The sequence below is a fragment of the Streptomyces sp. WMMB 322 genome (genome assembly GCF_900090145.1).
Lineage (GTDB): Bacteria > Actinomycetota > Actinomycetes > Streptomycetales > Streptomycetaceae > Streptomyces.
Window position 1 is genome coordinate 172,443 of the sequence record NZ_FMHI01000007.1, and the last position, 115,343, is coordinate 287,785.

Sequence of the window (115,343 nt, forward strand, 5' to 3'; positions counted from 1 at the left end):
GTCGTGGCCAAGATCCAGAAAGTGGACGGCATCACACGCACCCTGACCTGTCCGATCGTTCATCTCTAGCTCCCCCGTATGCTCGCCCGGTGAGCACTTCCTTCCGCCGGGCCTCCTGCGCCGCCACCGTAGCCGCCGCACTCGTGGCAGCCGCCGGGTGCACGGGCGGGGACGCGAGTGGCCCGACGCCGCCCAGCCCCTCCGGCGAGGCCGCCGGCGCATGCCGGTCGCTGCACGACCGGCTGCCGAAGCGTGTGGACGGGCAGCAGCGGATCACGCTCGATCCCGCCTCGAAGTACACCGCGGCGTGGGGCGATCCGGCCATCGAGATGCGCTGTGGTGTGCCGCGCCCCGAGAAGCTCTCGCCCGGTAGTGAACATTACAACCCCACCGCGGAGGCGGCGGAAGTCAACGGGGTCTCCTGGCTGCTCGAACAGCGCGACGGCGGCTACCGCTTCACGACCACCGACCGTGCCGCGAACGTCGAGTTGAGCGTTCCCGAGGACTACGCGCCGGAGATCAGCGCGCTGCCCGATCTCGCGAAGGCGATACGCGCCTCGGTGCCGAAGCGCTCCTGACTGCCGCCGCCGCACGCCGGGCGCGCGCTCCCCGGCCCGCTACCGCAGGCCCGTCTCGCGCGTCAGAGCCGCCTGGATGAGCCGGTCCACGAGCTCCGCGTAGCTCACGCCGCTCTTCTGCCACATCCGCGGGTACATGGAGATCGGCGTGAATCCCGGCATCGTGTTGATCTCGTTGATGACGAACTCGCCGCCGTCCGTGAGGAAGAAGTCCGCACGGACGAGGCCCTCGCATGAGGTCGCCTCGAAGGCCAGGACCGCCAGCTCCTGAACGCGTGCGGTCTGCTCGGGCGTGAGCGGCGCGGGCACGATGCCGGAGGCGGAGTCGATGTACTTGGCCTCGAAGTCGTAGAAGTCGTGCGCGCTCACGGGCGGGATCTCGGCGGGGACGCTCGCCCTGGGGCCGTCCTCGAACTCCAGCACCCCGCACTCGATCTCGCGTCCGCTGAGCAGCGATTCGACGATCACCTTCGGGTCGTGACGCTGCGCCTCGGCCACGGCCTCGTCCAGGCCTCCGAGGTCGTCGACCTTCGTGATGCCCATCGACGAACCGCCCCGGGCCGGCTTCACGAACAGCGGCCACCCGTGTTCGCCTGCCAGGTCCACGATCCGCTTGCGGGCCGAGCCCGGGTCCGTCCGCCACTCGCGGGGACGGATCGTCACGTACGGGCCGACGGGGAGCCCGAAGGAGGCGAAGACGCGCTTCATGTACTCCTTGTCCATGCCGACCGCCGAGGCGAGCACGCCCGCACCGACGTAGGGCACCCCGGAGAGCTCCAGCAGCCCCTGGAGGGTGCCGTCCTCGCCGTAAGGACCGTGCAGCACCGGGAAGACGACGTCGACCTCGCCCAGCGCCTTCGGTACGGAACCGGGCTCCTGGTACGTCACCTCGCGGTTGCCCGGTTCGACGGGCAGCAGGACCCCGCCGGGCTGTGCGTCGGCCAGTTCCGCCACGCTGGGCAGCTTGCGGTTCTCGATCGCCATCCGCTCGGGCTCGTCGGCGGTCAGCGCCCAGTGACCGTCGGAGGTGATGCCGATGGGCAGCACCTCGTACTTGTCGCGGTCGATCGCACCGAGGACGGCGCCCGCCGTGACGACGGAGATCGCGTGCTCGGAGCTTCGGCCGCCGAAGACGACGGCGACGCGGGGCTTGCGTGAAGGGCTCTGGCTGCTCATATCGCGTCGACTGTACCGCCTGGGCCCACACGCGTCAGGGTCCGCGCCTCCGCGTCGTCACCGGCTCCGCGCACCGCGCAGGCGGCAGCGGAGGCCGCGGCGGACGACGAGCCCCGGCAGCCCAACTGCCGGGCAGCCGCGGCGATTACGGCCTCGCCGCTCGTCGGTGGTCGGGGCGCGCACCAGACGGCCCCTGCCGGTCAGACACGTTCCGCCTTCGCGCTGCGTGACATGAGTTCCTTCAGGGCCACCAGGGGCGGCTTGCCGTCGTGGACGATGCCGACCACGGTCTCGGTCAGAGGCATCTCCACGCCGTGCATACGGGCCAGTTCACGTACGGACTCGCACGATTTGACACCTTCCGCGGTCTGCCGTGTCACCGCGATCGTCTCCTCGAGCGTCATGCCGCGGCCCAGGTTGGTGCCGAACGTGTGGTTGCGGGAGAGCGGCGAGGAGCACGTGGCCACCAGGTCGCCCATGCCGGCCAGGCCCGCGAAGGTGTGCGCGTCGGCGCCCATCGCCAGCCCGAGCCGTGTGGTTTCGGCGAGACCGCGGGTGATCAGTGAGGCCTTGGCGTTGTCACCGAGTTCCATGCCGTCGGCGATGCCGACCGCCAGCGCGATCACGTTCTTGACCGCTCCGCCGAGTTCACAGCCGACGACGTCGGTATTGGTGTACGGACGGAAGTACGGAGTGTGACAGGCGGCCTGCAGCCGCTGCGCCACGGAAGCGTCCGTGCAGGCGACGACCGAGGCGGCCGGACGTCGCGCGGCGATCTCCTTCGCCAGGTTGGGCCCGGTCAGTACGGCCACCCGTGAGCGTTCGACCTCCGCGACCTCCTCGATGACCTCGCTCATCCGCTTCGCGGTGCGCAGTTCGACGCCCTTCATGAGGGATACGAGCACCGTGTCCTCGTGCAGCAGCGGCGCCCAGCCGGCGAGGTTGCCGCGCAGCGTCTGGGACGGCACGGCGAGCACGGTGAACTCGGCGCCCTCCGCCGCCTCCGCCGGGTCTGTGGTGGCGCGCACCGACGCGGGAAGTTCGACGTCGGGAAGGTAGTCGGGGTTCATGCGACGGGTGTTGACCGCCTCGGCGAGCTCCGCTCTCCTCCCCCAGAGGGTCACCTCGCAGCCCGCGTCGGCGAGCACCATCGCGAAGGCGGTGCCCCAGGAACCGGTGCCGAATACGGCGGCTTTCGTCACGCGTTCTCTCCCCCGGCGCCGCCCGGGGACGCCGTGTCGTGCTGTGCCGGTTCCGCCTGCTGGGGAACCTGGTCCTGCGGCTGTTGTTCGGTTGCGCGGTGGTCGTAGCGCTCGGCGGGCGCGGGCTCGCCGCGGACTTCGGAAAGCAGTGCGGTGATCTCGTCCATGATGCGGTCCGTGACCTCGCGGAGCACAGCGGCGGTCGGTTCCGCGTCGTAGAACTCCGAGAGATCGATGGGCGGTCCGGCCTGCACGATCAGGGTCTTGCGCGGAAAGAGCTTGATCTCGCCACGCTTGGGATAGGGAGGCACGGCGAGATTCGCCCCCCACTGCGCAACGGGAATGACAGGTGCCCGCGTTTCCAGAGCCACGCGTGCGGCACCGGTCTTGCCCTTCATCGGCCACATGCCGGGAGCACGTGTGAGGGTGCCCTCCGGGTAGAACGCGACGCATTCCCCCTTGTTGATGGCGTCCACGGCCGCGCGGAAGGCCCCCATGGCGTCCTTGGACTCACGGAAGACGGGGATCTGGCCCGTGCCGCGCATGGCAGCTCCCACGAATCCGCTCCGGAAGAGACTGACCTTCGCGAGAAACCTCGGGACCCTTCCGGTGTTGTACTGGAAGTGGGCATAGGAAAGCGGGTCCACAACAGAGTTGTGATTCACGACGGTGATAAAACCGCCCTTTTCCGGAATATGCTCCATTCCGCGCCAGTCTCGCTTGAAGAAGAACAAGAGCGGCGGTTTCACCAAAACCGCGGCAAGGCGGTACCAGAAGCCGATTCTGCGGCGGGACACCCGGACACCATCTCCTCTTGCCTGTTCGAACAGCCACGTGGTCCCGGCGGGCGGCAGGGCACGGCCTGCCGCAGAGAACGGGCGCGGGACCCTCGGCACCGCGGGCGTGGGCCTGACCGGCGCGCCCGGCGTGCGTTCACCCCGGCGCGCGAGGGGCAAGTCTCACCCCGTTACCCCCGCCGTGTCGAGCGCACGGCCCGCCTGCTCTGCCCCGCCACCGTAGCCGGGCGCCTGACGGGCTCTTCGGGCGGCGGGTGAGAATGAAGGGGTGCAGCCACATGTGACGCCCGTCGCGTGGACCCTCGTGGTGCCGTTGAAGCCGCTGATACGGGCCAAGAGCAGGCTCGCCGCGACAGCGGGCGGCCCGGGCCGTGCCCGGCTCGCCCTGGCCTTCGCACAGGACACGGTGAGCGCCGGTCTGACCTGCGGGGCGGTGCGGGATGTGGCAGTTGTCACCGACGACCGCGGTGCGGCACGGGAACTGGCCGCGCTCGGCGCACGCATCGTGCGGGACGCTCCGTCCGCCGGTCTCAACCCCGCGCTGGCACACGGCGCCGCAGAGGTGCGTGCGCGGCGGCCCGACGCCCCCGTCGCGGCCCTGAACGCCGATCTGCCCGCGCTGCGCCCCGAAGAGCTTGCCCGGGTGCTCACCTTCGCCGCGCGCTCGCCTCGCGCGTTCCTCGCCGATGCCGACGGTACGGGCACCACGCTGCTCTCGGCGCTTCCGGGCCATGCGCTCGGCCCGCACTTCGGCCCCGCCTCCCGCGCACGGCACCGGGCTTCGGGTGCGCAGGAGATCGTTCTCGCGCAGGTGGACAGCGTCCGCCGGGACGTGGACACGGCCGCCGACCTGGTGGCAGCCCGGGCGCTGGGACTGGGCCCGTTCACGGCGAGGGCCTGCCGCGAGCGGACCCCGTGCGACGGCGCCGGAGCCGCGCCCGTCAACAGCGGTCCGTGACCCTCCAGGCCCCGTCCGGCCGGACGGGGCCTAGGCTTCGCTGCATGCAGGCCACTTCGTACACCTACGACCCCGTGACGCGCACGGGCAGCGTTCTGCTCGACGACGGAACGCCGCTCCCCTTCGACGCCGCCGCCTTCGACGCGGGGGGCCTGCGCCTGCTGCGGCCGGGGCAGCGCCTGCGCATCGAGGTCGAGGGCAGCGGGGACGACCGGAGAGTCACCTTCGTGACGCTCCAGACCCTTTGAGCGCTCGCGCGACCCGGCCGGCCTCTTCCGGGTAGGCACGGGACTTCCCCGAGCCGGGAGGACCCTCGCGGCATGCGATCGCGGCAACCGCCGTGCCGGCCGCACCGGGCGGGCTCCTGCGCAGGGCCGAGAGCCCCTGAAACGCCCGCCGGGCCGGACTCCGGCGGGAGTCCGGCCCGGCGCTGCGGGGCGTGATGTGCGTTGCGTGGTACGGGCTGTTCAGCGCTTGCGTGCTGTGGCCCTCTTGGCGGCCGTCTTGCGCGCGGCGGTACGGCGGCCGGGGGCCTTCCTCGCAGGTGCCTTCTTGGCGGTGGCCTTCTTGGCCGAGGACTTCTTCGCGGTGGTCTTCTTCGCCGCCGCCTTCTTCGCGGTGGTCTTCTTCGCCGCCGCCTTCTTGGTGGCGGCCTTCTTCGCCGCCGTCTTCTTCGCGGGCATCCGCTTCGCGGTCGTCCTGACGGCGGCGGCCTTCTTGGCGGCTCCGCGCTTCGCGGCGGTCTTCTTCGCGCCCGCGCGCTTGGCCGCCGCCTTCTTCGCGGAAGTGCCGCCCATCAGGCTGCCCTTCGGGGCCTTCTTCACGGCGACGTCGTTCTTCGGAAGCTTCTTCGCCCCGCTGACCAGTTCCTTGAAGCCGGCACCGGCGCGGAAGCGCGGCACCGAGGTCTTGCGGACACGCACGCGCTCGCCGGTCTGCGGGTTACGGGCGTATCTGGCGGGCCGGTCCACCTTCTCGAAGGAGCCGAACCCGGTGACCGAGACCCGCTCCCCTGCCACAACGGAACGGACGATCGCGTCCAGTACGACATCGACCGCTTCCGAGGCCTGCTGCCGTCCACCGAGCCTGTCCTGGATTGCTTCGACGAGCTGCGCCTTGTTCACGTCTTCCCCTTCGGAACTATTGCAGGAACGAATGTGTTCAAGCTTTTTCGCACGCTAGGCAGATATATACCTCGAATCAAACATGAAACGGGCGAATCACCCTTGTGCCGCAACGAACTCGCCCTTCATCGAGTTCCGTCAGCGCGCTTGCCTGCCTGTTCCTCGGGGAAGCGTCCCTCGTCGATATCCGTCATGAGACGGTCCACGCGCCGCTCCGCGTCGGCGAGATCGTGCTTCGAGGCCGCGGTGATGACGAGCAGCTTTCGCTGCAGCGCCACCCGTACGCCCTCGGGGACTTGCAGTGTGCGCACTCGTGTGTGCGCCTCCTTCAAGCGGGCGGCGAGCCGGTCGTAGAGATCGAGTTGACCGTCGCGTTCCATGCACCGATTGTGCCATCTGCGGTGAGTTGTCGCATACCGTCTCCCCAACGCACTCGCGCCCCACGCGGCGGAGGCGTGGGGCGCGGGCTGTGATGCGGTTGTGGGCCGTGCGGAGCGTGGGCGCTCAGATGCGCGTCACACTTGCTGCGTAAGGGGTTTGAACGAGGGGCGCCGCGATTCGTAGTCGGCGATGGCGGCCTCGTTCTTCAGGGTGAGGCTGATGTCGTCCAGCCCTTCGAGCAGCCGCCAGCGGGCGTTCTCGTCGAGTTCGAAGGCGGACTCGATCCCCGGTGCGACGATCTTGCGCTCGACGAGATCGACGGTGACCTCCGCCTGCGGGTCGGACTCGGCGAGCCGCCACAGCGCCTCGACGGTCTCGCGCGGCTGCACGACCGTGAGCAGGCCGTTCTTCAGGGAGTTGCCGCGGAAGATGTCCGCGAAGCGCGGCGAGACGACGACCTTGAAGCCGTAGTTCTGGAGCGCCCAGACGGCGTGCTCGCGGGAGGAGCCGGTGCCGAAGTCCTCACCGGCGACGAGCACCGTGCCGCCCTTGTACGCCTCCTGGTTGAGCACGAAGTCGTCCTGCTTGCGCCACGCCTCGAAGAGCCCGTCCTCGAAGCCGTCGCGGGTGACCTTCTTCAGCCAGTGCGCGGGGATGATCTGGTCGGTGTCGACGTTGCTGCGGCGCAGCGGTACGAGCCGCCCGGTGTGTGTCGTGAAGGCTTCCATGGTGTTCCGTCTCCTCAGACGCCGGCGGGCACTCGTACGTCGGTCAGGTCGGCGGGCGAGGCCAGGCGCCCCAGCACCGCCGTCGCCGCGGCGACCTGCGGCGAGACCAGGTGCGTGCGGCCGCCCTTGCCCTGCCTGCCCTCGAAGTTGCGGTTCGAGGTGGAGGCGGCGCGCTCGCCCGGCTTGAGCTGGTCGGGGTTCATGCCCAGGCACATCGAGCATCCCGCGTGCCGCCATTCGGCCCCGGCCTCCGTGAAGATCTTGTCCAGGCCCTCCTCGACGGCCTGGAGTGCGACGCGTACGGAGCCGGGCACGACCAGCATCCTGGTCCCGTCGGCGACCTGCCGCCCCTGGAGGACGGCCGCGGCCGAACGCAGGTCCTCGATACGGCCGTTGGTGCACGAGCCGACGAAGACGGTGTCCACGCCGACCTCGCGCAGCGGCTGCCCGGCAGTCAGCCCCATGTACTCCAGCGCCTTCTCGGCTGCCAGCCTGGCGCCCTCGTCCTCGAACGAGGCCGGGTCCGGCACGGAATCCGACAGCGGTGCACCCTGGCCCGGGTTCGTTCCCCAGGTCACGAACGGGGCCAACTCCCCGCCCTCGATGACGACCTCGTGGTCGAAGACCGCGTCGTCGTCGGTGCGCAGCGTCTTCCAGTACTCGACGGCGGCGTCCCAGTCGGCGCCCTGCGGCGCGTGCTCCCGGCCCCGGACGTACTCGACGGTGGTGTCGTCGGGGGCGATCATCCCGGCGCGGGCGCCGGCCTCGATGGACATGTTGCAGATGGTCATCCGCGCTTCCATCGACAGCTTCTCGATGGCCTCGCCGCGGTATTCGATGACGTAGCCCTGGCCGCCGCCCGTGCCGATCCTGGCGATGATCGCGAGGATGAGGTCCTTCGCCGTGACGTCCTCGGGGAGTTCGCCGTTGACGGTGACCGCCATCGTGCGGAACGGCGCCATCGGCAGCGTCTGGGTCGCCAGTACGTGTTCGACCTGGCTGGTGCCGATGCCGAAGGCCAGGGCGCCGAACGCGCCGTGCGTGGAGGTGTGCGAGTCGCCGCAGACCACGGTCGTTCCCGGCTGGGTCAGGCCGAGCTGCGGCCCGACCACGTGCACGACGCCCTGCTCGACGTCGCCCAGGGGGTGCAGCCGTACGCCGAAGTCCGCGCAGTTCTTGCGCAGCGTCTCCAGCTGCGTGCGTGAGACGGGGTCGGCGATGGGCTTGTCGATGTCGATGGTGGGGGTGTTGTGGTCCTCGGTCGCGATGGTGAGGTCGGTGCGGCGCACACGCCGGCCGTTCTTGCGAAGACCGTCGAAGGCCTGCGGGCTGGTCACCTCGTGCAGCAGGTGCAGGTCGATGAAGAGCAGGTCCGGCTCGCCTTCGGCGCGCGTGACGACGTGGTCGTCCCAGACCTTCTCCGCGAGTGTCCGTCCCATCGCTTTCCCTCCGGCCGGCCGCGTCGCCGGCCCACATCTCGAGATCCATTGGCTCACCACGGCCGCAGGGGCCCTGCCGGTCCTTGGTGTGCTCCGCCACTCCAGGGTGGCGGGTGGCGCCGGAAAAGGAACTTGCGTTTCATACTCTGAGACGCGAGTATCGACGCATGGACAACTCTAGCGGTGTCGGCGTTCTCGACAAGGCGGCCCTGGTACTGAGCGCCCTGGAGTCCGGTCCGGCCACCCTCGCCGGGCTGGTCGGGGCGACCGGCCTGGCACGTCCGACGGCACACCGGCTCGCGGTGGCCCTGGAGCACCACCGCCTGGTCGCCCGGGACATACAGGGGCGCTTCATCCTCGGCCCGCGCCTGGGCGAACTCGCCGCCGCGGCGGGCGAGGACCGCCTTCTCGCCTCCGCCGGGCCCGTACTCACGCACCTTCGCGACGTGACGGGCGAGAGCGCACAGCTCTACCGGCGCCAGGGCGACATGCGCATCTGCGTCGCCGCCGCGGAGCGGCTGTCCGGATTGCGGGACACCGTCCCGGTCGGCTCGACGCTGCCGATGAAGGCGGGTTCGGCGGCACAGATCCTGATGGCCTGGGAGGAGCCGGAGCGTCTGCACCGCGGCCTCCAGGGAGCACGCTTCACGGCGACGGCGCTCTCGGGCGTACGGCGCAGGGGCTGGGCACAGTCCGTGGGCGAACGCGAACCCGGCGTGGCCTCCGTCTCGGCACCTGTGCGGGGTCCGTCCAACCGCGTCGTAGCCGCCGTCTCCGTCTCCGGGCCGATCGAGCGGCTGACCCGGCATCCCGGCCGTATGCACGCACAGGCGATCGTCGACGCCGCGGCACGGCTGAGCGAGTCCCTGCGCAGGACGACGGGCTGAGCGGCGGCACTCGCTCCCGAGGCCGCACGCCCCCGTGAACGGCAGACGCCGGTCACGCCCCGCCCTCCCGCGTCAGGCCTCGGTCCGGCCGGACGCCATCCGCTCCGCAGCGCGCTCTCCGCGGCTGCCCACCGGTTCGGTTCCGTGCGCCGAACCGAGCCCGTGGGGCGGCATGTTCGCGTAGATCGACTCGTGACGGCCCGCCGGGACGGCGTACGTCTCGTGCCAGATCCCCACGGCCGCACTGCCGTTGCGTGCCTTGCGGTTGTACGCCGCCCACGCCGGCCGGTGTTCCTTGTCCGCCGCCGACGCGTACGCGAACAGCTTCTCCTTGGACTCCCAGTACTGCACCACGCTGATGTCGCGGAGACCGCCGAGCTGAACCCTGAAGCCCAGCAGGCCACTTGAGGGATCCTTCGAGAGCTCCTTCAGCATCCGCGGCATCGCCGTGAACACGGGCAGCCAACTGCGCAGCGCCCGCAGCTTGTTGATCCGCATCCCGATCAGGAACACGACGACGTCGCCACGGGCCGCGGCCGTCATCCGCCCCTCCGGCACCTTCCCTGCCATGGCACACACTCCCTCCGTTATTGGATAGCTTCACTATCCACTATAGGATAGTGCCGCTCTCCAACCGGAAGCGCAAGCGGGAAACGACAACTCGACGGGACGGGACGCGATGCGTCTGGCGGAACTGAGCGAACGCAGCGGGATCAGCACCGCGACGGTCAAGTACTACCTGCGCGAGGGGCTGCTCCCGCCGGGCCGCCGCGTCTCGGCGACGCACGCCGAGTACGAGGAGACCCACCTGCGGCGGCTCGGCCTCATCCGGGCCCTCACCCAGGTCGGCCGGCTCCCCGTTGCGACCGCCCGCGAAGTGCTGGCATGCGTCGACGACACCTCCCTGGACCAGCACAGCCGCATCGGGGCCGCCGTGTGGGCGCTCCCCCACGGGGACCGGCCCGCACCGGACGACCCGGAGGCCGACGGCGCGGAGCGCACCGCCCAGGCCCTGCTCAAGGAGCTCGACTGGGAGTTCTCGCAGTCCGCCGGGCCCGCGTCCCCCGCGTACCGGATGCTGGTCGGCGCGATCGCGGCGCTGCGGCGCCTCGGCTACCCGTGCGGGCAGGAGAACCTGCTGCCGTACGCCCGGGCGGCCGCGCAGGTGGCCAGCCGCGACCTGGATCTCGTGGCCGGCATCGACGACGCGGAGGAGCAGATCGAGGCCGCCGTGGCCTGCACCGTGCTCTACGAACCGGTGCTGCTCAGCCTGCGGCGGCTCGCGGAGGCGGAGGAGTCCAACAGGCGCTTCAGTGAGGAGGGTTGAAGGCGCTGGGAACGAAGGCCGGTAACGAAAGAAGCCCTCCGCTTTCCGCGGAGGGCTTCTTTTCGATCGAGTACCCCCGACCGGATTCGAACCGGCGCTACCGCCTTGAGAGGGCGGCGTGCTAGGCCGCTACACAACGGGGGCCCCTGCCTGACCGGTACTGAGCACCGGCCCGTACCCCCGACCGGATTCGAACCGGCGCTACCGCCTTGAGAGGGCGGCGTGCTAGGCCGCTACACAACGGGGGCCTCGATCTTGTGAATTGCGCCTGTGAACTGCGTCGATACAAGATCGCGCTGGGCTACCAGGACTCGAACCTAGACTAACTGAACCAGAATCAGTCGTGCTGCCAATTACACCATAGCCCACCAAAACGCAACCCCCGACCGCAATACACAGCGGGGATTTTGTCCGGGTGACCGCCTTCCGGTCGGGCCTCGCGGCCTCGCCCCGTTCGGCGACAGGAAGAACAGTACCCGATCGACGACGGCGCTCCAAAACGGGTTCCGTCCGGCTACAGGCGAGTCAGGAACGCCTGCCAGGAGCGGCCGGGGAGGCAGAGGACCGGGCCGTTGCCCATCCGCTTGGAGTCCCGGACGTGGACGGCCGCGGGGGCGGCCGCGACCTCGACGCAGGCGCCACCGCTGGAGTCGCTGTAGCTGCTCTTGCGCCACTCGACGGCTACCTCGACGCAGTCGCCGCCTCCAGGATCGCTATAGCTGCTCTTGTGCCACACCAGCTCACTCATAGCTCACCCGCCAACTGCTCGATCAGAATGAGGGATCCCTCCGGACAAAGGGCTTGCGACCTGATCATGGCACAACGCCGAGCCAGTACTCCTACTTCGTCTGGCTTCGAGACAAGAGTGCTCTTGCCGTTGTTCTCCATGTAGACCAGTCGTTCGCACTCCGCAGTCTCGACCAGCTTCATCGGGCCGTGCAATCCCGCGTGCAGAGCCATTGTCGTCGGCATCACCTGGACGGTGATGTTGGGACGCTGAGCGCACGAAAGCAGGTGCTCGTATTGCCTCTTCATCGTGTCTGCTGTCCCGACCTGTCTGCGCAGCGCCGCCTCGTCGAGGACGACATCCACCACGCACACCGGCTTGCGCTCCAGCAGCACGGCTCGCTCCAGCCGAGCGGTTGTCAGAGGCTCGATCTCTTCCTCGGCGATGGGCGGGAATCCACAGCGCAGCAACTCCCGCGCGTAGTCCTCGGCCTGGAGCAGCCCGTCGATTACGTGTGTACACCACGACATGACGCTGAGGGCGTCCTGCTCCAGCTGCACGAACCCCTGGAAGTACTCCGGATACCGCTCCAGCCTCACGTACTTGCTCGCGGCGCGGAGGACGCCGCCCGCACCCAGTGCCTGTTCGGCCGCTTCGATGAACTCGTCCGTTGCCGGCTTGGCGCCCGTCTCCACCGCACTCACCGCCGCGCCCGTGTAATTCATGCGCGCGCCGAGTTCGTTCTGGGAGAGACCGGCCGAGGTGCGCAGCAGGCGCAGCACCTCCGCGAAGTACTGGGCGGCCGGAGAGGCCACCTTCTTGCCCTGGGTCATCGTCGCGCCCCCACGCCTTCAACTCGGTTCAACGCGGCTCAACTTCCGGGGCCCGAAGGTCGCCGGAGACCGCCGTCGACATGCGATCACTACCGAACGTAGTCGAGTGGGGTGACCCTGGTCACATGAACTCGGAAAGTGATGAGACGGCCCCGGTGCTCGCTTCGCTCGTCTGGTGGCGGAGGTTCCCGTCCACCTCCTCCACCGTCACGGTCGCCCGGCGCGCGACGCGTACGGCGCTGACCGGCTGGGGCCTGGACGGTGACGCCGTCTCCGACGCGGCGCTCGTCGTGTCGGAGTTGGTGACCAACGCCGTGCGGCACGGTCATGTACGGGGCCGCCTTGTCGAGTTGCGGCTCGTGTACGACCTGGAGAAGACCGTGACGGTCGAGGTCTCCGACGCGGGTGACGGGCAGCCGCCGCCAACTGCCGGTCGTGCGGCAGACGTTGCTCTTGCCGAGTCGGGGCGCGGGCTCGCGCTCGTCGCGGCGTTCGCGGATGCGTGGGGCGTACAGGAGCGCGTTGTCGGCAAGACGGTGTGGGCTCGCCTGCTGGTCGATCCACGCCCTTCACATGGAGTCAACACACGTTGACTTTCCGTTTGCCCTTGGATCGAGGCACCAGCAAGATCGATCCCGGAAACCCGAAAAACCGTGCATATGACTGCACAGACCCTGGGTCCGCGTCGCCAGACGCGGCCCCGGACGGCTGCCGGCTACTCAGTCGAGGAGGTCCGCCTGCGACGGCCGACATGGAACGCATGCCGTGTGAGAAGACTCCGGGCGCTGTCCGCAACGCACTTGAGCGTCGGCCCGACTGGCTGATGGGGTTCACCCGGGTCTTCATGTGCGCTGCTGGGGAGTTCGACCAGAAGGCGATGGACGAAGCGGTTGAACGTTGGTATCCGGCCGCCTGCGCCTGCGCCACCCCCGGTTACATGGACGAACTCGAGGAGACTGTACGGCGAATCAATGCGGGCGAAACCGACGGCATGGTCTTCTGGGACGCCGACGGCAACGGATACGACTGGGACAACAACCTGGTCGCCCGTCGCGAGGCGGGGCGTTGAGCACCTGCGGAATCGTCGCCGAAGCCGCCAGCGGGCGGAACCCTCCGACCCCGCGCCCGCCGGACGCTCCCTCCCCGTTCACTCCGGACGCCGTGCGGCGACGCTCTTCTCGAACCAGTGGTGCGCGTACGGCTCGTCGTTGAAGGCGGGGACCTCCTCGAAGCCGAAGGAGCGGTAGAGGCCGATCGCGGCGGTCAGCGCCTTGTTGGTGTCCAGGCGCAGCGTGGCGGAGCCGTGCCGGGCGGCGCGCGTCTCCAGTTCGGTCAGGAAGCGGCGGGCCAGGCCGAGGCCGCGGGCCCGGGGGGCGACCCACATGCGCTTGATCTCGGCCGGGGCACCGGCGGGCAGCTTCAGGCCGGCGCAGCCGACGGCCTCACCCTGGAGCCGGGCGACGAGGAACAGGCCGCTCGGGGGCCGGAGTTCACCCGCGTCGGGCAGCAGGCTCCGTGCCGGGTCGAAGCCGGTGTAGAAGCGCTCCTGGAGCTCCGTGAAGTAGCCCTGCAGGCAGTGCCGGGCGTCGGGGTGGTCCGGGTCGACGGTGTCCAGGGTGACCGTTCCGGCGGTCAGCAGCCGGTCGACCTCGGCCATGGCCGCGACCAGGCGTGCACGCTGGGCGCTGTTGAGCGGCTCCAGCATGGAGCCGGCCAGTTCGTCGCTGCGGCCGTCCAGCACGGCGCGTTCCGCGCGGCCGGTGCCGGTGAGCCGGACGGTGCGCACCCGCCTGTCCCGGGGGTGCGGCTCCACCGTCACCAGCCCGGCGGCCTCCAGGGAGCGCAGGAGCCGGCTGATGTAGCCGGAGTCGAGGCCGAGGCGCTCGCGAAGCCGCCGTACGTCCTGCCCCTGCTCGCCGATCTCCCAGAGCAGCCGGGCCTCGCCGACGGGCCTGTCGCGGCCCAGGTAGTGGTCGCAGAGCACGCCCACGCGTTCGGTGACGGTGCGGTTGAACCGCCGCACCTGGTCGATCTGCACATCAGCCATTCTCTGACTCTAGTCAGAGAATGCGCACAGGACCAGGGGCGGCGCCCGTAACACCTCACATCGCGGGAGTTCAGCCCTCCTGCCGGGCCGCCACCTTCTCCAGCGCCGCATCCACGCGGGCCAGCGTGCGCTCGCGGCCCAGGACTTCGAGGGACTCGAAGAGCGGCAGGCCCACCGTGCGGCCCGTGACCGCGACACGCACCGGAGCCTGGGCCTTGCCGAGCTTGAGGCCGTGCTCCTCGCCCGCCGCCAGCACCGCGTCCTTGAGGGCCTCGGCCTTCCAGTCGGCGCCGGATAGCTTCGTACGGGCGGTGCGCAGCACGTCCTCTGCGCCGGGCTTCATCGCCTTCGTCCAGGACGCCTCGTCCTCCACGGGCTCGTCCAGGAAGAGGAAGTCGACGTTGGCGGTGATGTCGGACAGGACCGTCAGCCGCGTCTGGGCGAGGGGGGCCAGCTCCTCGAAGGCGGCCCTGTCGAACGACTCCTCGCGCCACGGAGCGTAGGGGGCGTGCAGCCAGGGCTCGCAGGCCGCGACGAAGTCCCCGGGCGGCATCTCACGCAGGTGCGTGGCGTTGATGGCCTCGCACTTCTTCAGGTCGAAGCGGGCCGGGTTGGCGTTGACTTCGGAGATCTCGAAGGCGGCGATCATCTCGTCGAGCGAGAAGATGTCGCGGTCCTCGGCGATCGACCAGCCCAGCAGCGCAAGGTAGTTGAGCAGCCCCTGCGGCAGGAACCCGCGCTCGCGGTAGAGGTTGAGGGAGGCCTGCGGGTCGCGCTTGGAGAGCTTCTTGTTGCCCTCGCCCATCACGTACGGGAGATGACCGAAGGCGGGAATCGTGCCGGCGCCGACGCCGAGCTGCGCGAGGGCCCGGTAGAGGGCGATCTGGCGGGGGGTGGAGGAGAGCAGGTCCTCGCCGCGCAGCACGTGCGTGATCTCCATCAGCGCGTCGTCGACGGGGTTGACCAGCGTGTAGAGCGGCGCTCCGTTGGCGCGGACGATGCCGTAGTCCGTCACGTTCTCCGGTGCGAACGTCAGCTCACCGCGGACCAGGTCGGTGAAGGTGATCGGCTCGTCCGGCATGCGGAAGCGGACGATGTGCGTGCGTCCTTCGGCCTCGTACGCGGCGATCTGCTCCGCGGTCAGCTCGCGGCACTTGCCGTCGTAGCCGGAGGGCCTGCCGGCCTTGCGGGCGGCCTCGCGGCGCACCTCCAGCTCCTCGGCGGTGCAGTAGCACGGGTAGGCGAAGCCCTCCCCCTGGAGCCTTGCCGCGATGTCGGCGTAGATCTCGGTGCGCTGCGACTGACGGTACGGGCCGTGCGGGCCTCCCCCTGGGCCTGCGGCCCGGGCGGTACCCCCAGGGCCCCCGGAGGCGGCGTCGAACGCCGTGGGTCCCTCGTCCCAGTCGAGGCCGAGCCAGCGCATGGAGTCCAGCAGCTGCTCGTAGGACTCCTCCGTGTCGCGGGCGGCGTCGGTGTCCTCGATGCGGAAGACGAGCGTGCCGCCGTGGTGCCGGGCGAACGCCCAGTTGAACAGGGCGGTCCGGATCAGGCCGACGTGGGGGTTGCCCGTCGGTGAGGGGCAGAACCGTACGCGTACGTCCTTCGTGACGGCCGTGGACGGGGATGCGGGCGCGGTCGCCTCAGTCACGCTTGACCACCTTGTTGGTGAGAGTGCCGATGCCTTCGATGGTGACGGCGACCTCGTCGCCGACGACGAGCGGGCCGACGCCCGCCGGGGTTCCGGTCAGGATGACGTCGCCCGGCAGCAGCGTCATGGCCTCCGTGATGTGGACGACCAGGTCCTCGACGGAGCGGACCATCTCGCTCGTGCGGCCGAGCTGGCGCTGCTCTCCGTTGACGGTGCACATCACGCCGAGGTCGGAGGCGTCCAGCTCGGTCTCGACCCACGGGCCGAGCGGGCAGGAGGTGTCGAAGCCCTTGGCCCGGGCCCACTGCGACTCGGTGCGCTGGATGTCGCGGGCGGTGATGTCGTTGCCGCAGGTGTAGCCGAGGATCACGTCCTTGACGCGCTCACGGGGCACGTCCTTGCACAACCGGCCGATGACGACGGCAAGTTCGGCCTCGTAGTGCACCTCGGACGAGAAGGACGGATAGGTCACCGGGTCGTGCGGGCCGCACACGGATGTGGACGGCTTGAAGAAGACGACCGGGGAGTCGGGGACCTCGTTGCCCAACTCCTTGGCGTGCTCGGCATAGTTGCGGCCGACGGCGACGACCTTGTTGGGCAGCACGGGCGGCAGCAGCCGGACCTTGTCCAGGGGGATCTTCTGGCCCGAGCGCTCGAACTCCGCGAAGGGGTGGCCCTTGATGATGTCGAGCACGGGGCCGCCTTCGGTCTGCGCGTCCCCTTCCACGACACCGAAGGCGACGTTGCCGTCGAGGGAGAATCTTGCGATGCGCACGGGTTCGGGCTGCCCTTCTGACGTGGCCGGACGGGGTGACGACCGTGGCCGGACGGGGTGACGACGCTCCAGCGTATTCCACGCGGCCGGGTGGGCCTCGCCCCCACCCTCCCGCTGCCGCTTCGCCGACCCGGGCTCGGCCGCACGGGCACGCTATGGCAGGGGCGGCTGCGGCGGCGGGCGATGGTGGCTCGCGGGCACCCTCACCGGCGCACCGGGTGCGCGTGCGGTCCCGTGCGGCCGGGAGACGGGCGCGAAGGTGCAGACGACGAGAGCCGGACCACAGGTCCGGCTCTTCGTCGTGCGGAGCGGCCTCGGCCGCCCCCGGGTGCCTAACGCAGTCGTGCCATCAGCGCGTGCTCGACCAGCGTGATCAGCGCGCTCTTCGCGTCCGCGCGGTGACGGGCGTCCGTGGTGATGATCGGGGCGTCGGGCCCGATCTGAAGGGCCTCGCGCACCTCCTCCGGCGTGTAGGGCTGATGCCCGTCGAAGCCGTTCAGCGCGATCACGAACGGAAGGCCGGAGTTCTCGAAGTAGTCCACTGCGGGAAAGCAGTCCGCGAGACGGCGCGTGTCGACGAGGACGACGGCACCGATCGCACCGCGCACCAGGTCGTCCCACATGAACCAGAAGCGGTCCTGCCCGGGTGTACCGAAGAGGTACAGGATCAGGTCCTGGTCCAGGGTGATGCGGCCGAAGTCCATGGCCACCGTGGTGGTGGTCTTGTCCGCGGTGTGCGACAGGTCGTCGATACCCGCCGACGCCGAAGTCATCACGGCCTCGGTGCGCAGCGGATTGATCTCCGACACGGCACCGACGAACGTCGTCTTGCCCACACCGAATCCGCCAGCAACCACGATCTTCGCGGAAGTGGTGGAACGGGCAGCAGCGCCGCCGCTAGAGCTTCCGAAGTCCACTGAGCACCCTTTCGAGCAGTGTCACGTCTGGCTGGCCGTCGGAGTCGGTGTCGTCGCCGCCTGGCTGGTGGATGGCGACAAGACCCGCTTCGGCCAGGTCGGCGACGAGGATACGGGCGACGCCGAGGGGAATGGTGAGAAGTGCGGAGATCTCAGCTACCGATTTGATCTCGTAACACAGGCGGCAGATCCGCTGGTGCTCGGGCAACTGCCCCTGCAGCCTGGCGGGTTCGGCCGAGGTGTGCACCAGCGCCTCGATGGCGAGCTGGTAGCGGGGACGGGTCCGTCCACCCGTCATGGCATACGGGCGCACCAGCGGCTGCTGCTCGCTGCGGCCACCCTGGTAGGCCTGGTCCTTGCGCGGCTGCGGCTGCACCGGCTGGATGCGGGGCGGCGGCGCCTGTTCGAACTGGCGCCGCTCGAACTCGCGGTCGTAGCGCGACGAGTCGTACGCCCCTTCCTCGTACCGCGAGGTCTGGCGGCGTCGCGGGCCCGGCGGTGGCTGGGCCGGCCCCTGCATCTCGTCGCCGGGCTGCCCGCCGGCGGCATGCCTGCTGGGCGCGGAGGGGAAGTTGAAGCGCTTGAGGGGCTCGTTCTCGCCATGACCGCTGCCGTACGAGGACGGACCGCCTGGGGGCAATGTCATGTTTCCTCCTCCGACTCACGGATGTGCGGGCCACATTGTTCCGTCCTGCTTCAGCACCACCTTCAGCGGCACCGCACTCAACGCACCTTATGGCGCCTGGGCGCAACGCGCACTGCCTGTCTGCCGGTTGGGAACTAGTTCAGCAGGCTTCCTTGCAGTTCAGCGCGGAGGTCGGGTGTGAGAACCGTGCCTGCGCGGTCGACGAGAAGTGCCATTTCGTAGCCGACAAGTCCGATGTCGGCCTCGGGATGTGCGAGAACTGCGAGCGCCGAGCCGTCGGAGATGGACATGATGAAGAGAAATCCTCGCTCCATCTCCACAACCGTCTGATTGACGCTGCCGCCCTCGAAGATGCGGGAGGCTCCGGCGGTGAGTGAGGTAAGCCCGGACGCGACTGCCGCCAGCTGGTCGGCGCGGTCACGCGGGAAGCCCTCGGACATCGCGAGCAGAAGTCCGTCCGCAGAGACCACCACTGTGTGGGAAACACCCGGGGTGCTGTCCACGAAGTTGGTGATCAACCAGTTCAGGTTCTGCGCCGCCTGGCTCATCGGGCTCACACTAACGCTCCTGATCGTAGGTGCTGCCGGGGCCGAAGCCCTGTTGGTCATTCCGGGAGGCATCACCCGCACCGCGCCCTCGGCGTACGCCGCGGTGGAGGTTGCTCAGCCTGCCGCGGACGTCCTCGGGTGCGCGGGAGACCATGGGGCCTCCCTGCGGGTTCGCATCGGCGGTGCCCGCGACCAGGTTGGCCCTGGGCACCCGCCGGGGAAGGCCGGATGCAGTGAGACCACTGGACTGCGGGTCCCGCAGCCGGCCTGCCCGGCTCCAGCGCTCGTCGTTGGCGTTGCGCCAATCCTCGGAAGGTTCCGGTTGAGGCTGGTGCTGCTGGTGTTGCTCTTCCGGTCCCGCCTCTTGCCGAGATCGCCCCGCCTCCCGGCGCGGCAAGCCTGCGCCGGTTGTGGTGCGATAACTGCTCGGGGCAGGGCCCGGACGGTCGAAGCCTACGCGGTCCCGGCCATTCTCGTGAACGCCCGAACGTGATTCCGCTTCCGCTCCCTGGGAAGGGTAGGCCGTGCCGCGCGACGGCAATTGCTCGGGTCCGCCCGTCAGTTGGGGCCCGTCCGTCGGCCGTGACCCGTCGAACGGCGACGGCGACGGCGACGGCGACGGCGACGGCGACTGTGAGAAGAACCCCGAGCCGCCTCCGCGCTGCTCCCACTCACGAGGCTGCTCCAGGGGCTCCTGAGGGGCCTGCCACTGCTCCCCCGCCTCCTGGCGGCGCTGACGCGGCTCCTGCCACTGCTGGGACGCCGGCCCCTGCGGCGGCTGCTCCTGCTGCTCCCGGAAGCTCTGCGGCTGCGGCGTCTCCTCCCGCGGACTCTCCCACTCCGGCTCGCCCCGGCGGTTCTCCAGCGCCTTTCGGCGCCCGTCCCGCAGCGGCGCGTCCCGGTCCAGGGGACCGAGCGAGGAGAGGTCGTCGGGCACCTGGTAGCGGCCGTCGTCGAAGCCGAGTTCACCTGCGGTGCGGGAGGAGGGCAGACCGCGCCCGTCCGGGCCGGCACCGGGCGGCGAGGGCTGTTCCGGCATGATCCGCGAGACCGTGAAGTCCTCGTAGCCCTCTTCCTCGCCGCCGCCTCCGCGCGTGATGGCTTCGGGCAGCATCACCAGGCACGTCGTCCCCAGCTGCTCACCCGAGGGGCGCAACTGGACGCGGATGCCGTGCCGGTCGGCGAGACGGCCGACCACGAACAGGCCCATGCGGCGGGCGAGGCTGGCGTCCACGGTGGGCGGATTGGCCAGCTTGTGGTTGATCTCCGCGAAGTCCTCCCCGGTCAGGCCCACTCCCTTGTCGTGGATCTCGACCACGACGCGGTCGTCGGGAAGCCGCGTCGCGTTGACGTCGACCCTCGTCTGCGGCGAGGAGAACGACGTGGCGTTCTCCAGCAGCTCGGCGAGAAGGTGCACGAGGTCGTTCACGACCTGGCCGTGTATCTCGATCTCGGGGATGCCGGAGAGCTGGATGCGCTCGTAGTGCTCCACCTCGGACGAGGCGGCGCGCAGGATGTCCACGAGCGGCACCGGCTCGTTCCAGCTGCGCCCGGGCTCCTCGCCGGCGAGGACGAGGAGGTTCTCACCGTTGCGCCGCATGCGGGTCGCGAGGTGGTCCAGCCGGAAGAGGTTCTCCAGCTGGTCCGGGTCGGCCTCGTTGTTCTCCAGGTCGGAGATCAGGCCGAGTTGGCGTTCGATGAGGCCCTGGTTGCGGCTGGAGAGGTTGGTGAAGATCGCATTGACGTTCCCGCGCAGCAGTGCCTGTTCGGCGGCGAGACGCACCGCCTCGCGGTGCACCTGGTCGAAGGCGCGGGCCACTTCGCCGATCTCGTCGGTGCTGTCGATCGGGATCGGCTCGACGCGGGTGTCCACGCGGCCGGGGTCCGTCCGCGAGAGCTGGTCGACGAGCATCGGCAGCCGCTCCTGGGCGACGCCGAAGGCGGCGTTGCGAAGATTGCCCATGCTGCGGCTCATCGAGCGGGCCATCATGCCGGCCAGGAAGAACGCGACCAGCAGCGCGACCAGCACGATCGCCGCGTTGACCAGGGCGTCGCGAGCGGCGTCGTCGGAGATCTGCCGGGTCTCGCCCACGGCGCGCTCCGTCAGCTCCTTCTCCACGGCGCGGTAGGCGTCGAACTTGCCGGTGGTCGTCGCGAACCAGCTCTCCGGGGTGACGCCCTTGGACGCCAGCGCCCGCTTGCCGGCGCCCGAGACGATCATCGGGATCGCCTTCTGCGTCGACGGCGGCGGCACGAAGTCCCTGCCGGCGGCGGTCGCCTCGGCCCGGGCCTCGGCCACGCGCTCCTTGCCCTTCGCGGAGGCCTTCGCGAGCTCCTGCTTCAGGAGTTTCACGTCCTCGGGACGGCCCCCGCCGACGTACTCCTCCATGGCGATGCGCTCCAGGTAGGCGTACGACGTCAGGCCCGTGTGCTGCCGCTTCACGTCCGCCTTGCCCGGACCGGGCCGCACCAGCAGGTGCATGCCTATGGAGCGCTCCAGGGACTGGGCGGCCTTGCCCAGCGAGACGGAGTAGACGGTGCGGCCGTAGGAGGTGATGTTGCCGGTGCCGAAGCCGAGTTCGTTGGCGAACTCCATCAGCGGGTGCTGGACGGCGACGTAGCCCTCCTCGGTCTCCACACCGCCCAGCCGCTCGCTGTAGGCGGCGGTACGCAGCGGGCCCAGCTTGGGCTCCACCTTGCGGAAGACGGCGAGACGGCGCTCGAGGCCGGGCTTGTCGGGCATCCGGGACGCGGCCCGGTCGAAGTCCTTCTTGGCACGGTCGGTGACCGCGCGGGCCCGCTCCACTGCCGGATCGTTACGCCGCCCCGCGAGCAGGGGTTCGGCGGTGCGGTCGCGCTCGTCGATGAGGGCGTTGCCGTACGTGGCGGCGGCTCGCACGAGTTCGGCCGTGCGCTCGGCGTCCCTCGCCTCGTTCCAGGTGTCCACGGAGTCGCTCACGCGGAAGCCGCCGAAGACGAGGCCGACGAGTACGGGGATCAGGAGGATGGCGTACAGCCTCGTCCTCACGCGCCAGTTGCGCACGGCCAGGCGGCTGCCCCCCGAACGGCCCGTACCGTCGGGAAGGCCGGATGTCACCGAACTCCGCGACGGCGGGGTGAAGTTACCCCTGGACCCCTCCCGGGTTCCGGCCGCAGCGCCCGTCTTGCTTCGCCTCACGCGACTCCTCACCTCTTGACCCTCGGTGTCCGTGTCCGACGTCCATGGGTCGGCGACGTGCCAACTCGTTACTGCTGAGTTCAGCGCATTTCAGCACGTCAGGGCCGAGTCCACCAAACACCTGCGCGGAGGCCCCGGCGGGAGTCAACAGGCCCCGGAAACCGGGCACATGCGGGCAAGGAGGGCAAATGGACCGGATTTTGTGAGCAGAGTGAAGCCTTGCGCTCGCCAGCCGTGTTCACGGCGGCGTAATTCACTGTCGAAACGTTATGAACATGAAGGAGTTCAGGACGAACAACACAGCCGGGCGGAGGAGCTCCTGCCCGGCTGTGTGATCAACTCGCCGAACGGCGCGTCGAGTTGGCTGCGCCTCTCACTTGAGCCGGGCGAGCAGGGCGTGCTCGACCAGCGTGATCAGGGCACTCTTCGCCTCGGCGCGGTGCCTGGCGTCGGTGACGATGATGGGAGCGTCCGGGCCGATCTGCAGGGCCTCGCGGACCTCTTCGGGCGTGTAGGGCTGATGCCCGTCGAAACCGTTCAGCGCGATGATGAACGGCAGGCCCGAGTTCTCGAAGTAGTCCACAGCCGGGAAGCAGTCCGCCAGACGGCGGGTGTCCACCAGGACGACCGCGCCGATCGCGCCGCGGACCAAGTCGTCCCACATGAACCAGAAACGATCCTGTCCGGGCGTGCCGAAGAGGTACAGGATCAGGTCGTCGTCGAGCGTGATGCGGCCGAAGTCCATGGCCACCGTCGTGGTGGTCTTGCCTCCGGTGTGGGTCAGATCGTCGATCCCGGCGGACGCCGACGTCATGACCGCTTCGGTACGGAGGGGATTGATCTCGGAGACCGCACCCACGAAGGTCGTCTTGCCCACACCGAAGCCGCCGGCCACCACGATCTTCGCGGAGGTCGTCGAACGGCCGGGCGTCGGGGCTCCGGCTCCGTAACCCACCATCTGGCCCGTCTGCGGGCTAGAGCTTGCGAAGTCCACTGAGCACCCTTTCGAGCAACGTCACATCTGGCGCGCCGCCGGGCTCGGAGCCACCGCCGGGCTGGTGGATGGCCACCATTCCGGCCTCGGCGAGATCGGCGACCAGGATCCGGGCCACACCCAGCGGTATCGCCAACAGGGCCGATACCTCCGCGACCGACTTGACCTCCCGGCACAGATGACAGATGCGCTGGTGTTCCGGGAGAAGACCCTGGAGCTGAACCGGGTCGGCGCTCGTGCTCACCAGCGCTTCGATGGCGAGCTGATAGCGCGGCCGGGTTCGGCCGCCCGTCATCGCATAAGGGCGCACCAGCGGCTGGTCGCCCTCACCTCCGTACGGTGCGTGCTGGTATGGGGCACCGTACGGGCCGGGCGAGGCTGGCGGGGTCATGGCTCCTCCGGGGAAGGCATGAGGTCGGGGTCGGCTAACGGTCTGAGGTGGCTCATGTCGGGAGGCTTTCGGATCAGTTGAGGATGCTCCCCTGCAGTTCTGCGCGCACGTCAGGGGTGAGGACGGTTCCTGCGCGGTCCACGAGCAGTGCCATCTCGTATCCGATGAGACCGATGTCAGCCTCAGGATGGGCGAGGACGGCCAGGGACGAGCCGTCGGAGATGGACATGATGAAGAGGAAGCCTCGCTCCATCTCCACCACGGTCTGGTTGACGGGGCCTCCCTCGAAGATGCGGGAGGCACCCGCGGTGAGTGAGGTCAGCCCGGACGCGACCGCCGCCAACTGATCGGCGCGGTCGCGCGGGAATCCCTCGGACATGGCCAGAAGGAGGCCGTCCGCGGAGACCACCACCGTGTGCGACACACCTGGGGTGTTGTCCACGAAGTTGGTGATCAACCAGTTCAGATTCTGCGCCGCCTGGCTCATCGGACTCAACTAACGCTCCTGCTGGTAATGGGGGCCTGTGCCGCGGCCGTTCGTTGTACCGGCTTGTCGGCCCTGCTGGATGCCGCGACGGAGGTTCGTCAGCCTGCCGCGGACGTCATCGGGTGCACGCGAGACCTGCGGTCCTGCTTGTGCGGAGGACTGCTGCTGTGCGGTACCCGCGACCAGGTTGGCGCGGGGCACGCGACGCGGCAGACCGGAAGTGGTCACTCCGCCCGCTGCGGGCTGGCGCACCTGCTCCGCGCGGCGCCAGCGTTCGTCGTTGGGCGAAGCGCCCCAGTGCGCACCGGAGTCGGCCCCGTGGTGGACGCCGGCGGAGTGCGACGAGTTCGCCGCCGCTCCCTCGGAGCCACGGGCCGCGTGCCGCTGCGGCATCGGTGGCACGGCCGAGGCCGGCTGTCCTGGCCGCGGAGCGGGTGCGTGCTGGGACGAGGACCGCTCTGGCTGCGCCGGGGGCTCGGAGGGCTCCCGCTGCGGCGGAGGCGCCGAGGACGCGGCACGGAACCAGTTGGACTCGATCGACTCGAAGATCGGCGTCGGGGCGTCGGCCGCCGCCGGCGGCACCGAAGGAATGCCGAAGTCCGGGTCGTACGAGGGCTCCTGGTCGCCCTGCGGCTGCTCGCGTCCGGGAGCGGCACCCTGGCCGCCGCTGGAGGCGTTGGTGTAGCCGGGGCGGGCGAACTCGCCGGTCTCGCTGGACTCGGACTCGTCGTGACCGCGGGGGCCGTCCTCGGCGGGGCCGGAGGCCGTCGCCCAGCTCGGACGCTGCTGGCTCCAGTCGTCCGGGCGCATGAACTGTGAGGTGTCGCTCGGACCGCCGGGCTGCGGACGCTCGAACTCACCGGTGTCGGACGGGGACTGCGGGCGCTTGAACTCACCCGTGCCGGAGCCCGGACGGGGACGCTCGAACTCACCGGTGTCGGACGGCGACTGCGGGCGCTTGAACTCACCCGTGCCGGAGCCCGGACGGGGACGCTCGAACTCACCCGTGTCCGCCGGGGACTGCGGGCGCTGGAACTCACCCGTGTCCGAGGGGGACTGCGGCATCGCGTACTCGCCGCTGGGCTGGTTCTCACGCTCCCAGGGGCCGCCCCAGCCGTCGCGGGGCCGCTCGAACTCGGCGGGCTCCGGGCCTCCCTGGCCGCTGTCGCCGCCTCCCGGCAGCGCTCCGGCCGGGCCGGGCCGCTGCGGAAGCGGGGGCACCTGGCGGTTCGGCGGGCCCTGGGCGTCCTGGCCCCTGCCGGGGCCTCCGGGGCCGCCGGGACCGCTGCTGCCGAAGAGGTTGGTCGTCGGAGGACCGCCGTCGCCCTGACCGCTGCCGGCACCCACCGGAACGTCAGAACCGGGCAGTGCGGGACGGGACTCGCCGCCGCCCACCTGCCGCGTAGGCGGACCGCCGAGCTTGGCCGGGCCGGTGCCGCCGGGGCCGGCGCCCGGCCCGCGCTGCAGCGCCGCGGCAAGCCCCGAGCCCTTGGGCACGCTCGGGCCGTTGCCGCCGGGACCGCCGGCGCTTCCGGGCTTGCCCTTCTGCGGGCCCTGGGCGCCGCCCTGGGCCACGTCGACGGGAAGCATGACGAGGGCGGTCGTACCGCCGGAGTCGGAGGGGCGCAGCTGGATGCGTATGCCGTGCCGCAGGGAGAGGCGGCCGACCACGAAGAGACCCATGCGGCGCGAGACCGAGACGTCGACGGTCGGCGGGCTGGCCAGCCGCTCGTTGATCGCCGAGAGGTCCTCCGGGGAGAGGCCGATTCCGGTGTCGTGTATCTCCACCAGCACACGCCCGTCGGGCAGTGCGTGACCGGTGACCTTGACCTTCGTCTGCGGTGAGGAGAACGACGTGGCGTTCTCCAGCAGCTCGGCGAGGAGGTGCACGAGGTCGTTGACGACCCGGCCCGCAACCTCGGTGGCCGGAACGGAGTTCAGCTCGATCCGCTCGTACTGCTCCACCTCGGAGGCCGCTGCGCGCAGCACGTCGACGAGCGGGACGGGCCTGGTCCAGCGGCGGCCCGGCTCCTCGCCCGCGAGGACGAGGAGGTTCTCACCGTTGCGCCGCATGCGGGTCGCGAGGTGGTCCAGCTTGAAGAGCGAGGAGAGCTGGTCCGGGTCGGCCTCACGGGACTCCAGCTCGGATATGAGCGAGAGCTGACGCTGGATGAGGCCCTGGCTGCGGCGGGAGAGGTTGGTGAACATCGCGTTGACGTTGCCCCGCAGCAGGGCCTGCTCGCCGGCGAGCCGGACGGCCTCCCGGTGGACGTCGTCGAACGCGGAGGCCACCTTGCCGATCTCGTCCCGGCTGTGGACACCGACCGACTCGACGGAGGTGTCCACATCCTGCGGCTCGGACTCGGACATCTGGCGCACCAGCTCCGGCAGCCGCTTGCGGGCGACGTCCTGGGCCGTGTCCTGGAGGCGGCGCAGCGAGCGCACCATGGAGCGGGCGACGACGAACGCTCCGACGAGGGAGATGCCGAGGACCAGAAGGATCACGGCACCGTTGAGGAACGCCTCGCGCTGGGCGGAGGCACGCAGCTCACGGGCCTGCTGCTCCATCTGGGAGAGCAGCGTCGACTCGATCTTCCCCATCTCGTCGATCTTCGAGCGGTCCTGGTCGTACCAGTCGGGGTACGAGCGGTTCTCGCTCTTGATGCCGTCGGGGTTGTTCAGCACGCGGTCGCGGTACTTGTCCGCCAGCGTGATGTTGACGACGCCGCCGTCGAGCGGCTTGGTCAGCGCGGAGGCGCGCTCCTCGCCGTAGATCTGGTTGAAGCTGCCGAGCGAGGCGCTCTCGCTCTCGGCGGCCGTCTTCGCGTAGAGCCGGTCGCTCTCGGAGAGTTCGGGGCCGCCCTTGCGGGCGAGGCCGGCGGAGATGATCGCCCGCTGGATGGAGGCGTACTCCTTGGCGGTGGAGAACGACGAGAGAGCACGCGTGCTCTGGATCATCTCGGAGTTGTTCGTCGCCTGCGCCATGTCCTGCGACAGGGCCAGCAGCGAGTCGATGAGCTGGTTGTAGCTGTTGACCGTCTGCGAGACCGACGCCGGGTTGTCGTACGCGCGCTCGCGGATGTTCTTGATCGCCGTCAGCTGCCTGGTGATGTCCAGAACGGTGGACTGGACGCCCGCCATCACTCTGTCGCTGCCGTCGATGTCGGCGGTGGCTTCCTTGAACGCCTGGAAGGACTGGTCCGTCTTCTCCCGGGGGCCGACAACGGTGTCGTCCTTGGAGTCCCCGGTGGCGATCAGCGGGCCGGCAGAGCGGTCGCGCTCCTCCTGGAGGGCCGAGGCGAGCTCCGTCGCCTGCTCGGTCATCTCCGTGAGCAGCTTCATGTTGTCGAGCTGGTCGACGTTCCCGAGGGAATCCTGAATCCGCAGGGCACCCAGGGTCGTTGCAGCGACCACGGGCAGTGCGAGGAGCGACACCAGACGCGTACTGATCCGCCAGTTGCGCAGGGCGGCTCGCGAGCCCGGCCCGGGAGGCGTCCTCAGCCGCTGCTCGTCGCTCTTGTCGCCTTTGACGGCCGGGCGGTTGGCCGCCCCGCCGTCCTCGTCGTGCACCGCGGCCGTCGGACCGCTCTGCTGGGCGCGCTGGGGTGAGGATCCGTCCGTCATTCCGCGCGGCTCCGGATCCCCCGCAGCGCTGCCATCCCTCTTGAAACGTCCCTGCACTAGCGTCGCAACCTCTGGACCAGGCGCCCCTCCGCTTGGGACGGCGGGACGGTATCGAGTCGTGGGGGTCCCAAGGCCCCCCTGGCGGTCGTGATTTGACCGGCGCGCGTCCCCTGACCGCCGCGCGGCGCTGCTCTGCGCCCCTGCGCGCCGGTTGTTTCCCGCAGCGGTCCGTGGAATTCCAGCACAGTGCCGGATCTCCAACAAGGGCTGTGGAAAACCCGCCGGGCGCGGTGACGCTCCGCCAATATTCCGTCACTTCCTGTGCGACACACTTTCCGCGATTCCGGACTTTTCAGTGCCGGATTGCGGACCCCTCCCGCCCCAGCAGTATCAGACCCGGAGCCGGAACCTCACGTCTGGCCCCGATGTCCGGTTCGGCACTCACGACACCTCATCACGTAAGTCCCTTTTGCTCACGCTCCGGTGAGCAAACTCACACGCTCCGCGTCGCCCGCATCACGTAACGAAATGAAAATGGGTCCTAGCCTGTTTACAGAACACGGCGGAACGACAAGTCAATTGGAAAGTGCGAGGTACGGTCGAGCGTGAAGACCACCCTTATCATGCGCAGCACAGCCAACCCGCGCCGCACCACCCTGGCCCACCTCCAGGACGCGGACGAGTTGACCACGAGGGCCGTCGCCGAAGAGGCCGGGGACCTCGACAACCTGGAGCCGCAGACCGCGAATCCGGCGCGCACCGTGCTCGAGGACGCACCCGCAGGCTGAACGACGGCCCCGTGGCACACGTGGCACACAAGGACGGCCTCCCGTGAACTCACCGGGAGGCCGTCCTTCGTTGTTCGGGTCTCGCTGCTCTGGTCCCGCTGTTCGCAGGTTCGCCCGGCCGGCGGCCGCCGGAGCCCGGCCGTGGCGGCCGAACTCCGCTCGCGCCTGGGCGAGTTGCGCTCGGCAGGTTGCGCCTCGGCCGGTTGCGCCTCAGCCCTGCCAGCTGTGGGGGGCGCGGAAGCCGCGTGCGCGCTCCAGGCGCCTCCAGCCGGCCTTGCCGCTGCCCGCGGTGCGCGAGCCCGGGATCTGGGCGTGCCGGGCGGAGGCAGCGGCGCGGGCGAGCAGCAGCGCCGTGACGGCGGCCAGTTCCTCCTCGTTGGCCTCGCCCTTCTCCACGCGGACGAGACGGCTGCTGACGGCTGTGTCGGTCGGGTTCATCGAAGTATTCATCCCTTGCTTCGGGGTCACTGTGGGGGGTTTCCGTGCTTGCGTGAGGGCAGATCGGCGTGCTTGGTGCGCAGCATCTGCAGGGAGCGGACGAGGACTTCGCGGGTCTCGGCCGGATCGATGACGTCGTCGACGAGGCCGCGTTCGGCCGCGTAGTACGGGTGCATCAGCTCGGCCTTGTACTCCTTGACCATCCGCGCCCGCATCGCCTCGGGGTCGTCCGCGCCGTTGATCTCCCGGCGGAAGATCACGTTGGCCGCGCCCTCGGCGCCCATGACCGCGATCTCGTTCGTCGGCCAGGCGAAGGTCAGGTCGGCGCCGATGGACTGGGAGTCCATGACGATGTACGCGCCGCCGTACGCCTTGCGCAGCACCACGGAGATCCGTGGCACCGTCGCGTTGCAGTACGCGTACAGCAGCTTCGCGCCGTGGCGGATGATTCCGCCGTGCTCCTGGTCGACGCCGGGCAGGAAGCCCGGCACGTCCAGCAGCGTGACGATGGGAATGTTGAACGCGTCGCACATCTGCACGAAGCGGGCGCCCTTCTCCGACGCCTCGATGTCCAGCACCCCCGCCAGCGACTGCGGCTGGTTGGCGATGATGCCCACCACCTGGCCGTCCATCCGGGCCAGGCACACGATCAGGTTCGTCGCCCACCGCTCGTGGATCTCCAGCAGGTCCCCGTCGTCGACGAGTTCCTCGATCACCTTGCGCATGTCGTACGGGCGGTTGCCGTCCGCCGGCACCAGATCGAGCAGCACCTCGCCACGGCGGTCCACCGGGTCGGTGCTCTCCTCGGCGGGAGGATTCTCGCGGTTGTTGCTCGGCAGCATCGACAGCAGGTACCGCACCTCTTCCAGGCACGTGGCCTCGTCGTCGTAGGCGAAGTGCGCGACGCCCGAGGTCGCGGCGTGCACGTCCGCGCCGCCCAGTCCGTTCTGCGAGACGTTCGCGCCGGTCACCGCCTGCACGACGTCCGGGCCGGTGATGAACATCTGCGAGGTGTCGCGGACCATGAAGACGAAGTCCGTCAGCGCCGGCGAGTAGGCCGCGCCGCCCGCACACGGGCCGAGCATCACCGAGATCTGCGGAATCACGCCCGACGCGCGGGTGTTGCGCTGGAAGATCCCGCCGTATCCGGCGAGCGCCGAGACGCCCTCCTGGATACGCGCGCCCGCACCGTCGTTGAGGGAGATCAGCGGCGCACCAGCCGAGATCGCCATATCCATGATCTTGTGGATCTTCGTGGCGTGCGCCTCACCAAGCGCACCGCCGAAGATGCGGAAGTCGTGCGCGTAGACGAACACCGTCCGCCCGTGCACCAGCCCCCACCCGGTGACGACACCGTCGGTGTAGGGCTTCTTCTCCTCCAGCCCGAAACCCGTGGCACGGTGCCGCCGCAGCGGCTCCACCTCACGGAACGTCCCCTCGTCCAGCAGCAGTTCGATCCGCTCCCGGACGGTCAGCTTCCCCTTCGTGTGCTGAGCCTGCGTCGCCCGCTCACTGGGCCCCTGCAGCGCGCGCTCCCGCAGAGCACGCAGCTCCGCCACACGTCCGCGCGCGTCCGGTGCCCCGGTGGCTGCGGCTTCGGACGCGGCTGCGGTCTCCGCGGCCTGCGGCGTCTGCTGCGACGACTGGGTCTGATCGGTCATGTATAGACCCTACGAAACGGCAGGGTCGTTCATCCTCGTCAGATTCAGACAGTGTCCGAGGGTGATTCATGGTCGCGCTGGACAGAACGGCGCCCGAGCGTGCCTTCAGGGCAGGGATGTCTCTCACGCGGCCCGCCCCGGGCTGTGGGATTCCCACAGCCCGGTGACGGTGCCCTGTCAAGTTGCCGCGGGCCGTCCGGTCCAGCCGCACAACCGCAGCTCAAGGCACCCGTACCGCACAGCTCACGCTCGTACCAGCCGTCCCCGGTGTCACGCGCAGCCGCAGCGAGCGCCCCGTGCCGAGCACCTCGACGCCGTCGGACGCCGACAGCACCTCGCCCACAGGACGGTGCCACGTCACCTCGAACGGCCCGCCGGTCCTTGGAGGTTCTGCCACGTGGACGGTGGCGGTGCGCCGTCCGCCGCCGCGGGCAGCGCGCACCAGGACGCTGGACGGTGCGCCCGAGGTGAGCCGGCCCGCCGACCCCGCGGTCCAGAAGTTCGCGGCGCTCAGCCCCAGGTGCCGGACGCTGACGGCCTGCACGGCCGCGGTGTTGGCGTCGACGACGACCCGCCGCCGGTCCGCCGCGCGCGCGGCGACACGCTCCGCCCCGGCGCCGGGCATCAGCACGTAGGCGTAGCCGGCGTCGTGGGGATCGCTGCCGTGGCTGGTCCACAACGTCACATAGCGACGCGTGACGGGATCGGCGACGCTTCCCTCGTTGATGTCGGACCATGCGCCCGTGCGCGCCTCGCACAGCACACGCAGCCGTGTGCCGCCCGGCCAGATCCAGCCGCCGTGGCCCTCCAGATGAGCCCAGCCGGCGCGGGAGGCGGTCCGCGGCCGACCGGTGCCGCGCGTACCCGTGTCCCACGCCCGTCCGTCCACGGTGAGGGCAACGGCCCCGGCGGTCCTCGCGGGGGCTCCCAGGTTGCGGTTGTCGAAGACGGTCTCCACCTCCGTGCCGTCCTCGCATGTGATGCCTGCGCCGAGGCAGACGATCTCGTCGTCGAGGCAGAACCAGGACTTGCGAGCCGTGAGGGTGCTCTCCAGTCCCTTCACATGCTGGCCGACGGCGGCGAATTCGCCGTCGGTGACGCCGCCGGCCCACCGGGCGTCCGGCTTGGGCTCCCCCCACTCGCCTCCGGCGTTGTCGGGGAGTCGCTTGGTGGAGACGGTCGTGCCGGGAAGCCGGTACCAGTCGACGGTCGGCCAGAAGTCGTCGGCGTACTGGTCCAGCGTTCCGGACGGTCCCCACCAGGAGAGCATCCCCGCGCCGGTGTGCCAGCCGCGTGGATTCTCGCCGTTGCCCGCCTCGTAGTAGGCGATGCGGTCGGACGCCATGGCGACGTTCGCGCACCAGCCGGGACGGCGGTGCACCGCCCGGGCCATGGCCGGAAACAGCCGGTGCTCCACGGGTTCCGGCGCCGCCTGCCCGTCCTCGTCCACGACCGCGTGCAACCGCGCCAGGTCCGCCACGTCGAACTGCGGATCGGTGAGCACCGGCAGCGCGGTGTCCCGCTCGGTCCAGCCGCGCACCATGGCGTTCCAGCGCCTGCGCCGGGCCTCGTCCGCTCCCCCGCCCAGCAGGGCGACAGCGGCGATGAGTTGATGCCCGCGCGTGTGGTCGCTCTGCCGAATCCTCCTGGTGTCGTTCTTGAGGATGCCGCGCGATATGGCCCTGCCGCTGACGCTGTCCATCATGAGCCCGTCGTACAGCAGCGGCGCATAGGCGTTGTCCACGCTGTCCAGGATGATCCGGCGGGCCGGGTCGGTGACCTCCCAACTCGTGCCGTCCAGCAGGGTGAAGAGCCTGCCCAGGCCGTCGAGCAGCACGTAGCCGTACGTCCCGGAGTAGGCCACCCATGTGTGCTGGATGAAGGAGCCGTCCGCGTAGAGCCCGTCCCCCTCGGTGACGTACGGGAAGACGGGCGAGAGGGAGGCCGTCGCCAGAGCGATCTTGCCGGGGGCCTCGCCGAGGATGCCGCGCACCGCGTAGACGCGGCAGAAGTCGACGCGGTTGGCACCGGTGGAGCGTCCCGTGTACTCGTCGAACACGGACTCCGGGAGGAAGTGGTCGACGGCGGCGAGGAATTGGCCGCGCTGCTCGGCCCCGAGCTCGTCGTGGAGCATCGCGACGATGTCCAGCAGCAGGCGCGGGCTGCCGATCTGCCACTCCCACCAGTTGCCGTACGGCTCGGTGCCGGCGTGATAGACGCGCTCGTGCACATGGGCCAGCCCGGTCCGCACGGCGTCGAGCAGGCGGGGGTCGCCGGTGCGGCCCGTGCCGGGCTGGACGTAGCCCTCGGTCATCGTCGCGAGCCGCTGGTAGGACTGCGTGATCCCGGACGGCGGGTCGAAGGGGTACTCCGGGAAGAGGGAGTCGTCCGCCGGCCGCATCTGCTCCAGCAGCGCACCGGCCTGTTCACCGGTCTCCGCCAGCCTCGACGCGTACGGCTCGGCCCCGGGATCGAAGCCGTGGCCGAGCCGCAGCCGGAGCCAGCGCTCGCGCAGCGCGGCGAAGTCGTCGGCGGCCGGCTCCTGTTGGCGCCTCGCACGGCCGAGCGCGGCGGCCGGAGGCGCCGTCGGCGATGTCACTGTGAGAGCGGTTGCTGCTGTTGCGGCGGAGGCGGCCAGGAAGGTGCGTCTGGGCCAGATCGGAATGGACGGCACGGCTGTACCCCTCTCGAAGTGGCTTAGACCTCTCGGGTCCCCCGTCGGTTTAGCAGCCGCCGCACCAACGGACAATGGGGCAGGGGGTGTTCACGGAGCAAGCGCGTTCAGCAGGGCCCGGACCGGAAACGCATCGGTCGCCGCCGGGCGACTCCGGCCCGGACCTCGCTCACTCGTGCGGTTCGACGCCCGCCCGCAGCAGCCCGTACGTGTAGGCGTCGTCCAGGGCCTGCCACGACGCGGCGATGATGTTGTCCGCCACGCCCACAGTCGACCACTCCGCACCGCCGTCGCTCATGGAGACCAGCACTCGCGTCGTGGAGTCGGTACCGTGCCCGCCCTCGAGGATGCGGACCTTGTAGTCGACGAGGGAGAGCCGGGCAAGCTCCGGGTGCAGCCGCTCCAGCCCGCTGCGCAGCGCCCGGTCCAGGGCGTTGACCGGCCCGTTGCCCTCACCGGTGGCGACGATGCGCTCGCCCTTCGCCCACAGCTTGACCGTGGCCTCGTTGGCCTGGTCGCCGTCGGGACGCTGTTCGACGATGCTCCGCCAGGACTCCAGGCGGAAGAAGCGCCGGGGGCGGCCGTGCACCTCGTCCCGCAGCAGGAGCTCGAACGAGGCGTCCGCCGCCTCGTAGGTGAAGCCCTTCAGCTCCTGCTCCTTGACGCGCTCCACGATCCGGCCCACCAGGTCCCGGTCGCCCTCCAGGTCGTAGCCCAGCTCCCGGCCCTTCAGCTCGACCGAGGCGCGTCCGGCCATGTCGGAGACGAGCATCCGCATGGAGTTGCCGACGAGTTCCGGCTCGATGTGCTGGTACAGATCCGGATCGACCTTGATCGCGGAGGCGTGCAGTCCGGCCTTGTGCGCGAAGGCGGAGGTGCCGACGTACGGCTGATGCGTGGAGGGCGCGAGGTTGACGACCTCGGCGATGGCGTGCGAGATGCGCGTCATCTCCTGCAGCGCGCCCTCGGGCAGCACCTGCTTGCCGTACTTGATCTGGAGCGCCGCCGTGACGGGGAAGAGGTTGGCGTTGCCGACGCGCTCACCGTAGCCGTTGGCCGTGCACTGGACGTGGCTGGCGCCCGCGTCCACAGCCGCGAGGGTGTTGGCCACGGCGCAGCCGGTGTCGTCCTGCGCGTGGATGCCCAGGCGGGCGCCGGTGTCGGCGAGGACGGTGCGTACGACGGCATGGACCTGCGCGGGGAGCATCCCGCCGTTGGTGTCGCACAGCACGACCACGTCGGCGCCGGCCTCGTGCGCGGTGCGCACGACCTGCTTCGCGTAGCGGGCGTCGGCGAAATAGCCGTCGAAGAAGTGCTCGCAGTCCACGAAGACGCGGCGGCCCTGCTCCCGCAGGTACGCCACGGTGTCCCGGACCATCTCCAGGTTCTCCTCGAGGGAGGTGCGCAGCGCCAGCTCGACGTGCCGGTCGTGCGACTTCGCGACGAGCGTGACGACCGGGGCACCGGAGTCCACCAGCGCCTTGACCTGGGCGTCGTCGGCAGCCCGCACTCCCGCCTTGCGGGTGGCGCCGAAGGCCACGAGCTGCGCGTGCCTGAAGTCGATCTCCGCGCGGGCGCGGGCGAAGAACTCGGTGTCGCGCGGGTTGGCCCCCGGCCAGCCGCCCTCAATGAAGCCGACGCCGAACTCGTCGAGGTGACGGGCGATGGTCATCTTGTCGGCGACGGTCAGGTTGATGCCCTCGCGCTGGGCTCCGTCGCGGAGCGTGGTGTCGAAGATGTGGAAGTTGTCGTCCGGGGCGAGCATGCTCATGACGGCTGTGGCTCCTGTTGGATGCTGTGCTCCTGGGAGACGAGGGGGAGATCCGTGATTCCGGGCCCGCTTGTCCCTCGATTGTCCTGCTTCTGTCCTGCTTCCTCCTCGGGCCGCCGGTTCCGGATGCGGGTGGGCCGGAAACCAAAAAGACCCCTCGCGGGTGCGAGAGGTCTGGCGCGCGGGTCTGGGAGACGGTGACGGCTGCCGCACGGTTCTTCCTGCGGCAACCGGTCACTGCGGACCGGCGCGCCTGCTGCCGATAATCATGGCGAACGAGGACACGGAGGGAGTCTCGCACAGACCGGGCAGCGGCTCGCAAGGTGTCTCACGATGCGGAAACTGCGTGCGCACAGGCGCGCCCACGCCCCGCCAGGGGGCGAACCGCGGCCCGGGCGGGCCGGGCGGCAGACGGCCCGGGGGCCCGCAAACAGGCCCCGAGCCCGGCGCGCCCGTCCCCGGTGACCGGAGGCCGGACCGCCGCGGAGGCGACGGTCCGGGCGGGTGCGGAGGCTGGCCCGGCAGCCGTCCGCCCGCACGCCCGCGGCGGCGTGCGTCGCCACACCGCTTTCCGGCCCGCCGGCCGAGGTCAGGCCAGCGACCGCATCCAGCCGTGCCGGTCCTCGGCGTGCCCCGTCTGCACGGCGAGCAAGGCCTCGCGCAGCCGCATGGTGATCTCGCCGGGCTGCCCGTCGCCGACCTTCCATGCGCCGCTCGCGGACTTCGCCTCCCCGACAGGGGTGATCACGGCTGCCGTGCCGCAGGCGAAGACCTCCGTGATGGTGCCGCTCTCGTTGCCCTCACGCCAGTCGTCGACGGTCAGCCGGGCCTCCTCCGTCCGGTACCCGAGGTCGGCGGCGAGCGTGAGCAGCGAGTCACGGGTGATGCCGGGCAGGAGCGTCCCGGTGAGCGACGGCGTGACGATCCTGGCGTCTGCGCCGGAGCCGTGGACGAAGTACAGATTCATGCCGCCCATCTCCTCGATGAAGCGGCGCTCGATCGCGTCCAGCCACACGACTTGGTCGCAGCCCTGCTCGGCGGCCTCCGCCTGCGCGACCAGCGAAGCGGCGTAGTTGCCCGCGCACTTGGCCTCACCCGTGCCTCCGGGCGCCGCCCGCACGTACTCCTGGGAGAGCCAGACGGACACCGGCTGGACGCCGCCGGGGAAGTAGGAGCCGGCGGGCGAGGCGATCAGCATGAACAGGTACTCGTTGGCGGGCCGCACCCCGAGGCCCACCTCGGTGGCGATCATGAAGGGCCGCAGGTAGAGCGACTCCTCGCCGCTGCCCGGCACCCAGTCCTTGTCCTGCCGGACCAGCAGCTCGCACGCTTCGATGAACGTCTCCTCCGGCAGGACCGGCATGGCCAGGCGGCGGGCGCTGCGCTGGAAGCGGCGGGCGTTGGCGTCCGGGCGGAACGCGGAGACCGACCCGTCCGGCTGCCGGTACGCCTTCAGCCCTTCGAAGATCGACTGTGCGTAGTGCAGCGTCATGTTGGCGGGGTCGAGTTGCAGCGCGGCGTACGGCTGGAGCTGTGCGTCGTGCCAGCCACGGCCCTCGGTCCACTTGATCGTGACCATGTGGTCCGTGAAATGACGGCCGAAGCCCGGGTCGGCCAGCACAGCCTCGCGCTCCGCAGCAGGCAGCGGCTGCGAGGAGGGCTTGAGGTCGAAGTCGATTCGAGGCGTCGTCATGTGAGCGCGTCCTTCACTGTGTGTCGTGGCGGACCGCGCTCCCGTACGCCCTCCGTCGTGGTACTGGGACGTCCGAGCTTTCACTCATGCGTCAGCCCCGAGTCCGATTATCACCCGCGGAGGCTCGCAGAGGGAGTCCGGGTGGGCGGCCCCTGCATGGATGGTGGCACCCCGACCCCCCACTGGAACAGCGGCCGGGCACCGATGCCCGGCGAGAGCCTGCGCCGGGTCAGCCGGATACTCGCGTCGCCAGGGCGTCGCCGATCTCGTCCGTGGTCCGTGCCCCGGAGCGCTCGGCGAGGTCATTCGTGACGGCTTCCTCGACGCGGGCGGCCTCGGCCTCCAGGCCGACGTGCCGGAGCATCAGGGCGACGGAGAGGACGGTGGCCGTCGGGTCCGCCTTGCCCGTGCCGGCGATGTCGGGCGCGGAGCCGTGAACGGGCTCGAACATCGACGGGTATTCGCCGGTCGGGTTGATGTTGCCGGAGGCGGCGAGGCCGATACCGCCGCTCACGGCGGCGGCGAGGTCGGTGATGATGTCGCCGAAGAGGTTGTCGGTGACGATCACGTCGAAGCGCGCGGGGTCCTGGACGAGGAAGATCGTCGCTGCGTCGACGTGCAGATAGTCGGTGGCGACGTCCGGGTACTCCTCGCCGACCCTGTCGAAGGTGTTCTTCCACAGGTGGCCCGCATGCACGAGCACGTTGTTCTTGTGCACCAGGGTCAGCTTCCTGCGGGGACGGGCCTGCGCGCGCTCGTACGCGTCACGGACGACGCGCTCCACCCCGTAGGCGGTGTTCACGCTGACCTCGTTGGCGACCTCGGCGGGCGTGCCGGTGCGGATGCTGCCGCCGTTGCCGACGTACGGGCCCTCGGTGCCCTCGCGCACGACCACGAAGTCGATGTCGGGGCGCCCGGCCAGGGGCGTGTCCGTGTTCGGGAAGAGCTTCGACGGCCGGAGATTGACGAAGTGGTCGAACGCGAACCGCAGCTTGAGCAGCAGCCCGCGCTCCAGGACCCCGGAGGGCACGCTCGGGTCGCCGATGGCGCCGAGCAGGATCGCGTCGTGCTGCCGGAGCTGCTCCGTCTCCGCGTCCGTGAGGGTCTCGCCCGTGGCGTGCCAGCGCTTGGCACCCAGCTCGTAGTGCTTCGTCTCCAGTTTCACGTCCTGCGGGAGGACTGCGGTGAGGACCTTCAGGCCCTGGGCCACGACCTCCTGGCCGATTCCGTCACCGGGGATCACTGCGAGGCTGATGGTGCGAGACATGCGGCGACCTTACCTGCCGTCCCAGGAGCTGACACTTCGGTCCACATGCCGGACCAACGGACCAACGGACCGCCGGTCCGGCATGTGCGGGCTGAGCGGCCGTCAGTGGCCCGTGGCCCCGCCGTTGTCCCGGCGGTCGAGAGCGCGCTGGAGGGCGGCGGCGGCCTGCCTGCGCTCGGCGTCACGGCTCGTACGGGCGTTGTGACGAAGGCGGCGGCGTGCGGTCTCATCCATGATCAGCAACTCCTTCTGCACACAGGGGCTTCAAGAAAGACTTCAAGAAGGGAAGGCGGGGCTGGTGCTGCCGGAAGGGGCGGGGGCGGAACGGTGCGTCAGGGATCACCTGCGCCGGTGCACCGGGCCTCGACCGCCGCTCGCTGGATGAGCGAGAACGTTCGGCTTCCACAAAGATAGAACCCGGACGCCGTGATGTCTCGCCAATTAGTTGGCCTTCCTACTATCTGAGACGAACACCACTCGGATCCGGCCACCGAGGGCTCCGCCCCGTCGGCTCCCGGTCCTCCGGAGCCGTCGGCCGCCTGCCTCACGCGGCCCCGCGCTACGGAAGGGCGGCGAGCAGACCCGGCAGCTCCGCGAGCCCGGTGATCCTGCGCACCCCGGCCACCGGGCCGGGGTGGGGGGCGCCGGAGCGGTCGATCCACACGCCGCTCAGCCCCGCCTCGTCGGCAGCACGCGCGTCGATGTCGTGCCGGTCTCCCACGTAGGCGACCTCCGAGGGCGGCAGCCCGAGCGCCTCGCAGCCGGCGTGGAACGCCTCCGGTGCCGGCTTGGCGTGGCCGAGTTCGTCCGCGCAGAGCAGGACTTCGAAGCGCCGGCGGATGCCCAGGCGGTGCAGCTTGCGGTCCTGGTTGGCCGTGGAGGAGTTGGAGAGCGCGCCGTGCCGGTACGCGGGAGTGAGTGCATCCAGGGCGGGAACGGCGTCGGGGAAGAGAGTCCAGGCCTGCTCGTACAAGGTGACGTAGCGGCCGAACCAGAGATCGGCCTCCTCATCGGTCAGGGAAGTGCCGAGGAAGCTGCGCGCCCGCTCCCTGCGGTGCTCGTGGAAGCCCAGCTCGCCGGAGAGGAAGCGGGCGAACTGCTCGTTCATGACCTGCTTCCAGCGCTCAAGAGCGGCCTCGGGCGAGGGGTGGCGGTCCAACAGCCCCTCGGCCTTCATGTGCCGCAGCGCGCCGGCGCGGTCGGAGCCGGTGTAGTCGAAGAGGGTGTCGTCGACGTCCCACAGAACCGCACGGATGGGCATGTGCCGGACGTTAGCAGGCGGCCGGCGGCCCGGCCGGAGCCGCAGCCGGTACCGGGCCTGCGCCCGAACGGCGCCCGGCTGCCGGAGCGTCGGGGGACACAGCCGGACGTCAGCAGGACGCGGGGAGCCGACGAACGGGCCCGGGCGCCGCGGCCCGGCACCGTACGAACGGGTGCCGGGCCGCGGGGTGCCCGCGGTCAGCCCATGTGCGGGTAGCGGTAGTCGGTCGGCGCGACCTGGGTCTCCTTGATGGCACGCGGCGACATCCAGCGCAGCAGGTTGAACTTCGAGCCCGCCTTGTCGTTCGTGCCGGAGGCGCGGGCGCCGCCGAAGGGCTGCTGGCCGACGATCGAGCCGGTGGGGCGGTCGTTGAGGTAGAAGTTGCCCGCGGCGAAGCGGAGTTTCTCGCTCGCCTCGGCCAGCGCCGCCCGGTCCCTGGCGAGGACGGCACCGGTGAGGGCGTAGGCGGCGACGGACTCCATCTGCTCCAGCATCGGCTCCCAGTCGCCGTCCTCGTAGACGTGCACGGCGAGGATCGGGCCGAAGTACTCCTCGGAGAAGACCTCGTTCTCCGGGTCGGTGCAGGCGATGACCGTGGGCTTGATGAACCAGCCCGTGGAGTCGTCGTACTCGCCGCCGACGAGGATCTCGCAGGTGGGGTCCTGCTTCGCGCGGTCGATGGCGGCCTTGTTCTTCGCGAAGGCGCGGTCGTCGATCACGGCGCCGATGAAGTTGGACAGGTCGCTGACGTCGCCCATCGCCAACCCCTCGGTCTCCGCGAGGAGTTCGTCCTTCAGGCCGCTGTCCCACAGCGAGCGGGGAATGTACGCGCGGGAGGCGGCCGAACACTTCTGGCCCTGGTACTCGAAGGCCCCGCGCACCATCGCCGTCTTCAGCACGGCGGCGTCGGCGGTGGGGTGGGCGACGATGAAGTCCTTGCCGCCGGTCTCGCCGACGATGCGCGGATAGGACTTGTAGCGCTCGATGTTCTCGCCGATCGTCCTCCACAGGTACTGGAAGGTCTTCGTGGAGCCGGTGAAGTGCACGCCCGCCAGGTCCGGATGGGGCAGCGCCACCTCGGAGACGTCCTTCCCGTCACCGGTGACGAGGTTGATGACGCCCTTCGGCATGCCGGCCTCCTCCAGCATCTCCATGAGGAGCACGGCGGAGTGGGTCTGCGTCGGGGAGGGCTTCCAGACCACCACGTTGCCCATCAGGGCGGGCGCGGTGGGCAGATTCCCGGCGATGGCCGTGAAGTTGAAGGGCGTGATCGCGTAGACGAAGCCCTCCAGCGGCCGGTGGTCGAGCCGGTTCCACACGCCCTTGGGCTGGATCGGGGGCTGCTCGGCGAGGAGTTCGCGCGCGAAGTGCACGTTGAAGCGCCAGAAGTCGATCAGTTCGCAGGGGGCGTCGATCTCGGCCTGCTGGATCGTCTTGGACTGGCCCAGCATGGTCGAGGCCGCGATCGTCTCGCGCCACGGGCCCGACAGCAGCTCGGCGGCCTTGAGGATGATCGCGGCGCGGTCGTCGAAGGACATCGCGCGCCACGCGGGCGCGGCGGCGAGCGCGGCGTCGACGGCGTCCTGCGCGTCCTGCCTGGTGGCGTTCGCGTAGGTGCCGATCACCTTGCCGTGGTTGTGCGGCTGCACGACGTCGACGCGTGCGCCGCCGCCCATCCGCTTCTCGCCGTTGATGGTCATCGGCAGATCGACCGGGTTCTCGGCGAGCTCCTTGAGCTTGCGCTCCAGCCGGGCGCGCTCGGGGCTGCCGGGCGCGTAGGTGTGGACCGGCTCGTTGTACGGGGCGGGGACCTGGGTCACAGCGTCCATGGCTGCCGTCTCTCCTTCGTACGAGGGCACTGTCTGGGTGTTCAGCCGCGGGTGGCGAGCGAGCGGAGGAAGAATCCGAGGTTGGCCGGACGTTCCGCGAGGCGCCGCATGAAGTATCCGTACCAGTCGGTCCCGTAGGGGACGTAGACGCGCATCCGGTGGCCCTCGGCCGCGAGCCTCGACTGCTCGCTCTCCCGGATGCCGTAGAGCATCTGGAACTCGAACTCGTCGTGCTTGCGCCCGAGTCGCCGCGCCAGCTCCTGCGTGATGGCGACCATCCGCGGATCGTGCGTGCCGACCATGGGATAGCCCTTGCCCGAGAGCAGGATCTTCAGGCATCGCACGTAGGCACGGTCCACTTCGGCCTTGTCCCGGTGGGCGACCGACGCCGGTTCGTCGTACGCGCCCTTCACCAGCCGTACCCGCGAGCCCTCCCCCGCCAGGTCCCGGCAGTCGTCCTCGGTGCGGAAGAGGTAGGACTGCAGCACGGCCCCGGTCTGCGGGAAGCTCTTCCGCAGCTCGGCGAGGATCGCGAGGGTGGAGTCCACGGTGGTGTGGTCCTCCATGTCGAGCGTCACGGTGGTGCCGGCCTCGGCCGCCGCCTCGACAACCGGCCGGACGTTGGCGAGCGCGATGTCGTGGCCGCCGTCCGGGAGCACCTGGCCGAAGGCCGAGAGCTTCACCGACAGCTCGGCCCGCGCTCCCAGGCCCTCCCCCGCCAGGGCCTCGGCCAGGGCGAGATAGGCGTCGCGGTTGCGCAGCGCCTCCGCGCGGACGGTGGTGTCCTCGCCCAGGTGATCGAGCGTGACGTCGAGACCGCGGCCGGTCAGCGACCGCACGCTCTCCATGCACGCCCCCAGCCGCTCGCCCGCCACGAAGCGGTTGACGACGGGGCGGGTGACCGGCGTCGACGAGACGAAGCGGCGGATGCCGTCGCTGCGCGCGGCGGCGAGGAGCACTGGACCGAGCACGGGCACCTCCACTGACGTACTTCTTCGCGCTCCTGGCGTCTTGCGGGGGTCCGTTCGCCCGGACCGGAACGGTGCACGGGGGAGCGGAGCGCAACGGCGTCGGAAGCCACCCTGAATCTAAGGATCGCGCCATTCCGCGGCCATCGACAGCTGTCAGGCATCCGTGTCCCAGATCTCAGACATCTGTACGAGAATGGTGGCGGCGGGCCGCCCGCGACGAGCGGAGGCGGACCGCACGACAGCACGACAGCACGGCGTCGCTCCGGCGCGACGGTGCCGCGGCACGGCGGCACGGCGGTCGGCTCGGCTGCGGCACGGGCGTCACATCGGCACGATTCAGGACAGCGGGACAGCGGGATGGCCATGCGCGAGGACTACCAGGCACTCATCGACGAGGTCTGCGCGCTGCTCGGCACCCCGGCGACACTCGAGGCGCGCGACTTCGCCCTGATCGCCTTCGGCGCCCACGAGGGGGACGGCGAGGGCGACGAACCCGCCCTGGACCCGGTACGCAGGCGTTCCATCCTGGGGCGCCGCTCCAGCCCCGAGGTCCGGGAATGGTTCGAGAGCTTCGGCATCACCAGGGCCACGGGCCCCGTACGCATCGACCCCGAACCCTCGGCCGGTGTGGAGCACGGACGCATCTGCCTCCCCGTGCGGCACCGGGGCGTCGTCCACGGCTACATCTGGCTGATGGACGACGGGGCGCTCGACCTCGCCGACCCCCGGCTCGCGTCGGCCATGGCGGTGGCGTCGCGGATCGGGACCTTGCTGGCGGCTGAGACACAGGCCGAGACACGCACCGGAGACCTGCTGCGGGAGGCGCTCACCGAGGACGACCGGGGCAGGGCCGAGGAGTCGGCGGCCCAGCTGACCGAGCTGCTCGGCCCGGCTGCCTCGGGGCCTCTGGCGCTCCTGGCCGTGGCCCCCTGGCCGTCGGGCGGGGCGAGCGGCGACTCCGCGGGTTCCGCGCCGGCGGCCGCACCTGTTCTGCCGCATGTGATGGCGCGGTGCGTCCTTGCGGCCCGCGTCCCCCGGCCCGGCCCTCCAGCCGGGTCCGGTCCTCCAGCCGGGTCCGGTCCTCCAGCCGGGTCCGGTCCGGCGCGCGCGCCGGACCGGCAACCGGTGCTCGCCGCCGTGGTGCGGCTGCGCTCGGCGGAGGTCCGAGCCCCGGCCCGTACGGCCGCCGAGCAGCTGCTGCGCGTGCCGCGCTCCCCCGCCGCCGCGGGCATCAGCGCACCGCGCCGCGGGCTCTCCGGCGCCGCCACGGCTTGGCGGGAGGCGCTCGCCGCGGCGCGGGCCGCCGGCGCGGAACCGGAGCGGCTGGGGCCGGTCGCCGAATGGGAGGCGATCGGCCCGTACCGGCTGCTGGCCTCCCTGCCCGCGGACGCCGCCCACGACGCGGCAGTCGCACCGCTGTTGCAGCCGGCGCACCGCGAACTGGCGCGCACGGCCGAGGTGTTCCTCGACCACGCGGGCCAGGCGGGACGGACCGCCGCGGCGCTGGGCATACACCGTCAGACGCTCTACTACCGCCTCTCGCGCATCGAATCCCTCACCGGCCTCGGCCTCGACGACGGCGGCGCCCGGCTGCTGCTGCACATGACCCTGAAGGCCGCCCGGCTGTGAACCGGCTGTGACCGGTGCAGGGTCCGCGATTTGATGCGCAATCGTCGGCTCTCGATGCGCACCGGACGCGCAATTCCAGGTTCGATGCGCAATCACCACGTGCGCGGCATGGCGACGCACACCGTTCCGGGGCTTTGTCGATCTCTGGGGACAGCGCTTGCCGATGGGGTCCGGAGTCAGTTGGTGATCATTCGACTCGTGATGTCGAGGAGAAGTGACGGCACTGCCGTGGGGCGGCGAAAAATGGAGAGCCGGACCCGTCAAGGCGTTGGCAGGATGTCCGTCCTGCTCGACACCCGACGGGGGAGGACCCACCGACCATGCCTCGCGCCATCACTCTGATCCGCTGCGCCTCCCTGTCCGACGTCGCCGAGTATGCCTACGCGGCCACGGCGCCGGCCGAGTCACGTCTGATCTTCCTCGCCGGGGCGTGTCCGCTGAACGATGACGGCTCCACTGCGGCGATCGGGGACTACGCGGGTCAGGCGACGAAGGCCGTCGAGAACATGCAGGCTGCTCTCGCTTCCGCGGGTGCGTCGCTCCAGGACGTCATCAGTACCAGGGTCCTCGTCGCGTCGGCCCGGCAGGAGGACCTGGTGGCTGCGTGGGAGGTGGTCCGGGACTCGTTCGCCGACCACGACGTCCCCAGCACCTTGATGGGCGTCACCGTGCTCGGCTACGAGAACCAACTCGTCGAGATCGAGGCCGTCGCCGCCGTGCTCGATTCCTGAGCCCACTGACACGCTCGCGATTCGATGCGCGACATCGGCGGTCGAGGCGCAGCCCTCGCGCTCAGCAGCGATCTCCGGCGACGACGCGGCAGTTCGTCCTGTCATGGCGCCGGTGCTCCGCCCCGGCCGTCCGTGGAATCGAGACGGCCCGTCCGCGCGATGCGCTCGAAGACGTACGCGCTGGGCTTGGGCACGCGGGCGAAACCGCTGTCCCGCTCGACGGCGACAAGGCCGAATTTCGGACCGTAGCCCGCCGACCATTCGAAGTTGTCGAACGCCGACCAGTGGAGATAGCCGCGGATATCTGCGCCCTCCCTCCTCGCCCGCGCGAGGGCGGCGAGGTGGGAGATGAGGTAACCGACGCGCTCCGCGTCGTCCTCCGTGGCCACGCCGTTCTCGGTGACGTACAGAGGCAGGCCGGTCTCGGAGGCCCGGTGGAGCATCTGCCGGAATCCGTCGGGATGGGCAGCCCAGCCCATCTGGCTCGTCCGCGTTCCGGGCGGAGGTGGCGCGAACAGCGTCGGGCATGCCGGGTCGACCCACTGCTTGCGGTAGTACTGCACCCCGAGCCAGGCCCCCCGGTCCGGTCCGGCGAGACCGTCGAGATACAGGTCGACGATCTCCTCGCGCATGGCCCGGCAGAACGCCTGGCAGCTCTCGTCGTCCGGTCGGGCCGGTGCCAGCAGCGGCAGCTGCACGACGAGACCGGCGCTGGACTCCCCCGCACCGGTTCGCATGGCCCGCACCGCTGACCGGTGAGCCTCCAGCAGTACACGTCCGACGCGCTTCCACAGGGCGGCGTTGGTGACGCCGGGCGGATACCGGCCTTCGAGATACCCGTGCAGGGCAACCATCTGCGGCTCGTTCACGGTGCATACGAACGGCATGAGGTCGCCGAGCTCGGCGGCGACGCGAGCGCAGTACCGCTCGAACACCTCGACCGCATCCGGGGCGAGCCAGCCGCCCCGGGCGGCGAACCACCGGGGAACCGTGAAGTGGTGCAGCGTGACGAACCCGGTCAGCCCGGCGTCGGCCAACGCGCCGAGCACGCGGCGGTAGTGCGCCAGCGCAGCAGCGCTGAACTCTCCGGGAGCCGGTTCGATGCGCGACCATTCGAGAGAGAGCCGGTGCGCGTTGTGCCCGAGGGACCGCAGCAGCGCGAAGTCGTCGGCGTAGCGGTGGTAATGATCTATGGCGTCGCCGGACGACTCGATGGCCGCGGTCGAAGGATCGTGTTCGTATTCCCACCAGTCGTTGTTGACATTGCCGCCTTCGACCTGATGGGCGGCTGTGGCGCTTCCCCACAGGAAGTCGGCGGGGAACTCGGCCCCGGACTCCGGTGCACCGCCCTCCGGGGTCGTCACACTTCCTCCGCAGCGAGGCGGGCCGGACCGTGGCGCAGCATTCGGGCCTGAGGACCTTCAGGGGATTGAAACGTTATATCCAGTGTGATCACCTGCTCCGCGCCCGAGGCCCGAGCAGTTCGGCCAGTGCCCGGCGGGCCGCCTCCCGGCTGCCCGCGCTCTTGCCCCCCAGGTGGAGCGGCAGATCCAGCGGGTGAATGCTCAAGTGGCGTGCGGCGCGCCGCGCGATGTCCGCGGGGCCGGCGCCGAGGCCGTGGTCGGTAAACAGCGTGACGGCGTCGTTCCACAGTTCCGGGGAGTCGATGAGGTCGCGGACGGTGGCGATCTCCGCCTCTCGGCCGGTGGGGACGGGCACGGTCCAGGAGTGGCGGCCGTGCCGCACCTCGAGGGGGTCCTGGGCGGGGTCGGCACCGGGGAGGTGGACGGTCGCTGTGGTGCCCGGTGGTACGACGGCCTCGACGGTGAGTCGGTCACCGTCACGGCGCCAGGCTGCACTCGCCTCTCCGTACGGAGTGAGGTGCCGCGCCTCGGCGTGGGTGAACGCCGGGTAGGGGACGGGCCGGATGGTGATGTGCCGGTAGCCGGGGGCGGCGGGTGCCAGGCCGGCCAGTGTGCGGTGGAGCCAGTCGGCGACGGCTCCCAGGGCGTAGTGGTTGAACGAAGTCATCTGGCCGGGGTTGATCGTGCCGTCGGGGAGCATGGAGTCCCAGCGTTCCCAGACGGTGGTCGCGCCCATGGTGACCGGGTAGAGCCAGGAGGGGCAGCCGCGTTCCAGCAGGAGGCGGTAGGCGAGGTCGGGGTGTCCCGTTGCGGTGAGGGCGTCGGTGATCAGGGGGGTGCCGACGAAGCCGGTCGCGATGCGGAACCCGCTGCTGCGGACCAGATCCGCCAGCCGCTCGGCGGCGCCCGCGCGCTGCGCAGCGGTGGGCAGCAGGTCCCAGGCGATGGCCATGGCGTAGACGGTGGGGGCGTCGGAGAGCACCCTGCCCGCGCTGGTGACGTAGTGGCGTATGAAGGCGTCCCGGGTGCGTTCGGCGAGCGTGGCATAGCGTTCGGCGTCGGCGTCGCGGCCGATGAGGCGGGCGGCCTCGGCGGTGATTCCGGACGAGCGGGCCAGGCACGCGGTGGCGACGACGTCAGGGTCCGCCTTGGCGGCAAAGGGGTTGTCGGGAGGTGCGTCGGGGTCGAGCCAGTCGCCGAACTGGAAGCCCCCCGCCACGACGCCGTCGGTGGTGCGGGCTGCGACGGCGTCGGTCCATGCACACATGGAGTCGAACTGGCGGCGCAGAACCCCGGTGTCGGCATAGCGCTGGTGGAGCACCCTCGGCACGACGGTTGCGGCGTCCCCCCAGGCTGCGGCGGTCGGGCTCTCGTCGCGCAGGACGTCGGGGACGACGAACGGCACGGCGCCGTCTGAGTGCTGGTCGGCGTCGAGGTCGGCGAGCCAGGAGGAGAGGAATCCGGCGGTGTCGAAGAGGAAGGCGGCGGTCGGTGAGAAGACCTGGATGTCTCCGGTCCAGCCGAGGCGTTCGTCGCGCTGGGGACAGTCGGTGGGGACGTCGAGGAAGTTGCCGCGCATGCCCCAGACGACGTTCTGGTGGAATTGGTCGACGTCGGAGTCGGAGCAGGAGAACCAGCCGGTACGGCGCAGGTCCGTGCCGACGACGACGGCCTCCGCGTCGGCCGGGGCGAGCCCCCGGAGTCCGGTGACCTCTGCGTAGCGGAAGCCGTGGAAGGTCAGGCTCGGTTCCAGCACCAGCGCCTCGTCCGCCCCGTCGTTCCCGCTCGCGGCGCCGGCGGTGGGCAGGAGGTAGGTGTCGGTGGCCTCGGCGGTGCGCAGCGGGCGTACGCCGAGCTCGCCGTGCTCGTCGAGGACCTCGGCGTGGCGAACGATGACCTCGGTCGCGTCGCGGGGAGGCCGGGTGGTGAGGCGGACCCAGCCGACGAGGTTCTGGCCGAAATCGATGAGCGTCCGGCCCGAGGGAGAGGTCCACACCTTCACGGCGGGCACGGTCTCGGTGGCCCGCACCGGTGGTCCTTCGGCCGCGACCAGCCTGCCGAGGCCGGCCTCGACGACCTCGACGGTGTCCTGGGCGGCCGCCGTGGTGACGGGACGCAGGTCGGTGCGCTGCCCGTCGTAGATGTCGTCGGCGAGGACGCTGCTGTTGCGCGCGGACCACTGTTCGTCGGTGACGACGGTCTCCGTCGAGCCGTCGGAGTAGGTCACTTCGAGCTGCGCCAGCAGTGCGAGCCGGTCGCCGTACAGGGCGCGGCCCGGTTCGCCCCAGGCCAGGCGGCCCCGGTACCAGCCGTTGCCGAGCAGCACCGACAGCTCGTTGTCTCCCGCACGGAGCAACTCCGTGACGTCGTGCGTGGCGTAGCGCAGGCGGTTGGCGTAGCTGGTCCAGCCCGGCGCCAGGACCTCGTCGCCGACCCTCGTCCCGTTGAGGGTCGCGGCGTAGACGCCGTGCGCGGTGGCGTACAGGCGCGCCGAGGCGATGCCCACGCCGGAGCGCAGTGTCAGCGTGCGGCTGAGGAGCGGTGCCGGATCGCCGATGCGGCCGAGGGTGGCCGGGCTGATGAACCGTGCGTTCCAGTCCTCCGTCGCCAGCAGGCCGGCTTCGACCGTGGCGGGCTCGCTCCAGTCCGTCCACCCTTCCCCGGAGGCGACCCTGACACGGACCGTGCGGCGGGCGCGGGAAGCGAGTGGCGTGAAAGGCCAGGGCACCAGGAGTTGTTCGGCACTGTCGACCCGGACGACCGTGCCGTCGCAGTCGAGTTCGCAGGAGGTCTGGCGCCAGTCCGGGTCGTCGGTGGTGACTTGCCATGACAGGCGTGGGGTCGCGGTCCCGATCCCGAGCGGGGAGCCGTCGAGGTGTTCGAAGCGGACGGGGCTGACAGCGGTGTGGGGCATGAGTGATGGGCCTCCTCAGCCCTTGATCGCGCCGGAGGTCATTCCGGCGACTATCTGCCGGTTGAAGAAGAGGAACATGATCAGCGGTGGAATCGTGATCAGCAGGATGTCCATGAACAGGAGGTTGTACTGGCTCTCGAACTGACTCTGGAAGTTGAACAGGGTCTGCTGGACGGTGGCGTTCTCCTCGCCGGGCAGGAAGTAGAGCGGGTTGACGAAGTCGTTGAAGACGTTGACCGACTGGACGACGATCACCGTGACCGTGACCGGCCGCAGCAGGGGGAAGATCACGCGGAAGAAGAGGCGGACCGGGCCGGCGCCGTCGATCACGGCCGACTCGTCGAGGTCGCGCGGGACGGTGGCGATGAAAGCCCGGAAGAGCAGGACACAGAAGGGAAGGTGGAAGGCGACCTCGACGAGGATCAGGCCGAAGAGGGTCTTGAAGAGGCCGAGTTCCTGCAGCACCCAGATCGTGGGGACGACGGCCGGGGGAATGATGAGCCCGGACAGCACCAGGAAGCTGATCGGCCCGGTCGTCCGGCTGGTGCGGCGCTGCAGGATGAACGCCACCATCGCGCCGAGGACGACCATCAAGGTGACGCTGGCGACCGTGAGGATCACGCTGTTGATGAACGCGATGATCAGGATGTAGTCGCCCGTCTCGAGGACGGCCTGGAAGTTCTCGACGATCTGCCAGTCGCCGGGCAGCGAGAACTCCAGTCGGGCCGCCTCCTGTTCGCCCTTGAACGCGGTCAGGGCGATGAAGGCGAAGGGAATGACGAAGACGACGAGGAAGGCGAGAGTTGTCAGCGCGCTGAGTGTGTAGTTGGGGCGGCGGGCCCTTGACCGTGGGCGGGTGCCGGGGAGTACGGCCCGCACCGTCTTCGTGCTCTCGCTCACAGCTCCCCCTCCTTGCGGTTGAGGAACCAGAAGAGCGGGACCACGATTGCGGACACCAGGAGGAAGAGCACGACGTTGCCCGCTGTGGACAGGCCGTAGAAGCCGGCCTGGTACTGCTTGTAGATGACCGAGGCGATGACGTCGGAGGTGAATCCGGGGCCGCCGCCGGTCATCGTCCAGATCAGGTCGAAGGTGCGCAGCCCTCCGATGAGGGAGAGGATGACGACGGTGACCGTCGCCGGGCGTGCCAGCGGCAGTGTGATGTTCCGGAACCGGGCGAGCGGCCCGGCTCCGTCCACCTCCGCCGCCTCGTAGTACTCGCGAGGAATGGAGACGACCCCCGCGATATAGATGACGGTGGCCAGTCCGACGCCCTTCCAGACGTCGACGAAGGCCACCGACAGGAGTGCCCAGGCCGGGTCGGTCAGCCAGGCCGGGCCGTCCACGCCGAGCGCCCTGAGGGAGCTGTTGATCAGGCCTTCGGAGGGGTGCATCAGCACGGTGAAGGTGATGCCGACGCCGATGGTGCTCACCAGCACGGGGAAGAAGACCAGCGAGCGCAGGAAGCCGCGCCCGACGATCGGGCCGGTGAGCAGCACTGCGAGCAGCAGGCCGAGGACGACCTTCATGCCCGAGGTGACGACGGCGTAGATGAGGGTGTTGGTCAGGCCCTTCACCAGCGCCGCCTCGCTGACGAACTGCTCGAAGTTGGCCAGGCCGATGAACTCGTACTCGAAGAGGGTCCAGCGGGTGAGGCTGAAGAAGAACGCGGCGAGGGTCGGCACCAGGAACAGCGTCGCGTAGACGACCCCTGCGGGGAGGTAGAACCCGAACGGGTAGGCGCTCTTGAGGGCCGTGCTCCCTGCCCGGGTGTCACCTCGCGACGTTCGAGGGCGCTGCTTCCCTGCCCGCCTCTTCTGGGGGGCCTCGAGCGTGGTGGTCATGGTGATTCCCGTCACCAGCCCTTGAGGCCGAGTTGCTTGGCCTGCTTCGCCACGTCCTTGTCGTAGAGCTGTGCGCCCTTCTTGGCGGGCCGGATGCCCGAGCCGACCTCGATGCAGATCTGCTCCAGGGCCGGGCCCTTGACCGGGGAGAGGAACTCCAGAGCGGGAGTCACGGCGTCGTCCTCGAAGTAGCGCTGTGTGTCCTTGACCGCCTGCGGAGCGTCCGCGGGCAGCTTGCAGCCCTTCACCGAATAGGGCCCCGAGGGAGGCTGCGCCTCGGTGATGGACTTGCAGCCCTCAGGGCCGGCGATGAAGGCGAGGAACTTCTTGGCCGCCGTCAGCTTCTCTCCCTCGGTCGACTTCGGTATGTACGCCGCGGCCGGACTCCAGGCGGTCAGTCCGTTCTTCGCGGCGTCCTCGCCGGGGAGGGCGAAGAAGCCCATGTCGTCCTTGGCCTCGGGAACGGCTTCGATCACGGGGGTGATCGAGTTGGTGAGCATCGGGTAGTGGGCGCCCTCCCCCTTGCCGATCATGCGCAGGCCCTGCTCGTAGGTGGCCGAGCCGAAGCCCTTGTTGAGGTAGCCGGCGTCATGGACCTCCTGGAGGCGTTCGAAGCCCCGCCGCGCGGCGGGCGAGGTGGCGAACTTGACGTCGTTGGCGGTGTATTCCTTGGCGAAGTCCGGCTCGGCTGCGGCGACGTTGTGGTAGTCGCCCAGAACGAACAGCTGCGAGGTCCAGGTCTCCTGGTAGGTCTGGATGACCGGGGCGATGCCGGCGTCCTTGATCTTGGCGTTGTTCTCCATGAACTCGTCCCAGGTCTTGGGCACCTCGAGGTCGAGGTCGGCGTAGACCTTGCGGTTGTAGAGCACGCCGCCGCCCATGTTCGAGCCGGCGGGCGCGCCGTACACCTTGTCGTCGACGGAGGCGGTGGGGACGAACAAGTCGTCGAGCTTGCCGACCCAGTCCTCGCCGGCCATCGGGACGAGGTTCTTCTCCGGGTCGATCGCCTGGAAGAGCGAGCCGGTGTTGTACAGGAAGACGTCGGCCATCTCGCCGGTGGCCAGCCGCGTCTTGACCACGTTGTCGCCCTCGCCGCCGCCCGGCCGCGTCTCCACGTTCACCTTGATGTCCGGATGGGAGGCGGAGAAGTCCTTCGCGAGCTGCTCGCCCACAGGGAGGCTGTCCGGGCCGGTCGGGACCAGGAAGTCAAGCGTCAGTTCGTCCTTGTCGCCGCTCGAACCGAGGCTGCCCGAACTGCATGCGGTCAGGCTGAGCGAGAGCGCCACCAGTGTGGCGAGAGCCGGTGAACGGCGGGGCGTGATTCCGAACCTCATGTGCGTCGACCTCCGTGGAGTGCGGGCTGCGCCGACCGGTGTGGACGTGACACCGCCCGGGGTTCTGGATCGTGAAGAGATGCGCCGCGGCATGGGCCGGGAGCCTATTGAAACGATTCAATCTGCTGGAAGTGAGTACATGTTTGACCCAGGGGTCACCACTCGTCAACCGCCGATGTTGTAACGAAAAGGCAAAGCGGTGGCGTGGATCACACACGGTCCGGCGTCGGCCGGACCCTCCGGCGGGCCGTGAACCTCCCGTACCGCCGATAGCGGTCATCGGCGCATCGCTCGAAAAAGCACGGCCACGGCACCGCACAACCGCAGGAAACGCCCGGCGGTGCAGCCGCCACGCGTTCCGTTTCGCCGGGCGGTTTTCCGCTCCGCCTGCCGAGGCCGTGCCGAGTGCGTAGCGTCTGCGGAGTGACGGACGGGGACGGCGGCCGAAGCGGCCGGGACCGGGCCGGGGACGCCCCGGACGGGCAACTCCTGGCCCTATACGACGAGTTGATGCGCGGAGCGCCCGCCCAGCCTGCTCCCGGCGTGACGTACGAACAGGACGGGCCGCTCGTGCGTGCCGTCGGCGGCTTCCGGGCCTTCGTCTTCGGCCCCCGCGACACCGGTCTGCGCGGCGCCGCCCTGGACCGCCTTATCGCGCGGCAGCGCGACCGTTTCGCCGCGCGGGAGGAGACGGCCGAGTGGCGCGTCCACGCCCACGACCAGCCGCCGGATCTGTCCGAACGGCTGCGGGCGGCAGGCTTCGTCGCGGGCGACTCCAAGACCGTACTGGTCGGCGCGAGCGCGGAGTTGGCCGCCGGCGTCCCGGAACCGGACGGGGTGGTGATCCGCCGCGTCACCGAGGCCGGGGACATGCGACGGATCGCGGCAATGGAAGCCGCCGTCTGGGACATGGACCTGAGCTGGCTTGCGCGCTTCCTGACGGAGCGGGCCGCGGCGGCACCCGACGGCGCGGTGGTCCTGGTGGCCGAAGCGGGCAGGGCCGGCGGGCAGGTCGTCTCCGCGGGATGGATGATCTTCCAGGCGGGACGCGGCTTCGCCGGGCTGCGCGGCGGCACGACACTGCCGGAGTGGCGTGGCCGTGGTCTCTACCGGGCCCTGGTCGCCGAGCGCGCCCGGCTCGCCGCGGCCCGCCGCGTGCCGCATCTGCAGGTCGATGCCTCGGACGACAGTCTGCCGATCCTGCGCCGCCTGGGATTCCGGGCCGTGACGACCATGACGCCCTACGTGTGGACGCCTGCCCGCAGCTGAGACGCGCCCCGGCCCCGGCCGCAGCTGAGACCCGCTGCGGCTGAGGCCGTTCAGGCGCCGGTGGTGCCGTCGATGGCCTCGCGGAGGAAGTCGGCGTGGCCGTTGTGGCGTGCGTACTCGTGGATGAGGTGCAGCATCACCAGCCGCAGGGACACCACTTCACCGGTCCGGGCCTGGTGGCCGGTGACGTCCAGGGACGCCGCCTCCCGCTCGATGCGGCGCGCGTGCCCGACCTCCGCCTGCCATGCGCCGAACGCCTCGGCCCGGGTGGAGCGGCTCGCGTCGTACGCCGTCTGGAAGTCGCCGGCGTCGGACCAGACCAGCGGAATGTCCTCGCCGTTGATCGCGCGGCGGAACCAGGCGCGTTCGACCTCTGCCATGTGCCGCACCAGGCCGAGCAGCGAGAGCGTGGACGGCGGCGAGGACGCCAGCCGCAGCTGCTCGTCGCTCAGGCCCTCGCACTTCATGGCGAGGGTCTCGCGGTGGAAGTCGAGGAAGGCCCGCAGGGTCTCGCGCTCTCCCCCGGTGAGCGGCGGAGAGGTCCGGTCCTCCCCCTCGGCCCTGGCGGGCCCGCGCGTACCCTCCCCACTCGGCCCTGCGGGCCCGGGTGTACCCCCAGTCATGTCCTGTGCCCTGCCTTTCAGCTCTCACGTGCGTGCCGCCCCGCGCCTCTGCGAACAGGCGTGCGCCCGGGCCGTGTTCGCACGGCCCGGGCGCACGCCGGATGTACTGTCCCGCTTCCCGTCAGTCGGAGAGGTCGACGCTGCGCGCCGACGTCGCGCCGATCTCGCCCTTGATCTCGGCGAGCACGGGAGCCGGGATGTTGTCGTCGACGGTCAGCGCCACCAGCGCCTCGCCGCCGGCCGTGGCACGGCCCACCTGCATGCCGGCGATGTTGATGCCCGCCTCGCCGAGGATCCGGCCCACGGTGCCGACCATGCCGGGGCGGTCGGTGTACCGGAAGAAGGCCAGGTGCTCGGCCAGCGGCAGGTCCACGTCGTGCTCGCCGACGGCGACGATCTTCTGCAGGTGCTTCGGCCCGGTCAGCGTGCCGGAGACCGAGACCTCCTCGCCGCTGCTGAGGGTGCCGCGCACCGTCACCATGTTGCGGTGGTCCGCGGACTCGCTCGACGTGGTCAGCCGCACCTCGACGCCGCGCTCCTGAGCGAACAGCGGCGCGTTGACGTAGCTGACTGTCTCGTCGACGACGTCCTCGAAGACGCCCTTGAGCGCGGAGAGTTCGAGCACCTTCACGTCGTGCTGGGTGATCTCGCCGTACACCTCCACGTCCAGCCGCACCGCGACCTCTCCGGCGAGCGCGGTGAAGATCCGGCCCAGGCTCTCGGCGAGCGGCAGCGCGGGCCGCACGTCCTCGGCGATGACGCCGCCCTGGACGTTGACGGCGTCCGGGACGAGCTCACCGGCCAGCGCCAGCCGCACCGACTTGGCGACGGCGATGCCCGCCTTCTCCTGCGCCTCGCCGGTGGAGGCGCCCAGGTGCGGCGTGCACACGACCTGGTCGAACTCGAAGAGCGGCGAGTCCGTGCACGGCTCGCTGGCGTAGACGTCCAGCCCCGCGCCGGCGACCCGGCCCTCCTTGAGGGCGGAGGCCAGAGCCGCCTCGTCGACGATCCCGCCGCGGGCGGCGTTGACGACGCGCACGCCCGGCTTGACCTTGTGCAGCGCGTCGTCGCCGATCAGGCCCAGCGTCTCGGGCGTCTTGGGCAGGTGGACGGTGATGAAGTCCGAGGTCTCCAGCAGCTCGTCCAGGGAGAGCAGCTTGACGCCCATCTGCGCGGCCCGCGCGGGCTGCACGAACGGGTCGTAGGCGACGACCTTCATCCCGAACGCCGACATCCGCTGCGCCACCAGCACACCGATGCGGCCGAGTCCGACGACACCGAGGGTCTTCTCGCTCAGCTCCACGCCGGTGTACTTGCTGCGCTTCCATTCACCGTTCTTGAGCGCGGTGTTGGCCTGCGGAATGTTGCGGGCGCTGGCGATCAGCAGACCGCAGGCGAGTTCGGCGGCGGTGACGATGTTGGAGGTGGGAGCGTTCACCACCATCACGCCGGCCTTCGTGGCGGCCGGAACGTCGACGTTGTCCAGACCGACCCCGGCCCGGGCGACGACCCTGAGTTTGCGTGCGGCGGCCACCGCCTCGGCGTCGACCTTCGTCGCGGAGCGGACGAGGATCGCGTCCACGTCGGCGATGGCGGTGAGGAGTTCGTCCCGGTCGGCGCCGTTGCACTGCCGGATCTCGAAGTCCGGGCCCAGTGCGTCGACGGTGGCGGGCGAGAGCTCTTCGGCGATCAGTACTACGGGTTTGCTCACGTGATCTCCAGTATCGGGGCACCTCCCGGGCCGAAGGCCCAGGGGGAGGATCATCCTCGCTGCGGGCAGCGGCGGGGAACTACGGCCGCATCCCGGCGACCGTATCGGTGGAGGGGGGTCGTCCCCGCGGGGCGGCGGCGCAGGGCAGACGCACGACGCTGTGAGCCTGTGACGCGCTCGGCTTGCCCGTGCAGTGTAGCTATGCGGGCGCGGTGCGGGCTGCCCCTCCCCGTAAACGATCAACCACGGACCGGTACCTCCGGCGGTGCCCTCACCCCCCGGCGGCGACGTCCGTACCCGCGTACACGACGGCCTCGCCGCGCACGTCACGGCTGGAGTGCGCCGTCAGCAGACGGTACTCGCCCGCGGGGGTGTGCCAGGAGTGCTTCTCCTCGTCCCACACCTGGAAGGCGCGCGGCTCGACGGCGACGGTGGCCCGCACGGTCTCACCGGGCGCCGCGCCGACGACGGCGAAGCCGGCGAGCGAACGCAGCGGCCGGTGCGGACAGCCCTCCCCACGCGGGGGCTCCAGATAGAGCTGCACGACCTCACGGGAGGGCCGCCGGCCGCTGTTGCGGACGGGCACGGTCACCTCCACCGGCTGCCCTTCCCCCCACGGCTCGGCGGACGGCTCACCGTAGGTCCAGGCCGAGTAGCCCAGGCCGTAGCCGAAGTCGCGGGCGGGCCGGCGCCCGAGACGGTCCCAGCCGCGGTGGCCGACGTCGAGGTCCTCGCTGTAGTCGATCACTCCGGCGCTGGGGACGCCGTCCGGGACGGGGACGTCGCGGGCGTCGGCGGGAAGCGTCCAGGGCAACCGCCCGGACGGTTCGCACGCCCCCGTCAGCACATCGGCGAGGGAACCGCCCGCCTCCTGTCCGGGAAGCCACCACCACAGCACCGCCGGAACCTCGTCCAGCCAGGGCAGCAGCACGGGGGCACCCGCGTTGACGACGACCACCGTGCGGGGACTGGCCTCGGCGACGCGGCGCACCAACTCGTGCTGGCGGCCCGGCAGTCCGAGGCCGGTACGGTCCCATCCCTCCGACTCCGACTCGGGGTTGGTGCCGACGACCACGACAGCCGTGTCCGCCTCGCGGGCCGCCCGCACGGCCTCAGCGATCTCCGCGTCCGTGCCGGGCTCCGGCGGCAGATGGCGCAGCTCCAGCCGCGCGAAGCGGCCGAACCCGTCGACCTCGACGACCTGCACCGTCGCCGAGACCGTCACCTCCACGGCCTCGCCGCTCACGGTGACGCCGCGGAGGTGACCCTCCGGGTGCCCGGCGGAGGCGTCGAGGAGGACCTCCTCCGCGACCCTGTGGGTGCTCTCGCTGAGCCATTCCCCGTCGATCTCGATGCGGTGCGCACCGACGGGGGCGATCTCCAGGAGGTGCTCGCCGGGCTCGTCGAGCCGCAGGCGCGCTTCGGCCCGTACGGACACCGCGCCCTCGGGGAGCCCGCGCAGGGCGCCGTCCCAGGGTGCGGTACGGGTCAGGGCCGTCAGCAGGCGCCCGTCGGCGTCGAGCACGCTCAGCTCGACCGCGCCGCCCTCCAGGACGTCCGTGTCCACGAGCGGCAGGTGGCGCAGCGTCCGGCCGCCGCGGTGGCCGGTGACCACGGCTGACGGGAACGCCGCGCGCAGCGCGTCCAGCGGGGCGCTCACGTACGGCGGGGTGACGTGTGCGCTGCCGCCGCCCTGGACGAACGGTTCGAGGGCGTTGGCCCCTATCAGCGCTATGCGGGAGGTGTCCCGCGGAAGGGGAAGCAGCTCGTCCTCGTTGCGCAGGACGACGGTGGCGCGGGCCGCGTTCCGGCGCAGCAGAGAGGCGGTCGCGAGCTGATGCCCCGAGGGCAGCTCCTGCGGGGCCGGGCCGCCGGGGTCCGGGGCCGGGCCGACCGGGTCCTGGCCCGCCGGGGCCCGGACGCCGGGCGCCGGCAGCGGAGCGGACGAGGAACCGGACAGGGGATCGGGCAGGGAACCGGACGAGGGACCGGGCAGGGAATCGGACTGGGGATCGGAGAGGGCGCCCACGCGGGCCGCGAGGCGCAGGATGCGGCGCACCTTGTCGTCGATGTCCTCCTCGGGAACCTCACCCGCGCGCACGGCGTCGAGCAGTCCGTCGGCCCAGGGGCCGCCGGGGCCGGGCATCACCAGGTCGAGTCCGTTGCGGGCGGAGGCGACCGTGCTCTTCGTCGCCAGCCAGTCGCTGACCACGACTCCGTCGAACTCCCATTCTTCCTTGAGCAGTTCACGCAGCAGCCTGCGGTGCTCGGTGGCCGGCGCCTCCTCGGAACCCCATGCGAGCCCGTTGTAGGCGGCCATGACCATCCACACGCCGGCGTCCTTCACGACCCGCTCGAAGGGCGCGAGATACACCTCGCGCAGCGCGCGGTCGCTCAACCGCGAGACATAGCTTGTGCGTTCGGTCTCGGAGTCGTTGGCGACGAAGTGCTTGACGCACGCGCCCACTCCCTCCCGCTGGAGCGCGGCAACGTACGGGACAGCGATGCGCCCGCTGAGCAGCGGGTCCTCCGAGAAGCATTCGAAGTGCCGCCCCGCCAGGGGTGTTCGCTGGAGGTTGACCACCGGCGCGAGGACGACGTCCGCGCTCTTGGCGCGCGCCTCCCCGGCCATCAGTGCGCCCAACTCCCCTGCCAGCGACTCGTCCCACGTGGCCGCGAGGGCCGAGGGCGCGGGCATCTGCGCCGACGTCGTGGGCGCAAGTCCGCGGCCGCGCACGCCGATCGGCCCGTCCGAGACGGTCAGCGCCCGCAACCCCGCGGACGGAAGCGGAAAGAGCATCCATTGGGTTTCGCCGGTGAGCACCCGCACGCGCTCTTCGAGGCTCAACCCGGCCACCAGCGCGTCGAGTCGGTCGTCCGGCGGCTGCGAGGACGGAGCGGCCCGGCCGGCGATTGTCATGAGTTCTCCCGCAGGACGTCGTAGGGGTGTCCCCGGCCCCGCCATGGTCCGGGGGAAGGCGCCGAGGCCGCCTCACCCCAGGCATGCTCCCCAGGCACGGCCGTCCGAACCGCGGGCACAGCCACGGCGGACGGGCATGCCACAGGCGCACGGCAGTAATGGCAGGAAAGGTGGGATCTTCGTCATTGCTGACATCGACGGCACCTTGAAGAATCGGGGTCATGTCCGGGAGACCCCGAAGAAGCGGCGGAGACGTGCTGGTCGTCGTCTTCGACGGCGTGCAGAGCCTCGATGTCACCGGCCCCGTCGAGGTGTTCGCCGGCGCCTGCCTGTCCGCCGGCGACCCGGGCGCGTACCGCCTGCGCACCGCCTCGCCCGGCGGTGGACCGGTCCGCACCTCCAGCGGCCTCACGCTCGTCCCGGACCTCGCACTCGCCGACGCCCCGGCACCGGAGACGCTTCTGGTGCCGGGCGGTCAGGGCACTCGCGCCCCCGACTCCCTCCTGATCGACTGGCTGCGCGCGCACGGGCCCTCCGCCCGGCGCCTCGTCTCCGTCTGCACCGGCGCGATGCTGCTCGCCGAGGCAGGGCTGCTGCGCGGCCGCCGGGCGACGACCCACTGGGCGTACAGCCACACCCTCGCCCGCCGCCACCCGGACACCGACGTCGACCCCGGTCCCATCTACATCCGCGACGGGCACGTCTCGACCTCCGCCGGCGTGACGGCGGGCATCGACCTCGCGCTCTCCCTCGTCGAGGAGGATCTGGGCCGCGACGTCGCACTCGACGTCGCGCGCCATCTGGTGGTCTTCCTCCACCGTCCGGGAAACCAGGCGCAGTTCAGCGCCCAGCTCTCCGCCCAGACCGCACAGCGCGAGCCGTTGCGCGACGTCCAGCAGTGGATCAGCGAGCACACGGACGGTGATCTCTCCGTCGCGTCGCTCGCCGAACGGGCCCGGCTCTCGCCGCGGCACTTCGCCCGTGCGTTCCTCGCCGAGACCGGCGTGACGCCCGGCCGCTACGTCGACCGCGTGCGCCTGGAACAGGCCCGCAGGCTGCTGGAGGAGAGCAACGACAGCGTCGCGGAGATATCCCGCGCCTGCGGATACGGCACCCCGGAGGCGCTGCGACGGGCCTTCGTGAGGGTGCTCGGGTCGGCGCCCGCCGAATACCGGCGCCGCTTCCGGCCCCCGTCCGGCGGCGCACGCCGCGAGCAACTCGCCCCCGACGAAGCCTGACCGACTGACCGACTGACCGAAGCCCGAACGGGCCCTGTCCCACGCCTCGTTCCGGCGTTCCGGGTCTCACACCCTTCCGGCCGCCCCGGACTCCGACCGACGAACCCCTCTTTCGAAAGGGAAGCCATGCAGATCGCGATTCTCCTCTACGACAACTGCACCGTCCTCGACGCCGTCGGCCCCTACCAGACGCTCGGCCCGCTGCCGGACGCCGAGACCGTCTTCGTCGCCGAGCAGGCAGGCCCCGTCCTGGACGACAACCGGAGCCTTTCGCTGGTGGCCGCGAAGTCCCTGTCCGAAGTCACCCGGCCGGACATCGTGATCGTCCCCGGCGGCCCCGATCCGGACGTGGGCAACGAGACGGTGCTCGGCTGGCTGCGCGCGGTCGACGCGACCTCGGCATGGACGGTCTCCGTGTGCACCGGCTCTCTGCTGCTCGCGGCTGCGGGACTGCTGGACGGCCGGCGGGCCACGTCCCACTGGACGACGCTGGAGCGGCTGCGGGAATTCGGGGCCGAGCCGTCGCGTGAACGCGTGGTGTTCGACGGCAAGTACGTCACCGCCGCCGGAGTGTCCGCCGGCATCGACATGGGGCTCACGCTCGCGGGCAGGATCGCCGGCGACGAGCACGCGCAGGCCGTACAGCTGATGATCGAGTACGACCCGCAGCCGCCGTACGACGCCGGCTCCCCGGACAGGGCGCCGGCCGCGCTGGTGGAGCTCATCAGCGGGGTACCGGCCCCCGGCCAGTGAGAGCACGCCGGGCCGCCTCACCTCAGACGTCGGCCTCTCGCGGCCGGCCCGTACCGCGGAGCTCCGGCGGGAGGTGGCCCATGTCGTTGCAGAGACGTGGTGTTGAAGGGAGGCAGTGAGGCGGGGCGGACGGACGCACAACGGATCACCGTCACGGCCGCGTCGGCGTGGTTACGGTTCCCCTCGCGCTCGGCCGGCTGCGGGACCGACCACCTCCACGAGTACGCCCTGTCTGCCCGCCGGGCGGCGGGCAGACAGGGCGTCAGGTGCGTCGGCTGACCGGCCGGAGGGGTCAGGCCTGCTCGTCGACCCAGCTCATCAGCCCGCGCAGCTTGCGGCCCGTGCTCTCCAGGAGGTGGTCGTTCGCCGCCTTCTTGTACTCGTTGTACTTGGGCAGGCCGGCGTTGTACTCCTTCATCCAGTTGTTGGCGAAGGTGCCGTCCTGGATGTCGTCGAGCAGCTTGCGCATCTCGGCCTTGACCCCGTCGTTGATGATGCGCGGGCCGCTGACGTAGTCGCCCCATTCAGCGGTCTCCGAGATGGACCAGCGCATCTTCTCCAGGCCGCCCTCGTACATGAGGTCCACGATCAGCTTCAGCTCGTGGAGGCACTCGAAGTAGGCGATCTCCGGCTGGTAACCGGCCTCGACCAGCGTCTCGAAGCCCGCCTTGACCAGCGCCGACGTACCGCCGCAGAGCACGGCCTGCTCACCGAAGAGGTCCGTCTCGGTCTCCTCGGTGAAGGTCGTCTTGATGACGCCGGCGCGGGTGCCGCCGATGCCCTTGGCGTAGGAGAGCGCGAGGTCGAACCCCCGCCCCGTCGCATCCTGTTCGACGGCGACGATGCACGGAACGCCGCGGCCCTCCTCGAACTGGCGGCGTACCAGGTGGCCCGGACCCTTCGGCGCGACCATGCACACGTCGATGTTCGACGGGGGCTTGATGAAGTCGTAGCGGATGTTGAGTCCGTGACCGAAGAAGATGGCGTCGCCGTCCTTGAGGTTCGGGGCGACGGACTCCTCGTAGACCTTGGCCTGGATCGGGTCCGGGACCAGGATCATGATGACGTCGGCCTCGGCGGAGGCCTCCGACGGCGTGGTCACCTTCAGGCCCTGCTCCTCGGCCTTCGCGCGGGACTTGGAGCCCTCGTGCAGGCCCACCCGCACGTCGACCCCGGAGTCGCGCAGGGACAGCGCGTGGGCATGGCCCTGGCTGCCGAAGCCGAGAACCGCCACCTTGCGGCCCTGGATGATGGACAGGTCGGCGTCGTCGTCGTAGAACAGCTCGGCCACTTGGGAATTCTCCTCTTTCGGGGTCCGGGGGAGCCCCCGGGGTGGTTCTGAAGGATTTTCTTGAGGGGTACGCCGCCCAACCTACGACGGCCGGGCGGTCCGCACTGCGAGGGGTCACCGGCCGGTGCCCGGGGGGGTGCCCCGGGAAGCAGTCCACCTGGACCTGGCGGCCCGGGAGGTGTCCCCTGGGGAGGGCCCGCCCGCGGGCGGGCACACGCCTCAGGCGGACCGGTCCAGGGCGCGCAGGCTCCGGTCTGTGATGGAGCGGGCGCCGCGCCCGACGGCGATGGTCCCTGACTGCACCAGCTCCTTGATGCCGTACGGCTCCAGCATCTTGAGCATGGCGTCGAGCTTGTCACTGCTGCCGGTGGCTTCGATGGTGACGGCCTCCGGCGAGACATCCACGGTCTTGGCGCGGAAGAGCGAGACGATCTCGATGATCTGGGAACGGGCCTCGTTGTCTGCGCGGACCTTCACCAGAACGAGTTCACGCTGGACGGCCGAGGCCGGGTCCAGCTCAACGATCTTGAGAACGTTGACGAGTTTGTTGAGCTGCTTGGTGACCTGCTCCAGCGGCAGGTCCTCCACGTTCACGACGATCGTGATGCGGGAGATCTCGGGATGCTCGGTCACGCCGACGGCGAGCGAGTCGATGTTGAAGCCGCGGCGGGAGAACAGCGAGGCGATCCTGGCGAGGATGCCTGGGGTGTTCTCCACCAGGACGGAGAGCGTGTGCTTGGACATCTGTCGTTCCTATCTCGTGCGTCCTTGAGTCCTTGGGCTTCCGTGCTCACTCGTCGCTGTCGCCGAAGTCCGGGCGGACTCCCCGCGCCGCCATGACCTCGTCGTTGGAGGTGCCGGCGGCCACCATCGGCCAGACCATCGCGTCCTCGTGGACGATGAAGTCGACGACGACCGGACGGTCGTTGATCGCGTTGGCCTTCTCGATCACCGAGTCCAGCTCGTCGGGGTCCTCGCAGCGGATGCCGACGCAGCCCATGGCCTCGGCCAGCTTGACGAAGTCTGGGCAGCGAGTGCCCTTGTTGGGCTGCTGCACCTCCTCGGCGCCGGAACCCGTGTGCAGCTTCGTGTTCGAGTAGCGCTGGTTGTAGAAGAGCGTCTGCCACTGGCGCACCATGCCCAGCGCACCGTTGTTGATGATCGCGACCTTGATCGGCACGCCGTTCAGTGCGGCCGTGGCCAGCTCCTGGTTGGTCATCTGGAAGCAGCCGTCGCCGTCGATCGCCCAGACCGTGCTCTGCGGCCTTCCGACCTTCGCACCCAGGGCGGCCGGAACGGCGTAGCCCATCGTGCCCAGGCCGCCGGAGTTGAGCCACGTCGCGGGCCGTTCGTAGCCGATGTAGTGGGCGGCCCACATCTGGTGCTGGCCGACGCCCGCCGCGTAGACGGTGTCGTCCGGGGCCAGTTCGCCGATGCGCTCGATGACCTGCTGCGGGGAGAGGCTGCCGTCGTCGGGCAGGTCGTACCCGAGCGGGTACGTCTCCCGCCAGCGGTCCAGCTGCTTCCACCAGTCCGCGTATCCGTCGGCGGCGGCGCTGCCGGCGGCCGCCTCGCCCAGCTCGGCCTGCACCGCCACCACAAGGTCGGCGATGACCTCGCGGGCGTCACCCACGATCGGCACGTCGGCGGCTCGGTTCTTGCCGATCTCGGCGGGGTCGATGTCGGCGTGCACGATCTTCGCCAGCGGCGCGAAGGAGTCGAGCTTGCCGGTGACCCGGTCGTCGAAGCGCGCGCCCAGCGCGACGATCAGGTCCGCCTTCTGCAGGGATGTGACGGCCGCCACGCTGCCGTGCATGCCGGGCATTCCGAGGTGCTGCGGGTGGCTGTCGGGGAAGGAGCCCAGGGCCATCAGCGTCGTGGTCACCGGGGCCTTCGTCAGCTCGGCTAGGACCTTCAGCTCCGCTGTCGCCTTGGACTTCATCACACCGCCGCCCACATACAGCACCGGCCGCCGGGCCTCCGCGATCAGCTTCGCGGCCTCGCGGATCTGCTTCGCGTGCGGCTTGGTCACCGGGCGGTAGCCGGGCAGTTCGCAGGTGGGCGGCCAGTTGAAGAACGTGCGGCCCTGCAGGGCGTCCTTCGCGATGTCGACGACGACGGGGCCGGGCCGGCCGGTCGAGGCGATGTGGAAGGCCTCGGCGATGGTGCGCGGGATGTCGTCCGGGTTCGTGACCAGGAAGTTGTGCTTGGTGACGGGCATCGAGATCCCGCAGATGTCCGCTTCCTGGAACGCGTCGGTCCCGATCGCACCCGAGGCGACCTGCCCGGTGATGGCGACCAGCGGCACGGAGTCCATGTGCGCGTCGGCGAGGGGAGTGACCAGGTTGGTGGCGCCGGGGCCGGAGGTCGCCATGCAGACTCCGACCTTGCCGGTCGCCTGCGCGTACCCGGTGGCCGCGTGGCCCGCGCCCTGCTCGTGCCGCACCAGAACGTGCTTGACGCGGGCGGAGTCCATCATCGGGTCGTACGCGGGAAGGATCGCCCCGCCCGGGATGCCGAATACGGTGTCGGCGCCGACCTCCTCGAGAGCACGGATGAGGGACTGGGCTCCCGTCATCGCGGCCGGCGCGGCCTTCTGCTGTCCGACGGTGCGGGCCCGCGGCTGGGGTTTGGGAGCCGCGGTGGACTGCTCGGTCATCGCTGATCTCTTCTCGAGAGTGAGGGTTGACGCTCGTTTTGTGCGGTTGATGCTCGGTGGCGGAGCTTGTGCTCCGGCGCTGATGCAACAAAAAACCCCTCGTGCCGTGAGGCAGGCGAGGGGAGCGCGTCGCTGTGGTCGCAGGTCCGGAACGAGGACCCGGTCAGTCGACGCGCTTTCCAAGTACGAGAATTCGGGTGCGCATGGCACAGACCCTCCCCCGGCACACTTTCCGTGTCAAGTGGGTGGGACACGCGTCTCAGCATGCGGGCACGGCGCGGGCGGCCGTGTGACCGGTTCCACAGCTTCTTGCATGTCCCCCGAGGCCAGCCACGGAGGCATGTTCTCGCGCCGCTCCTGCAACCGTACGGGCAGGGCTCCGGCGACCACGACCGAACGGCTGCCGCCCCGGCCCGGAGCGGTGTGCCCGCCCCTGCCGCCCGCCGCACCCGCCCCCGGCGGACTCTGGGGCCGCCCGCACGCGGGGACGCCTCGCGCGGGCGTGCGGTCCTCCGGCACGGGCAGCACGCCCCGGGAGAGGACGTGGCGTAACCGGTGTTCGTCGAGCGGCCCGGCGAAGACCGCACCCTGGCCGTGGGTGCAGCCCAACTCCCGGAGTCTGGCCGCCTGTTCCGGAAGATCGACGCCCTCGGCGACCGACATCAGGCCGAGGTCCCCCGCGATGCGCAGCAGCCCCTTCGTGATCTTGCGCTGTCTCGTGGAGTCCACGACCCCCTCGACGAGACCGCGTTCGAGCCTCACGATGTCCACCGGCAGCCGCCGCAGCGCCGAGACGGCGAGCGGTCCGCTGCCGAATCCGTCCAGGGCGACGAGCGCGCCGAGCCGGTGCAGTGCGCTGAGCCTCGCCTCCAGCTCGTCCAGGGGAGAGCGGGCGTCGGCATCCGTCATCTCCAGGATCAGCGAACCCGGCGGCAGCTCCTGCCGGCTCAGCACCGCCTCGACCGTTAGACCGCCCCGTCCCGGCTCCGTGAGGCATACCGCGGGCAGCCGTACGGAGACGGGGACCGGGAATCCCGCGACGTGGCGCGCCACTGCCTGCTGTACGGCTGCTTCCAGCAGGGTGCGTCCCGTCTCGGCCGCGCCGCCGGACGGGACCGCCTCGCCCGGCCCGCGGCCGCCGCCGGCGTCGCCCGCTCCTCCCCCTGCGTCACCGCTCCCCGCTCGGAGGAACTCGGCCGGCGTGAACAGAACACCCTGTGCGGACCGTCTGCGTGGGTGCGCGGTGACCGCCGTGATGCTGCCCCCGGCCAGTTCGACGACGGGCTGGTGCAGCAGCGTGATCCCGCTGCCGGACTGCGGCCCCGCGGCCGGGACCGGCGTCGTCTGCGCCTCGCCGGCGCCCCGGTCCTCCCGGTCCTCGCGCGCGGCGGCGGACGCGCGGCCGGTGGCGCCCGGACCGGCCGTCCCCTGCGTGCCCGCCGCCTCGTCCTCCGCCCGCGGCGTGTACAGCTCGACCCTCGCCTTGCCCGCCTGCTTGGCGCGGTACATCGCGAGGTCCGCGTTGCGCATCAGCGTGGTCGGGGAGATACCGGGCTGCGCGAAAGCGATGCCGATCGACGCGGCGACGCGCACCTCACGGCCCTCCACGGTGTACGGCTCGGAGAGGGTCATCCGGAGCCGGTCGGCGATCTCGTGGATGCGCAGCTCGCGTTCGGCGTCGGCGTGCGTGCTGGGGTTGCCGTCACCGAGGATGAGCACCGCGAACTCGTCACCGCCGAGACGGGCCGCCGTGTCGCCCGCCCTGACCGATTCCTGGAGCCTGCGGGCGGCCGCGACGAGCAGTTCGTCCCCGCCCTGGTGCCCGATGCTGTCGTTGACCGCCTTGAAGCCGTCCAGGTCGATGAAGAGCACCGCGTGTTCGCTGTCGCCGCCGCGGCGGCCGACCAGCGCCTTGCGCACGCGCTCGGTGAACAGCGCCCGGTTGGGCAGGTCGGTGAGCGGGTCGTGGGAGGCGTTGTGCTGCAACTGCGCCTGGAGACGGACCCGTTCGGTCACGTCGCGGCTGTTGAAGATGAGGCCGCTGCGGTAGCGGTTGACCGTCGACTCGACGTTGAGCCAGTGCCCGCGCCCGTGCCGGAAGCGGCACTCGATCCGCGTCGAGGGCTCCTGCTCGGGCGGCGTCGCCAGGAAGCGCCGAAGCTCGTGCAGTACCCGCGCGAGGTCCTCGGGGTGGATCAGCGCCGCCAGCTCGGAACCGATGAGGGCGTCGCCGTCCCGGCCGTAGACACCCGCCGCCGCGGGTGAGACGTAGCGCAGCATCCCGGTGGGCGAAGCGATCATGATGACGTCGCTGGACCCCTGGACCAGCGAGCGGAAGTGGTTCTCCTTCTGGGCCAGTTCCTGGGTGAGGCTGATGTTGTCCAGCAGCATGATTCCCTGCCGCACCACCAGGGAGAGCACGACGGTGCAGGCGGTGAAGAGCACCACGCGGTCGATCTCGCGCCCCGCGACGGCGTTGTAGAGAATCCCCAGCGTGCACACGGCCGCCGCCAGATACGGCGTGAGCGCCGTCAGCGAGCCCGCGATCGGACGGCTCGGGCTGTCGTCGTACGGAGCGGCCTCGCGCTCCGCGGCCGCAGCTGCGGCTCCGGGCACGGCGGGCACGGGGACGGGGACGGCCTTGGGCGCCGGGCCGCGCCGGGCGGACTCCCGCTCGCCCTTGACCCACGGCGCATAGGCGAGGAGCAGCGCACCCGCGAACCAGCCGGCGTCCAGCAACTGCCCCGACGTGTAGTGCTCGCGCAGCATCGGCGAGGTGAACAGCGCATCGCACAGCACGGTCAGGGCCAGGGCCCCGATGGCGGTGTTGATGGCCGAACGGTGCGCCGCGGAACGCCTGAAGTGCAGCGCCAGCACCATGCTCACCAGCACGATGTCGAGCAGCGGGTAGGCGAGGCCGAGCGCGGCACGCGCCACCGAGTCGCCCTCCCAGTACGTCGTGTGCACGAGCGCGAGCGACCAGGAGATCGTCAGCAGCGAACCGCCGATCAGCCACGAGTCGAGCCCCAGGCAGACCCAACCGGCGCGTGTGACGGGCCTCTTGGCCAGCACGAGCAGGCCGATGATGGCGAACGGAGCGAAGAGCACGAAGCAGAAGTCGGCGGCCGAGGGGCGGGGCACCGGCTGGTGCAGCACCACCTCGTACCATCCCCAGACGGCGTTGCCCGCGGCCGCCATCAGCGACGACAGGCCGAACAGGAACCACGCGGGGCCCAGTTGGGTGCCCCGGTGCGTGCGCGCGTAGCGGATGCACGAGGCGGCGGCGAGCAGCCCGGCGGCGCTCAGCCCGAAGTCGCCCATGAACAGCGAGAACTGCTCGGACCCCCAGCCGAAGGCGGCCCCCACCGCGTACCCCCCGCAGAGGACGACGAGCAGGCACTGGGGCAGCACGCTCAGGACCCGCCCGCGCACCGGGGTGCCGGACCCGCGCGGCGGCGCCGCGCCGGGCGGGGAGGCCGCTGCTCCCGGCCGGCTTCCGCCGGGCAGTTCACCGCTGTCCGGGGCGGCGGCCGGCGCGGACGGCGGAGCGAACGCCGGCGCACCGGCCGGGGCCCGCACGAGGCTCTGGCGCGTGGCGGCGCCCCCGGCCGTCATCGTGTCCCCTCGGGGAACGGAGGCTTCTCGTACCGCCGGGCCGCGCGGACGCGGCACACGCACGCGGGTACGCCCGCGCTCCGGCCTCGCTGCGGGACCGGCCGACGGCATCGTGTCCGTGGTGTATGACGCTTCGTCCACCGGCAGTTCGTCCATTGGCCGCGCATTCGCCCGTCGCCCCCCTCGTGTCCGGGTTCGCCCCCCTCTTGGACGATACACCAGAACAGTCACAGAGGGACATAGTCCCGATACAGAACGTGACGACCAGCGACGTTGCGGCCACTGGGAGCGTTCGTACGCCTCCGGAGCGTATTTTCCCGGCGGTTGCGGCGCCCTCCGGACAACTCCCGGGCGCCCCGGATCACTCGGCCACGGCCACCGTGTGCTCCAGCGGCTCGCCCCGCGCCCACCGGCCCAGCTGATTGCGCAACAGCCGCTTCGCGCGCGGCAGGAAGGCAGTCGTCGGCCCGCCGACGTGGGGCGTGATCAGCACACCCGGGGCGTGCCAGAGCGGGTGTCCGGCGGGCAGCGGCTCCGGGTCGGTCACGTCGAGCGCCGCGCGCAGCCGGCCCGACTCCACCTCCGCCAGGAGGGACTTGGTGTCCACGACTCCACCGCGTGCGACGTTGACGAGCAGAGCGCCGTCCTTCATCCGGGAGAGGAATCCTGCCCCCGCAAGGCCCCGGGTCTCCTCCGTCAGCGGCGTGCACAGGATCACCACGTCGGCGTGCGGCAGGAGCCGGGGAAGGCTGTCGAGCGCGTGCACGGGACCCCGCGGCGACTCACGCGCCGTACGGGCGACGCGAGTCACCTCCTCGACCTCGAAGGGCACGAGCCGCTCCTCCACGGCCGAACCGATCGCTCCGTGGCCCACGATGAGCACGGACTTGTCGGCCAGCGCGTCGTAGACCCCGGGGCTCCACTCCTCTGCGTCCTGCGCCCGTACGAAGGTGGGCAGCCGGCGCAGCGCCGCCAGCGTGAGCGTGAGCGCCAGTTCGGCGGTGGAGGCGTCGTGCACGCCGCGGGCGTTGCACAGCAGGGTTCCGGCGGGAAGGTCCGGCACGGCGTCGGCGACGTGGTCTATCCCCGCCGTGAGCGTCTGCACCACCCGCAGCCGTGGCATCTCCCGCAGCGGGCGCACGGCCACGGCCTGCCCCTTCATGTAAGGGACCACGTAGAAGCCGCAGCGTGCAGGGTCTGCGGGGAACTCCTCGTCGCCGTCCCAGAAGTGGTACGTGAGGCCGTCCGGGAGTCCTTCGATGTGCGCGGGGGGAATCGGCAGCCACACGTCTGTGGCGGTCCGTTCCGCCGACGGTGTCCCCGATTCCTGCGGTGCCGGTGAGGGTGCCATGGTCAGAGGCTAGTTGCTGACGCGCCCCGCGCCGGAAGAGGTCCGTGAGGAGTGAGGCACGTGCCCTCGTCGGACGCTGCCGCGGGCAGGCGTTAGTTTGGGGGCCGGCAGAGGGGAGTCGGGTCCAGGTGGAGCGCAGGACGATCGGTGCGGCAGCGCTCGAAGTGGGTGCGATCGGCCTCGGCTGCATGCCGATGAGCTGGGCGTACTCCACCTCCGAGCAGAACGGTGAGGAGTCCGTCCGTACGGTGCACGCCGCGCTGGACCGCGGCGTGACGCTGCTGGACACCGCCGACATGTACGGGCCGTTCACCAACGAGCTGCTCATCGGCCGCGTCCTCAAGGAACGCCGCCACGACGCGTTCGTCTCCACCAAGTGCGGGCTGCTGGTCGGAGAACAGCACATCGTCGCCAACGGCCGCCCCTCGCACGTGAAGCGGGCCTGCGACGCGTCGCTGCGGCGGCTGCAGACGGACTTCATCGACCTCTACCAACTGCACCGCGTCGACCCCGAGGTGCCGGTCGAGGAGACGTGGGGCGCCATGTCCGAACTGGTCGCCGCCGGCAAGGTACGCGCCCTCGGCTTCTGCGCCGTCGGCGCGCGGGCGGACCACAGGAAGAGCCCCGGTGCGGCCGGGGTGGACGCCGCGACGATCCGTCACCTGGAGCGCGTGCAGGGCGTCTTCCCCGTCAGCGGCGTGCAGGCGGAGCTGGCCGTCTGGTCGCGTGAGGCGCTGGAGTCGCTGCTGCCGTGGTGCGTCTCGCACGGGGTCGGGTTCATGGCCGCCATGCCGCTCGGCAGCGGCTACCTGAGCGGCACCCTCACTCCGGGCGGCGGCTTCGAGGCGGACGACGTGCGTGCCCGGCACCCGCGCTTCACCGCCGAGATGATGGCCGCCAACCAGCCGGTCGTGGCGGGACTGCGCCGGATCGCGGAACGGCACGGCGCGACGCCCTCCCAGGTGGCCCTCGCGTGGCTGCTGGCGCAGGGCCGGCAGGTGATCCCGCTGCCGGGCACAAAGAAGGAACGCTTCCTGACGGAGAACTGCCGGGCGGCGGACCTGGAGCTCACACCCGCCGACCTGGCCGAACTGGGCGCGCTGCCCGCCGCACGGGGGTCGTGGGAGTAGGCCCGCGGCCTCGTCCCCGTGCTCGCATCCGTACGGGAAGTTCCGCTGTGCGCGGCAGGGAGTTCACGGATGTGGTGTGCTGAGTCCTCCGATCACACCGTGACCGAGCACACCGACACCGGGAGGCACCGACCGTGCGAAGCCGCTACCTGCCGTCCGTGCGAGCCGCCGCGGCGGGGCTCGTCGTCCTGGCGCTGGTGACCACGGGCTGTTCCGACGACTCGGGCGGACCCTCGCCCGAGAAGTCCCGGTCCGCCTCGCCCAGCGCGGAGAGCGGGCCGGACGCCACGGCGTCGGCGGCGCCCGCGAAGGGCTCGGTGAAGGTGGAGCGCACCATCACCACCCGTCTGAAGTCGCCCTGGGGCCTGGCGCCGCTCCCGGACGGCGGGCTGCTGGTCTCCCAGCGCGACGACGGCAAGATCCTCCGCGTCGACGAGCGCAACGGCAAGAAGACCGAACTCGGCACGGTGCCGGGCGTGCAGGCGAGCGGCGAGGGAGGCCTCCTCGGCATCGCCGTGCCGCCCGACAACGCCAAGATGGTCTACGCGTATCTGACGACGGCGTCCGACAACCGCATCGTCCGCATGGTCTACGACCCGGAGAAGCCCGCCGGCCGGCAGCTCGGCGCGCCCGACACGGTCCTCAAGGGAATCCCGAAGGGCGAGATCCACAACGGCGGACGCATCGCGTTCGGGCCCGACAAGATGCTCTACGCCGGCACGGGAGAGTCGGGCCAGGGGGGCCTGGCGCAGGACAAGGAGTCACTGGGCGGCAAGATCCTCCGCATGACTCCCGACGGCGACCCGCCCGGCCAGGGCAACCCGGAGCCCGACTCGTACTTCTACAGCTACGGCCACCGGAACGTGCAGGGCCTCGCCTGGGACGCCGAGAAGCGGCTGTGGGCGAGCGAGTTCGGCCAGAACACGTGGGACGAGCTGAATCTCATCCGTCCCGGCAAGAACTACGGCTGGCCCGAGGCCGAGGGGCGCGAGGGGAAGTCGGGCTTCGTCGAACCGGTGGAGCAGTGGCGCACGGCCGACGCGTCGCCCAGCGGCATCGCCGTCGTCAAGGGATCCGTGTGGATGGCGGGCCTGCGCGGCGAACGGCTGTGGCGCATCCCGCTGAAGGGCACGGCACCGGCGGCCGACCCGCAGGCGTTCCTGGAGGGCAGGTACGGACGGCTGCGCACCGTCGTCGCCGACGGCAGTGGCGGCCTGTGGCTGATGTCGAGCGAGACGGACGGACGCGGAAGCCCGGAAAAGGGCGACGACCGTATCCTGAAGCTGAAAGTGAGCTAGGTCTGTCGTTTGGGCCGTCGCGGGCCCGCGACGGCCCAAACGACAGACCATGGGTCCGGCGAGGCCGCGGGCGCGGACTCACCGGACCGGAGGGCCGATGTTCAACCTGATCGAGGAACTGTTCTCCCCGGGCCGCAGGCACACGGACGACGAACGCCGGCGGCTGGAGCACACACGGGTCGAAGAGGGCAGCAACGATCCGGGGCAGGGCCCGATCGACCTGAGCTCCGGACGCGTGCTGATCCGCCCGCGGGAGGAACAGGCCACGCACACGACGGACACGGACACGGACACGACCGGCACGGATACGGCGAACACGGACACGACGGACGCGCGGACCGACCACGACGGCGACAGGAGCCGGTGATGGACATCGCGGGCAGCATCTTCCATCCGAGCCAGCAGCACGCTCAGCACGAGCAGCAGCGGCTGGCGCACACATACGTCGTCGAGGGAACTCACGAACCGGGCTGCGGCCCGGTCGACCTCGGCTCCGGCAGGATCGTGATCGCTCTCCAGGACCAGCACGCGATTCTGCCCGCGCGGCCCAAGCTCGAAGACGACTCCGCCGGTGAGGACTCCGGCGCCGACGGACCGCCCGACCTGCTCTGACCGCCCGCCTTGCTCTGCCGGGGCGGCGCCGCCTCACCGCCCGCCGGCACCGGCCCGGCAGGCTCAGCCCGCCGCCGGGCGGGTGTCCGCGTCGGTGAGCAGCCGCAGCCGGTGAGCCATGGCCGCCGCCTCACCGCGCCCGCCCACCCCGAGCTTCGCCAGGATGTTGGAGACGTGCACGCTCGCCGTCTTGGGCGAGATGAACAGCTGCTCGGCTATCTGCCTGTTGCTGCGCCCTGCGGCGACGAGGCGGAGCACGTCCCGCTCACGCTGCGTCAGTCCGAAGGTGTCCGCGGGCTCCTCCGCCTGCGCCGGGGAGCGCCGGGCTCCCGATGACGGCGCGGCAGCAGCAGGCAGCCGGGCCCGTACGGAGAGCTGTTCGATCTCGGTGCGGAGCGGTTCGGCGCCGAGCCGCCGGGCGACCTTGTACGCCGCCGCCAGCAGTTCGTTCGCGCGCTCGCGCGCCTCCCGGCTCTGCGCCCCGTCCTCGAGCAGCGCCTCCGCCAGGCGCTGACGTGCCAGGGCCAGGTGGTACGGGCGCTCCATCGCCTCGAAGGCCTCCGTGACCGCCTGCCAGGCCCCGGGGTCCGAACACCCCTCGGCCCGGCGGATCTCCGCCGAGACGAGCGCCGCGTGCGCCCCCCAGACGGGCGCCGGGTGCGGCAGGCGGCGCGCGGCGGTGCGCAGCTCCTCCAGCACGGCCGCGCGCCCCTCCTCGGCGGCGGGCAGGCCGCGAACGCCGGCCTCGTGCACCGCCGCGGCGTGCAGCAGCGGCCAGGCGTAGCGGTGCGTGCCGGGCGGGAAGCCCGCCTCCAGCGCGGCCCTCAACTCGGCGCGTACGGCAGCGAAGTCACCGCGGCCCGCGGCCACAGCCAGCTCGAAGTGGCGCAGCTGGACGGCGGCGTTCGCGGCGGCCGCATGGCTGCCCATCACCTCGCGGGCCGCCTCCACAGTCGCCTTCAGGCCCTCCAGATCGCCGTGGCCGAGCTGGAGATGGGCTTTCATCAGGGCGGCGAAGCCCTTGGTCTCCGCCGAGCGCGCCGCGGCCGCCGCCTCCTCGGTGATCCGGGCGGCGTCGGCCCACTCCCCCAAGGCGTACAGCGACTCGGCCTGGTTGCCCAGCGCGAAGCCGCACATGTCGGGGCGTCCGTGCGTCGCCGCTCCCTCCGCCGCCCGTACCGCGGCGGCGACCGCTTCCCGGGAGCGGCCCGCGGACTCCAGCTCCGTGGCGATGTTGATGTCGGCCCGCCCGACGACCCCGAAAGCGCCCGCCGCTAGGGCAGCTTCCCGCGCGATGCTCATCTCGTCGATGCCGGCACCCAGATCGCCGGAGTCGGCCATGAGGATGCCGAGGGTGATGCGGCCCTGCCACTCGATCGTGGTGGCGCCGACGACACGGGCGAGCTCGACGGCCCGCACCGCCGTGCTCATGGCCTCCGGGCCCGGCCGGTGCATCATGCCCCAGCTCGCGGCGCTGGTCAGCACGTCCGCGTGCACGGCGGACGGCGGCAGCCCGCGCACGAGTTCCTGCGCGCGGGCGATCTCCGCCCATCCGTCGCCCCGGCCCAGGGCCTCGACGGTCTTGGCGCGGCTGACCCAGAACCACGCTGCGCGCAGCGGGTCGACGTCGTGGTCCAGCAGGTCGAGGGCGCGTTTGGTCAGGGCGAGGGCGCGTTCGACGTCACCGCCGGTGCGGGCGGCCACGACGGCCTCGGCCAGCAGCTCCATGAACGACAGCGACTCCGCGGCCGGTTCCTCTGCGCAGTCGGCGGGGCGGGGATAGACCTCCGCCTCGTCCATGGGGCGCAGCCGCTCCCGCGCCTCCTCCGGGACCTCGTGCCACAGCTCGATGGCGCGCTCCAGCAGCTGGTGCTGCTCGGCGAAGGCGTGTCTTCGCCGAGCCTCGACGGCCGCGGCGAGCACGGCGGGCAGCGCCTTCGCCGCGTCCCGGCCGTGGTACCAGTAGTGCGCCAGGCGCGTCGTGCACTCCTCGGCCCGTACGAGCGAGGGGTCTGCCTCCAGGGACTTGGCATAGCGACGGTTGAGTGCTGCGGCCTCCCCCGGCAGCAGGTCCTCGCCGACCGCCTCGCGCAGCAGGGCGTGCCGGAACCGGTAGCCGTCTCCGTCCTCGGTCGGCAGAAGCACGTTGGCGCCGACGGCCACGCGCAGCGCGTCCAGCAGTTCCGCCGCGGGCAGTTCGCAGACGGCGGCGAGCAGCGCGTGCCCCACGGCGGACCCGCCCTGGGCGGCGACCCTCAGCACCTGCTGGGCGTGCTCGGGAAGCGCTTCGACACGTACCAGCAGCAGGTCGCGCAGGGAGTCGCTGATGCCGCACGTGGCGCAGTTGGCGGTGAGCTCCTCGACGAAGAAGGGATTGCCGTCGGAGCGTTCGAAGATGACACGCGCCTGCTCGGGTTCGGGTTCGGCGACCCCCTGGATCGCCGCTATCTGCGCGTGCACCTCCGCCCGTGTCAGCCGGGGCAGTTCGATGCGGCGGACGCTGCGCAGCCGGTCGAGCTCGGCCAGGAACGGGCGCAGCGGATGGCGGCGGTGGATGTCGTCCGAGCGGTACGTGGCGAGCAGGACCAGCCGGGAGGTGTGCACGGAGCGGTAGAGGTAGCCGAGGAGTTCGCGGGTGGAGCGGTCCGCCCAGTGCAGGTCCTCCAGGGCGATAACGACCGTACGGCCGGTGGCCAGCCGCTCCAGCAGCTGTGCCGTCAGCTCGAAGAGGCGGGCGCGTCCGTCCTCTTCGTCGTACGCCTCGGCGGCAGCGGCTCCGGGGCTGCCCGGCGCGGGCGCCAGATCGGGCAGCAGGCGGGCCAGCTCGGCCTCCCGGCCCGCGACGGCCGCGGCCAGATCGGCCTCGCCCAGTCTCCGGTGCAGGCCGCGCAGGGCGGTGGCGAAGGGCGCGAACGGCAGCCCGTCCGCGCCCAGTTCGAGGCAGCCGCCGACGGCCGTGGTGGCGCCGGCGGCACGGGCGGTGCGGAGGAACTCCTCCAGCAGGCGGCTCTTGCCGACGCCTGCCTCACCGCCCAGGAGCAGTGCCTGCGGCTCGCCCGCGTCGGCGCGGGCGAGCGCATCCTTGAGCAGCGTCAGTTCGTCGGCGCGGCCGACGAATACCGGACTGATGGTGGTCTGGCTGGGCACGTCGCCCAGCATGGCACCCGCCACCGACATCGCGGCAGCCGGTTTCCCGCCCGGCGCCTGCCCTCTCAGGACGGGCTGCAGCGGCGCCGGTGCCTCCTTCACGCGGACCTGAGCCAGAAGCGGCGTGCCCGCCTCGCGTGGCGCGCGGCCTCCTCCCGGTGCTGGTGTCCGCCTGCGTCGGCCTCAAGGGCGCGGCGCTCGGCCGCGGCCTTCTGCCGCATTTCGGCGATGCGCAGGAGCCCTGCCTCGTGGCCGTAGTAGTGCATCTCTGACTCTCCCGGTGTCGTGTGGACGGTCTGTTTTCCGCTGTCTCCACACTCGTCTCCCAGGTGGGGTCGCCGCATCGGGCACCTGCCCGGTCTTACGGCTCCAAGGGGCCTTAGCCGTACGGCCGGGGGGTCTTAGGGGACCTTCAGGCACGGCCGAGCCGCCCGCTCCCGGGTCCTGGGACCCGTGGGCGGGCGGCTCGGCCGTTGGTCGCTTCAGATGTGAACGGGGGTCACTGTGCGGGCGGCCCGGCGGGGGCGCTCGGCATCTCGGGGGCCGCGGCGAACAGGTCGAAGTACATGCCGCCGGCCACGGCGAGGCCGATCACGCCGAGGACGACTCCGCCCAGCGCGACCGACTTGACCCAGGAGGCCGTCTCGGCCCGCTTGGCGACGAGCGCGAACAGCACACCGCCCACGAGTACGGCGATCAGCGCGAAGATCCCGTTGAGGAGGGCGGTCGCATGCCAGGGCGCACCGTAGAGCGCGTTGATCTGGTCGGCTCCGCCGCCTCCGCCCTGCGGGGCCTGGGCGCTGCTCTCGATCTGCCCGATGAGCTGTTTGCGATCGCGCAGCATCTCGCTGAGAGAGGTGCCCGTGAGGGACGCGAGGCCCAGCGCGGCGCTCACGACGGCGCCGGCGCCGGCACCCGTCCCGCTGCGGCGCACGTCGGTCGCGACGACCGTCTCCTCGACGTGGACCTCGTCGGGGGAGGCGTCGTCCTGGAGGATCTCGGTACGGGTCTCGGCGGTACCGGCGGCGGTCTCTTCCGCGTTGCCGGTGGCCTTCTTCTCAGCGTTGTCGGTGGTGTCGGTGTTGTCGGTACCGGTCTCCGCCGGCGTGGCGGCGGTCTCTTCGGTCTTGTCGGTCTTGGTCGTCTCGGTAGCCATGGGGCGTCACCGTAGGGGCCGTTTCTGAGAGTCCGATGAGAGTTCGGGACGCGGCGCGGGGACCGCGGCGGCCACGGGTTCCGGCAGCGCTTCGGGAGAGGGTTCGGGGACGGCTTCCGGCTCGATGCTGAGGCGCGGAAGCAGCCGGTCCATCCAGCGCGGCAGCCACCAGTTGGCACTGCCCAGCATGTGCATGAGGGCCGGGACCAGCAATGTACGCAGCACGAACGCGTCCAGCGCCACGGCGGCCGCGAGGCCGATGCCGAACATCGCGATGATCCTGTCGCCGCTGAGCACGAACGCGCCGAAGACCGCGATCATGATGACGGCGGCGGAGTTGATCACCCGTCCCGTCTCGGCCAGCCCCACGCGTACGGATCTGCGGTTGTCGCCGGTCAGACGCCACTCCTCGTACATGCGGCTGACGAGGAAGACCTGGTAGTCCATCGACAGCCCGAAGAGCACCGACACCATGATCACCGGCAGGAACGGTTCTATCGGGCCGGAGCCGCCCAGGCCCATCAGGCCGCTGCCCCACCCCCACTGGAAGACTGCGACGACGACGCCGCAGGCCGCGGCCACCGCCATCACGTTCATCAGGGCGGCCTTCAGCGGGATGCCGATGCTGCGGAAGGCCAGCAGCAGCAGCGCGCAGCCGAGGGAGACCACGACGCCGACGAACAGCGGCAGCTTGCCGAGTATCACGGAGGCGAAGTCGTCGTGCGCCGCCGTGATGCCGCCGACCTTCACATCCAGCGAGCTGGACCCGGTGGCCTGGGGCAGCACGTCCTCGCGCAGGTCCTCCACGAGCTGCGAGGTGCTCTCGTCCTGCGGCGCGCCGTCCGGGACGACTGTGATCACGCCGGTGCTGCCGCTGCCGTTCAGCTCCGCCCCGGAGACCTGCGCGACGCCTCCGACGTCGCGCAGCTCGCCGGGCAGCTTCTCGAAGTCGAGCTTCGCCTTGGCGTCGTCGATCTCGCCGACCAGCGTGAGCGGACCGTTCGTGCCGGCCCCGAACCCGTCGGACATCAGGTCGTAGGCCTGCCGGGTCGTCGTCGTACTCGGGTTGCTGCCCTGGTCGGAGGTGCCCAGCTGAAGCCCGCCGACCGGAACCGCCAGCCCCACCATCAGCACCGCGGCGATGCCGCCGAGCAGCCGCGGACGGCGTGCGACGAAGGCCGACCAGCGCGCCGCCGCACCGGCACGGGCACGGCCGCCGCCCTTCCCCGGCTTCTCGTCCTCGTCCGTCATGTGCAGGTCGGCCGGCTCCTGCGGTCCGTCTTCTGCGAGCCTGCGCCGTTCGCGCCTGCTCAGTGCGCGCTTGCCGATCACGCCGAGCAGGGCGGGCAGGAGCGTCACCGAGGAGAGCACCGTCAGCACCACGGTCAGCGAGGCGGCGATGGCGACGCCGTTGAGGAAGCTCAGCTTCAGCACGAGCATGCCGAGGAGTGCGATGCAGACCGTCACGCCCGCGAACACCACGGCCCGTCCCGCCGACGCGACGGCACGCTCCGCCGCCTCCGCGACGGGCATGCCCTCCTTCAGGCCCCGGCGGTGTCTGGTGACGATGAAGAGGGCGTAGTCGATACCGACGCCGAGGCCGATGAGGGTGCCGAGCATCGGCGCGAAGTCGGCCACCGTCATCACATGACTCAGCAGTCCGATGCCGAGGATTCCCGTGCCGACACTGACGAGGGCCGTCACCAGGGGCAGCAGCATCGCCGCCAGGGAGCCGAAGGCCACCAGCAGCACGACGGCCGCCACGGCGATGCCGACGGCCTCGCTGATGTGGCCTTCCTGCTTCTCGGTCAGCGCGACGCCGGGCCCGCCGAGCTCGACGTCCATGCCGGGCACGTCGTCGCCGGCGCGCTGCGCGGTGTCGACGACGCGCTGCACGTCCTTCTTGTCGAGCTTCTCCGGGGGGGCGTCGAACTTCACCGTCGCGTATGCGGTGCGGCCGTCACGGCTGATGCGGTCCTGTTGCTCGCCGCGGTCGCCCGTGCCGGAGCCGCCGTAGGGGCTCTGGACCGAAGCCACCCCGGGCAGGGCCGCGACGTCGTCGAGGGTCCGGTCCATGGTCCTCTCGACCTGGGTGTCGCGGACCTTGTCGGTGGCGGCGTCGGTTCCCTTGCCCGTGTGCCAGACGATCGTGTCGCCGTCGCCGCGGCGGTCCGGGAAGCTCTCGCTGATCAGCGTGTTGGCCCGCCCGGACTCGGTGCCCGGCACGTCGTACTTGTTGGAGAAGGCCGAACCGGTGAGGACGGCCGAGGTGCCCACGCCCAGCAGGACGGCACACCAGAGAAGGATCACGGACAGACGGCGGCGCAGGCACCACCGAGCGAGAGCCGTCATGTACGCGTCGACCTCTTCCAGGGGTGTGGGGCGTGTACGGTTCCCCGGCCCGGGTGGCACGTCGTTCCGTACGGGTCCGGCCGGGAGCGGGCTTTGGGTCCCCCAGGCCGCCGGGCCGAGGGTGGGGGTCCCCCCAGGCCGTTAGGCCGAGGGTGGGGGTCCCCCCAGGCCGTTAGGCCGAGGGTGGGGGTCCCCCCAGGCCGTTAGGCCGAGGGGGAACATCGTGATGCGGTCGTGATGTTCCGCTCTGGCAGAGTGACACCGCACGAAGATCCTTTGCCACCTTTGTGTTGATGACCACATATGCGGTGCTGCCGTGGCTCAGCAGCAGGTCGTCCCGTACGCCGGTTCCCGGCGCAATGTGTGCCGGCGCAAAGCCCCGGGGGCGGGCAGGCCCCGGCCCGGGGACCGCACGCGGGAGCACACAGGGGCCGCACAGGGCCTGCTCGCACAGGGCCCGTGCGAAAGGGGCGGCCCGTGCGGACCGCCCCTTCCCTTGCTCCGGCTCCTCGACGCGGAGCCCGGACTCAGCCCTCGACGCCGAGCTTCTCCAGGATCAGCTCGCGCACACGCGCCGCGTCCGCCTGCCCGCGAGTGGCCTTCATGACCGCGCCGACGAGCGCACCGGCCGCCTGCACCTTGCCGCCACGGATCTTCTCCGCGATGGCGGCGTTGCCCGCGATGGCCTCGTCCACGGCGGCGCCGAGCGCGCCCTCGTCGGAGACCACCTTCAGCCCGCGCTTCTCCACGACCTCGTCCGGTGTGCCCTCGCCGTCCAGCACGCCCTCGATGGCCTGCCGCGCGAGCTTGTCGTTGAGCGAGCCCTCCTCGACGAGCGCACACACCCGGGCGACGTCCTCCGGGCCGATGGGCAGGTCCGCCAGGTCGGTGCCCGACTCGTTGGCGCGGCGGGCGAGTTGGCCCATCCACCACTTGCGGGCCTGGTCGGCGGGCGCGCCCGCGTCGACGGTCGCCACGATCAGGCCGACGGCACCCGCGTTGAGGGCGGACTGCATCTCGTGCTGCGAGATCCCCCATTCCTCCCGCAGCCTGTTGCGGCGCAGGCGCGGCAGCTCCGGCAGGCCCGCCCGCAGCTCCTCGACCCACTCGCGCGACGGAGCGACGGGGACGAGGTCCGGCTCGGGGAAGTAGCGGTAGTCCTCCGCCTCCTCCTTGACGCGGCCGGAAGTGGTGCTGCCGTTGTCCTCGTGGAAGTGCCGGGTCTCCTGGACGATCTTCTCGCCCGCGTCCAGCACCGCGGCGTGCCGCTGGATCTCGAAGCGGGCCGCCCGCTCCACACTCCGCAGCGAGTTGACGTTCTTCGTCTCGCTGCGCGTGCCGAACGCCTTCTCACCCTTGGGGCGCAGCGACAGGTTCACGTCGCAGCGCATCTGCCCCATTTCCATGCGGGCCTCGGAGACGCCCAACGCCTTGATCAGCTCCCGCAGTTCGGCCACGTACGCCTTCGCCACCTCGGGCGCGCGCTCCCCCGCACCCTCGATCGGCTTGGTGACGATCTCGATGAGCGGGATGCCGGCACGGTTGTAGTCGAGCAGCGAGTGCGAGGCGCCGTGGATGCGGCCCGTGGCGCCGCCGATGTGCGTCGACTTGCCGGTGTCCTCCTCCATGTGCGCGCGCTCGATCTCGACCCGGAAGACCTCGCCGTCCTCCAACTGCACGTCGAGGTAGCCGTTGAAGGCGATCGGCTCGTCGTACTGGGAGGTCTGGAAGTTCTTCGGCATGTCCGGGTAGAAGTAGTTCTTCCGCGCGAAGCGGCACCACTCCGCGATCTCGCAGTTCAGCGCGAGACCGATGCGCACGGCGGACTCGACGCCCTTGGCGTTGACGACCGGAAGCGCGCCGGGCAGCCCAAGACAGGTCGGGCACGTCTGGCTGTTGGCGTCGGCGCCGAGGGTCGTCGAACAGCCGCAGAACATCTTCGTCGCGGTGCCGAGCTCGACGTGGACCTCCAGCCCCATGACGGGGTCGTAGGCGGCCAACGCGTCCTCGTACGGCACCAGTTCAGTGACGGTCACGGATTTCGCCTCTCAGTCGTCCCAGAGGACATCGTCGATGTCGAGCCGTCGCAGCTCCCGTACGAGCAGCGCCACACCGGTGACGATCCCCGCCGCCGAGACGGCGACGTCGACCAGCTGGAGCATGTCGCCCTCGCGCCGGGCCTCCCTGCCGCGCTTGACCGTGCCGACCACGCTGAAGAGGGACGCCCCGATGGACACGTACATTCCGATGCGGGACTTCTTCAACCCCTTGGCCTTCTGCAGCTTTCCACTCACAGCGACGGTGCCTCCTCAAGCAGCGGGTGCCCCCAACGTGCCTGGTGAGCGGCTTCCAGGGCCGCACCGACACGATAGAGACGGTCATCGGCCATGGCCGGGGCGATGATCTGCAGCCCCACCGGCAGGCCGTCCTCCGGGGCCAGACCGCACGGTACGGACATGGCGGCGTTCCCGGCCAGGTTGGACGGGATGGTGCACAGGTCGGCCAGATACATGGCCATCGGATCGTCGGCGCGCTCACCGATCGGGAAGGCCGTGGTCGGCGTGGTGGGCGAGACCAGAACGTCCACCTCGCCGAACGCACGCTCGAAGTCACGCTTGATGAGCGTGCGGACCTTCTGCGCCGAGCCGTAGTAGGCGTCGTAGTAGCCGGAACTGAGCGCGTACGTGCCGAGCATGACGCGGCGCTTGACCTCGTCGCCGAAGCCCGCCGCGCGGGTCAGCGCGGTGACCTCCTCCGCGGAACGCGTCCCGTCGTCGCCCACGCGCAGGCCGTAGCGCATCGCGTCGAAGCGGGCCAGGTTGGAGGAACACTCCGACGGAGCGATCAGGTAGTACGCGGCCAGCGCCTTGGTGAAGGACGGGCACGAGACCTCGACGACCTCGGCGCCCAGTTCGCGCAGCAGCTCCACCGTCTCGTCGACGCGCTGGAGCACTCCCGCCTGATAGCCCTCGCCCCGGAACTCCTTGACGACGCCGACGCGCAGACCCGCCACGTCACCGTTGCGCGCGGCCGTGACGACGTCCGGCACGGGCTGGTCGATCGAAGTCGAGTCCAGCTCGTCGTGGCCCGCGATGACGGAGTGCAGCAGAGCCGCGTCCAGCACATTGCGGGCACAGGGCCCTCCCTGGTCGAGGGAGGAGGAGAAGGCCACCATGCCGTAGCGGGAGACCCCGCCGTAGGTCGGCTTCACGCCCACGGTGCCGGTGACGGCGGCGGGCTGGCGGATGGAGCCGCCGGTGTCGGTGCCGATCGCCAGCGGCGCCTCGTACGCGGTGATCGCCGCGGAGGAGCCGCCGCCGGAGCCGCCGGGGATGCGCGTGAGGTCCCACGGGTTGCCCGTCGGCCCGTACGCGCTGTTCTCGGTCGAGGACCCCATGGCGAACTCGTCCATGTTGGTCTTGCCGAGGATGACGACGTCCGCCTCCTTCAGCTTCCGCACGACGGTCGCGTCGTACTGCGGGATCCAGCCCTCGAGGATCTTCGAACCCACCGTGGTGGGGACGCCCTCAGTGGTGAAGAGGTCCTTCACGGCGACCGGCACGCCTGCCAGCGGGCCGAGCCGCTCACCGCGCGCACGCTTCTCGTCGACCTCCCGGGCCTTGGCGAGGGCACCCTCACGGTCGACGTGCAGGAACGCGTGCACCTTCTCGTCCACCGCGTCGATGCGCGCCAGATGCGCCTCGACGACCTCGACGGCGGTGACCTCGCCGCTCGCGATCCGCTCGGCGGTCTCCGCCGCGGTCAGTCTCGTCAGATCGGCCATCGCTCAGTCCTCCCCCAGGATCTGCGGCACCTTGAAGCGCTGCTGCTCCTGCGCGGGGGCTCCCGAGAGCGCCTGCTCGGGAGTCAGCCCCGGACGCACGTGGTCCGGGCGCATCACGTTGGTGAGCGGCAGCGGGTGGGAGGTCGGCGGTACGTCCTCGTTGGCGACGTCGGAGACGGTGGCGACAGCACCGATGATGTCGTCTAGCTGACCGGCGAAGTGATCCAGCTCTTCGTCCTTCAGCTCCAGGCGCGCCAGCCGGGCGAGGTGGGCGACCTCCTCGCGCGAGATGCCAGGCATGCAGCGGTCCTCTGGGTGAGTGTCGGATTTTCCGCTCCCAATCCTATGGCTCCCGCGAGGGCGGCTGCGCCGGGCCCGGTCTCCGGGCGGGGTGCGGGCCGGGTGCGCCTCCGGTGCGTGGTGGGTGCCAGGGGCGTGCCGTTCCGGCGTACATGTCCGGACGGCACGATTTACGGCCGACTTCACGGAACAGGTTCGTGAGCTCTGCATCGGCCACAATCACGCTTGAGTGTCCGGACACGCACGCCTCCACGCCCCGCCCCCTCCCGTCGCTCCAGCGGCTCTCCCCCACTGGCCACATGGGTCCACCGGTCCGCACCCGTACGGGTCCACTTCCGCCACTCCCCCTGAACCACTCCTGGCAGGAAGGTTGTTGAGCCCTTCCGCACCCCACGTGGCGACCGCCGGCCCGGTCACAGCCGGACGGGAACCGGATGATCGGGAAGACGCCAACGGGGCGCAGGGACTGGTGCCGAGTGCTTACCGGGACGGGAGCGGCACTGGTGGGACGGCGGGAGGGGGTGGGACGCGCAGGCGGTGTTTCCGGGACACTCAAGCGTGATTTGTGCCCGATGCGAACCTGACGAATCTGTTCGCTGAAGTCGGGCGCAAATCATGCGGTGCCGGGGGCGCCGCCGGAGCGGCACGCCCCCGGCACCACCCACGCACCGTCGGCGCATCGGAACTGCAGGGCCGTTACTGGACCGGCTGCCAGCCCGTGGGGCGGTTCGCGTCGTGGGATCCGTTCGGCTTCGGCGGCGGCCCCGAGGAACGGGGCCCGCTCCCCGTGGAGCCGGTGTGCGGACGGATCGAGCTCGTGGCCGACGCCGACGGGCCGCACTCCAACTGCGGCCGCGGACGGGCGCTCTCCAAGGAGTGCGGGACTCCCTCGCGCGCCCTCAGCCACGCCGTCGTCTCGTCGGGCGGCATGGCAGCGGCCACCAGCCAGCCCTGCACCGCGTCGCACCCCAGGTCCCGCAGCCTCTCCCAGGTCTCGTCGTCCTCGACGCCCTCGGCTACGACCAACAGGCCCAGCGAGTGGGCCAGATCGACGGTGCAGCGCACGATCTCCGCGTCCTCCGCGTCGACCGCGAGCCGCGCGACGAAGGACCGGTCGATCTTCAGCTCGCTCACCGGCAGCCTGCGCAGATGCACGAGCGAGGAGTAGCCGGTGCCGAAGTCGTCCAGCGACATCTTCACTCCGTGCCCAGCCAGCGCCGCGAGGGTGTCGGCGGCGCGGTGCGGGTCCTCCAGCAGGACGTGTTCCGTGATCTCCAACTGGAGCGCGCCTGCGGGGACTCCGTGCCGCGCGAGACGTCCGGCGACGGCGCCGGCGAAACCGGGCGCGTGGACGTCGCGGGGCGAGACGTTCACGGCGACGGGAACCGTGAGCCCGTCGGAGCGCCAGCGTGAGACCTGGGCGAGAGCGGTCTCCAGCACGTATTCGGTGAGCCGCGGCATGAGCCCCGACGTCTCGGCTATGGCGATGAACTCGTCCGGGGGGACGCGTCCACGCTCGGGGTGGACCCACCGCACCAGCGCCTCCAGGCCGGAGACGACACCGTCGAAGCCGACCTTCGGCTGGTAGTGCAGCGCGACCTCCCCCGCGTCGAGCGCCCGTCGCAGATCGGCGAGCAGGCCCAGCCTGTCGGGGGTGTTGCCGTCGCGCGTGGCCTCGTAGACCTCGACGCCCGTGCGGTCCCGCTTGGCCTCGTACATCGCCACGTCCGCGCGCCGCAGCAGCCCTTCGGCCTCCCGCGCGTGCTCCGGGAAGACGGCCACTCCCGCGCTCGCCTCGAGGACGAGCGTCAGCCCGTCGAGGTCGAGCGGCGAGCCCAGCGCGGAGACGAGGGTGCGGGCGGCGCGCATGGCGCTGGTGGTGGAGTCGGCCAGCGGCAGCAGGACGGCGAACTCGTCACCGCCCAGCCGGGCGGCCTCGGCGCCGCGCGGAAGTTCGGCCCGCAGCCGTTCGGCGATCTTCAACAGCAGTCTGTCGCCCGCGAGATGCCCGAGTGTGTCGTTGACGGAGCGGAAGCGGTCCAGGTCGATGAGGACGAGGGCGGAACGGGCCTCCGTGCGGTCCGCCTCGTCCAGGGCGGACCAGGTGCGCTCCAGCAGCCACTGGCGGTTGGGCAGACCGGTGAGCGGGTCGCGCAGCGCCTCCTCCGCGCGGACGCGGGCGATCCACAGCGTCGAGTCCAGCGCGATGAGCGGCACCGCGAACAGCGGCAGCAGCACGGGCCGGTACGCGGCGACGACCGCTATCAGCGGGGATATGCCCAGCAGGGCGACGGCCACGAGCCCCTGACGCTGCAGCGCCCTGCGCAGCGCGGTGGGCAGGCCCGTCTTGCGCGGGGCCTGCGAGAACCACAGCAGGGTGCGCGTGATGACGAGGTAGGCGAAGGCGGCCATGACGACCTCGGGCACCGCGAAGTAGCCCCAGTCGTCCGGACTCCACGGATTCCCGACGGACGGGTGCACGCCCGCGACGGCCAGCGACAGCGCGGCGGCTCCTATGCCCAGGATGTCGACGGCGCCCTGCACCACCGCCTGCCGCCAGTGGCGGCGCACCGCGCCCACCAGCCCCACGACGGCGAGGCTCACCAGTACGGCCGGCGCCCAGCCGTACAGCAGCAGGATCGCCAGCGTCAGTGCGGCGCCCGATCCGGTGCCGCTCCACCAGCGGTCACGGCCCAGCGCGACGAGGTGACCGACGATCAGGGCCGTGAGCACCGCCAGGGACCAGCCCGTCACCGCGTCCGGGAAGAGGGCCCTGCCGTCCGTCGCGACCCGGAAGATGCCGGTGCCGAGAGCCAGGCCCGCCCCGACGACCACGAGTAAGGGCAGGCCGGGCACCCGCAGCGCTGCGATGCGTTGCACCCACGGAACGTCCTCCGCTCCGCCCGTGGACCCCGTACTGCCGCTCGTGTCGTCGGGCAGGCTGGAGTACGGGGGGCCGTGGCCCCCAGGAATTTCCTGCATGCCCGTCCCTCCGCCGGCCGTCCGTGCCTGCTTCCCCAAACCAGGCACACACATCAACAGTAGGCCGCACACCGCTTCCAGGGCAGCGATCGTTCCGGGTTGGCTGTGCGCGACCCGGCTGATCCAGCCCCTTTCACACACAACAGCCGATAACTGTGCGGCTTCTGAGTGCATACCCGGACGCAAACGCACGGGACACCTGTGACGGCCACTCAACAATGTTAAAAGCGGGACGAGTTGGCGCGTCCCCCGTGCCCTATTCGGGATGCTTTTCGGCCACTTCGCGTGCGGCGTCCGGGCCTTGCTCCAGAAGAACGGCGAGACCGTCATCGTCCAAAATAGGCACCTTCAACTGGACGGCCTTGTCGTATTTGGACCCAGGGCTTTCCCCGACGACCACGAACCCGGTCTTCTTCGAAACGGATCCGGTCACTTTCGCGCCCCGTTCCTGGAGGGCCTCCTTCGCGCCGTCCCGGGTGAGCGTCGCCAGCGTCCCCGTGACGACGACGGTGATCCCTTCCAGCGGCCGTGGACCCGACTCCGCCGAGCCCTCCTCCTCCATCCGCACGCCCGCCGCACGCCACCGCTCGACGATCTCGCGGTGCCAGTCCTCCGCGAACCAGGCCTTCAGCGAGGCGGCGATGGTCGGCCCGACGCCCTCCGTGGCCGCCAGTTCCTCCTCGCCGGCCTCGGCGATCCGCTCCAGGGAACGGAACTCGCGGGCCAGCGCCTCGGCGGCCACCGGCCCCACATGACGGATCGAGAGCCCGGTGATGATCCGCGGCAGCGGGCGTTCCCTGGCGGCCTGGATGTTCTCCAGCATCGCCAGCGTGTTCTTGCGCGGCTCGCCCTTCTGGTTGGCGAAGAGGGTGACGACCTTCTCCTCGCCGGTCTCCGGATCGCGCTTGGGCAGGCCGCTGTCCGGGTCCAGGACGTAGGACTTGATGGGCAGCAGATCCTCGACCTCCAGGTCGAACAGGCCGCCCTCGTCCTTCAGCGGCGGATCGGCCGGCTCCAGGGGCTGTGTGAGCGCCGAGGCCACCACGTAGCCGAAGTGCTCGATGTCGAGGGACTTGCGGCCCGCCAGATAGAACAGGCGCTCCCGCAACTGGGCGGGGCAGGAACGGGCGTTGGGGCACCGCAGGTCGATGTCGCCCTCCTTCATCGGGCGCAGCGCCGTCCCGCAGTCCGGGCAGTGCGTGGGCATCTCGAACTCGCGCTCGCTGCCGTCCCGCAGATCGGCGACCGGCCCCAGGATCTCCGGGATCACATCGCCGGCCTTGCGCAGCACCACGGTGTCCCCGATGAGCACGCCCTTGGACCGGACGACCTCCTGGTTGTGCAGGGTGGCGAACTCGACCTCGGAGCCGGCGACCGTCACCGGCTCCACCACCGCATACGGCGTCACCCGGCCGGTGCGGCCGACGCCGACACGGATGTCGACCAGCTTCGTGTTCACCTCCTCCGGGGCGTACTTCCACGCGATCGCCCAGCGCGGTGCACGCGAGGTGGAGCCCAGGCGCCCCTGGAGCCGCACCTCGTCGAGCTTGACGACGACTCCGTCGATCTCGTGCGCCACCGAGTGACGGTGCTGCCCGTAGTAGGCGATGAACTCGCGGACACCGTCGAGCCCCTTCACCACCTTCGTATGGTCCGACGTGGGCAGGCCCCACCCCCGCAGCAGGTCGTAGGCACCGCTGAGCTTGTCCACGTCGAAGCCGTCGCGGGCACCGACGCCGTGCACCACCATGCGCAGCGGACGCGTCGCCGTGATCTTCGGGTCCTTCTGCCGGAGCGAACCGGCCGCGGCGTTGCGCGGATTGGCGAACGGCTTGTCGCCCGCCTCCACCAGGCGGGCGTTGAGCTCCTCGAAGCGCTCCATCGGGAAGAAGACCTCCCCGCGGACCTCGACCAGTCCGGGAACGTTCTCGCCGCTGAGCCGCTCGGGGATGTCTGCGATCGTGCGGACGTTGGGCGTGATGTCCTCGCCCGTGCGCCCGTCGCCGCGGGTGGCCGCGCGGGTCAGCCTCCCGTGCTCGTAGGTCAGATTGACCGCCAGGCCGTCGATCTTCAGCTCGCACAGGAAGTGGTGCTCCACGCCTTCCAGTTCACGCGAGAGGCGATCGGCCCATTCGTCGAGCTCCGCGTCGTCGAAGGCGTTGTCCAGGGACAGCATCCTCTCGCGGTGCGCGACCTCCGTGAACTCCGTCTCGTACTGGCCCGCGACCTTCTGCGTCGGCGAGTCGGGCGTCACCAGATCCGGGTGGTCCGCCTCCACCGCCTCCAGTTCGCGCAGCAGCCTGTCGAACTCGGCGTCGCTGACGACGGGCGCGTCCTTGACGTAGTAGCGGAAGCGGTGCTCCTCGATCTGCTCAGCCAGCCGCTGATGCCTCTCCCGCACGTCCGCGGGCGCTGGGGCTTGCTCGTTGCCGGCCACCGTCTCGTCCTCCCGTCACTCAGGGTCGTCAGCGAGGGATCTCGCCGCCCGGACGCAGTGCGCGAGCGCCTGCCGCGCGTACACGGGCGAGGCTCCCGCCATACCGCACGCCGGAGTGACCACGACCGACTCCGCGAGGAGGGCCGGTGACAGCCCGAGCCTGCGCCACAGCGACCTGACACCACTGACGCTACCGGCAGGGTCCGACAGTCCCCCCTCCGGCGGTCCGCTCCCCGGGACGACGCCGGCGAACAGCACCGTGCCGCCCTCGACGGCTTCACCGATCGCATCGTCCTCACGCTCGGTGATCAGACTCGCGTCGAAGGAGACACCGCGGACGCCGGCACGGCGCAGCAGTGCGAACGGAGGCCGCGGCGCGCACGAGTGCACGACGACGGGCACGTCCTCCGCCCCGCACGCCGCGGTGACCTCCCGCAGGGCGCCCTCGGCCACGGCACGGTCGACGGCGGCATGGGTACGGTATCCGCTCGCGGTCGGGACGCGCCCCAGCAGCGCGGCCGTCAGCATCGGCTCGTCCAGCTGGAGCACCGGCCGCGAACCGGGCACCCTGCGCCGTACGTCCGCGAGATGCGCCCGCAGCCCCTCGGTCAGGGAGGCCGTCACATCGCGGCATGCGCCCGCGTCACCCAGCACCGCCTCGCCGTTGCGCCGCTCCAGGGTGGCGGCCAGTGTCCACGGGCCGACGGCGGAGACCTTCAGTGCGCGCCGCGCGGTGCCGTCCCCCTGGGTGAACTCCTCCAGCGCGTCCAGGTCTTCGCTCATCCAGGACCGCGCCCGCCGGGTGTCACGGCCGGGCCGGTCGCCGATCCGCCATCCGCTGGGCTCGAGATGCGCGTACAGCTCCGCCAGCAGGCCCACGGTTCGACCGGTCATGTCCGCGCCGGGCCCGCGTGCGGGCAGCTCCGGCAGGAAGGGGAAGGCCTCCAGCGTTCCCGTGACCGTGCGGGCCGCCTCCCGCGCGTCCTCACCCGGCATCGAGCCGACGCCGGTGGCCGCGGCGGCGCCCCACACCTCGCTGCCCGCGCTCATCCGCCCGGCCGCACGGTCAGATCGGTGACCTCGGCTCCGCGCGGCATGTCCAGCGCGGTGATCAGCGCGGTCGCGACGGCCTCCGGGGTGATCCACCGGTCCGGGTCGTACTCCTTGCCCTCCTGGCGGTGCACCTTCTCCTGCATGGGCGTGGCCGTGCGCCCGGGGTAGACCGACGTCACGCGCAGCCCGTTGCCGCTCTCCTCGGCGCGCAGGGCGTCGGCGAGCGCCTTCAGCCCGTGCTTGCTCGCCGCGTACGCGGACCACTGCGGGTTGGCGCGCAGGCCCGCGCCCGAGTTGACGAACAGCACGTGCCCGCGGGCCAGGCGCAGTTGCGGCAGCATCAGGCGCGTCAGCTCCACGGGGGCTACGAGGTTCGCGGCGAGGGTGTGGTTCCAGACCTTGGCGCTCAGTTCGCCCACTCCGCCCAGCTCGACGACGCCCGCGACGTGCTGGAGGGAGTCCAGCTGCCCCGGCAGGTCCTGCTGGGCGAGGGCCCATGAGAGGCGCTCGGGCTCGGCGAGGTCGCCGACGACCGTACGCGCGCCCGTGAACCGCTCCCTCAGCTCCTTGGCCCGTCCGGCGTCGCGCGCCAGCAGCCACAGTTCGTCGCCACGGTCCAGAAGCCGCCGCGTGACGGCGGCGCCGATGCCCGAGCCGGCACCGGTGATCAGATGCGTTGCCATGACCCCATCGTCCCCCAGCGCCGCCGCGACCCGTGAACCGGCCGCTCACCGATGAGTTTCCGGCGCGGTCCGGGTCTGATCGCTGTGAGCCGGGCGGCAGGCGTGTGCGGCCGTCCGGGAACGGCACGGACAAGGGAGGGCAGCGATGCCGACCGAGACGAGCGACGCGGACGTACCGGCGGTCGAGACGTCGGGCCTGGTGAAGGTCTTCGGGGAGAACCGCGCCGTGGACGGCATCGACCTGAGCGTCCCCGCCGGTTCCGTCTACGGCGTGCTGGGCCCGAACGGCGCGGGCAAGACCACCGCCGTGAAAATGCTGGCCACGCTGCTGCGTCCGGACGGCGGACAGGCGCGGGTGTTCGGGCACGACGTGCTGCGGGAGCCCGCCGCAGTACGGGCCAGGGTCAGCCTCACCGGGCAGTACGCCTCCGTCGACGAGGACCTGACGGGCACGGAGAACCTGGTGCTGCTGGCCCGGCTCCTCGGTCACTCGAGGTCCGCCGCGCGCACCCGCGCCGCCCGGCTGCTGGACGCCTTCGGACTCACCGACGCGGCACGGCGCCAGGTCAAGCAGTACTCGGGCGGCATGCGCCGGCGCATCGACATCGCGGCGAGCATCCTGAGCACACCCGATCTGCTCTTCCTCGACGAGCCGACCACCGGCCTGGACCCGAGGAGCCGCAACCAGGTGTGGGACATCGTTCGGGCGGTCGTCGCACAGGGCACGACTGTTCTGCTGACCACGCAGTACCTGGACGAGGCCGACCGGCTCGCGGACCGCATCGCGGTGATCGACCACGGAAGAGTCATCGCCGAGGGCACACCCGGGCAGTTGAAGTCGTCCGTCGGTGCGGGCTCGGTGCATCTGCGGCTGCGCGACGCCGGACAGCGCGGCGAGGCGCACGACCTGCTCTCCCGGACGCTGACCGCCCAGGTGCAACTGGAGAGCGACCCCGTGGCGCTGACGGCACGCGTGCCCGGGGACGGCACCGAGGCCGGCGCGGCCGAACAGGCGGCGCAGGCGCTGGCGCAGCTCACCCGCTCCGGAATCACCGTCGACCACTTCTCGCTGGGCCAGCCCAGCCTGGACGAGGTCTTCCTCGCCCTCACCGACCGTCCGGCACACGAACCCCGGCACGCCGCGGCGGCGGCACCGGCCAAGGAGACGAGATCATGAGCACCGCGCCCACCCGGCCCCGTACGCCCGCTCCCCGCTCCTCCCCCGCGCCGGCCGCCTCGCTGCCTGCCGCGCTGGTCGCCGGGCCCCGGCCGCCGCGGCCGGGCGCCCTGTCCGTGTGCATGACGTTCGGCTGGCGCGCGATGCTGAAGATCAAGCACGTGCCGGAGCAGCTTTTCGACGTCACCGCCTTCCCGATCATGATGACGCTGATGTTCACCTACCTCTTCGGCGGTGCGCTGGCGGGTTCCACAGGCGAGTACCTGCAGTTCCTGCTGCCGGGGATCATGGTGATGAGCGTCGTGATGACCACGATGTACACCGGTGTCTCGGTCAACACCGACATCGAGAAAGGGGTCTTCGACCGCTTCCGCACGCTGCCGATCTGGCGGCCCGCACCGATGGTCGGCTACCTCCTCGGCGACGCCTTCCGCTACACGGCGGCGTCCGTGGTGATCCTGGGCGTCGGGCTGGTGATGGGGTTCCGCCCGGCGGGCGGAGTGGCGGGGGTTCTGGCAGGGATCGCGCTGCTGGTGGCCTTCTCGTTCGCCTTCTCGTGGCTGTGGACGATGTTCGGGCTGCTGCTGCGCACGGAGAAGTCGGTGATGGGCGTCAGCATGATGGTGCTCTTCCCGCTCACCTTCCTCAGCAACATCCTCGTCGACCCGAGGACCATGCCGGGGTGGCTCCAGGCGTTCGTGGAGGTCAACCCGGTCACGCATCTCGTCGCCGCTGTACGGGGGTTGATGGAGGGCGCGTGGCCCGGCGCGGAGATCGCATGGACGCTCACCGCGGCGGCCGTGCTGATCGCGGTCTTCGGGACGCTCACGATGCGGCTGTACAACCGCAGATGAGCGGGAGGCGGGAGACGGACCGGGCCGGTGACGGCCACCGGCCCGGTCCGTCTCCCGGGGCCCCGGCCGGTTCACGCCTCCAGCAGCCGCAGTGCGCTCGCACCGTCGTCGGCGAAGGCGACCAGTTCGGACAGCGGCAGCGGAAGGAAGCCCTCGGCCTCCATGCGGGAGAGCTGCTGACGCAGCCCGTCGTAGTAGCCGGCCGTGTTGAGCAGTACGACGGGCTTGGCGTGCAGCCCGTGCTTCTTCAGCTCCAGGATCTCCGTGGCCTCGTCCAGGGTTCCGGTGCCGCCCACCATGACGACGAACGCATCGGCGCGCTCCAGCAGTTGAGCCTTCCGCTCGGCCAGCGTCGCGGCGACGACCATCTCGTCCGCGTCCGCACGCGCCGAACTCTGCAGGAACTGAACGGAGATGCCCACGAGGCGTCCCCCGTGACCGTGGACTCCGTCGGCGACGACCTTCATCAGCCCGACGTCCGATCCGCCCCACACCAGAGAATGTCCGCGGCTGCCGATAAGCTCGGCGAACTCGCGGGCCGACTCCGTGTACACATCGGCGAGTTCGGCAGCGGAGCAGAAGACGCAGATGTTCAGGGGGGAACTGTCCTTGGAGACCATGGACAGCAGCCTAGGCCGCGGCCTGCGCGGCCACATGGTGGTCTGCGGTGACAACGCGCTCGCGCAGCGGGTCACCAGGGAACTGGCCACGGTCTACCGGCAGCACGTGACGGTCGTCCTGCCCTCGCTGCGCGGCGGGAGTCACGGCCCGCAGATCGCGGAGCTCACCGGGAGGCGGGGGCTGTCGGTCGAGACGGTCGAGGCGAAGGTCCCCGACGACGACGCGCTGTTACGGGCGGGCATCGAGCGGGCCGGAGCGCTGGCGCTCACCTCGGGCGACGACCAGCTGAACATCTACATCGCGCTGCGGGCCCGCCGGCTCAACCCGCGGGTGCGCCTCGTCATACGGATGTTCAACCGCAACCTGGGCCAGTACCTGACGGACCTGCTGGACCGGGCCGCACGGCTGAGCGGCGACCGGCGGGCGGGCGGCACCGCAGCGCAGGAGCCCCCGTCGGACGCCACGACGACGGTGCTCTCCGACTCCGACACCGCCGCGCCCTCCATCGTCGCGGCGGCCGTCGTGGGCAGCGACAAGGTGATCTACGCGGACGGGCTGCTGCTGCGCGCGAAGGAACGCACGCTGCGCACCGTGGACCGCCGCAATCCGCTGTGCACGCTCGCGTTGATGCCCGCCACGGAGGGCGCAGAGGACGACGAGGGCTCCTCCGAGGACGACGAGGGCTCCTCCGACGGCAGCGTGGGCGAGGGCGCCACGGGGACGCGCGGGACGAACGGGACGGGCGGGACGGGCGGCACCGGAGCGTCCTCCCCCGCGGGTGACCGGCCCGGCAGTGACCGGTCCGGGCGGGGCCCCGTCCTGCTCCCGGGAGAAGAGGACCTGCGCGGCCTGCCGCCGCACCGGGAGGCCGTCGTTCTGGAGGCCATCACGCGAAGGAGCAGCCGCGCCGCCGCCGTGCGCGCCCCGCGGCTGCCACGGATGCTGGCCCTCAAGGAGCTGTTCTCGCGACGTCTGCGGTACTCGCTGCTTGCCATGACGGTGGTCGTGTTCGTCCTGGCCGCGGTGAACTGGGGGATCAGCGGCGACTCCCCTCTGCACGCGGCCTATGTGACGCTCCTCGACCTCTTCGCGATCAACGAGCCCAATCTTCGGGAACCGGCCGGTGAGCAGGTCCTCCAACTGCTCGCCGGCCTGGCTGGGATGATGCTGCTGCCGCTGCTGCTCGCGGTGGTCCTGGAGAGCTACGGGGCCTTCCGCAAGGCGGCAGCCCTGCCGACACCGCCGCGCGGGATGTCCGGGCACGTGGTGCTGGTGGGCCTCGGCAAGGTGGGCAAGCACGTACTGGAGCGGCTGCTGGAGCTGAACATCCCCGTCGTGTGCATCGAGAAGAACGACGAGGCGCGGGGCATCGCTCTCGCCCGCAGGCGCCGGGTTCCCACGCTGATCGCCGACGTCACGCGGGAAGGCGTACTCGAGGACGCGAAGATCAAGCGCAGCCGCGCGCTTCTGGCCCTCACCAGCTCCGACGGCATCAATCTGGAGGCGTCGCTCAACGCCAGGCAGATCAAGCCCGAACTGCGGGTGGTGATGCGGCTGTTCGACGACGCCTTCGCCACCACGGTCTACCGCACGCTCCGCGACTCCTATCCCGCCGCGCAGACCCGCAGCCGAAGCGTCTCGGCGCTGGCGGCTCCCGCGTTCGCCGGAGCGATGATGGGACGGCAGGTGCTCGGTGCGATCTCGGTTGGCCGCCGGGTGCTCGTCTTCTCGGCCGTCGACGTGCGCGGCAACCCGCTGCTGGAGGACCGCACGGTCGAGCAGGCCTCCCAGCCGGGTGCGTGGCGGGTGGTCGCCCTCGACACGGCTTCCGAGGACGAGCGCCGCCACGACCTGTCGTCCATGACGTCGGAGGGCGCGGGCTTGACGTCCACCGGCGCGGGGGAGCTCGAGTGGCGCCTGCACCCGGGGTACGTGCTCAAGGCCGGCGACCGTGTGGTGGTCGGCGCGACCCGCCGTGGCCTCAGCCGGCTGCTGGCGGCCGGCCCCACCCGTGACAGGCCGCGCATCCCGGGCACCGGGGAGCACCGGTTCCCCGATCCGCGCACGCCCTGACCCGCCCCGTAGGGGGTCCCCCGCGCGACTGCGAGGGGGACCGTGCCCCGCCCCCCGGTGGGAGGCGGGAACAGCCGGCAAAATCGTTTCTCAAAGCCTGAAGTGGAAGATTCCCCAGGTGAGTTGACGCTCGTTGCCGCCGTTGACCCAGTGGCCCAGTCCCTTTTTCATGTTGGTCAGGTACTCCGAACTCACCTTGCCGGCAAGGCCGGCGACCCCTTCGGCCTCCTGCCGCTCGGTCTCCCGGAGCACGCGGCCGTAGTGGTTGACGAGCTGCTCGCGGTGCTCCTCGAAGCCTTCGCCGCCGACAGGGCTGAACCCGAGCCGGGCCAGCTCACGCCGGTAGAAGCCCGGCGAGCCCATCGTGTCCAGGTGGATGCGCTCCAGGATCGGCTTCAGCACGGCCGTCGAGGTGCCGTCCGCCGCCATCGGGTCGGTGAAGACGAGCTGCCCGCCGGGGCGCAGCACCCGCGTGATCTCCTCCAGTACCCGCGTGCGGTTGCCGCTGTGCAGGAAGGCGTCCTGCGACCAGACGACGTCGACGCTGTCGTCGGGGTAGGGGATGTTCTCGAACGAACCGTCCACCACCTCGATCTTGCCGGTCAGGTCGCGCTGGGCGTTCAGCTCACGGTTCCGCTCGTTCTCGACCTCGCTGAGGTTGAGCGCGATGACGCGGCTGCCGTACGTCTCGGCCAGGTAGCGAGCCGAACCGCCGTAGCCGGCACCGAGGTCGAGGACGACCGACGACTCGTCCAGGTCGAGCTTCTCCGCCATGCGCTGGACCGTGCGGCGGCTCGCGTCGGCGATGGGCTCGTCCGGGCTCTCGTAGAGCCCGATGTGGATGTCCTCGCCGCCCCACACCGATGCGTAGAACTCGTCGGCGTCGGACGAGTTGTAGTACGTACGAGCGGTGCTGACGGCGGCTGAGTATGCACCGCCGCCCTCCTCGTCCATGCGGTACTCCTTCTCCGCGACATGCACAAAGAAGTCCGGCTGCTCCTCACGGTAGGTGTGCTGGAAGTCGCCGTAGGTTTCTATGTGCTGGAATCCCACCTCGGACATGAGCCGGCGGGTGTAATCCTTCCGCAGCGGGAACATGTTGAGGTGATACACGGAGTTGTCGGAGAAGTTGTACCGCATGCGGCACAATCCCTCGTCCAGGTACTCCGGTTCGACCGCGACGTCCTCGCCGCAGTAGTAGAACGTGTGCTTGCTGGAGAATCCACGGTCCAGCATCGCGTCGTAGTTGCGCTGATCCAGGATCAGCACTCCGTCGTGCTTGAGCATCGCGTAGAACTCGGCCAGCGCCTTGCGGCGGTCACGCTCCGAGAAGAGGTGCGTGAAGGAGTTGCCGAGGCAGACGATGGCGTCGTACTCCCCGTGCACGTCCCTGTTGAGCCAGCGCCAGTCCGCCTGGACCACGCGGAGGATGTGACCGCCGTTCTCCATTCCGTTCTTGAAGGCTTTCGACAGCATGTCGGCGCTGCCGTCCGCACTCACTGCGTCGAAACCTGCTTCGAGGAGTCGCACCGAGTGGAACCCGGTCCCCGTGGCGACGTCGAGCACACTCTTCACTCCCCGCTTTCGCAGCAGGTCTATGAAGAAATTGCCCTCACTGTGTGAGCGCTTTTCCCAGTCAATGAGAGAGTCCCACTTGTCGACGAAACTTGGGACATACTCCTCCGTGTAGTGGCCGGTTTCCCGGACATCGACGGGGTTCTCTCCGAATTCCTGCGTCGGTCGCGCGGTAATGGGGTACCTCCGATTGCTGAGAGGGTGGCCTACGGCGCGGCCGACCCGGGACGCCAAGGCTTCAGTCACGGGCACCGCGCGCTCGGACTCCAGCGCATAGCTATCCACTCAGGTCCGGGTCTATGCCACCCAACCGAACGGTCGACCCCTTGTTCGACCGAGAACCGCGCTCCCACCAGCATCTATGCGATCTCAGGTTCCCGGAGGTCGAGTTGCCCTGAAACCAGGACAGTTGGGTATGCTGCAAGCCCACCCAGACAATTCGGCACACCATGCACCGAACACGGCGAGACCACATATGGCGAAGAGCACCTCGTTCAGCACGCGTGACATCGGCATAGACCTTGGCACGGCCAACACGCTTGTATACGCGCGGGGACGCGGCATCATCCTCAACGAACCGTCCGTCGTGGCGGTCGAGTCGCGCACCGGAAAAGTGCTCGCCGTAGGCACGGAAGCGAAAGAGGCAGTGGGCCGCACTCCCGGCTCCATCACTGCGACAAGGCCCCTCAAGGGCGGCGTCATCACCGATTTCGAAGCCACCGAGGGAATGCTCCGGCATTTCATCCGCGTGGCGAAGGTGGGGCGCGGCAGAGGGCCGAGGGTCGTCGTATGCGTCCCGAGCGGTGTGACGGGCGTGGAGCGCCGCGCCGTGCTGCAGACGGCCGCGCGTGCCGGTGCGCGTTCGGTGCACCTCATCGAGGAGCCGATGGCGGCCGCGATCGGTGCCGGGCTGCCCGTGCACGAGGCCCGCGGCTCGATGGTCGTCGACATCGGCGGCGGCAGCACGGAGGTCGCGATCATCTCCCTGGGCGGCACGGTCGTCACGCGCTCCGCGCGGGTCGCCGGAGACGCGCTGGACACGGCGATCGCCTCGTACATCGAGCAGAACTTCGCCATGGGGGTGGGGGAACGCACCGCGGAGGACGTGAAGATGTCGATGGGCAGCGGGATTCCGACCCCCGTGCGCGGCCGGGACAAGGAGACCGGCATGCCCAAGACCGTGGAACTGACCGAGGACCAGATCAAGGAGGCCACCGAGAAGCCCGTCGCGGCGATCATCGACGCGGTGCGCGCCGCCTTCGACGCCTGTCCCCCGGAGCTCTACGGCGACATCATGGAGCGCGGCATCGTCCTCACGGGCGGCGGAGCGCTGCTGCACGGACTGGACGAACGGCTGGCGAAGGAGACGGGCATGCCGGTGTTCGTCGCCGAGGAGCCGCTCAGTTGCGTGGCGGTGGGCACCGGCCGCTGTCTGGAGGAGTTCGACAAGCTGGAGAAGGTCTTCAGCGGGACGGTCCACGGGGGGTAGTTCTCCCCGGAGTCCGGCTGTGGCGGCGGGCCTCGCCCGCCCCGCGGCCCCACGCGCCCCCTGGCCGTCTCCGCGTGGCCCGCCCGGCCGCACAGGTCGCTGCCCGGGGCAGTCCCGGCCCGTTCGCCGCGGGCAGCGTCACCCTCGGCTGACGCCCTTCCCCAGCGCTTCCGGCCTGGGCGCCGCCGGCCGCGCCCGCTCCGTCGTGGCGATCGTCGCAGAGCCGACGACGCGCGTGCCGTCGTAGAGGACGACCGCCTGGCCCGGGGCCACTCCGCGCACCGGTTCGGTGAAGCGGACGCGCAACTCCGCCCCGTCCGCGGCCGGTTCGGCGCTGACCTCGCACTCGCCGCCGTGCGCGCGCAGTTGGGCGGTGTAGATGCCGGGGCCGTCCGGAGGGGTGCCGCACCAGCGGGGCCTGACGGCCGTCAGGCCCGTCACGTCGAGCGAGGCCGCGGGGCCGACGGTGACCGTGTTGTCGACCGGGGAGATGTCCAGCACGTACCGCGGCTTGCCGTCGGACGCCGGGTGCCCGATGCGCAGGCCCTTGCGCTGGCCGATGGTGAAGCCGTACGCGCCCTCGTGGGTGCCGAGCTTCTCGCCGTCCTCGTCGACGATGTCGCCCTCGGACGTGCCGAGACGGTCCGCGAGGAAGCCCTGGGTGTCGCCGTCCGCGATGAAGCAGATGTCGTGGCTGTCGGGCTTCTTCGCGACAGCCAGGCCGCGCCGCTGCGCCTCTTCCCGGATCTCGTCCTTGCTGGTGAGGGTGTCGCCGAGCGGGAACATGGCGTGCGCGAGCTGCCGGGCGTCCAGCACGCCCAGCACGTAGCTCTGGTCCTTGGCGGCGTCGCTCGCGCGGTGCAGTTCGCGGGTGCCGTCGTCGCGGGTGACGATCGTGGCGTAGTGGCCGGTGCACACGGCGTCGAAGCCGAGCGCCAGCGCCTTGTCCAGCAGCGCAGCGAATTTGATCTTCTCGTTGCAGCGCAGGCAGGGATTGGGCGTGCGGCCCGCCTCGTACTCGGCGACGAAGTCCTCGACGACGTCCTCGCGGAAGCGTTCGGCCAGGTCCCAGACATAGAAGGGGATGCCGATGACGTCGGCGGCGCGGCGCGCGTCGCGCGAGTCCTCGATCGTGCAGCAGCCGCGGGCGCCCGTACGGAAGGACTTGGGGTTGGCGGAGAGCGCCAGGTGCACTCCGGTCACGTCGTGGCCGGCCTCCGCGGCGCGGGCGGCGGCGACCGCCGAGTCGACACCGCCGGACATGGCGGCGAGTACGCGCAGCCTCGGGGCGTCCCCGGAGGAGGGCCGGGCTGAGGTGGCGGGCCGGTGGGGGGCACCCCCGGCCGGCGGCTGGGTGGGGGCACCCCCGGCCGAAGGCTGGGGGATGGAAGCGTCAGTCATAACCCGTCCAGAGTAGACGGAACGGCCCGCCGAACCGCAGGCGAGTAACGGCCGCGGCCCGGTGGGGCGACGGCGGAACCGGGGCAGTGGCCGCAGGCGTTTGCAGAGGTATGGGATCGATCTCTCGGCGTGCTGCGATCATCGGCGGAGGCGGTGGTGCGGTGCTCGCCGCTGCTGCTGCCCTGACCTGGGACAAGACCTCACGGCTGTGGTGGCGGCTGCCGGGGGTGGACAAACCGCGCAAGAGCGGCGAGGTCGATCAGCCGGGAGTGAGCTGGATCGCCGCCTCGGAGGCGAATCTGCGCTTCGCGGACCGGCCCGACGACTACGTCATCGACCGCGTCGTGATCCATGTGACCCAGAGCGACTTCCGTACCGCCGTGAAGGTCTTCCGCGATCCGCTGCACGCCTCGGCCGCGCACTACATCGTGCGGGCGAGCGACGGGCGGACGGTGCAGATGGTGCGCGAGCTGGACGTCGCCTACCACGCGGGGAACCGCGGCTACAACGAGCGGAGCATAGGCATCGAGCACGAGGGGTTCGTGGACCGCCCGCAGAACTTCACCGAGGAGATGTACCGCTCCTCGGCCGAACTCACGGCCCGCATCTGCGAGCGGTACCGCATACCCGTCGACCGCGAGCACATCATCGGGCACAACGAGGTCCCCGGCGCCGACCACACGGACCCGGGCCGGCACTGGGACTGGAAGCGCTACATGAGCTACGTGCGGCAGGCACGGGACGGCTCTTCCCAGAGTGCCGGGAACTCCGGGGGCTCCGGGAGTTCCGGGGGCTCCGGGAAGAGCTGAGCCATGCGCACCTGCCGCAGCGGGACCGGCGCTCAGCGGCGGGCGGGGAACTCCACCACCTGCTGATAGGTGGGCCGGTTCTGCCACGCTATCCGCGGAACCGTGATGCCGCCCATGGCCCGGTGCACTATCGAGTCGGCGCAGACCTGGTCACCCGGTTCGCACTCGTCGTCCCCGGGGTACGTCTCCTCGGCCGGGGTCGCGGCCGCCTCGGACAGCGTCGTCAGGAGCATCTCCCGGCACTCGGCGAGCGAACCTCCGCCGCAGTACGGCCTGTCGAGCGGTGAGGCGACCGCCTCGCCCTGCACGCTGCGCAGGTCCTTCTGGACGAAGGACCACCAGCCGGTCTGGAACGACGACCCCTTGTGGGGCTGGCCGGCCCCCACTCCGCCGCCGGAGCCGCCGCTGCCGTTCTGGCCGCCGGAGGGCGACTCGTTGACCGACGCGAGCGAGGTCAGCGACGTGTACAGGTCGTCACCCAGCACGGGCTTGAACTGGCCCTCCACCAGCAGAGGCCACCAGACGTCCAGCACCCGCGCGGCTTCCGCGTGCTCGTAGGTGCCGTCGTCCTTCGCGGCTTCGAGGCGCTGCGAACCCGATTCCTTCCACGCGCGCAACTGCTTGATTGTTCGGGCGAGTTCAGGGTCGGTGACCTCGGACTCGCCGATGACGTCGAGGAGTTCGGGCAGCACCTTCTCGGCGCGCAGGTCGACGGCCGCCGCCTCCTCCATGGCCTGGACGAGCTTCGCGCGCGTCACGGAGCCTTCCTTCACGAGCGCCCCGACGCGGGTGTCGAGCAGATCCCCCCTGTGCACGGGCCCGTTGGCCCAGCCGGCGGAGTAGCTCTCGGCCTGCTTGTTGTTCCAGTTGACGAAGTAGCCCTGGTCGACGGACTGCGGATGCTCGGCGGGAGGCGTGACGGCGGAGGTGTTGGCCTCCGGGTCCCAGTCCTTCCACTCGTACGCCTTCTCCGCCCGTATCGGCTGGTCCGGGTCGGTGTCCTTCGAACGGACGGGATTGTCACCGGAGTTGAAGTAGGCGGTGTGGTCGGCGTCCGCGTAGAACCAGTTGAAGGTGTAGCCGATGTCCTGCGCGGCCTTCTGGAAGCTGCGCGCCGAGGTGATGGCCGACGGGTCGTTGAACTTCTGGAAGCCGATCACCGAGTCGGCGTCGTGGTGGTACGTCGAGCGCAGCGCGGTGAACGCGACCGGCTTGCCGTCCACCGTGCCCGTGTGACTGACCAGCCCGTACGCCGAGCGCAGTGTCACCACGTCGTACGAGCCGGCCTTCGTGCCGTCCGCGAGCGTGGGCTTCCACTCGTTGTGCCGGGAGAGCTTCTCGAAGGGTGTGCACTTCCCGCGCAGCATGTAGCTCTGCGATTCGGTGGTGGGTTCGGCGCCCGACTCCTCGCACAGTTCGACGGCGAAGGTGTCGGTGATGTCCTGGCCCGCGGAAGTGGCGCTCCACGAGTAGTCCAGGCCGCGGCCGAGTTCCACGTAGAAGCTCAGCCCCGGGAAGGAGGCGCCGCGCGAACGCAGCCCCGGCCCGTCGAGTTCCTGCACCATCATGATCTGCGGCGAGTAGTAGCCGGTCTGGGGGCCGAAGACGGCGACGGGATTTCCGGAAGCGGTGTGCTTGCCGGAGACCATCAGGGCGTTGGACATGCCCTTCTTCGCGGTGATGAGGTCGCCGGGCAGCACGCCGTCCGGCTTCGCTCCGCCGTCCTTGCCCGTCTTCTTCCTCGCGGAGGCTCCGGCGCCCTCCTCGTTCTGCGAGTGGTCGAACGCCGTGACCGAGCCGCTCTCGGGGGTGGCCACTCCGCGCGGGTTCCGCGGGGACTGCGCGTACGGAAACTCCTTGCCGTGCACGGTCGTTGTGGCGCCGGCGTCGTTCTGCGCACGCCAGGCCGTGTACGCCTTCTCGCCGCCGGCATCTCCGTACTGCTTCTGGAACGCCAGCTTGGCGAGCGCGTTGCCGACTTCGCCGCCGCCTCCGTTGCCGAAGATGGCACCGATGACGGACGCGATGGCGACGACGTCCGTGACGGTGAAGTCCTTGATCTTCGAGCCGTTGCCCGTGAGGACGTACTCGCCGGGGTGGTTGAGCGCGCCGAGGGTGTCGTCGACGAAGGCGTTGAGCCCGCTGACGTAGTCCTTGATGTCCTGGTAGGCCTGTGCGCCCCGCTCGCCGGAGTCGCGGATGCGCTCCACCTGAGCCTGGAGATCGTCCTCGGTGTAAGGGGCGACGGCCCACAGGCTCTGTTCGAGCTCGCGGTTGCCCTCCGCGCCGCCGGCGAAGGACGACAACTGGCCCCGTCCGACGTGCCGCAGGACGTCGATCAGCCACAACCGGTCCTGACCCGCTGCGTATCCGGCGCCGAACTCCGTCCCGGAACGGGTCGTGCCCTTGATGTGCGGCGTGCCGGTGGCCTTGTCGCGCGTGATGGTCACGTCCGCGCGGGGCTTCTTGACGCTCTCCACCTGGTCCTCGGGCACGCCGAAGGAGGCGTCGTTGAAGTAGTCGGAGAGCTTTTCGTCGCTCAGGCCCGAGTACTCGTGCAACAGCTTGTCGTACGGGCCGAGTTGGTCCGCCGAGTGCTTGGGCCGGGTGCCGACGGCCTTGTGCAGCAGGATCTCCACCAGGCTGGCGTGGCCGTTCTGCCCGGCGGGGAGGATGTCGCGGCACTGGCCCCCGCACGGGTCCTGCGCGGCCAGCGCCGCGGCCTTCTCCGCGGCTGTGGCTTCCGCCCCGGCTGCGAACGCGGGTGAGCCGCCCAGGAGCGGGGCGAGCAGCGCGGCAGCGGCGACGGCGGCGAGCACGCCGCGCAGCCCCGCGGACCGGCTTCTTCTGGAACCTCCGGACGACGCACGGGAGTTGATCACCGGTATCTCCTGTGGGGGTGAGAAGCGGCAGCGTGCGACGAACGTTAACCCCCGGTACTACTCCTGGGTAGAGGGCCGGTCGACGGTATTCCGGCCGGGACCGGAATCGTCTCGTTCTCGTGGTGCTGCGGACGCGGTACCGGGGACCTGCCGGCCCGGCGGCGGGCGCACTGCCCGGCCGACGCCGCAGCTGGCCGGTTCAGATCCGGAAGATCGACCCGACGTACTCCGCCAGCAGTCGTTCCTTCAGCGGCACGGGCAGCGCGTCCAGCAGGACGAGGACGGGCGCCATCCGCCCGCCGGTCCCGGCCGCCACCCCGCCACCCGGGCCACCGGTGCCGCCGGGGTCACCGGTGCCGCCGGGGCTACCCGCGTCGCGGTGCCCACCCGGCCCGTCGGCTCCGCCGAGCCCGGCGAAGGCCAGCACGGCGGCGACCTCTTCCGGCCCGATGGCCGACGGATCGAGGGTGTGCGCCAGCCGCGCCAGCTCCGGGTCGACGCGCACCGGAGGGAGCGCGCGTGCGGCGCTCAGCGACTCGCCGAGGGCGTCGAGGAACTCGTCGACCCGGCCGACTGTCGCCGGGGTCAGGGTGAGGTGCAGGTTGGGCGGCATACCGTCGTGGCTGAGCTGCGGCTGGAGATACCAGCCGCGGGTCCGCATCTCGTCGGCGAGGTGCAGCACGAGACTCAAGTCGCCCTCGGCGGCGGCCGGTTCGGAGCCGGGTTCGCCGGGCCCGCCGATCACTCCGCCTGCGGCGCCCTCGTCCGCGACCCCCGTGCCGACGGCGTGCGCGTCTGCGTCTGCGTCTGCGTCTGCGTCTGCGTCTGCGTCTGCGTCTGCGTCCAGCGTGAACGCGACCAGCCCCGCCTCCGGCCGCCCGAGTATCCGTACTCCCCCGATCCTGCCGAGCCCGTCGAGCAGCCGGTCCGACGCCGCCGCGACCTGCCGTGCCAGGTCCGTGTAGCCGTCCTCGCCGACGTGCCTCAGCACCGCCCATGCCTGCGCGAGCAGTCCCGCCGACTTCGTGCCCTGCACCGTCGGGTTGACGACGGGATAGCCCGGCCATCCGGCGTGCGCGAAGTACTGGTACCTGCGCAGCTCGGCGTCCCGGTGGAGCAGCACCGACGCGCCCTTGTCGGCGTATCCGTACTTGTGCAGGTCGACGGAGAGCGAGGTGACGCCGGGCAACGTCAGCTCGAACGGGGGGACTTCGCGCCCCGCGCGGCGCAGATACGGCAGCAGCCAGCCCCCGATGCAGGCGTCGACGTGGCACAGCACGCCCCGTTCCCCGGCGGCCGCGGCGATCTCCTCGACCGGGTCGAGGACACCGTGCGCGTAGGAAGGAGCGGAGGCGACGACGAGGGCGGTCCGTTCGTCGACCGCGGCCGCCATCGCCGGTGCGTCGGCCCGGTACGTATCCCTGTCGACGGGCACGACCACGGGCTCCACCCCGAGATAGGCGGCCGCCTTGTGGAACGCGGCGTGCGCGGTGGAGGGCACGACCATGCGCGGCTCGCGCACCCCCCGCACGGCCCGTGCGTGGTCGCGGGCCGTCTTGACCGCGAGCAGGATGCTCTCCGTGCCCCCGCTGGTGAAGGTCCCCTGCGTGCCGGGCGCGCCGAGCAGGGCGGCGGCGCTGCGCACGATGTCGTTCTCCAGGCGGGCGACGCTCGGAAAGACCGTCATGTCAAGGCCGTTGACGGTCGCGTACGCCGAATAGGCGGCGGCGGCCAGTTCGTCGAGCCCCTCCACGCCGGCGTCGTAGACGTAGGCGAAGGTGCGGCCTCCGCGGGTCGGCGCGTCGGCTTCGCGCAGTGCGCGCAGTTCGGCGAGCACGTCACCGGCGGGACGGCCCTCGGGCAGGCGGGAGTCGGATTCAGCGGTCAAGGTCTTCTCTCGTCCTTCACAGTCGCGGGAGCCGGGACGTCGGTGTATCTGCTCAGCAGCCACAGGCTCACGAGCGCGAGCACGGCGGGCAGCACGCTCATCCCCAGGACGATTCCGGTCAGTGCCGAGGCGGGCTGGTCCACGGCGTGCGCCGCGTCGGAGGAGCGGAAGCCGCTGACGGCCAGCACCGCGGCGAAGGCGCCCGCGCCGAGCGCGAAGGCCAGCGTCTCCACCGCCGTCCACAGGCCGGTGAAGGTGGCGGCGCGCTGCCGTCCCGTACGTACGGCATCGGCGGCGAGGTTGTCCGCGAGCATGCGCAGCGGCAGCAACTGCATTCCCCCGTAGGCGATTCCGACCGAAGCGATCGTCGCGTACGCGGGCCACGCGCCGGCCCAGGGCGTGAGGACGAGCACGACCGTCGCGCCGAGGAACACCCAAGAGGCGCAGAACTGCGCGTACTTGACGCCACGCGCCCGCGCGAGCCGGTTCCACAGCGGCATGACGAGCGCCAGAGGGCCGATCATGCACACGAACAGGGGTGTGACGGCGCTCGCCGAACCCAGGACGTAGGTGGCGAAGTACTGAACACCCGCGAGCATCACGCCGATTGCGAGCGCCTGCACCGCCCACATTCCGGCCAGGTACAGGAACGGCCTGTTGCTGCGGGCAGCGGTGAGCTGTGCCCGCAGCGAGGGCTCGGCGGTGGTGTGGGAGACCGCCGGTGCCTTACGAGTGCCGTGCCACGCCGCGAGCATCCCGAAGGCCAGCACGGCCGCCACGGCCACGCCCATCAGCCGGTAGCTGCCCGGGGTGTCGCCTCCCGCGTGCGCGATGGCGGGCGCCGCCGCACCCGACAGCAGGATCGCCACACCGAGGAAACCGACCCGCCAGGCGAGCAGTCTGCCGCGCTCGCCGCTGTCGTGCGTCAACTCCGCGGGCATCGCCACATACGGCACCTGGAAGACGGCGTAGGACGTCGCGGCCAGGAGGAAGAGCACCGCCACGTACGCGGCCGCGGCCGTGCCGCGCACCGGGGGCGCCGCGAAGATCAGCGCGAACAGCGGCGGCAGCGTCAGCGCGCCCGCCAGCAGGAACGGGCGGCGCGGCCCTCCGCGCAGCCGGCTGCGGTCGCAGACGGCGCCGACGACCGGATTGACGAGTACGTCCCAGGCCTTGGGGAGGAAGAGCGCGACGCCCGCAAGCGCCGCCGGGACGGCCATGACGTTGGTGAGGTAGTAGAGCAGCAGCAGTCCGGGAACGGTGGGGAACGTCCCGGTGCACAGCGACCCGAGCCCGTATCCGAGGCGCACCGAAGCGGGCAGCGGTGCGCTCACGGCGGGGGCCGGTGAGTGCGCGTGATCCCGTGGTCCACCGCCCACCGCACTCTCCTTCACCGCAGCCGTGACGCGGGCGTGCCGCTCGTCGACCGGTGCGCGGCGCACCGGTCGGGTGCCTCAGTCAACGGCACGACCGGCCGGGCGTTCCAGACGGTGATCGGGAAAAGCGCCGACCGCGCGAAGGCGGCACCGCCGCGGTGGAGAGGACCCGGCAGCCGTTCAGCTCAGCCCGGCGCCGCGGGCCCGCTCGACGGCCGGGCCGATCGCGCCCGCCAGCGCCTCCACGTCCGCCTCCGTAGAGGTGTGCCCCAGCGAGAAGCGCAGCGTGCCCCGCGCGAGGTCCGGCTCGGCGCCCGCGGCGAGCAGCACGTGGCTCGGCTGGGCGATCCCGGCCGTGCACGCGGAGCCCGTCGAGCACTCGATGCCCTGCGCGTCGAGCAGGAGCAGCAGCGAGTCGCCCTCGCAGCCGGGGAAGGAGAAGTGCGCGTTGCCGGGCAGGCGCCCCGCCGGGTCCGGGTCGCCGTTGAGCACCGCGTCGGGAACCTCCGTGCGCACGCGCTCGATCAGCTTGTCCCGCAGGGCACCGGTCTCCCGCTCGAAGGCCGTGCGCCGCTCGGCGGCCAGTTCGGCCGCGGTGGCGAAGGCGGCGACAGCGGGCACGTCCAGCGTGCCGGAACGCACGTCGCGCTCCTGGCCCCCGCCGTGCAGCAGCGGCACGGGCGTGTGCTCCCGGCGCAGCAGCAGCGCGCCCACCCCGTAGGGACCGCCGATCTTGTGCCCTGTCAGCGTCAGCGCGGCGAGCCCGGACGCGGCGAAGTCCACCTCGGCCTGACCCACGGCCTGCACCGCGTCCGAGTGCAGCGGCACGCCGAACTCCTCGGCTGCGGCGGCCAGTTCAGCCACCGGCATGACCGTGCCGATCTCGTTGTTCGCCCACATCACGGTGGCCAGGGCAACGCTGCCCGGGTCGCGCGCGACGGCGTCACGCAGCGCCCGCGCGTGCACCCTGCCGAACTCGTCGACGGGCAGCCACTCCACGTCCGCGCCCTCGTGCTCGGCGAGCCAGTGGAGCGTGTCCAGGACCGCGTGATGCTCGACGGGGCTGGCGAGGATGCGCGTACGGGCCGGGTCCGCGTCCCTGCGCGACCAGTACAGGCCCTTGACGGCAAGGTTGTCGGCCTCGGTTCCGCCCGCCGTGAAGACGACCTCGCTGGGCCGCGCACCGAGAGAGGCGGCAAGCGCTTCTCTGGCCTCCTCGACGGTGCGCCGCGCGCGCCGCCCGGAGCCGTGCAGCGACGAGGCGTTGCCGGTGACGGCGAGTTGGGCGGTCATCGTCCGGACCGCCTCGGGGAACATGGGCGTCGTGGCGGCGTGATCGAGGTAGGCGGAGCGGGCCATGATTCCTCGATTCTACGTACGTACGGGGCAGCTGCGTGCGTCGGGAAGGCGCGGCCGGCCACCGCGGGCGGCATCGGCCCGAACCCGCCCGACTGTTACTGTTCCGGCACCGCTACCGCGGGCGACGGCCCGGAGGACAGTCCGTCACAACATCCGTGCGTGCGGCCGTATTCCACGTGGGCGCAGGACCACGGAAGAACAGGGCAGGGGGGCGTGGCGATGCCACAGGTGCTGAGCAAGGGCGCGCGCATCACCGGAGGAGTCTTCTGCCTCCTCCTCGCGCTGCACACCTGGATCTGGGTGCTGCGGGACATCCTCGAACTCGGCTTCGCGGGCACCTGGAAGGTGTGGACGGGAGCCTTCGGACCGAGTGCGGGCGGGCTGACGGAGATTCCCGCCACCACCGCCGACGACGTCGGTCTCGGCCTCCTCCAGATCGCCGCCGCGTTCGCCGCGTTCACCGGCGCCTGGGCGGCCGGCGGCCTCATGGCCGTCACCACGGCGCTGACCCTGGCGTGGCGGCTGCCCGTGATCTGGCATGCGGGCCTGCACTCGGAGTCGACGCCGTACTACGCGCTGCGCGGCTTCTTCGACGACCCGTCGGTGGACGCCGCCTGGTCGAGCTGCTTCTGGGCGTCGCTGTTCTGCCTGCCGCTCGCGATCGTGCTGATGGCGGGCATCCGGCGGTGGACGGGACAGCCTGACGGGCCCGCCCAGCCGTACGGGGCTCCGGCTCAGCCCTACGGCCAGCCGTACGGGCAGCAGTTCGGGCAGCCGTACGGGCAGTTCGGGCAGCCTTTCGGGCAGGGGCAGCCCCAGCCTCCCCACGCCGCGCATCCGCCGGAGCCGCTGCTGCCGAGCGAGTGCCCGCAGCGCCCGACCGGGGTGCACGCGGTCGTGGCGGCGCTCTTCTGCGCCCTCCTGGTGCTCTTCAGCGCCGGCTGGAGCATCCACGCGTTCTCCACGGCGGGGGCCGACCACTGGCTCCGCCTGTTCACCGGACGGGGCACCGTCGTCACGCTGCTCGACGCATCCCCGGGCTGGGAGTGGCTCACGCTGATCGCCGTGGGCGGCGCCGCCTGCGTACTGGCCGGGGTCCGTACGCTCTCCGCGCGCGGCTTCTCCCTGGGCCTCGCCGTCCTGCTGCTGCCGCGCGCCGTCACGGTCCTGTGGGGCTACTTCGACGCGGGCGTCTTCTTCGAACTGGGCGCGGCGCCCGTGGCGGGCTTCTTCAGCCGCCTTCAGCTGCTGATCACGCTGGCCGGCGCGGTGACCTTGATCGTGCTGACGCTGCGGCCCGGAGTGCCGGCACAGCCCGGGCCCGCGCCGCTCGCGGCAGGTGCCCCGTCCTTCGGGTCGCCTCCCGGGCAGATGGGGCCGGGGCAGTTTCCGCCGGGGCAGGCCCAGCCGTACGTCCCGCCGCAGCCGGGGCCCGGGCAGGCGGGTCCGGCGTATGCCTATCCTCCGGTCCAGCCTGCCGCCTCGCCCCCTCCGGCCGGGCCGCCTCCCGGGGCACCGCCGGGGACGCCACCCCCTCCGGCCGGGCCGCCTCCCGGGGCACCGACGGCCGCACCGCCCGCGTCCCCGCCGTCGCAGGGCGGCGGGGACGGCGCCGAGGGTACGGACGGCGCGGGCGGCACGGACGGCGGTGTCGGCGGTGTCGGCGGCGTCGGCGGCGTGTTCGGGCCACCGCCCGCGTACTGAGCCCCGGGCGCGGCAGGGGCCCGGCCCGCACCGGTTCCGCTGCGGGCGGCGCCCGTTCAGTCTCCGGCGACGGCCGCCAGCGCGGCGGCCACCTCGGCCTCGGCGGACGCCTTGTCGATGCCGAGGCCCGCGAGCGTCCCCTCCCCGTCCTCGAGCTCCAGGAGCGCGAGGAGGATGTGCTCGGTGCCGATGAAGTTGTGGCCCAGGCGCAGCGCCTCCCGGAAGGTGAGTTCCAGCGCCTTCTTCGCCTGTGCGTCGAAGGGGATCATCTCCGGCACGCCGTCGACGGCCGCGGGAAGCGTCCCGGTCACCGTCTCCCGCACCGATTCGAGTGACACACCTCGCGCGACGAGTGCCTTCGCGCCGATGCCCTCCGGCTCGTCGAGGAGCCCGAGGATGAGGTGGCCGGGGCCGATCTCGGTGTTGCCTGCCTGACGTGCCTCGTTCTGGGAGGACACCACGACGTTCCGTGCCCGCGGGGTGAAGCGGCCGAAGCCCTGCGAGGGGTCCAGGTCGGCGCTCTCGCCCGGCACAGGGGCCTTGGGCACGAAGCGCTTCTGGGCCGCCTGCCTGGTCACGCCCATGCTCTTGCCGATGTCCGTCCAGGAGGCGCCCGAGCGGCGGGCCTGGTCCACGAAGTGGCCGATGAGGTGGTCGGCGAGGTCGCCGAGGTGGTCGGCGGCGAGCACGGCGTCCGAGAGCTGGTCGAGCGCGTCGGAGTGGACGTTCTTGATGGCGTCGATCAGGTCGTCGAGCCGTACCCGGCCGGCCATGGGAATGGGATCCGTCATGTGGCAACCTTAGGTTGACAACCCGAAGAGCGTCAACCGTTGGTTGACAGATGCCCGGAGGGTGACAGGACTGTCCGTTCCAGGGGGGACGCCGATGCCCGTACTCGTCCCGTTACTGACGCTGTGCGCTGCGGCGTACGGCGCGGCCGCGGGCTCGCTGCTGCCGCGCGCCGCCTACCGGCTGGCCGTGCCGCCGCAGACGCCATGGCGCGGACGGTGCCCTGCGGGCCACGAACTCACCGGCGCCGCACGCGGATGGCTCGGCCGCGCCCGCTGCCGGGCATGCCCGCCGGCCGGGACGGCGGCAGCGGCGGGCACCGGCCCGGGGGATGCCGGCGCGCCGCACGAGCCTGCCGCGCCCTTCGGCGGCTCGCCCCGGCTGTTCGCCGCCGTCTGCGCGTCGGTCTGCGTGACACTCGCGCTGTTCGTGGGCCCGCGGCCCGAGTTGGGCGTCTGGCTGCTGGCCGCGCCCTTCGGCCTGCTGCTCGCCGCCGTCGACCTCCGAGCCCAACGCCTCCCCGACATACTCACGTTGCCGCTGGCCGTGGCGACCGCCGCCCTGCTCGGCCTCGCCGCCCTGGCACCGCGGGCGGGCGGCGAATGGACGGGGGCGCTGCTGGGCGGAGCCGTCCTCGCCGCCGCCTACTTCGTGATGTTCCTGCTCAACCCCCGCGGCATGGGCTTCGGCGACGTGAAGCTCGCCGCCGCCCTCGGCCTCGCCCTCGGCTGGTACGGCTGGAACGTGGTCTTCGCCGGGACGTTCCTCGGCTTCCTCCTCGCCGCCTGCTACGGCCTCGCGCAGGTACTGGCCGGACGCGCGAAGTTGAAGACGGCGGTGCCCTTCGGCCCGTTCATGCTGCTGGGCACGCTGGCGGGAGTGCTGCTCGGCGGCGCCACGGCGTGAGGGGGCGACAGGCTGCGATCAAGTCCTCAGAGGTGAGATGCGGGACGCCCTCGGCGGTGCAGCCGCTCCGTCTCCCGGCGAGCACGGGGTGGCCTCATCGGCGCCGACAGCCGCCCCTGCCACACGCCCGGAGTCCACCGGCACCGGCACCGGCACCGTGAACGCCTCGCCGTCGACGCGGCGGCCCGCACCAGGCGCGCAAGAAGTTCCAGGAAGCCTTCGACGGCTTCAAGAAGGGCATGGGCCGTTCATGGTGCTGGGTACGCTTGGCGGAAGACCACTCAGCGGGCTCGCCGCAGCCGGACGGCCGGCGTCCGCGCGCTCGCAGGCAACCGGGGGAAAATGCGCATGCTGATGGCTGTGTGGAAGCGGCACGGTCTCGTCTTCGCGGCCGGAGCCGTGTGTGTTCTGGTCAACAGGCAAGGTCTCGGGCCGCTTTGGTTCACCGGCGTCACGCTGATCCTGGCGGGGCTGCTCCTGGCCGTCGCCATGAACTTCCGGCAGCGCCCGCGCGAAGGCCTGGCGCCCCTGATGCTCCCGGTGCCCTTCACCGGGCGCTGGACGGCGTTCAACAGCCCAGGGTCAAAGATCCCCAGCCACACTCACAGCCATGCTCAGACGTACGCGATCGACGTGAAGTACGAGCCGCGCCCGGGCAACGGCAAGGGCGGCGACGGCGACGGAAACGAGACTCCGGCCACCCCGCCCGTCACGTGGCTCTGGCCCCTCGCGCGCCGGCCGCAGTCCTACCCGTCCTTCGGCCGCCCCCTTCTCGCCCCGGCTGCCGGGATGGTCGTGGCGACCGCCGGCAGGCAGCGGGACCACCTGACACGTACGTCACTGCCCGGCCTGGTCTTCCTCCACCTGGAGGGGTTCGTCCGCGGCCTCGGGTGGCCCCGGCATCTCCTGGGCAACCACGTCGTGCTGGACCTCGGCGGAGGCGTCCACGCGGTCTTCGCGCATCTTCGCCGCGACTCCCTCCGGGTGAACCCGGGCGACCGGGTCACGGCCGGGCAGCAACTCGCCGAATGCGGCAACTCCGGCAACTCCTCCGACCCCCATCTGCACTTCCAGCTCATGGACGGCCCGGACGTGATGACCGCACACGGCCTGCCCTTCGAATGGCGCTATGCCGACGACGACGGAAGCGAACACACCGGCGTACCCCCGAACTTCAACAGTTTCGTCCCGACGGCTCCGGCGCCGCCCTCTTGAGGGAGCGGCCGTCTCCCGGGAGCGGCACGGGCCGGGTCTGCCCGTGCCGGGTGAAGCGGCGTCCGGCTGCCCGGGCCTGCGGCGGGACCGGCTCCGGCCGCATCATGACGGCCGGAGCCGGTCACTTCCTGTTCTCCCGGGGCTCGGCCCCGAGCCTCAACTCCCGTTCTCGGCCTGGAACATCCAGCGGTGCTTCTCCAGGTCGGCGGTGAGCTGTATGAAGATGTCCTCGGTCACGGGGTCCGGTTCGCTCACGGACTTCATGCGCTCACGGGCTCCGGCGATGGACGCCTCAAGCGCCTTGACCATCGTCCGTACCGCGTCGGTGTCCTTCTGCCAGCCTTCGTTCACCCGCTCGATCGCGCTCGTGGCCGCGACCGTCGAGGAACGGCCGTCCGGCGGCAGACCGAGCGCGGACGCCCTTTCCGCCACGGTGTCCGAGTACGAACGCGCCGTGGAGACCACCTCGTCGAGCTGGAGGTGGATGGACCGGAAGCGGGGCCCGATCACGTTCCAGTGGATCTGCTTCGCGACGAGGGAGAGATCCACCAGGTCCACGAGTTCGCCCTGCAGGGCTTCGCCGACGGTCTTCAGGTCGTCGTCCGGGAGCGTGCTCTTCACTGCGTAGGTCACAACCGTCTCGCTTTCTCTCGGCCGGCCCTGTATTTCCGGTGCCGGGTATCCGGATGAGCGCGCGGGATTCATCGCCCGGCGGACGCGTCCCGGCAACGGTCGATCACCATGCGGACCCGGCCGGTCACCGAACGTCGGGGCAACCGGCACCCGGTCGGCACCCGAGGTCGCAGCGGTCCGCAAATGGCGTGCGCAGGGGCCCCGCCGTACGGAGACTGGGCGCATGACGAAGTGCACTGCGGATGAGGCAGCGGCTGAGGCAGGTGACTGGGCGGCCGTCCTGGACCACACGTACGAGAGCTCCTCGGGCACCGTCCGGTGGGGCCGGCTCGCCCCCGCGGACGGGCCTCCCGTCGTCCTTCTGCACGGCACGCCGTGGTCGTCGTTCACGTGGCGGGCCGTGGCCCGTGCCCTGGCGCAGACGTACCGCGTCCACGTGTGGGACATGCCGGGCTACGGGACCTCCGCGAAGTACCAGGGCCAGGACGTCTCGCTCGCCGCGCAGGGCCTGATCTTCAGCGAGCTGCTCGGCCACTGGGGCCTCGGGGCCGGCGGCGCGCACCTTCCGGCGGTGCTGGCTCACGACTTCGGCGGCTGCGTCGCTCTGCGGGCGCATCTGCTGCACGGCGCCGAATACGGGCGTCTCGCGCTCGTCGACCCGGTTGCGCTGGCCCCCTGGGGGTCACCGGCCTACCGGCTGCTGGGCGAACAGGCGGAGGTGTTCGGGCAGTTGCCGCCCGCGCTGCACGAGGCACTGGTGCGTGAGTACATCCGCTCGGCGAGCGCGCACGGCCTGCCTCGGCGGGTGCTGGACGGGCTGGTTGCGCCGTGGGTGGGCGAGTCCGGCCAGGGCGCGTTCTACCGGCAGATCCAGCAGAACGACCAGCGCTTCACGGACGAGATCGAGGGACGCTACGGCGAGATCCGTCCGCCCGTGCTCGTCTGCTGGGGCACCGCCGACACCTGGATTCCCGTCGACCGCGCACACCGGCTGGCGGACATGATCCCCGGCGCCCGGCTCCGGTTCGTCGAGGGCGCCGGGCACCTGGTGCAGGAGGACGCGCCGGCCGAACTGACCGCCGCGCTCGCGGACTTCCTGCACGTCACGGCCGGGTAGCGACGCGGAGGGAGCAACGGACCGCGACCACGGCACGAGCGGGCCGCTCGTCGCAGAAGGCAGAAGGTAACCGCAACTCCCGCGCCCCCCGCGCGAAATCGCTGCATCGTACAGAAAAACTCCGTGCGCCGGCCGCCGCTCCTAGCGTGCGGCAGATGCTGCAGGCCGGTCCCGAGCGCGCGCCGCTTCCCCCGCTGCGTACTGAACCCCCCGCCGCCACCCGCGAGTTGCCGGAAGTCCCGGACCGCGGCGACGGCGGGGACGGCAGCGGCGGGGCGGGGCGTACGGACCGCGCGGGCCGCGCCGCCCGGGTGGAGAAGAGGCCGGCGGGAGAGCAGGACGCGCCGCACCGCGACCCGTATCTCGACAACGCCAAGTATCTGACGATCGTGCTCGTCGCCGTCGGGCACGCATGGGCGCCGCTGACGGTCGGCAGCCGGCCGACCGCGGCTCTGTACTACCTGCTCTACACGTTCCACATGCCCGCGTTCGTCATCATCTCCGGTTACCTCTCCCGCGGTTTCGAGTACCGGCCACGGCAGATCCGCCGCCTGCTGACCGGCGTCGTCGTCCCCTATCTCGTCTTCCAGACGCTGTTCACGTTCTTCATGCGGTGGGCCGGCGACGAACCGGAGCGTGAATTCGCCTACCAGGAACCGGAGTTCGCCCTCTGGTTCCTGGTCGCGCTGTGCCTGTGGCGGCTGACGACCCCACTGTGGAAGGCTCTGCGGTGGCCGCTGCCGGTCTCGTTGGCCGTCGCGGTCGCCGCCGGTGTGACGCCGAGCGTCAGCGGCGATCTGGAGCTGATGCGCGTGGCACAGTTCCTGCCGTTCTTCGTGCTGGGACTCCGACTGCGGCCCCGGCACCTCGAGTTCGTGCGGCACCGCGCCGTGCGGATTCTCGCCGTGCCGGTCACCGCGGGCGCGGTGGCGGTGTCGTACGCGGCCGTTCCGTACATCTCCGCGGCCCCGTTCCTGCACGACAAGGACGCACAGAGCCTGGGGCTCCCGTCATGGCTGGGCGCGGTGATGACGCTCACGGCGTTCGGCTGTGCCCTGGTGATGACGGTGTGTTTCCTGTCCTGGGTGCCGCGCAGGCGCATGTGGTTCACGTCCTTGGGCGCCGGAACGCTCTGCGCGTACGTGCTGCACGTGTATCCGCTCCAGTACGCCAAGGAGCTGGGCTGGTTCGAGGACGAGGGCGCACAGCATCCGCTCGACCGCTTCGCGATCACGGTCATCGCGGCGGGACTGATGACCCTGCTGTGCACGGCGCCGGTGCGACGGGCGCTGCGGTTCGTTCTGGAGCCGAGGCTGACGTGGTTCTTCACCCCGCAGGCGAACGCCCCCGCGCCGCGCGCGCCGGCCCCGCACGCGCCGGCCGCGAGCGCGCCCCGGCTGCCCGTGGCTCCCTCCTCGCGGCGGCTGGAGCTGCCGGCGGCACCGGTTTCGGAGAAGTCGCCGCCCTGAGAGCTCCCGTCGGAGCCGGCCGCCCGCCCTGCCCGCACCGCCGCCCTCCCCCGCGGGGCGG

93 protein-coding genes and 3 tRNA genes (1 of these 96 only partly in view) are annotated in these 115,343 nt (G+C 71.0%); 28 read left to right on the forward strand and 68 right to left on the reverse strand.

The genetic code is table 11. The features are described 5' to 3' along the window. Both H180DRAFT_RS13945 and H180DRAFT_RS13950 read left to right on the forward strand, forming a co-directional pair. A protein-coding gene (locus tag H180DRAFT_RS13945; protein WP_055486371.1) for an Lrp/AsnC family transcriptional regulator crosses the window boundary here: on the forward strand, positions 1–69 show its 3' portion. It extends 165 nt beyond the left edge of the window; 69 of the gene's 234 nt are visible here — the last part of the coding sequence; the start codon falls outside the window, past its left edge; it ends in the stop codon at positions 67–69. Positions 70–89: 20 nt separating this feature from the next. After that, positions 90–578, forward strand: a complete 489-nt coding sequence (locus H180DRAFT_RS13950; protein WP_055486372.1) for a DUF3515 domain-containing protein — start codon at positions 90–92, stop codon at positions 576–578. 39 nt (positions 579–617) lie between these two features. Here H180DRAFT_RS13950 and H180DRAFT_RS13955 read toward each other — a convergent pair whose 3' ends face one another. From H180DRAFT_RS13955 to H180DRAFT_RS13965, 3 genes are all read right to left on the reverse strand, one after another. Beyond that, positions 618–1,754 carry a D-alanine--D-alanine ligase family protein gene (locus H180DRAFT_RS13955; RefSeq protein ID WP_055486373.1) on the reverse strand — a complete coding sequence of 379 codons (1,137 nt, stop codon included), beginning with the start codon at positions 1,752–1,754 and terminating at the stop codon, positions 618–620. Positions 1,755–1,954: 200 nt separating this feature from the next. After that, the gene (locus H180DRAFT_RS13960; protein WP_074466806.1) at positions 1,955–2,956 is read right to left on the reverse strand and encodes an NAD(P)H-dependent glycerol-3-phosphate dehydrogenase; all 1,002 of its coding nucleotides are present in this window, start codon (positions 2,954–2,956) and stop codon (positions 1,955–1,957) included. Then, a complete protein-coding gene (locus tag H180DRAFT_RS13965; protein ID WP_055486374.1) occupies positions 2,953–3,753 on the reverse strand; it encodes a lysophospholipid acyltransferase family protein in 801 nt (266 codons plus the stop codon). Before H180DRAFT_RS13965 ends, H180DRAFT_RS13960 begins: the two co-directional genes overlap by 4 nt. A 268-nt stretch (positions 3,754–4,021) precedes the next feature. Between H180DRAFT_RS13965 and cofC the strand changes: the two genes are divergently transcribed. Both cofC and H180DRAFT_RS13975 read left to right on the forward strand, forming a co-directional pair. Beyond that, positions 4,022–4,711, forward strand: a complete 690-nt coding sequence (gene cofC / locus H180DRAFT_RS13970) for a 2-phospho-L-lactate guanylyltransferase (RefSeq protein WP_074466807.1) — start codon at positions 4,022–4,024, stop codon at positions 4,709–4,711. 44 nt (positions 4,712–4,755) lie between these two features. Continuing rightward, positions 4,756–4,959: a hypothetical protein gene (locus H180DRAFT_RS13975; protein ID WP_055486376.1), complete on the forward strand. Its 204-nt coding sequence runs from the start codon at positions 4,756–4,758 to the stop codon at positions 4,957–4,959. Positions 4,960–5,178: 219 nt separating this feature from the next. On the opposite strand, the gene H180DRAFT_RS13980 is transcribed toward H180DRAFT_RS13975, so the two are convergent. From H180DRAFT_RS13980 to leuC, 4 genes are all read right to left on the reverse strand, one after another. Next, positions 5,179–5,835 (reverse strand): HU family DNA-binding protein, encoded by a 657-nt coding sequence (locus H180DRAFT_RS13980; RefSeq protein ID WP_055486377.1) that lies wholly within the window; start codon positions 5,833–5,835, stop codon positions 5,179–5,181. Between the two features lie 125 nt (positions 5,836–5,960). Then, entirely contained in the window at positions 5,961–6,215 is a 255-nt protein-coding gene (locus tag H180DRAFT_RS13985) for an SCO5555 family protein (protein ID WP_028435369.1), read from the reverse strand. Positions 6,216–6,350: 135 nt separating this feature from the next. Continuing rightward, complete coding sequence (leuD, locus tag H180DRAFT_RS13990; protein ID WP_055486378.1) at positions 6,351–6,944, reverse strand: 3-isopropylmalate dehydratase small subunit; 594 nt, start codon at positions 6,942–6,944, stop codon at positions 6,351–6,353. Between the two features lie 14 nt (positions 6,945–6,958). Beyond that, entirely contained in the window at positions 6,959–8,383 is a 1,425-nt protein-coding gene (gene leuC / locus H180DRAFT_RS13995; RefSeq protein WP_055486379.1) for a 3-isopropylmalate dehydratase large subunit, read from the reverse strand. Positions 8,384–8,550: 167 nt separating this feature from the next. On the opposite strand from leuC, the gene ndgR reads away from it, so the two are divergent. Further along, on the forward strand, positions 8,551–9,270 hold the full coding sequence (gene ndgR / locus H180DRAFT_RS14000) for an IclR family transcriptional regulator NdgR (protein ID WP_028435366.1): 720 nt from the start codon (positions 8,551–8,553) through the stop codon (positions 9,268–9,270). A gap of 72 nt (positions 9,271–9,342) precedes the next feature. Here the strand turns inward: ndgR and H180DRAFT_RS14005 are convergent, their stop codons facing one another. Continuing rightward, entirely contained in the window at positions 9,343–9,840 is a 498-nt protein-coding gene (locus H180DRAFT_RS14005; protein ID WP_055486380.1) for a DUF4188 domain-containing protein, read from the reverse strand. A 109-nt stretch (positions 9,841–9,949) separates the two neighbouring features. On the opposite strand from H180DRAFT_RS14005, the gene H180DRAFT_RS14010 reads away from it, so the two are divergent. Then, positions 9,950–10,597, forward strand: coding sequence for a MerR family transcriptional regulator (locus tag H180DRAFT_RS14010; protein WP_055486381.1), 648 nt, complete (start codon positions 9,950–9,952; stop codon positions 10,595–10,597). A 71-nt stretch (positions 10,598–10,668) separates the two neighbouring features. On the opposite strand, the gene H180DRAFT_RS14015 is transcribed toward H180DRAFT_RS14010, so the two are convergent. From H180DRAFT_RS14015 to H180DRAFT_RS14035, 5 genes are all read right to left on the reverse strand, one after another. After that, positions 10,669–10,741, reverse strand: a tRNA-Glu gene (locus H180DRAFT_RS14015). Positions 10,742–10,772: 31 nt separating this feature from the next. After that, positions 10,773–10,845: transfer RNA gene (locus H180DRAFT_RS14020), tRNA-Glu, on the reverse strand. 48 nt (positions 10,846–10,893) lie between these two features. Further along, a tRNA-Gln gene (locus tag H180DRAFT_RS14025) sits at positions 10,894–10,965 on the reverse strand. Positions 10,966–11,111: 146 nt separating this feature from the next. After that, a complete protein-coding gene (locus H180DRAFT_RS14030) occupies positions 11,112–11,345 on the reverse strand; it encodes a DUF397 domain-containing protein (RefSeq protein ID WP_055486382.1) in 234 nt (77 codons plus the stop codon). Next, a complete protein-coding gene (locus tag H180DRAFT_RS14035; protein WP_055486383.1) occupies positions 11,342–12,157 on the reverse strand; it encodes a helix-turn-helix domain-containing protein in 816 nt (271 codons plus the stop codon). Before H180DRAFT_RS14035 ends, H180DRAFT_RS14030 begins: the two co-directional genes overlap by 4 nt. Positions 12,158–12,282: 125 nt before the next feature. Here H180DRAFT_RS14035 and H180DRAFT_RS14040 point away from each other — a divergent pair, with 125 nt between their 5' ends. Both H180DRAFT_RS14040 and H180DRAFT_RS14045 read left to right on the forward strand, forming a co-directional pair. Beyond that, on the forward strand, positions 12,283–12,750 hold the full coding sequence (locus tag H180DRAFT_RS14040; protein ID WP_074466808.1) for an ATP-binding protein: 468 nt from the start codon (positions 12,283–12,285) through the stop codon (positions 12,748–12,750). Between the two features lie 167 nt (positions 12,751–12,917). Next, entirely contained in the window at positions 12,918–13,226 is a 309-nt protein-coding gene (locus tag H180DRAFT_RS14045; RefSeq protein WP_254666022.1) for a hypothetical protein, read from the forward strand. A gap of 78 nt (positions 13,227–13,304) precedes the next feature. On the opposite strand, the gene H180DRAFT_RS14050 is transcribed toward H180DRAFT_RS14045, so the two are convergent. From H180DRAFT_RS14050 to H180DRAFT_RS14100, 11 genes are all read right to left on the reverse strand, one after another. Beyond that, positions 13,305–14,204, reverse strand: a complete 900-nt coding sequence (locus H180DRAFT_RS14050; RefSeq protein WP_055486386.1) for a bifunctional helix-turn-helix transcriptional regulator/GNAT family N-acetyltransferase — start codon at positions 14,202–14,204, stop codon at positions 13,305–13,307. 70 nt (positions 14,205–14,274) lie between these two features. Beyond that, a complete protein-coding gene (gene gltX, locus H180DRAFT_RS14055; RefSeq protein WP_055486387.1) occupies positions 14,275–15,852 on the reverse strand; it encodes a glutamate--tRNA ligase in 1,578 nt (525 codons plus the stop codon). Further along, positions 15,845–16,627, reverse strand: coding sequence for a fumarylacetoacetate hydrolase family protein (locus H180DRAFT_RS14060; protein ID WP_055486388.1), 783 nt, complete (start codon positions 16,625–16,627; stop codon positions 15,845–15,847). The genes gltX and H180DRAFT_RS14060 overlap by 8 nt, the downstream gene beginning before the upstream one ends. Before the next feature lie 332 nt (positions 16,628–16,959). Then, positions 16,960–17,544, reverse strand: coding sequence for a GTP-binding protein (locus tag H180DRAFT_RS14065; RefSeq protein ID WP_028435360.1), 585 nt, complete (start codon positions 17,542–17,544; stop codon positions 16,960–16,962). Continuing rightward, positions 17,525–18,190: a DUF742 domain-containing protein gene (locus H180DRAFT_RS14070; RefSeq protein WP_055486389.1), complete on the reverse strand. Its 666-nt coding sequence runs from the start codon at positions 18,188–18,190 to the stop codon at positions 17,525–17,527. Before H180DRAFT_RS14070 ends, H180DRAFT_RS14065 begins: the two co-directional genes overlap by 20 nt. A gap of 134 nt (positions 18,191–18,324) precedes the next feature. Further along, entirely contained in the window at positions 18,325–18,738 is a 414-nt protein-coding gene (locus H180DRAFT_RS14075) for a roadblock/LC7 domain-containing protein (RefSeq protein ID WP_037975732.1), read from the reverse strand. 10 nt (positions 18,739–18,748) lie between these two features. Further along, the gene (locus H180DRAFT_RS14080; RefSeq protein WP_055486390.1) at positions 18,749–21,916 is read right to left on the reverse strand and encodes a sensor histidine kinase; all 3,168 of its coding nucleotides are present in this window, start codon (positions 21,914–21,916) and stop codon (positions 18,749–18,751) included. Positions 21,917–22,289: 373 nt separating this feature from the next. Continuing rightward, positions 22,290–22,874 carry a GTP-binding protein gene (locus H180DRAFT_RS14085; RefSeq protein ID WP_051344894.1) on the reverse strand — a complete coding sequence of 195 codons (585 nt, stop codon included), beginning with the start codon at positions 22,872–22,874 and terminating at the stop codon, positions 22,290–22,292. A 16-nt stretch (positions 22,875–22,890) separates the two neighbouring features. Then, positions 22,891–23,301, reverse strand: coding sequence for a DUF742 domain-containing protein (locus H180DRAFT_RS14090; protein ID WP_028435355.1), 411 nt, complete (start codon positions 23,299–23,301; stop codon positions 22,891–22,893). A 73-nt stretch (positions 23,302–23,374) separates the two neighbouring features. Next, on the reverse strand, positions 23,375–23,788 hold the full coding sequence (locus H180DRAFT_RS14095) for a roadblock/LC7 domain-containing protein (RefSeq protein ID WP_028435354.1): 414 nt from the start codon (positions 23,786–23,788) through the stop codon (positions 23,375–23,377). 9 nt (positions 23,789–23,797) lie between these two features. Beyond that, positions 23,798–27,469, reverse strand: a complete 3,672-nt coding sequence (locus tag H180DRAFT_RS14100) for a sensor histidine kinase (protein WP_055486391.1) — start codon at positions 27,467–27,469, stop codon at positions 23,798–23,800. A gap of 548 nt (positions 27,470–28,017) precedes the next feature. On the opposite strand from H180DRAFT_RS14100, the gene H180DRAFT_RS14105 reads away from it, so the two are divergent. After that, the gene (locus tag H180DRAFT_RS14105; RefSeq protein ID WP_055486392.1) at positions 28,018–28,200 is read left to right on the forward strand and encodes a hypothetical protein; all 183 of its coding nucleotides are present in this window, start codon (positions 28,018–28,020) and stop codon (positions 28,198–28,200) included. 210 nt (positions 28,201–28,410) lie between these two features. Here the strand turns inward: H180DRAFT_RS14105 and H180DRAFT_RS14110 are convergent, their stop codons facing one another. The 10 genes from H180DRAFT_RS14110 to H180DRAFT_RS14155 form a co-directional block, all read right to left on the reverse strand. Beyond that, a complete protein-coding gene (locus H180DRAFT_RS14110; RefSeq protein WP_055486393.1) occupies positions 28,411–28,638 on the reverse strand; it encodes an acyl-CoA carboxylase epsilon subunit in 228 nt (75 codons plus the stop codon). A gap of 26 nt (positions 28,639–28,664) precedes the next feature. Beyond that, a complete protein-coding gene (locus H180DRAFT_RS14115; protein ID WP_079100099.1) occupies positions 28,665–30,299 on the reverse strand; it encodes an acyl-CoA carboxylase subunit beta in 1,635 nt (544 codons plus the stop codon). 220 nt (positions 30,300–30,519) lie between these two features. Continuing rightward, complete coding sequence (locus H180DRAFT_RS14120; protein ID WP_055486394.1) at positions 30,520–32,973, reverse strand: polysaccharide lyase 8 family protein; 2,454 nt, start codon at positions 32,971–32,973, stop codon at positions 30,520–30,522. A gap of 169 nt (positions 32,974–33,142) precedes the next feature. Then, positions 33,143–34,744, reverse strand: a complete 1,602-nt coding sequence (gene cimA / locus H180DRAFT_RS14125; protein WP_055486395.1) for a citramalate synthase — start codon at positions 34,742–34,744, stop codon at positions 33,143–33,145. A 589-nt stretch (positions 34,745–35,333) separates the two neighbouring features. Then, positions 35,334–36,437 carry a branched-chain amino acid aminotransferase gene (locus H180DRAFT_RS14135; RefSeq protein ID WP_055486396.1) on the reverse strand — a complete coding sequence of 368 codons (1,104 nt, stop codon included), beginning with the start codon at positions 36,435–36,437 and terminating at the stop codon, positions 35,334–35,336. Positions 36,438–36,666: 229 nt separating this feature from the next. Beyond that, positions 36,667–37,704, reverse strand: coding sequence for a 3-isopropylmalate dehydrogenase (locus H180DRAFT_RS14140; protein ID WP_055486397.1), 1,038 nt, complete (start codon positions 37,702–37,704; stop codon positions 36,667–36,669). A gap of 102 nt (positions 37,705–37,806) precedes the next feature. Beyond that, on the reverse strand, positions 37,807–37,938 hold the full coding sequence (locus tag H180DRAFT_RS30795) for a hypothetical protein (RefSeq protein ID WP_302622444.1): 132 nt from the start codon (positions 37,936–37,938) through the stop codon (positions 37,807–37,809). Between the two features lie 325 nt (positions 37,939–38,263). Next, positions 38,264–38,965 carry an HAD family hydrolase gene (locus H180DRAFT_RS14145; RefSeq protein ID WP_055486398.1) on the reverse strand — a complete coding sequence of 234 codons (702 nt, stop codon included), beginning with the start codon at positions 38,963–38,965 and terminating at the stop codon, positions 38,264–38,266. Positions 38,966–39,162: 197 nt separating this feature from the next. Then, positions 39,163–40,794 carry an L-glutamate gamma-semialdehyde dehydrogenase gene (gene pruA, locus H180DRAFT_RS14150; protein ID WP_055486399.1) on the reverse strand — a complete coding sequence of 544 codons (1,632 nt, stop codon included), beginning with the start codon at positions 40,792–40,794 and terminating at the stop codon, positions 39,163–39,165. Between the two features lie 41 nt (positions 40,795–40,835). Continuing rightward, on the reverse strand, positions 40,836–41,765 hold the full coding sequence (locus H180DRAFT_RS14155) for a proline dehydrogenase family protein (protein WP_055486484.1): 930 nt from the start codon (positions 41,763–41,765) through the stop codon (positions 40,836–40,838). 363 nt (positions 41,766–42,128) lie between these two features. Here H180DRAFT_RS14155 and H180DRAFT_RS14160 point away from each other — a divergent pair, with 363 nt between their 5' ends. Then, entirely contained in the window at positions 42,129–43,394 is a 1,266-nt protein-coding gene (locus H180DRAFT_RS14160; protein WP_055486485.1) for a PucR family transcriptional regulator, read from the forward strand. 320 nt (positions 43,395–43,714) lie between these two features. Next, the gene (locus H180DRAFT_RS14165) at positions 43,715–44,125 is read left to right on the forward strand and encodes a RidA family protein (protein WP_055486400.1); all 411 of its coding nucleotides are present in this window, start codon (positions 43,715–43,717) and stop codon (positions 44,123–44,125) included. 101 nt (positions 44,126–44,226) lie between these two features. On the opposite strand, the gene H180DRAFT_RS14170 is transcribed toward H180DRAFT_RS14165, so the two are convergent. The 5 genes from H180DRAFT_RS14170 to H180DRAFT_RS14190 form a co-directional block, all read right to left on the reverse strand. Then, positions 44,227–45,489 carry a glycoside hydrolase family 1 protein gene (locus H180DRAFT_RS14170; RefSeq protein ID WP_055486401.1) on the reverse strand — a complete coding sequence of 421 codons (1,263 nt, stop codon included), beginning with the start codon at positions 45,487–45,489 and terminating at the stop codon, positions 44,227–44,229. A gap of 88 nt (positions 45,490–45,577) precedes the next feature. Then, positions 45,578–48,403: a family 78 glycoside hydrolase catalytic domain gene (locus H180DRAFT_RS14175; protein ID WP_055486402.1), complete on the reverse strand. Its 2,826-nt coding sequence runs from the start codon at positions 48,401–48,403 to the stop codon at positions 45,578–45,580. Between the two features lie 15 nt (positions 48,404–48,418). After that, positions 48,419–49,303, reverse strand: a complete 885-nt coding sequence (locus H180DRAFT_RS14180; protein ID WP_254666023.1) for a carbohydrate ABC transporter permease — start codon at positions 49,301–49,303, stop codon at positions 48,419–48,421. Continuing rightward, positions 49,300–50,247 (reverse strand): carbohydrate ABC transporter permease, encoded by a 948-nt coding sequence (locus tag H180DRAFT_RS14185; RefSeq protein WP_055486403.1) that lies wholly within the window; start codon positions 50,245–50,247, stop codon positions 49,300–49,302. The genes H180DRAFT_RS14180 and H180DRAFT_RS14185 overlap by 4 nt, the downstream gene beginning before the upstream one ends. 11 nt (positions 50,248–50,258) lie before the next feature. Further along, positions 50,259–51,581 (reverse strand): ABC transporter substrate-binding protein, encoded by a 1,323-nt coding sequence (locus tag H180DRAFT_RS14190; RefSeq protein WP_055486404.1) that lies wholly within the window; start codon positions 51,579–51,581, stop codon positions 50,259–50,261. Between the two features lie 510 nt (positions 51,582–52,091). On the opposite strand from H180DRAFT_RS14190, the gene H180DRAFT_RS14195 reads away from it, so the two are divergent. Beyond that, positions 52,092–52,850, forward strand: coding sequence for a GNAT family N-acetyltransferase (locus H180DRAFT_RS14195; RefSeq protein WP_055486405.1), 759 nt, complete (start codon positions 52,092–52,094; stop codon positions 52,848–52,850). 50 nt (positions 52,851–52,900) lie between these two features. On the opposite strand, the gene H180DRAFT_RS14200 is transcribed toward H180DRAFT_RS14195, so the two are convergent. The 3 genes from H180DRAFT_RS14200 to H180DRAFT_RS14210 all read right to left on the reverse strand — a co-directional run bounded on the left by H180DRAFT_RS14200 (position 52,901) and on the right by H180DRAFT_RS14210 (position 58,104). Beyond that, on the reverse strand, positions 52,901–53,473 hold the full coding sequence (locus tag H180DRAFT_RS14200) for a DinB family protein (protein WP_079100100.1): 573 nt from the start codon (positions 53,471–53,473) through the stop codon (positions 52,901–52,903). A 121-nt stretch (positions 53,474–53,594) separates the two neighbouring features. After that, positions 53,595–55,184 (reverse strand): phosphoglycerate dehydrogenase, encoded by a 1,590-nt coding sequence (serA, locus tag H180DRAFT_RS14205; protein ID WP_254666024.1) that lies wholly within the window; start codon positions 55,182–55,184, stop codon positions 53,595–53,597. Positions 55,185–55,455: 271 nt separating this feature from the next. Beyond that, on the reverse strand, positions 55,456–58,104 hold the full coding sequence (locus tag H180DRAFT_RS14210; RefSeq protein ID WP_055486407.1) for a beta-glucosidase family protein: 2,649 nt from the start codon (positions 58,102–58,104) through the stop codon (positions 55,456–55,458). Positions 58,105–58,325: 221 nt separating this feature from the next. On the opposite strand from H180DRAFT_RS14210, the gene H180DRAFT_RS14215 reads away from it, so the two are divergent. Then, positions 58,326–59,342, forward strand: a complete 1,017-nt coding sequence (locus tag H180DRAFT_RS14215) for a GlxA family transcriptional regulator (protein WP_055486408.1) — start codon at positions 58,326–58,328, stop codon at positions 59,340–59,342. A gap of 126 nt (positions 59,343–59,468) precedes the next feature. Next, on the forward strand, positions 59,469–60,095 hold the full coding sequence (locus H180DRAFT_RS14220) for a DJ-1/PfpI family protein (RefSeq protein WP_055486409.1): 627 nt from the start codon (positions 59,469–59,471) through the stop codon (positions 60,093–60,095). Positions 60,096–60,387: 292 nt separating this feature from the next. Here the strand turns inward: H180DRAFT_RS14220 and ilvC are convergent, their stop codons facing one another. The 5 genes from ilvC to H180DRAFT_RS14255 all read right to left on the reverse strand — a co-directional run bounded on the left by ilvC (position 60,388) and on the right by H180DRAFT_RS14255 (position 69,011). Beyond that, positions 60,388–61,386 carry a ketol-acid reductoisomerase gene (ilvC, locus tag H180DRAFT_RS14230; protein ID WP_055486411.1) on the reverse strand — a complete coding sequence of 333 codons (999 nt, stop codon included), beginning with the start codon at positions 61,384–61,386 and terminating at the stop codon, positions 60,388–60,390. A 219-nt stretch (positions 61,387–61,605) separates the two neighbouring features. Further along, a complete protein-coding gene (ilvN, locus tag H180DRAFT_RS14235) occupies positions 61,606–62,130 on the reverse strand; it encodes an acetolactate synthase small subunit (protein WP_028435325.1) in 525 nt (174 codons plus the stop codon). A 46-nt stretch (positions 62,131–62,176) separates the two neighbouring features. After that, the gene (locus H180DRAFT_RS14240; RefSeq protein WP_055486412.1) at positions 62,177–64,045 is read right to left on the reverse strand and encodes an acetolactate synthase large subunit; all 1,869 of its coding nucleotides are present in this window, start codon (positions 64,043–64,045) and stop codon (positions 62,177–62,179) included. 237 nt (positions 64,046–64,282) lie between these two features. Further along, on the reverse strand, positions 64,283–67,660 hold the full coding sequence (locus H180DRAFT_RS28615) for a putative bifunctional diguanylate cyclase/phosphodiesterase (RefSeq protein ID WP_254666025.1): 3,378 nt from the start codon (positions 67,658–67,660) through the stop codon (positions 64,283–64,285). Between the two features lie 361 nt (positions 67,661–68,021). Continuing rightward, on the reverse strand, positions 68,022–69,011 hold the full coding sequence (locus H180DRAFT_RS14255) for a 2-hydroxyacid dehydrogenase (RefSeq protein WP_107097654.1): 990 nt from the start codon (positions 69,009–69,011) through the stop codon (positions 68,022–68,024). Between the two features lie 128 nt (positions 69,012–69,139). On the opposite strand from H180DRAFT_RS14255, the gene H180DRAFT_RS14260 reads away from it, so the two are divergent. From H180DRAFT_RS14260 to H180DRAFT_RS14275, 4 genes are all read left to right on the forward strand, one after another. Continuing rightward, positions 69,140–70,141, forward strand: coding sequence for an aldo/keto reductase (locus tag H180DRAFT_RS14260; protein WP_055486415.1), 1,002 nt, complete (start codon positions 69,140–69,142; stop codon positions 70,139–70,141). A gap of 134 nt (positions 70,142–70,275) precedes the next feature. Beyond that, on the forward strand, positions 70,276–71,439 hold the full coding sequence (locus tag H180DRAFT_RS14265) for a PQQ-dependent sugar dehydrogenase (protein ID WP_079100102.1): 1,164 nt from the start codon (positions 70,276–70,278) through the stop codon (positions 71,437–71,439). A gap of 97 nt (positions 71,440–71,536) precedes the next feature. Further along, the gene (locus tag H180DRAFT_RS14270) at positions 71,537–71,806 is read left to right on the forward strand and encodes a DUF6191 domain-containing protein (protein WP_055486416.1); all 270 of its coding nucleotides are present in this window, start codon (positions 71,537–71,539) and stop codon (positions 71,804–71,806) included. Beyond that, positions 71,806–72,051: a DUF6191 domain-containing protein gene (locus tag H180DRAFT_RS14275; RefSeq protein ID WP_055486417.1), complete on the forward strand. Its 246-nt coding sequence runs from the start codon at positions 71,806–71,808 to the stop codon at positions 72,049–72,051. The genes H180DRAFT_RS14270 and H180DRAFT_RS14275 overlap by 1 nt, the downstream gene beginning before the upstream one ends. A 63-nt stretch (positions 72,052–72,114) precedes the next feature. Here the strand turns inward: H180DRAFT_RS14275 and H180DRAFT_RS14280 are convergent, their stop codons facing one another. The 12 genes from H180DRAFT_RS14280 to H180DRAFT_RS14330 form a co-directional block, all read right to left on the reverse strand. Then, on the reverse strand, positions 72,115–75,300 hold the full coding sequence (locus H180DRAFT_RS14280; protein ID WP_368073123.1) for a helix-turn-helix transcriptional regulator: 3,186 nt from the start codon (positions 75,298–75,300) through the stop codon (positions 72,115–72,117). Continuing rightward, entirely contained in the window at positions 75,297–75,464 is a 168-nt protein-coding gene (locus tag H180DRAFT_RS29825; RefSeq protein WP_159033578.1) for a hypothetical protein, read from the reverse strand. The genes H180DRAFT_RS14280 and H180DRAFT_RS29825 overlap by 4 nt, the downstream gene beginning before the upstream one ends. 233 nt (positions 75,465–75,697) lie before the next feature. Further along, positions 75,698–76,354, reverse strand: a complete 657-nt coding sequence (locus H180DRAFT_RS14285; protein ID WP_055486418.1) for a hypothetical protein — start codon at positions 76,352–76,354, stop codon at positions 75,698–75,700. A gap of 6 nt (positions 76,355–76,360) precedes the next feature. Next, a complete protein-coding gene (locus H180DRAFT_RS14290) occupies positions 76,361–78,706 on the reverse strand; it encodes an MMPL family transporter (RefSeq protein ID WP_055486419.1) in 2,346 nt (781 codons plus the stop codon). Positions 78,707–79,233: 527 nt separating this feature from the next. Then, positions 79,234–80,742: an Asp-tRNA(Asn)/Glu-tRNA(Gln) amidotransferase subunit GatB gene (gene gatB / locus H180DRAFT_RS14295; protein ID WP_055486420.1), complete on the reverse strand. Its 1,509-nt coding sequence runs from the start codon at positions 80,740–80,742 to the stop codon at positions 79,234–79,236. 12 nt (positions 80,743–80,754) lie between these two features. Then, entirely contained in the window at positions 80,755–81,000 is a 246-nt protein-coding gene (locus H180DRAFT_RS14300; protein ID WP_055486421.1) for a hypothetical protein, read from the reverse strand. Further along, the gene (gatA, locus tag H180DRAFT_RS14305; protein WP_055486422.1) at positions 80,997–82,490 is read right to left on the reverse strand and encodes an Asp-tRNA(Asn)/Glu-tRNA(Gln) amidotransferase subunit GatA; all 1,494 of its coding nucleotides are present in this window, start codon (positions 82,488–82,490) and stop codon (positions 80,997–80,999) included. Before gatA ends, H180DRAFT_RS14300 begins: the two co-directional genes overlap by 4 nt. 3 nt (positions 82,491–82,493) lie before the next feature. Next, a complete protein-coding gene (gene gatC / locus H180DRAFT_RS14310; protein WP_055486423.1) occupies positions 82,494–82,790 on the reverse strand; it encodes an Asp-tRNA(Asn)/Glu-tRNA(Gln) amidotransferase subunit GatC in 297 nt (98 codons plus the stop codon). Positions 82,791–83,486: 696 nt separating this feature from the next. Continuing rightward, positions 83,487–85,772: a putative bifunctional diguanylate cyclase/phosphodiesterase gene (locus tag H180DRAFT_RS14315; RefSeq protein WP_079100103.1), complete on the reverse strand. Its 2,286-nt coding sequence runs from the start codon at positions 85,770–85,772 to the stop codon at positions 83,487–83,489. A gap of 256 nt (positions 85,773–86,028) precedes the next feature. Further along, positions 86,029–88,209: an NAD-dependent DNA ligase LigA gene (gene ligA, locus H180DRAFT_RS14320; protein ID WP_055486424.1), complete on the reverse strand. Its 2,181-nt coding sequence runs from the start codon at positions 88,207–88,209 to the stop codon at positions 86,029–86,031. A 15-nt stretch (positions 88,210–88,224) separates the two neighbouring features. Further along, positions 88,225–89,259 carry a methionine synthase gene (locus H180DRAFT_RS14325; protein WP_055486425.1) on the reverse strand — a complete coding sequence of 345 codons (1,035 nt, stop codon included), beginning with the start codon at positions 89,257–89,259 and terminating at the stop codon, positions 88,225–88,227. Next, positions 89,256–89,945 (reverse strand): SDR family oxidoreductase, encoded by a 690-nt coding sequence (locus tag H180DRAFT_RS14330; RefSeq protein ID WP_055486426.1) that lies wholly within the window; start codon positions 89,943–89,945, stop codon positions 89,256–89,258. The genes H180DRAFT_RS14325 and H180DRAFT_RS14330 overlap by 4 nt, the downstream gene beginning before the upstream one ends. A 145-nt stretch (positions 89,946–90,090) precedes the next feature. Between H180DRAFT_RS14330 and H180DRAFT_RS14335 the strand changes: the two genes are divergently transcribed. Together H180DRAFT_RS14335 and H180DRAFT_RS14340 are read left to right on the forward strand one after the other, a co-directional pair. After that, positions 90,091–91,122 carry an ATP-binding cassette domain-containing protein gene (locus H180DRAFT_RS14335; RefSeq protein ID WP_055486427.1) on the forward strand — a complete coding sequence of 344 codons (1,032 nt, stop codon included), beginning with the start codon at positions 90,091–90,093 and terminating at the stop codon, positions 91,120–91,122. Continuing rightward, entirely contained in the window at positions 91,119–91,976 is an 858-nt protein-coding gene (locus tag H180DRAFT_RS14340; protein WP_055486428.1) for an ABC transporter permease, read from the forward strand. Before H180DRAFT_RS14335 ends, H180DRAFT_RS14340 begins: the two co-directional genes overlap by 4 nt. A 71-nt stretch (positions 91,977–92,047) precedes the next feature. On the opposite strand, the gene H180DRAFT_RS14345 is transcribed toward H180DRAFT_RS14340, so the two are convergent. Continuing rightward, entirely contained in the window at positions 92,048–92,572 is a 525-nt protein-coding gene (locus tag H180DRAFT_RS14345) for an LOG family protein (RefSeq protein ID WP_055486490.1), read from the reverse strand. A 22-nt stretch (positions 92,573–92,594) separates the two neighbouring features. On the opposite strand from H180DRAFT_RS14345, the gene H180DRAFT_RS30085 reads away from it, so the two are divergent. Continuing rightward, positions 92,595–94,670 carry an NAD-binding protein gene (locus H180DRAFT_RS30085; protein ID WP_254666026.1) on the forward strand — a complete coding sequence of 692 codons (2,076 nt, stop codon included), beginning with the start codon at positions 92,595–92,597 and terminating at the stop codon, positions 94,668–94,670. Positions 94,671–94,760: 90 nt separating this feature from the next. On the opposite strand, the gene H180DRAFT_RS14360 is transcribed toward H180DRAFT_RS30085, so the two are convergent. Beyond that, on the reverse strand, positions 94,761–96,422 hold the full coding sequence (locus H180DRAFT_RS14360; protein WP_107097658.1) for a glycine/sarcosine N-methyltransferase: 1,662 nt from the start codon (positions 96,420–96,422) through the stop codon (positions 94,761–94,763). A 298-nt stretch (positions 96,423–96,720) separates the two neighbouring features. Between H180DRAFT_RS14360 and H180DRAFT_RS14365 the strand changes: the two genes are divergently transcribed. Further along, positions 96,721–97,734: a rod shape-determining protein gene (locus H180DRAFT_RS14365; RefSeq protein WP_055486429.1), complete on the forward strand. Its 1,014-nt coding sequence runs from the start codon at positions 96,721–96,723 to the stop codon at positions 97,732–97,734. Between the two features lie 138 nt (positions 97,735–97,872). Here H180DRAFT_RS14365 and mnmA read toward each other — a convergent pair whose 3' ends face one another. Next, positions 97,873–99,135: a tRNA 2-thiouridine(34) synthase MnmA gene (gene mnmA, locus H180DRAFT_RS14370; protein WP_302622445.1), complete on the reverse strand. Its 1,263-nt coding sequence runs from the start codon at positions 99,133–99,135 to the stop codon at positions 97,873–97,875. Positions 99,136–99,245: 110 nt separating this feature from the next. On the opposite strand from mnmA, the gene H180DRAFT_RS14375 reads away from it, so the two are divergent. Beyond that, positions 99,246–99,944, forward strand: a complete 699-nt coding sequence (locus H180DRAFT_RS14375) for an N-acetylmuramoyl-L-alanine amidase (RefSeq protein WP_055486431.1) — start codon at positions 99,246–99,248, stop codon at positions 99,942–99,944. Between the two features lie 32 nt (positions 99,945–99,976). Here H180DRAFT_RS14375 and H180DRAFT_RS14380 read toward each other — a convergent pair whose 3' ends face one another. The 4 genes from H180DRAFT_RS14380 to H180DRAFT_RS14395 form a co-directional block, all read right to left on the reverse strand. Next, the gene (locus H180DRAFT_RS14380; RefSeq protein WP_254666028.1) at positions 99,977–102,826 is read right to left on the reverse strand and encodes a penicillin acylase family protein; all 2,850 of its coding nucleotides are present in this window, start codon (positions 102,824–102,826) and stop codon (positions 99,977–99,979) included. A gap of 199 nt (positions 102,827–103,025) precedes the next feature. Further along, entirely contained in the window at positions 103,026–104,714 is a 1,689-nt protein-coding gene (locus H180DRAFT_RS14385; RefSeq protein ID WP_055486432.1) for a pyridoxal phosphate-dependent decarboxylase family protein, read from the reverse strand. Then, positions 104,711–106,093, reverse strand: coding sequence for an MFS transporter (locus H180DRAFT_RS14390; protein ID WP_254666029.1), 1,383 nt, complete (start codon positions 106,091–106,093; stop codon positions 104,711–104,713). The genes H180DRAFT_RS14385 and H180DRAFT_RS14390 overlap by 4 nt, the downstream gene beginning before the upstream one ends. Before the next feature lie 177 nt (positions 106,094–106,270). After that, entirely contained in the window at positions 106,271–107,449 is a 1,179-nt protein-coding gene (locus tag H180DRAFT_RS14395; RefSeq protein WP_055486433.1) for a cysteine desulfurase family protein, read from the reverse strand. A gap of 213 nt (positions 107,450–107,662) precedes the next feature. Here H180DRAFT_RS14395 and H180DRAFT_RS14400 point away from each other — a divergent pair, with 213 nt between their 5' ends. Next, positions 107,663–109,153: a hypothetical protein gene (locus H180DRAFT_RS14400; RefSeq protein WP_139151387.1), complete on the forward strand. Its 1,491-nt coding sequence runs from the start codon at positions 107,663–107,665 to the stop codon at positions 109,151–109,153. Between the two features lie 56 nt (positions 109,154–109,209). Here the strand turns inward: H180DRAFT_RS14400 and H180DRAFT_RS14405 are convergent, their stop codons facing one another. After that, complete coding sequence (locus H180DRAFT_RS14405) at positions 109,210–109,944, reverse strand: Clp protease N-terminal domain-containing protein (RefSeq protein ID WP_055486435.1); 735 nt, start codon at positions 109,942–109,944, stop codon at positions 109,210–109,212. Positions 109,945–110,038: 94 nt separating this feature from the next. On the opposite strand from H180DRAFT_RS14405, the gene H180DRAFT_RS14410 reads away from it, so the two are divergent. Next, on the forward strand, positions 110,039–110,848 hold the full coding sequence (locus tag H180DRAFT_RS14410) for a prepilin peptidase (RefSeq protein WP_055486436.1): 810 nt from the start codon (positions 110,039–110,041) through the stop codon (positions 110,846–110,848). 348 nt (positions 110,849–111,196) lie between these two features. Further along, a complete protein-coding gene (locus H180DRAFT_RS14415) occupies positions 111,197–112,063 on the forward strand; it encodes a M23 family metallopeptidase (RefSeq protein ID WP_079100104.1) in 867 nt (288 codons plus the stop codon). Between the two features lie 156 nt (positions 112,064–112,219). On the opposite strand, the gene H180DRAFT_RS14420 is transcribed toward H180DRAFT_RS14415, so the two are convergent. After that, positions 112,220–112,696, reverse strand: coding sequence for a Dps family protein (locus H180DRAFT_RS14420; protein ID WP_055486437.1), 477 nt, complete (start codon positions 112,694–112,696; stop codon positions 112,220–112,222). A gap of 223 nt (positions 112,697–112,919) precedes the next feature. Between H180DRAFT_RS14420 and H180DRAFT_RS14425 the strand changes: the two genes are divergently transcribed. Together H180DRAFT_RS14425 and H180DRAFT_RS14430 are read left to right on the forward strand one after the other, a co-directional pair. Continuing rightward, positions 112,920–113,813 carry an alpha/beta fold hydrolase gene (locus H180DRAFT_RS14425; protein ID WP_055486438.1) on the forward strand — a complete coding sequence of 298 codons (894 nt, stop codon included), beginning with the start codon at positions 112,920–112,922 and terminating at the stop codon, positions 113,811–113,813. Between the two features lie 155 nt (positions 113,814–113,968). Then, positions 113,969–115,282 carry an acyltransferase family protein gene (locus H180DRAFT_RS14430; RefSeq protein ID WP_107097659.1) on the forward strand — a complete coding sequence of 438 codons (1,314 nt, stop codon included), beginning with the start codon at positions 113,969–113,971 and terminating at the stop codon, positions 115,280–115,282. The last annotated feature ends 61 nt before the right edge of the window (positions 115,283–115,343 follow it).

Bases quoted from the DNA above. Each gene is read 5' to 3' on its own strand.
- H180DRAFT_RS13955 (WP_055486373.1), bottom strand. From the start codon at position 1,754: ATGAGCAGCCAGAGCCCTTCACGCAAGCCCCGCGTCGCCGTCGTCTTC.
- H180DRAFT_RS13975 (WP_055486376.1), top strand. From the start codon at position 4,756: ATGCAGGCCACTTCGTACACCTACGACCCCGTGACGCGCACGGGCAGC.
- H180DRAFT_RS13985 (WP_028435369.1), bottom strand. From the start codon at position 6,215: ATGGAACGCGACGGTCAACTCGATCTCTACGACCGGCTCGCCGCCCGC.
- leuD (WP_055486378.1), bottom strand. From the start codon at position 6,944: ATGGAAGCCTTCACGACACACACCGGGCGGCTCGTACCGCTGCGCCGC.
- leuC (WP_055486379.1), bottom strand. From the start codon at position 8,383: ATGGGACGGACACTCGCGGAGAAGGTCTGGGACGACCACGTCGTCACG.
- ndgR (WP_028435366.1), top strand. From the start codon at position 8,551: ATGGACAACTCTAGCGGTGTCGGCGTTCTCGACAAGGCGGCCCTGGTA.
- H180DRAFT_RS14005 (WP_055486380.1), bottom strand. From the start codon at position 9,840: ATGGCAGGGAAGGTGCCGGAGGGGCGGATGACGGCCGCGGCCCGTGGC.
- H180DRAFT_RS14010 (WP_055486381.1), top strand. From the start codon at position 9,950: ATGCGTCTGGCGGAACTGAGCGAACGCAGCGGGATCAGCACCGCGACG.
- H180DRAFT_RS14030 (WP_055486382.1), bottom strand. From the start codon at position 11,345: ATGAGTGAGCTGGTGTGGCACAAGAGCAGCTATAGCGATCCTGGAGGC.
- H180DRAFT_RS14035 (WP_055486383.1), bottom strand. From the start codon at position 12,157: ATGACCCAGGGCAAGAAGGTGGCCTCTCCGGCCGCCCAGTACTTCGCG.
- H180DRAFT_RS14040 (WP_074466808.1), top strand. From the start codon at position 12,283: ATGAACTCGGAAAGTGATGAGACGGCCCCGGTGCTCGCTTCGCTCGTC.
- H180DRAFT_RS14045 (WP_254666022.1), top strand. From the start codon at position 12,918: ATGCCGTGTGAGAAGACTCCGGGCGCTGTCCGCAACGCACTTGAGCGT.
- H180DRAFT_RS14050 (WP_055486386.1), bottom strand. From the start codon at position 14,204: ATGGCTGATGTGCAGATCGACCAGGTGCGGCGGTTCAACCGCACCGTC.
- H180DRAFT_RS14070 (WP_055486389.1), bottom strand. From the start codon at position 18,190: ATGACATTGCCCCCAGGCGGTCCGTCCTCGTACGGCAGCGGTCATGGC.
- H180DRAFT_RS14075 (WP_037975732.1), bottom strand. From the start codon at position 18,738: ATGAGCCAGGCGGCGCAGAACCTGAACTGGTTGATCACCAACTTCGTG.
- H180DRAFT_RS14085 (WP_051344894.1), bottom strand. From the start codon at position 22,874: ATGGTGGGTTACGGAGCCGGAGCCCCGACGCCCGGCCGTTCGACGACC.
- H180DRAFT_RS14090 (WP_028435355.1), bottom strand. From the start codon at position 23,301: ATGACCCCGCCAGCCTCGCCCGGCCCGTACGGTGCCCCATACCAGCAC.
- H180DRAFT_RS14095 (WP_028435354.1), bottom strand. From the start codon at position 23,788: ATGAGCCAGGCGGCGCAGAATCTGAACTGGTTGATCACCAACTTCGTG.
- H180DRAFT_RS14110 (WP_055486393.1), bottom strand. From the start codon at position 28,638: ATGAACCCGACCGACACAGCCGTCAGCAGCCGTCTCGTCCGCGTGGAG.
- H180DRAFT_RS14115 (WP_079100099.1), bottom strand. From the start codon at position 30,299: ATGACCGATCAGACCCAGTCGTCGCAGCAGACGCCGCAGGCCGCGGAG.
- cimA (WP_055486395.1), bottom strand. From the start codon at position 34,744: ATGAGCATGCTCGCCCCGGACGACAACTTCCACATCTTCGACACCACG.
- H180DRAFT_RS14135 (WP_055486396.1), bottom strand. From the start codon at position 36,437: ATGACGACGCCTCGAATCGACTTCGACCTCAAGCCCTCCTCGCAGCCG.
- H180DRAFT_RS14140 (WP_055486397.1), bottom strand. From the start codon at position 37,704: ATGTCTCGCACCATCAGCCTCGCAGTGATCCCCGGTGACGGAATCGGC.
- H180DRAFT_RS30795 (WP_302622444.1), bottom strand. From the start codon at position 37,938: ATGGATGAGACCGCACGCCGCCGCCTTCGTCACAACGCCCGTACGAGC.
- H180DRAFT_RS14145 (WP_055486398.1), bottom strand. From the start codon at position 38,965: ATGCCCATCCGTGCGGTTCTGTGGGACGTCGACGACACCCTCTTCGAC.
- pruA (WP_055486399.1), bottom strand. From the start codon at position 40,794: ATGGACGCTGTGACCCAGGTCCCCGCCCCGTACAACGAGCCGGTCCAC.
- H180DRAFT_RS14160 (WP_055486485.1), top strand. From the start codon at position 42,129: ATGCGCGAGGACTACCAGGCACTCATCGACGAGGTCTGCGCGCTGCTC.
- H180DRAFT_RS14165 (WP_055486400.1), top strand. From the start codon at position 43,715: ATGCCTCGCGCCATCACTCTGATCCGCTGCGCCTCCCTGTCCGACGTC.
- H180DRAFT_RS14175 (WP_055486402.1), bottom strand. From the start codon at position 48,403: ATGCCCCACACCGCTGTCAGCCCCGTCCGCTTCGAACACCTCGACGGC.
- H180DRAFT_RS14185 (WP_055486403.1), bottom strand. From the start codon at position 50,247: ATGACCACCACGCTCGAGGCCCCCCAGAAGAGGCGGGCAGGGAAGCAG.
- H180DRAFT_RS14190 (WP_055486404.1), bottom strand. From the start codon at position 51,581: ATGAGGTTCGGAATCACGCCCCGCCGTTCACCGGCTCTCGCCACACTG.
- H180DRAFT_RS14195 (WP_055486405.1), top strand. From the start codon at position 52,092: ATGCGCGGAGCGCCCGCCCAGCCTGCTCCCGGCGTGACGTACGAACAG.
- H180DRAFT_RS14200 (WP_079100100.1), bottom strand. From the start codon at position 53,473: ATGACTGGGGGTACACCCGGGCCCGCAGGGCCGAGTGGGGAGGGTACG.
- H180DRAFT_RS14210 (WP_055486407.1), bottom strand. From the start codon at position 58,104: ATGACAATCGCCGGCCGGGCCGCTCCGTCCTCGCAGCCGCCGGACGAC.
- H180DRAFT_RS14215 (WP_055486408.1), top strand. From the start codon at position 58,326: ATGTCCGGGAGACCCCGAAGAAGCGGCGGAGACGTGCTGGTCGTCGTC.
- H180DRAFT_RS14220 (WP_055486409.1), top strand. From the start codon at position 59,469: ATGCAGATCGCGATTCTCCTCTACGACAACTGCACCGTCCTCGACGCC.
- ilvN (WP_028435325.1), bottom strand. From the start codon at position 62,130: ATGTCCAAGCACACGCTCTCCGTCCTGGTGGAGAACACCCCAGGCATC.
- H180DRAFT_RS14240 (WP_055486412.1), bottom strand. From the start codon at position 64,045: ATGACCGAGCAGTCCACCGCGGCTCCCAAACCCCAGCCGCGGGCCCGC.
- H180DRAFT_RS28615 (WP_254666025.1), bottom strand. From the start codon at position 67,660: ATGACGGCCGGGGGCGCCGCCACGCGCCAGAGCCTCGTGCGGGCCCCG.
- H180DRAFT_RS14255 (WP_107097654.1), bottom strand. From the start codon at position 69,011: ATGGCACCCTCACCGGCACCGCAGGAATCGGGGACACCGTCGGCGGAA.
- H180DRAFT_RS14270 (WP_055486416.1), top strand. From the start codon at position 71,537: ATGTTCAACCTGATCGAGGAACTGTTCTCCCCGGGCCGCAGGCACACG.
- H180DRAFT_RS14275 (WP_055486417.1), top strand. From the start codon at position 71,806: ATGGACATCGCGGGCAGCATCTTCCATCCGAGCCAGCAGCACGCTCAG.
- H180DRAFT_RS29825 (WP_159033578.1), bottom strand. From the start codon at position 75,464: ATGCACTACTACGGCCACGAGGCAGGGCTCCTGCGCATCGCCGAAATG.
- H180DRAFT_RS14285 (WP_055486418.1), bottom strand. From the start codon at position 76,354: ATGGCTACCGAGACGACCAAGACCGACAAGACCGAAGAGACCGCCGCC.
- H180DRAFT_RS14290 (WP_055486419.1), bottom strand. From the start codon at position 78,706: ATGACGGCTCTCGCTCGGTGGTGCCTGCGCCGCCGTCTGTCCGTGATC.
- gatA (WP_055486422.1), bottom strand. From the start codon at position 82,490: ATGGCCGATCTGACGAGACTGACCGCGGCGGAGACCGCCGAGCGGATC.
- gatC (WP_055486423.1), bottom strand. From the start codon at position 82,790: ATGCCTGGCATCTCGCGCGAGGAGGTCGCCCACCTCGCCCGGCTGGCG.
- H180DRAFT_RS14315 (WP_079100103.1), bottom strand. From the start codon at position 85,772: ATGCAGGAAATTCCTGGGGGCCACGGCCCCCCGTACTCCAGCCTGCCC.
- H180DRAFT_RS14325 (WP_055486425.1), bottom strand. From the start codon at position 89,259: ATGAGCGCGGGCAGCGAGGTGTGGGGCGCCGCCGCGGCCACCGGCGTC.
- H180DRAFT_RS14330 (WP_055486426.1), bottom strand. From the start codon at position 89,945: ATGGCAACGCATCTGATCACCGGTGCCGGCTCGGGCATCGGCGCCGCC.
- H180DRAFT_RS14335 (WP_055486427.1), top strand. From the start codon at position 90,091: ATGCCGACCGAGACGAGCGACGCGGACGTACCGGCGGTCGAGACGTCG.
- H180DRAFT_RS14340 (WP_055486428.1), top strand. From the start codon at position 91,119: ATGAGCACCGCGCCCACCCGGCCCCGTACGCCCGCTCCCCGCTCCTCC.
- H180DRAFT_RS30085 (WP_254666026.1), top strand. From the start codon at position 92,595: ATGGACAGCAGCCTAGGCCGCGGCCTGCGCGGCCACATGGTGGTCTGC.
- H180DRAFT_RS14365 (WP_055486429.1), top strand. From the start codon at position 96,721: ATGGCGAAGAGCACCTCGTTCAGCACGCGTGACATCGGCATAGACCTT.
- mnmA (WP_302622445.1), bottom strand. From the start codon at position 99,135: ATGACTGACGCTTCCATCCCCCAGCCTTCGGCCGGGGGTGCCCCCACC.
- H180DRAFT_RS14375 (WP_055486431.1), top strand. From the start codon at position 99,246: ATGGGATCGATCTCTCGGCGTGCTGCGATCATCGGCGGAGGCGGTGGT.
- H180DRAFT_RS14395 (WP_055486433.1), bottom strand. From the start codon at position 107,449: ATGGCCCGCTCCGCCTACCTCGATCACGCCGCCACGACGCCCATGTTC.
- H180DRAFT_RS14405 (WP_055486435.1), bottom strand. From the start codon at position 109,944: ATGACGGATCCCATTCCCATGGCCGGCCGGGTACGGCTCGACGACCTG.
- H180DRAFT_RS14410 (WP_055486436.1), top strand. From the start codon at position 110,039: ATGCCCGTACTCGTCCCGTTACTGACGCTGTGCGCTGCGGCGTACGGC.
- H180DRAFT_RS14415 (WP_079100104.1), top strand. From the start codon at position 111,197: ATGCTGATGGCTGTGTGGAAGCGGCACGGTCTCGTCTTCGCGGCCGGA.
- H180DRAFT_RS14425 (WP_055486438.1), top strand. From the start codon at position 112,920: ATGACGAAGTGCACTGCGGATGAGGCAGCGGCTGAGGCAGGTGACTGG.
- H180DRAFT_RS14430 (WP_107097659.1), top strand. From the start codon at position 113,969: ATGCTGCAGGCCGGTCCCGAGCGCGCGCCGCTTCCCCCGCTGCGTACT.